A 115,343-nucleotide genomic window follows, 5' to 3' on the forward strand; every position below is an offset into this window, starting at 1 on the left:
GTAGCATGTCGGTCGTCTTTGACTGGAAGTAATTTATATCACCATACAGTCTGCTATCAAGAATTCCCCAAGCGATTCCGGCATTCCACTTGCTGGTCTGTTCCATTCTAAGCTCTGGGTTAAATATGGTGGTAAGCATGATGGATGCATGATCCGGTTTCAAAAAATTGCTATAGTTTGCAAACATACGCAGATCCGAAACAAGTGTGTTGGCGTCCATGAAAGCCTCTTTACTTACATTCCAAGAGATGCCTGCAGAACCGGACAAGCCAACTGCTTCTGTTCCAAAAATGGAGTTTTTGTCTTTCGCCAAGGATGTTTCTAACAGATAGCGATCCTTCAGCTTAAAATACAACTGGCTGTATAAGGCAGACGTTTTAACAATACCTTCGTAATAGCTGAGTCCAGAGATAACCTTTCCGCTCTCATTTGTATTTGGGTGGTAGGTAAGCTCATTTTCTTTTTCTTTTAAAATACCCCCCGCAACAAACCGAACTCTGCTGTCTAAGCGCTCCAGCGCTTGGTCGTAAATTATAAAGGCTTCTTTCTGCTCCCAATTAATATGATGGTCTTTATTCTCATAAATTCCTCCAATATAGGCTACTGAGGCCATGTTCGCTGGCCTTGCGCTGGAGAAATGATTGTTTTGCTCCATGCGGGCATAGCGCACATTTACACTTAGGCTTGGCAAAAAGTGTAGCCTGTATTGCAAGTGGGCTTGACCGTGTAGTTTAGCTGTCTGGTCATAAGCATGGCGCTGTTCTAGCAAGCTGAGTGGGTTTCTTGTTGTATAATAGTTTAACGTTCCATCAGGATTAAGATAAGTGCGGTAGCCGCCGTATTCATTGTCTTCATACACTGGTTGCGTAGGGTCAAATGCAAATGCCTCCGTAATAGCCGTATTATCAGCAACACGTAAATCCTCATCCACTTTACGCATGTGCAAGTTTAGACGAATATGATCATTTAGGAATCTCGGGTTAAGTGAAAGCGCCAGTGAGTTTCGTTTGGCTTGCGATGTTTTTAAAATGCCCTGCTGGTTAAGGTGACCGACGCTTAAACGGTATGGGAGAATATTGAGTAAGGATCCGCTCAACCCTATGTGCTGGTTATGGCTAAAAGCTTTGCGGTAGATCACATCCTGCCAATCGGTAGTAGAAGAGCCAAGCAGGTGGCTCTCCTCCGGCAATTCCTTATTTACAAGTTCTCGAAAGGCTCCTGCACTCATTACATCAGCCCTCTTGCCGAGCATCGACAAGCCTGCTGTTGAATTGAAGTCCACTTTTAATTTAGAGTTGTCTCTTCCCTTTTTGGTTGTGATAAAGAGCACACCGTCTGCAGCTCTGCCTCCATATACCGCTACAGAAGCCGCGTCTTTAAGCAGTGTTATGCTCTCAATATCATGCGGACTTAAGAAACTCAACGGACTAGTATAATCTGAAGCCGATGTATTGTCGAGAGGCATACCATCCAGTACGATTAAAGGGGTTTTATTCCCGAAGATAGTGGTGCCGGTTCTAAGCACCATTTCTGAACCGGCACCCGGGGCCCCGCCACTAGGTAACACGCGCAGGCCGGGAACCTGACCGGTTAGCAGTTGCTCTGTTGAGTAAATTATGCCTCGGTTCAGTTGTGCTGTGTTAAGTACATGAGCGTTCTCTGTGAATTGGTTTGAAGCACGCTTGCCAAAGCCGGTTTGAAGTGTATCAGCAGGCGCTGACTGCGCGATTGTGGTGAAAGCCAGAAATATACTGGCTAAAGTTATACCGCCAGACTTCAGAAGTCCGGAGTGGGTGATTAAAGTTTGTTTCAAGAAAATTGTGGTTAGAATTACAAAATCAGCTTCTAAAATAGTTCTTTCTTATAAATGCATATTCAATTCTGTGAATATTTATTTTATACTAGCAAAATACAGCTTCTAAAGCTCCTTTGTGCCTTTTCCGTATAAAACTTTGTTAACTTCGTTTCTTACACCAACTCGCTCGCACTTCATTTTTAGCGGCATATTTAATTGATCACATGGACAGAACTTTACATATCGGTTTACTGGGTTTCGGCATGGCGGGGCGGGTTTTTCATGCGCCTATCATTTCTGTGCTGCCGGGGCTAATGCTAAGCATGATAAGGGCAGGTAGACCGGAAAGTATAGCTCTGGCAAAAGCGTCATACCCTGAGGCGGAGGTAGTGACAGATGATGCCGCTATTCTACAGGATAATCGGATTGATTTGATAATTGTTGCCACCACCAACGACACGCACTTTGCTCTTGCCAAAGCAGCTTTGGAGGCTGGCAAAAATGTGGTGGTGGAAAAGCCCTTTACTATTACCTCCGAGCAGGCAGATGAACTAATCGAACTGGCCCATAAGCAAAACAAGTTGCTTGCTGTCTACCAGAATCGTCGCTGGGACAGCGATTTTAAAACCCTACAGAAGCTGATCCAGAGTGAAATGCTAGGGCGTTTAGTGGAGTACGAGGCACACTTCGATCGCTTTAGACCTATACCTGCCTCCTCCACTTGGAAGGAAGAAGACCAGCCCGGTACAGGCATTCTCTATGATCTAGGCTCTCATCTTATCGATCAGGCGCTGACGCTATTCGGAACCCCCGAGGAACTGTACGCTGACCTACGCACCCAGCGCAGCGGAGGACAGATCATCGACAGCTTTGACCTTACTCTCTACTATAAAAGCGGCCTGAAAGCCATTCTGAAAGCGGGCATGCTGGTGAAACAGCCGGGACCTCGGTTTATCCTATCGGGTGATAAAGGTTCTTTTGTGAAGTATGGGCTGGATGTGCAGGAGGCCGCACTCAAGCAAGGCCTCTCCCCTGCCAATACAGCTAATTGGGGCAAAGAGCCCGAGGAGATTTGGGGCAAACTCGACACAGAAGTCCAAGGCCAGCACCTTGTTGGCAAAATCCAGAGCGAAACCGGGGACTACCGCGGCTTTTACGAGAATGTACGTGACGCTATACTAGGTATAGCGGAGCTGGAAGTAAAGCCGGAACAGGCGCGCAATACCATTCGTTTAATTGAGCTGGCTATGCAAAGCAGCTACGAGAAGTGCCGGCTCAGCTTTCAATAAGCAGCAGGACTAAACAGCCACTGGCGCTTTAATACCCGGGTGCGAAACGTAGTTTTCCAGCTTAAAGTCTTCGAAGGTAAAGTCAAAGATGTCTTTCACATTTGGGTTTAGGCGCATAGTGGGCAATTGGTGCGGCTCACGGCTAAGCTGCAGCTGAGCCTGCTCCAAGTGGTTCAGGTATAGGTGCGTGTCACCGCCGGTCCAGATAAACTCGCCCGGCTCCAGTCCGGTTACCTGCGCCATCATTAGCACCAGTAAGGCGTAAGAGGCGATGTTGAATGGCACGCCCAAGAAAACATCGGCAGAGCGCTGGTACAGCTGGCAGCTCAGTTTCCCATCAGCCACATAAAACTGATAGAAAGCATGGCAAGGCGGCAGTTTCATGTTTTCTATTTCCGCCACGTTCCAAGCGCTCACAATGATGCGGCGTGAATCGGGGTTGTGCTTCAGTTGGTTCACCACTTGCGTGATCTGGTCGATATGGCGGCCATCCGGCGTAGGCCAACTGCGCCACTGCGAACCGTATACCGGACCCAAATTGCCGTTTTCGTCCGCCCACTCATCCCAGATCGTCACGCCATTTTCTTTCAGGTAGGCAATGTTGGTGTCCCCTTTCAGGAACCAAAGCAACTCGTGTATGATCGATTTGAGGTGTACCTTTTTAGTGGTCACCAACGGGAATCCTTCCGCTAAATCGAAGCGCATCTGGTAACCGAACACACTCAGCGTGCCGGTGCCGGTTCTGTCTTCTTTCTTCACCCCATTGTCGAGGATGTGCTGCATCAGGTCCAGATACTGTTTCATACAGATGATTGCGTTTGATTGTGGTTTTGAACCCTAAATATATTATTTAATATTCGCCTTTGGAAAAACAAATCACAATTCCGCCTCATTTTCGCACAATGCATATTTTTTGTGCTATTCCTTTTCTGACTTGAGTATATTGCCTGATGAATCAACCCAAGCGGGTTGTATCTCGAATAAGAAAGACTTTAAGGCATAAAATAATCGAATGGAAATTCCTTTACTATCTGACGTCGTAATTATTCTGGGGCTGTCTGTCGTGGTTATTTTGCTGTTTCAGCGTTTCAAGCTGCCTACGATTCTCGGCTTCTTGATGACGGGTGTAATTGCCGGTCCGCATGGACTGAGTCTGATTACGGCAGTGCATGATATTGAGATTTTGGCTGAAATAGGCGTTATCCTGCTACTCTTTATAATCGGCATGGAGTTCTCGCTGCGCAACCTTGCCCTGATAAAACGCACCGTACTACTTGGAGGCGCCACGCAGGTCGGGGTCACAATTCTGCTGGTGGGACTTTTGCTGATGATGTTTAATTTCTCGACAGCAGAAGCTTTTTTTGTAGGTTTTCTCTTCGCGCTCAGCAGTACCGCCATCGTGCTCAAGCTACTGCAGGACAAAGGCGAGATCAACAGTCCCCATGGAAAGGTGGTGCTGGGTATCCTCATCTTTCAGGATATCATAGTGGTTCCCATGATGCTCGTGGCGCCGCTTATGGCCGGTGGCTCTGAGAATATAGCGGTGGAGCTCCTACTCATGGTGCTCAAAGGGGCCTTCGTGATTGTATTCGTATTGATTAGCGCCCGCTATTTGGTTCCGAAACTGCTTTTTCTGGTGGCCCAGACCAAAAGTAAAGAACTCTTTATTCTCAGCATCGTGGTAATTTGTTTTGCAGTGGCTTGGCTGACTTCAAGTCTGGGCCTCTCGCTGGCACTAGGTGCATTTATGGCCGGACTTATTATCTCAGAGTCTGAGTATAGCCACCAAGCTACCAGTAATATTCTTCCCTTCCGTGAGATCTTCACCAGCTTCTTTTTTGTATCGATCGGTATGTTGCTGGATTTTGGCTTTATGCTCCAGCACTTACCGCTTATTTTAGCGCTTACCCTCTGTACCTTTATCTTAAAAGGCGTGATTGCGGCAATGGCTGCTCGCATTCTGCAGTATCCGCTACGTACTTCCCTCCTTGTCGGACTTTCACTTTTTCAGGTAGGTGAGTTTGCCTTTATTCTGTCTAAAACAGGTATAAACAGCGGCCTGCTATCTGATGAGGTATACCAGTACTTTCTGTCAGTATCGCTGCTCACTATGGCGATCACCCCCTTTGTGATCGGTTCCTTCCACACCATTGCTAACAAGCTAAGTGCCCGTTGGGTGCCGGCTAGCAATCAGATACCCAACGCACCGGCCCATGCGGAAGACAACGGCGATTTACACCATCTGGAAGATCATGTGGTGATAATCGGCTACGGCATAAACGGGCGAAACGTGGCCAAGGCGGCCCGCCATGCCAGTATACCTTATGTCATTGTGGAACTCAATGCCGTCACGGTAAAGGAGGAACGCTTGCGCGGCGAGCCGATTCTGTACGGCGATGCGGTGCATGGTGTTATTCTATCGCATGTGAGCATTCACAAGGCGCGTGTGGTCGTTATAGCTATTTCGGACCCCGAGGCTACTAAGCGTATCATTTCGAGCATCCGTGAGATAAGCGACAAGGTGCATATTATTGTGCGCACCCGCTTTATACAGGAAATGGAGGAAAATTACAGGCTCGGAGCGGATGAAGTTATTCCGGAAGAGTTTGAGACTTCAATTGAAATATTTACCCGGGTGCTTTCCAAATATTTGATGCCCCGCGATGAAATCGACAATTTCACCAACAGTATTCGGGCGGACAATTACGATATGCTCCGTAGTTTGACGGGACGATCTGCCAATGGCGGCAACTTCAGTGCCGACCTGCCTGATATCGAAGTGGCTAGCCTTCGGGTGTATACCAAAGATGACACGCTCGTAGGTAAATCGCTGCTTGACGCGGATGTGCGCAACCGCTTTGGTATTACGGTGGTGGGTATAAAGCGCGAGGGTGACACGCTGTTGGAAATAAACGCAAAAACGAAGCTAAAACGGGGTGATGTGGTGTATGTGGTCGGCAAACCGGTCGACGTCATGCGCTTCAACAATTTTGTGCGAGCCGACTAAGGTATAAAAGAAAACCCCGCTGTTGAGGCGGGGTTTTCTTTTTTTAACGCTGCACGGCGGTAGGCATGCGTTTCATGATTTCCTGTACCAGACTTCTCACTTTACCATAGCCGGCATCAGGGTTTTTGACGGCTCCCTCCGTCCAGCCGCGCCACAAAAGCTGCTTGCTTTTCGGGTCGATCACATCCACGATCAAAGTGCCTTGCTTAAATAGATCGACGGCCCGGTAGCCCGGCATCTGGGCGTTTCCATAGCTATACCGGTAACCCACCATATAGGCGTAGCTATACCCGAAACCCGGTCCATAAAGATCTGGTTTGTCCATGGTGTCCGGCACCGAAACGCTCACATCATAAGCCACCAAAACATCAGGATTCACAGTGGTCTTGCTATACCCCTTTCGCGCCATTTCCTCTTCCACCGCACGAATTAAATTGCTGTTCAGTGAAGGTCCATACCCTTTCATGTAGTTGGCTGCCGCGCTAGGGTCGTTCTGGTACCATGCATACGTAGTGCGGCCGCTTAAATCACCCTCCGAAGAGGTGATAGCACTGGTCTGATCGATACCTGTGGTGGCGACGCAGGAACTTAAAAGGAAAGCGAATAGAAATAGGTATAAGGCAAAGAGTTTATTTTTCATGCTTCTAATAGTTTACACGGGTATTTGGTCTGCAGCTGGTTAGGGACAGTGCCTTGTATATCTGCTAACGTATCAAATTGTCAAGGATGACATTTATCATCGCTTGCTTTCAAATTTATATATTCTTTTGCGAATAAATGAAATCTGATACAGGGAAAAACGGAACTTAGCTAACCGCACCAAACCGGCTTCGTAAGTTAAACCTGACTCTTTTCAAGTAACTGTTAAAATCTGAGACAATGAATGATCCCCAATTGAAATACACAACAGCCGAGGATGCGCTTTCTGTCATTAAATCGGGCGACCGGGTATTTGTGCACGGCAGTGCCGCCACACCGCAGTACTTGGTACACAAACTGGCCGAACGTGCTGATGAATTGCGCAATGTTGAACTGGTGAGTATCTCCACATTCGGAGATATGCCCTGCGCCGAAGCGCGATGCAGCGACGCGTTTTACATCAACTCCCTGTTTGTGTCAGCCAATGTGCGGGAGGCCGTCAACAGCGGCCGCGGTGATTACGTGCCTATTTTCCTGAGTGAGATACCCAACCTTTTCCGCTCAGGCATCATGCCGTTGGATGTGGCCATTGTGCACGTATCGCCTCCGGACCGCCACGGTTTTTGTTCCTTGGGCGTGTCTGTTGACATTGCCCGGCAGGCCGTGATCAGCGCCAAGCACGTGATCGCGCAGGTGAATCCGCAGATGCCCCGCACACACGGCGACGCCCTGATCCATACCCGCCGTTTTGACGCGCTGGTGGAAGTGGATGAGGCCCTGCCTGAAGTGGACTACAGCCAGAAGATCACCTCTGTGGAAGAAACCATTGGAGGCTACATTGCCGAGTTGGTCGAAGACGGAGCCACTTTGCAAATGGGCATCGGTGGTATACCTGACGCGACGCTCAGGAGTCTTTCAAACCATAAAGGCTTGGGTATCCATACCGAAATGTTCTCGAATGGTATCCTACCACTAGTAGAAAAAGGCGTGATCACCAACGAGTTCAAGAAAAAGCACCCGGGCCGTATTGCGACTGGCTTCATCGTCGGTAACCGCCAGCTCTACGATTTTGTGGACGACAACCCGCTTATCACGATGCTTAGCTCCGATTACGTGAACGATGTGAGCATTATCCGCACCAACCCGAAAGTAACGGCCATCAACAGTGCTATTGAAATCGACCTGACCGGACAGGTTGTATCAGACTCCATTGGTACCTACCAGTTTTCAGGTATAGGCGGGCAGATGGACTTTATTCGGGGTGCTGCTCTGTCCAAAGGCGGGAAGCCGATCATTGCGCTACCTTCTGCCACTAATAAAGGGGTATCCCGCATCACGCCTTACATCAACCAAGGGGCGGGTGTTGTGACGACAAGGGCGCACGTGCATTATGTCGTGACTGAGTATGGTGTGGCCTATCTGTATGGCAAGAACCTGAGGCAAAGAGCAAAAGCCCTAATTGAAATTGCGCATCCCGACCACCGCGCCCGACTGGAGGAGGAGGCATACAAACGCTTCAAAAACTTATGATCAGGGTGCTAAACTTTAGATTCTGAAATGCGTGTATGGGAAAGATAAAAGAATACACCTTATGGATATTTCAATTGTTTCTTCCCATATGCCCTCCCCCCGTCCTGAATGGGTTGTCCGTTTTGCACGTATAGGCTTGATCGCCAAAGGCATTGTGTATTGTTTGGTGGGCGCTTTGGCTTTTATGGCCGCATTTGAACTGGGCGGTCGCAGCGAGCAGTCAGCTGGAAAGTCGGGTGTTTTCCGTTTTATAATGGAACAGCCCTATGGCAAGGTTTTATTGGCGCTGGTAGCTGCAGGTATGCTTTGCTATACCTTGTGGCGCTTCATTCAGGCCATACGCGACACGGAAGAAAAAGGCTCCGATGCCAAAGGCATAGGCAGGCGCATTGGCTATGCTTTCAGCGGAGCGGTATACGGAGCGCTAGCTTTTACGGCAGCACAGTTGGTCCTTGGCAATGGCGGCGGCTCTGGTTCCGACTCTCGCCAAACCTTAGCGCGCGAACTGCTCGCGCAGCCTTTTGGGCAGTGGCTATTGGGTGCCGTAGCCGTAGGTACCATGGCCATGGGACTGTATCAGTTCTACCGGGCCTATTCAGGAAAGTATATGAACAAAGTGCAGCAAGAGAAACTGGATCCAAAGGTGCGGCAATCGCTTGTGCGGGCGGGGCTTGTTGGGTATATTGCCCGTGGCTTTGTCTGGCTTATTATTGGCTACTTGCTGTTACGCGCCGCTGTTAACTCAAACTCTAGAGAGGCTGGTAGTAGCTCTCAGGCTTTTCAATTTTTGGAGGAAGCCTCCTATGGCTCCTATTTGCTGGGTGCGCTTGCCTTGGGACTTATCTGCTACGGCGTTTTTATGTTTGTGCGGGCCAAGTGTGAGGTAATCAGCACCAAGTGATAGCTTGTAAATTATTTGGGAGTTTGCAAAATGCCATGCTTCTGCAACGCTTTTTTCACACAATCCATTGCTTTGGTTTTTAGCACCAATGTCGTCATTTTGTAGTCGTAGGTATTCACCCAGATCAGCACACGCAGATTCATGGCCGTGGCTGTAAAGTCCTCTATTACCACGGCAGGCTTTTCCTCATGCAACACACCTTCCAAGTGTTCAATGTTGCTGATGATGATCTTCTTAACATCCTCAAAATCGTGCTGTAAGCCTACGTTCACAATAAACTCGATGCGCAAAAGCCCGTCTCGGGTGAAGTTGGTCACCACTTCTTTTAGCAAAATGGAATTAGGTATGTAAATATCCTTTCCGTCAAAGGTTTTCATCTGGGTGCTGCGTAAGTTCAGGGTCAGGATTTTGCCATGGAAATCGCGCACTTTCACGGTGTCATCTATGCTGAAAGGTCTGTTAAATGCGAGTATGATGCCCGCCAGAAAGTTCTCCGCAATATCCTTTAAGGCAAAACCCACCACAAAGGCTGACAGTCCCGCACCCGCTAGCAGACCGCTGGCTATACCTGTCAGGCCAACAAGCTGCAGCATAACCATCAAGCCTATCATGATCAGGCCGTATTTTACAATATTGGATATGAAAGTGACCAGCAAAGGGTCATCTACCCGGCGCCCAAGTCTGTTTTGCACCAGTAAACTCAGTTTGCCAGCCACATATACAAAAACGAGCAGGAGCAACAACGAGATGAAAAGCTCCGGCAAGACCATAACAATGCTATTATACAGATCAGTGAGTGAATCTCTGAAGGAGAGCGTGATTTGTTTGGTGTTTTCCGCAAACGTGGTTTCCTGCATGTGGTGATCTCTTTTTTTGAACAATACTTGTGTAGTGAACTAAAACTTCAGGAGTGTTTTAAGGTATAGGCGGGTCTTGTTGGGTAAAGTACTGAACCATGGCCAATTATAAATAAATTCTGAAATAGGCATAAAACAGTCCTACTAAACCAAATAAGGCCTGTAAACTGTTACAGGGATATAACTTTACTATTATATTTGGCTTATCTTACTAAATGCCCCACAACTAGATGACAAACGGCTCTTTTAAAATTTTTATTCTGGACGACGATGTGTGGTACAGCGAATTGCTAGAGTATCATCTGTCTCTCAACCCAGATTATGAAATTCAAAAGTTTCACTCTGCAAACGACTGTCTGTCAAATATGTACCAGCGCCCAAATGTGGTGACCTTGGACTATTCCCTGCCAGACAAAAACGGATCAGAGGTGCTGAAGCGCATCAAAGAACAGAGCCCCGATGTGCAGGTGGTTGTTATTTCAGGACAGGAGGATGTGGCCACAGCCGTAGACCTGCTAAAGCTAGGCGCCTACGACTATATTGTGAAAGACGAGGACACCCCTGAGCGTCTTTGGAACACCATCAATAAAATCCGCGAGAATGTGTCGCTTCGCGAGGAAATCAATCACCTGAGAGAAGAGATTGGTCAGAAGTACGACTTTGGCAAGGTGATCATCGGCAACAGCGACGCCATTAAGCGGGTGTTCACCTTGATGGACAAGGCTTCCAAAACCAACATTACCGTTTCAATTCACGGCGAAACGGGCACGGGTAAAGAGTTGGTTGCCAAAGCTATACATTATAACAGCCCTAAAAAGAAAGCCCCGTATGTGGCAGTGAACGTCGCTGCTATTCCGCGCGAACTCATAGAAAGCGAACTGTTCGGCCATGAGAAAGGCGCCTTTACCGGAGCGTTGGCCCGTCGGTTGGGTAAGTTTGAAGAGGCGAATAAAGGCACTATCTTTCTGGATGAGATTGGTGAACTGGATATTAGTCTGCAGGCCAAGTTGCTCCGTGTCTTGCAAGAGAAAGAGATTACCCGGATAGGCGGTAACGCGGTGGTACCGGTTGATGTCCGCATCATCGTGGCTACTCACAAAAATTTGGCCGAGGAGGTTAAGAAAGGCCGTTTCAGAGAGGACTTGTACTATCGGTTATTAGGCCTCCCAATACAGCTACCTCCCTTGCGAGACCGTGGAAGTGACATATTGGTGCTTGCGAAGTTCTTTATAGACAGTTTTGCAAAAGAGAACGGCTTGGGTCGTAAACACCTTTCTCCTGAGGCGCAGCAGAAGCTTCTCTCCTATTCTTTCCCGGGAAACGTGCGTGAACTCAAGGCGCTTGTTGAGCTGGCTGTTGTTCTCTCTGACGAAGAGACTATTAGCGAGCATGATATCAACTTCTCCGCCAGCCATACCGAAAAGGACTTTCTGGCCGAAGAGCGCAGCTTAAAGGAGTATACCACCGCCATTATTCAGCGTTTTCTAGATAGGTATGACTACAACGTACTGTTGGTGGCTGACAAACTTGACATTGGTAAATCGACGATTTACCGTATGATTCAAAGCCACGAATTGAACGTTAAATAAACTACCCTTCCGATCGAATCATGCTGTTAGGTCTATACTTGGCGGAGTGTTCGTTCCGTAACAGGTATAGAAGTGACTTAATTATTCAGCTCTTCTAATTTTTCGAAGGTGAGGGGCTTTTCGATAACACCCAGAACCAGTTCATGCTGCAGGCAGGCTGTTTTGTCCGTTTCGCTAATGGAGGAGGTTAGCACATAAACGATGGGGTGCCCGCCACCGGAGGGCAGTAGCCTGCTTACCTTATCAATAAATTGATGCCCATCCATGACGGGCATATTCAAGTCCAAGAAGATGTGCGATGGCATTGCTCCATTGCCTATGTCCTGTTGCAGGCAGGATATTGCCTCTTTTGCATCAGGTATACCTATGCTGATGCAGTTTGGAGCATAAAGTGACAAAACCAATTCCGTCAGGTATAGCGTCACCTCATCATCATCAATAATGTATACCTTTTTAAACATAGGAAGTACCCCTCTTTAGCTGCCGATAAAGTTGGAGTTATATTATGAATATTAAAATAGATTATGACTGATTTATTTATAAATATTCAAATCTAATGTTACGGAATTGACTTGTCAATTTATGAATAGTGCACATAGGAGGCATTACTGTAATGCTCTATGAGTTTACTGTTATGAAATAATCAATTTTAGGCGTGGCGGTTAAGCTGTTTTAGAAATATAACCCAACATGGATTGTGTTCCTATACACTATGTATGAATGAAATATTTGCCCTGCCAACATATAGCGATACTTTAAAAGGAGAAACAGCGAAATTGCCAGCTCATCTAAACGGAAAGAATTAACACTCAATATTTAAATTTAATATCACTGCCGATTGTTACTCCAATGAAAAGCGATAATTTGCGATTGAATCCGATCTTTTTCATGGAGGGTTTATTTGAAGCATGATGGATACTTTTAAGGAGCTGCAGCAACTGAGAGAAGAACTGGTGCGTGAGCGTGAAGCGAGACTTCAGGCCGAAAAAAAGGCTGAGGAGTTAGCTTGCAAACTCGATGCACACAAGTCGCATCAGCAGCATGTTGCTACTGAGCCTGTTTGGAACGTGATGCATATGGTACCCAGTATCATATACATCTACGATCTGGAGCAGGACAAGTGCATCTACCTCAACTCTTGTATTACCAAGATGCTGGGTTACACGCAAGAGGACCTGAATGCGATGAATGGGCACTTCTTTATGTCTGTCGTTCAGGAAAGTGACAAGCCTCTGCTCCTGCAGCATACCTCTGGTATGCTGACCGCCCAAGATGGCGATGTGCGTGAAATAACATACAGCGTACGCGCAAAAGACGGCTCTAATAAGATTCTGTTTTGCCGCGAAGCCGTTTTTAAGCGCAATGCCGCTGGAGAGGTTATACAGATCATAGGATCGGCTGAAGATGCCACTCGACTGCGTCAAAAGAATCAGGAGCTTGCCCGCCAGAAAGAATTTTATGAAGCCATCCTGAACCACCTGCCTTCGGATGTAGCCGTTTATGATGGCGATCTGCGCTATATTTTTGTAAATCCAGCTGCCGTGTCGGATCCACATTTGCGCGAGTGGATACTCCATAAGACGAATGAGGAATACTGCGCCTATCGCAATGTGCCACTTCACCGCATTGAGTCTCGCGGCAGACACCTGCGCCAGTCATTGGAAGAGCGTAAACAGGTAGCCTTTGAGGAAAGACTGGTCGATAAGAAGGGCAATGTCAGCTATCATCTCAGAAAGCTGAACCCCGTGTTAGATAGTGAAGGGAATGTACAGCTCATCATTGGACACGGCCTCAATATAACGGATCTTCACAATGCGCAGCAGGAAGTGAAGGAACGCGAAGCCAAGATCAGGGCTATCCTCGATGCTATACCTGACCTTATGTTCATCATCAATAAGGATGGTGTCTACCTGGAGAAGCATAATGACAACCAAGAGCACCTGCAAGGAGCCTCCAATGAAATCTTGGGAAGTACTGTTTTTGACACGCTTCCGCATCCGCTCAGCCAAACGGTATATGGTCTGATACAGAAAGTGCTTGCCAACGGGCAGATGGAAACTATAGACTATGAGTTAGACTTTCCGGATGGCACCCGTTATTATGAGGGGCGCTTTGTAAAATATAACCAAGAACAGGTGCTGGCTATTATCCGGGATGTTTCCGAAGAACGCAAGGTAGCGATAGAGGTTGAAGAGAAGAATGATTTCATACGTTTCGTGCTTGACACAAGTCCCACGCTGATTTTTGTGAAGGATGGGGCGGGTAATTTCAAGCTGGTTAATCAAGAGTGCGCCGCTTTATTCGGCTTGTCACCCGACGAGATGGTGGACAAGAACACACGTGACATCCATGCGGATCTGAGTGAAATCCAGCAATACGACAGTGTAGACCGTCTGGCGATTGAATCTGGAAATGAGGTACGCGTTCAGGAGAGCTTCACCTCGCCGGATGGCAGTGTGGAGTGGTTTAACACGATCAAGAAACGGCTTATCACCAAAAACGGTGAAGTGCATGTGCTTGGTATTTCTACCAATATAACAGAGCAGTATAATGCAAATAAGCGGCTTGAGGAAAGCGAGGAACTTCACCGCCTGCTTTCAGAAAACTCTAGAGATTTAGTTTGTCTCCACGATCCGGATGGCGTTTATTTATATATTTCCAATGCCTTGGAAGAAATGCTTGGGTATAGCGCGGATGAATTGGTCGGAACCTCTGCCTATGATATGCTGCATCCGGATGACGTGCAGAAAGTAAGGAATGCAATTAATGCCACTGCTCTCAGACGGAAGCAAAACACTACCGTGCAGCACCGTAAAAGACACCGTGATGGTTACTATATCTGGGTAGAGACCAATATTAAACTGATCACTGACAAGGATGGCAACGTGGTTAAAATGCAGTCATCGTCCCGCGATATTACCGAGCGCAGGTTGGCTGAAGACGCGCTTAAGAAAAGCGAGAAGAAGTACCGCGACCTCATCAAGTATAGCCAAGCCTATATGTGTACCCACGATATGCAAGGCATAATTCTGTCGGTTAACCCCTATCTGGTGGAAATGCTTGGATACAGTGAGAGTGAGATTGTGGGCAAAGAGCTTAAGCAGTTCTTCCCCCTCCTTCACCGCCAGTACTTCCCTGACTACCTGAAGCAGTTTGAAGATAAGACAGTAGTGGAAGGCGTATTGTGTGTGTTACGAAAAGACAAAGAGGAGCGCTACCTCAGTTACCAGAATTATAAAGTGCAGGAAGAAGGCCAAGAGCCTTACGTAATTGGTATCGCGCAAGATGTTACAGACCGTGTGCAAACGGAAAGGGAACTCAAAAAAGCGAAAGAGGCTGCTGAGGAATCGGCCCGCGTGAAAGAGAACTTCCTCGCCAATATGAGTCACGAGATCAGGACGCCTCTAAATGGCATACTGGGTATGGGCGGTCTGCTGTCCAAAACGCAGCTCGACGAAACGCAAAAGAACTACCTGAAAATCATTGGTCAGTCAGCAGACAACCTGCTGGTAGTTATCAATGATATTCTGGATGTTGCCAAGATCGAGGCTGGCAAATTGGAGTTGGAGTCAATACCCTTCAATATACATGAGGTGGCGCATGCGGCTTACCAAACCCTTAAATACAAAGCTGAGGAGAAAGATATCGCCCTACTGCTTGGCGAGCTGGTGCTTCCTCAGACTTTGCTGCAAGGAGACCCCTACCGCCTGAATCAGATTCTGCTGAACCTGCTCAATAACGCCGTTAAGTTCACAGAGGAAGGAAGTGTGACGCTAAGCGCCAAAACCTTAGAAGAAACAGCCACTACGCTAACAATTGAGTTTACTGTGGCAGATACAGGTATAGGGGTCCCAAAAGACAAGAAGCACGTGATTTTTGAAGGCTTCACCCAAGCCTATTCCAGTATAACCCGCAAGTATGGCGGAACGGGCCTAGGTCTGAGCATCTGTAAAAACCTAGTGGAACGGCAAGGCGGCGACATATGGGTGGAGGATAATCCGGCTGGTGGAAGTATTTTCCGCTTTATGCTGACATACCCTAAAAGCGAGATAGATAAGCTGCCTGAGACCAAGACAACGCATGTGGACTACAATAGCCTAAGAGCGACACGCGTACTGCTGGCCGAGGATAATGAAGTGAATATATTCTTGGCCCAAGCTATTATGGAAGAGTGGGGTTTCCAGTTGGATGTGGCAGTGAACGGCCTTGAAGCCGTGGAACTGGTGCGGCAGCATGAGTACGACATCATCCTGATGGACATACAGATGCCGGAAATGAGCGGAATTGACGCCACGCTCCATATCAGAGCAATGGAAGACGAAAGCAAGTCGGGCATTCCGATTATCGCCCTTACTGCAAACGCTTTGAAGGGTGATGCGGAGAAATACCTGAGTGCGGGTATGAACGATTATCTCTCTAAGCCTTTTGAGTCTGAAACGCTGTATGCTAAGATCGCCGCCTTGGTTCCTGAAAGAAAAGTAGCAGTCATAGCACACGAACCATTGCCATCTGAGCAGTTGAGTGATGCTGTCGGTTTTTCAGAGCCGCTTTACAGCATGGAGGTTATCCGGAAAATGTCGCACAACAACGAAGCATTTATGAATAGAGCCCGTCAGCTCTTCGCAGACACGGTTCCCAAAACTGTGCAGGATATGCAGGCAGCGGCGGATAGACAGGACTGGAAGACTGTAAGTGCCTTGGCTCATAAAGTGAAATCAACCATCGATACGATGAAGATTGACTCCTTAAAGGAAACGGTGCGTTTCGTGGAGAGTAACGCGAAGCAGGAAACAAACTTAAGCGAGGTGCAGCAGGGCGTTCAGGAGTTGGCGCGCGTGTTAACGCGGGTAGTTGACGAGATAAGTACTGAAATTACCTCCTGACGAGTCTATAATCTGATAAACAAAGCCCGTTTCGGTTACCAGAAAGGTACACGGAACGGGCTTTTTGACAACTTGCTAGGGTCTCAGTCTCGTAATGCTTAATTTAAGGCTTACCGAATTAGAAACATGCCCTCAACCCAAATATCCCCCAGTATCCAAGATATTGATCAGATAATAGCACTACGTCATTTGTTGCACCAGCACCCTGAGCTATCAGGCAACGAGTATGAAACGAGCCATACCCTGCGGCAATTTTTGCAACGATACGAGCCGGATCAGGTAATCACAGATTTGGGAGGCGCAGGGTTTGCCGCTGTTTTCAACGGATCTGACAGTAAGGGGCCTACAGTCCTTTTCAGAGCTGAACTGGACGCCCTGCCCATCGTGGAGCAAAATGAACTGGCCTATACCTCCATTCGCAAAGGCGTGAGCCACAAGTGCGGGCACGATGGCCACATGGCTATACTGCTGGGAGTAGCCAATCTGCTGCGAAAACACCCCCTCCACACCGGACGGGTTATACTGCTTTTTCAACCGGCCGAGGAAAACGGTGCCGGAGCGTGGGCAGTGCTGCAGGAATCCCGCTTTCAGGACTTGCAGCCTGATTTTGTTTTTGCGCTGCACAACATGCCCGGGCTGCCTCTTAAGCAAGTGCTCGTTCGAGAACAGACCTTCGCGGCCGCCTCTGTGGGTTTGAAAGTTGGGCTATATGGCAAGGAGTCGCATGCGGCTGAACCAGAGAATGGTCAGAATCCGGGAGAAGGTATGAGTGAATTGATACAGGCGCTAAATGCCATCGCACGAGATCAGACCCCCTTCTCAGATTTAAGCCTATTGACGATAGTGCACGCTCGCCTTGGAGAGATGGCCTTCGGGACAAACCCCGGTTTTGCCACGGTCATGGCCACTTTGCGGGCCTTTGAGCAGGAAGATCTTAACAAATTAAAAGAACTTGCCATAGAATCAGTTAAACTGGTTTCATCAAAGTATAACTTGAGGCATGATTTAGAGTGGGTGGAAGAATTTCCGGCAACGGTAAACGCTCCAGAAGCGATTGAGTATATAAAGCATGCGGCAACAGGTATGGGTTTGGATATAAAACAAGCCGAACAACCTGTGCGCTGGTCTGAGGACTTTGGTCACTTGACCAACAGGTATACCGGCGCCCTGCTTGGACTCGGTGCCGGAAAAGACCAGCCCCAGCTGCACCACGCCGACTATGATTTTCCGGATGAACTTATACCTGTAGGAGCCGCCCTTTTTTATCGTATTGCCCTCACCATCATGCAAGACAAATCACCTCATGTTTTATAGTTCCTATATCGAGATAAGCCAATCAGCCTTAGCACATAACATCAATTTCCTTAAATCACAGCTTCGACCGGGCACCCAGTTCTCTTCCGTGATAAAAGGCAATGCCTACGGGCATGGAATTGAGGAGTTTGGCCGCTTGGCTTATACCTGCGGGGTGCGTCATTTTTCGGTTTTCAGTGCCGACGAGGCCTATCGTTTGCAGCAGGTCCTCCCCCACACGGCCACTATCCTGATTATGGGCTACATTGACGAGGAGGAGCTCGAATGGGCCATTGCCCATGATATTGAGTTCTATGTTTTTTCCTTGGCAAGGCTTGAGCAGGCCGCTGCTGCCGCCAAATCACTTCAAAAACCTGCCCGCATACACCTCGATCTGGAAACCGGCATGAACCGAATTGGTTTGGGAGGTGATGAGATTGAAAAAGCAGCCGACTTCATTTGTAAAAATGAGGCGCTGTTGAATGTAGTCGGGGCCTGTACTCACTATGCAGGAGCGGAAAGCAGCGAGAACCATGAGCGGGTAATTAGCCAACTTGCGAAGTTCAGGTCAAGCGTAAGTTTTCTGCAAAGCAAAGGTATACAGATCAAGACACTCCACACCGCCTGCTCGGCTGCCGTCATGGCCTATCCTGAAACGCACTTAGATATGGTGCGCGTGGGCATTATGCAGTATGGCTTCTGGCCGAGTCCTGAGATATACCAGCGCTACATGGGCATCAGTACCGACCGCACCGACCCGCTCCGGCGACTCATCAACTGGAAAAGCCACATTATGAGTTTGAAACAGGTACAGGCAGGTGAGTTTATAGGATATGGGCAAAGCTTTCAGACAGCGCATGAAATGCTCATCGCCTCCATTCCGGTGGGATACGCATGGGGCTATAGCCGCACCCTGAGCAACCAAGGGCAAGTGCTGATACGCGGACATCGGGCGCCCGTAGTGGGCATCGTGAACATGAACGTACTGATGGTAGATGTGACCGCTATACCTGAGGTGGCACTGAAAGATGAGGTGGTGCTGCTGGGGCGACAGGGAAATGAGAATATCACAGTGGCATCCTTTTCCGAACTCACTACGCAGCTGAACTATGAACTGCTCACGCGTTTGCCGCTGAACATTCCGAGACGCATTATTGAGTAATTTCCGACTGATGCACATTCATCGGGTGCAGCTCATAACCGCAGTTATCGCAAAAGTTAGCTGAAGGAGTATGTCCCTCTTTGTGGCAGTTCGGACAAACACGGGTCGAGGTGCTCAAACGCTCCGCGTTGGCTAGCTCCACAGACACGATACCTGTTGGTACGGCGATAATACCGTAACCCGTTATCATGAGGCAGCTGGCTAGAAACTGCCCCAAGGGCGTTACTGGTGTTATATCGCCAAAGCCCACTGTCGTTAGCGTCACAATGGCCCAGTAAATGCTCTTGGGAATGCTCGTATAGCCACTTGCTCTGCCCTCTATCACATACATCAGGGCACCCACTACCACTACCATCATCATAACCACAGAGAGAAATACCGTGATTTTTGTCATGCTGGCTTTTAGCGCTTTCGACAGTACATGCCCTTCGTTTACGAAACTGGTAAGTCTAAAAACACGGGCGATACGCAACAGACGGAATACCCGAATAACAAGCAGGTACTGCGATCCTACAAAAAAGAGGCTTAGGTAAGTGGGTATGATAGCCAGAAAATCAATGATGCCGAAAAAGGAAAATATGTAGTTGAATGGCCGACTTGAGCTGTATATGCGCAGAAAATACTCTATCGTAAACAGAATCGTGAAAGCCCATTCCATTGCCTGAAATATATGCAGGTAGTCCCGGCGAAAGGCTACCACGCTCTCCAAGGATACCACTAGCACACTGGCTACGATCAGCATCAGCAACATGATGTCGAAAGCCTTTCCCGCAGGCGTTTCCGCCTCGAAAATAATGGTATAGAGCTTGCGTCTTAAAGAGTCTTTATGCTCGGCCATTTAGTTATTGCCTTATAAAGTTGATGAAACCCTTACCGAGTCGCGCCTGAATCGGTTGGCCATGTACTGTTGTATACGTCCCTCATACTCAGTCACCTTGGCCGGGTCTACAAATACTGCATTTGTCTGCTTGACTGGGTTTGCCGCCTGTGGTTTTTTCCAGCCGATCATTACTAGCATAACTGTGTCTAGTTTAACTTTGTTTTCCGACACCGATACGATCTCCCCTACTTCCACTTTATCTATTTCCGGGAATATCAGCTTCAGCTCCCGGCTAGCGCTTACCGGTGTGAAAGTACTTGCCAATCGCACTAGACTGTCTGCTCGCTGACTCTGCATTTTCTGTATCTCTATGGTCTTCAGGAAGTCCTTTGTGAGGTTGTTTGTAATGTCGGAGGCCATTCGGCGGACATCCTCGGCGGACACGTCCAACTGTACCAGTTTTACTTGGTGCTTGGCAAGCGAATTTTTGGCCAGTAGCGTGTTATAATGGGTTATTAACGTGTCCGGAACCGGATTTCCCACGCTGTAGATTTTGATTGTATTGAGTGTATCTGTGTCTGTAACCTCCCATTTAATGATTTCATTGTTACGTCCGGCAAAATCCCGCACAATCAAATTTTCGATTTTCTTCTTCGTCTGCACAGTCTGATAGATGTTGTAGAGAAAGTAAGCACTTGGCGATACCACGATAAACAGCATTACGGCCATGATGCGTGCCACGCGCCGTTCCGTTGCTTTGTCTACGTAGTGTTTGATGTCGAATTTGAGGTATTTTACGATCAAGAACGTGGCCAGACTGATAAAGACGGCGTTGATGAAGAACAGGTAGAAGCCTCCGAAGAAGAAGTCGAAGCGGCCCAATGCCAGTCCATATCCCGCAGTACAGAGCGGCGGCATCAAGGCGGTAGCGATGGCCACACCCGGTATGGCGTTCGATTTGTCAGAGCGGGAAATGGAGACAATACCGGCCACTCCGCCGAAGAAGGCCACCATAACGTCTAGCAGGGTCGGCTTGGTGCGTGCCAACAGTTCGTTGGTCGGTTCGCCAAGCGGTGTAATCATAAAGTAGAACGTGCTTACGATTAGACCGGCAGCGGCCGCAATGCTCAGGTTCTTGACGGAGGCCCATAACATTTCACGGTCGTTGATCCCCACCGCTAGGCCCAAACCAAGTATGGGCGACATGAGCGGGGAGATAAGCATGGCCCCGATGATTACGGCGCCAGAGCCTGTATCTAGACCAATGGATGCCAGCATGGCCGAGCAAATCAGCATCCATGTGTTGTTGCCCCGAACTGGTATCTTGTCGTAGATTTCTCTTATTGTGCCCGGTTCATCCGTCTCATGAATGATGTTGAGCGCTCTATCCAAAGCTCTCTTTAAAGAGTCGATAATCATAAAAAGGTAATTGCTATTCGGGTAAAAATAACCTTTTTAGCCTAAGTCCCCAAGTTATGACTGTAGTAAAGTAAGATGGCGGGTGAGTAAACCGGTGGCGTTAAGCGCTTTAATCATGTCGTTTACCTTATGTCTGTCTCCCGGGTTCTTAGTTGTTTCTTGGGCATCCTCTACCATAAGCTGCGCCTCTTTTGTGATGGCAGCTTGGTGTTTGGGATAATTTTTCGCTTCGTGACACAAGTTTTTGAGCAGGTTAAGTAAACGCAGCAAAATAATGGGGTCTGACTTCCCATAGACGCGTATAGGTCCCAAGCATACACTCATCAGTTCTCTAAAGCTCACTTCATCTAGGCGCAAGCGCAGCGTGCCATCTTGATCATGAAAGATTTTCTCATCGGTCAGCCGCATTCGCAATATAAAGAGGTCGGTTAGGTAATCGATGGCTTTGATGGCAGTGCCAGGATCGTTTACGCTTGGACTCAAGGCCTTAACCGCACTCTCCGTGATCTGTTTGAAGCCATACAGGTAATTAATGTCGGCCAGCTCCTCTTGATAAAAACTTAAATTGCTGTCTAATTCTCTACAAAAGAGTTCCTTGTCTTTGAGGTTTCCGGCAACACGTGCAAAAGGAAGACCTTTGATCACAAAATGACCAAGGGGCTGCATGAACTCCAGCACCACGTCATGTTCCTTGCACTGTTCTATTACCGCCTTTCGGTCTACTTTCTGCAGATAACCCGTCGAACTACTCTCAAGCTCTCGCCAGTCGCCAGTTTCGAATATAGCGGGCAGTTCAGCCCCTTCGTCCCGTTCAATCTCTTCTTTTAGTTTGTTAAGGGTCGTGTTATAGATACCCTCTAAAATGTTGTCTATTTGAATGGCAACAGAGATAGAATGAATGAAATACACAAAAAACGCTAAGCAGAGAAAGGTAAAGCACATGGCCACGAACACAGCCAATCCGGGCAGGTCTGTATCATAGTGCTCTGACCGCACGTTTACCATCACCACTAAGGTGTAGATGAGTGTGCCAAGGTATAGGCCAAGCACTTTCTGGTTCGATTTAGAGGAGATGAGCCCGGGAATGACCCGCGGCGAAAAATTACTGCTTGCCTGATTGAGAACCAGCATCACCATGGTAAAACTGAATACTATAAGTGAAAATATGCCAGTGGCGATGGTACTCAGAATCATGTTGGCCGTTTCGCCATGGGTGATGATGAAGAAGGGCAGTTGATCTTCTAATTGTTTGCTTATCCCTCTCGTCTCATAATAAATCATCAACACGGCAAAGCCGAAGAAAAGCAGGGATATAAGCGTTGGAAAAAAACCTATGCTTGTGTAAATAAACTGTATAACAAGCTTTATGCGGCCTAGAATTCTCCTCATGGGCGGTAGTATAGCGCTTTTAGTTTGTATTAGCGTTTACTGCCTGTATGTGCTATAAGTTATAAATAATAAGAGAGCCAGTAACAGCTGGCTCTCTTTCAATGTGGATTTCCTACTCGAAGGCAGTGTTGGTATGGGCTGCCTCCCAAATCATTTGTTTTATCAGGTACAGGCGCAAGGAAGGGTTTAGCTGAATTGCCCGTTGAAGCTCCTGTTTATCTATCCGGATTAAGAATGTTGTTTCTGATGCTAAAGCCGTAAAGCTGTAGACATCGTTCAGTAAATCGGTGATTCCGAGCAGAAAATCGGGTGGGGCGACAATCTTCTCATCCATATTAGCTGCCGTGCCTTCTAGAAGGACACTGCCACTCGTGACGAGGTAAAAATAGTATGTTCTTTCCCCCTGCCTAAACAGATAGCTTCCGCTCTCATAGATCGCGGGCTCACCTGTTAGAATACCTTGCTCTATAAAATCCCGTATCGGCATGATTCCCTAGCCTATCAAGTGCTGCCCCACCGTTTGTATTTGGGTTTCTCTCTGTTTTTTTGCACAGTTCACGCAGCACCCAGAGCAAGGTTTCTTTTTGTGCTGGTGATACGTGAGCAATGGAATCCGTGTATGGAAAGCCATTGTTTTCACGTAATTGCTGCTAAAAAGTCGCTGCATCAGATAGTTGTCCTGTGTGGCTAAGATCAGCGCGTCAGCACACGCCAGTTCAGCAAACTCGCTGATGCCTTCCAGCACATCTTCTTCCTCCAATAGCCTGAACTCTACTTTTCGTCCCTTCATCTGTTTTTCCAGTTCCAGCATGGCGGCTTTGTAGGCGCAGAGTTGGGCCCGCTCCTCCTCACCGTATACCTGCACCAAGGTTAGCTTGGCCTTAAGCTGCTGTGCAAAATCCGCAATTCGGAAAAGTACGCTTTGCTCTTGGTCAGTAAAATCTGTGGCAAAAACCAGATGCTTCAGTTTTTTGTAGCGTGCTACCGGCGGTATTACCATGACAGGGCATGATACTAACTCCATGATAGCGGCTGTTTGGTCAGCTGCTACCTCGGACAGGCCACTGGGCGCTCTCACTCCGGCGTCCAAGAGCACCAGATCAATCTGGTAGTCCTGTACTACGGACTGGATACTATCGAGCACTTGGCCCGGACGCACCACACAGTCGAACGGTGCGGCAGCTTTATCAGCTTTGAACTCGCGACTGAAGACACGTTCGGCAAAAGAGCGCAGCTTCTGAATACAGCTGCTTTGCTGCGTAAATGTCAAGTCGGCAGTTTTGCAGGCATGGAACAGGTATAGCTCCGCGCCTAAGGCATGGGCCAGTTGTCCGGCGTAGTAAAGCAGGTTTTCCCCCGCCTCGTTCATTTCCAGCGGAACCAGAATGCGTTTTGTTAGCGATAGCGTACTCATGGTGATTTCTTTTAGTATAGTAAAGGTATGGATCGTTCCGTTGCCAAGCAGTGAGCTGCATCACCCAGAAATGTGACTTTGGTTAGTTTTTGCTCTGCTGACCTATTTAGGTTTTGAACAGCAGCTCATCTCAGTTGTATGCTGAGCCGTCTGTACCACTTTCGGGCTGATATAAGGTATACCCAGTCCCAGTCCGCGCACGATGAATAAGATGGCCAGCGTCATGCCCACATAAGGCACGGCGCGGTTGAAAATCCCCCTTACCTTTAAGCTTATGAGCTTACCCGATAGGGACACCAGATACATGAGCGGAAAAGTGCCTAGCCCGAACAGTGTCATATACAGCATGGCGCCGTCTATACCCGGTGCGCTGATCGCACCGGCAAGGGCGATGTACACGAAGCCACAGGGCAGCAGCCCATTCAGCAGGCCCACTACAAACAGAGAGCCGAGTGAATTTTTCTGGAAATAATACCCCAACTGGTGGCGTACCCAGCCCATTGCTCTGTCAGTACCCAACACACTCGATGCCCTTCCCTTCATAGCGGCGGGAAGCACCAGTAGCAGGATGATCAGTATACCTGACACAATGGAAACCGTCTGCTGTAGACCCGCCAGCTGCAGTGACTGGCCAAAGGCGCCTGCCAGCGCTCCGAGTGATGCGTATGTTACGATGCGACCACCATTGTACAGGAGCCGGCCGAGATAGTATCTCCAGCCGGAACTCCCGACAAATGGTAGCGCCATTGCTATAGGGCCGCACATCCCGACACAATGGAAACTGCCTAATAAACCAAATAGAAATCCTGCCCAGATCATGGATTTACTTTATTTGGATTGTTTTCTCTGAATAGTATGCTTCTTCTCCGTCGCTAAAGTTCACGCGAACTTTCCAAAGGCCTTTCTCCAGATCCTCTGCTTCTATGAGCTGGCTGTGGTCACGGCCCAGTGCCATCGGCAGCTGCTTGTCCAGCTTGTCGTCCGACGGACGAAACAATGTGATCGTGCCGCTTACCTTTTTTTCGCTGTAAGTAGCCGGCAATTGCAGCAGGATGGTTCCAGCTTCCGCATTATAGTTGACCATTACATCGCCTAAAGCCTGCGTGCGGCGCACGCGGTCAATCTGATCTTGATAGGCGATCTCCTGTGCATAGTAGTCTTTGCTGACAAGGTCCACGTCTTGATTCATGGCCTGAATCACGAAGAAGACAATGTAGCCCATAAAGGACACCAGTCCGATAACGATGGCATAAGGCCAGAAGGTGAATTTTTTATTTTTATCAGTTTCCATGATGAATGCTCGCTAATTGTTGCTTTTGAATTGGATTGCCCAATTTAACTTTACTTGGCCGGGCCAAGGAATTTGGTATCCTGTACCGTAATTAGTTCATCGCCGTGATACACCCCGATTTCTATCTTAGAGTTCATGCCCTGCAGCCGCCCCTGCGGAATCTCGGCGAAAAACACGCCATCGGCTTTGCCCTGCGCTGGCAGCACTAAACTGCTACCGACCACCCGGATGGTTCCGTCTGTGTTATGCAGTTTGAGCGTGAGCGGCATGTCTTCATTGGTCTTGTTGATGACAGAGATGTTGTAAAGGTTCTTCACCGTACCCTGCGTAGTTTTCTGATAGAGCTGCCCCGGGGTGCGCAGGATGGTAGCCTCCGCATCGTCTCGGGTTAGCAAAAGGGTGGTAAGCGCAACAAGCAACAGCATGAGTACGGAACTGTAACCCATTACCCGAGGTGTGAAGAATTTCCATTTGCGTCCATCAGCTATTGCCTCTTCAGAGTCGTAGCGTATAAGGCCCTCCGGCTTGTCGATCATGCGCATGATGTCATCGCAGGCGTCCATACAGGCCGTGCAGTTAATACACTCCAACTGCGTGCCGTTGCGGATGTCTATACCTGTAGGGCATACCTGCACACACTGAAAGCAGTCGATACAGTCTCCTTCGGTTCGCTCCTGTCCTTTGCGCAGTTTGCCGCGTGGTTCTCCGCGCTTGTAGTCATAGGCCACTACCACGCTTTTCTTATCAAGCATCACACCCTGAAGGCGGCCATAGGGACAGGCAATCGTACAAACCTGTTCCCGGAAATAGGCAAACACCCAGTAGAAAACTCCGGTAAAAACCAGCATGGTGCCAAAACCAGCTAAGTGGTTCATGGGGTTATCGGTAATGATCTCTTTGAGCGCATCTATACCGATAATATATGCTAAGAAGGTATTGGCGATAAGGAAGGAGATCAGCAGGAAAATAGCTGTCTTAGTGCCTTTTTTAAATATTTTCTCCCCATTCCAAGGCATTTTGTCCAAGGCGCGCTGTTTGGTATAGTCCCCTTCGATCAGGTACTCAATGCGCCGGAACACCATTTCTAGAAAAATAGTCTGCGGGCATACCCAGCCACAGAAAAGACGGCCGTACACAACCGTGAAAAGAATGATGAAGACGACCAGTGCCAAGAAGGCCAGCACCAGAATAAAGAAGTCCTGCGGCCAGAAAAGGATACCGAAGATTACAAACTTGCGCTCTACCACATTGAGCATGAGCAGTGGCAAACCGTTGATCTTGATGAAGGGTCCAGCGAAAAGAAAGGCAAGCAAGCCGTAGCTCACCCACTTCCGGTAATCATAGAATTTGCCTTTCGGCTTTTTAGGGTATATCCATACCCTCTTCCCATGCTCGTCAACTGTCGAGATGTGGTCCCGGAACTCCTCCGGAGATGTCTGCAATTTAGTTGCCATGGCAGTTTAATTTGTGCGGATATTAATCCTGCCTGTTATAAAATATGAAAATGCCGAGAGTCTAAAAGTATCTCTCTTTGCTTTTACAAAATTCCGCATTTGGCTGCTCCAAAAAGATGACGCAAGTCATTTTCCGGAGTGATAGTCATCAGTAATGGGAAAAATTAAAAAGGCAGGCACTCATTGCTGAATGCCTGCCTTTTTCTGATCTGTAAATTACTACTCCTTCTCCCCTTGCGCCTCTTTGGCGTTTGGCGGGTTCGTGCCTTGCAGCGAGAGAATGTAACTGCTAACCTCGAGCATCTGGTCTTTGGTCAGCTTGCCCTGCCAAGGCACCATGCCCTTGCTTGGCACACCGAATTTCACTGTCTTGAAAATGTCGTTCACATCGCCACCGTGGATCCAGTACTCGTCAGTAAGGTTAGGTCCTACGGTACCTTCTCCAGCCTGACCGTGACAGGCCGCACAGTTCTGTATGTAGAGCGATTTGCCGGACTCCAGAGCGGAGGCATCAGTCAGTACTTCAAAGTTTGTCACTGCATTCGGGTCTTCCACATTCTGAGACGCGATGAGCGCTGCCTGCTGCATTTCCATTTCATACTCCTCTATCTGTAGGGCTCCTGTTCTGAACACGTGGTAGTGCAGCATATAGCCCACTGCGAACACAATGGATACATAGAACATATACTTCCACCAAGGTGGCAGGTCATTGTCATACTCCTGTATGCCATCGAAATCGTGTGTGGAGTGAATCACGTCTTTCGCCTTGCCGGTCATAACAGTGGTATCTCCGCTCAGCAGGGCATACATACGTCCTGAGAAAGTAGCTTGGAATTCCTCGTCTTTAAGCGAGTCGCCCATCATCGGAATGATCAGACGGAAGAGCATCACCAGCACGAATACTATCAGTAGGATGATAAGGGCAACCAAGCCGTAGATGAAGTGCACAATAGGCGGCAGATCCATAAAGGCAACCTCCTGTGGTGCAGCCGGTGTCACTACCTCTGTGGTAGCGGCCGGTGCTTCTGCTGTTACAGGTGCAGCGGCGCTTGCCTCCTTGATATAGGCGATCACATGGTTGATGTCCTCATCAGAAAGGGAGCCTTCAAAAGCAGGCATCGGCATTTTCTTGAATTGCTCATACACAGCCACCGCATCTTCGTCACCGGACTGGATGAGGGCCTGTGAGTTCTTGATGAATTTGACCAGCCATTCGTCGCCTCGTCGCTCGTGCACATCTTTCAATGCAGGACCTACAACATCGGCATCCATACTGTGGCAGGCGGCGCAGTTGCCTTCAAAAATTTTCTTTCCTTGCACTGCGTCCTGAGCCATTGCCGAAGCGCCGGTCATTAAGAACAGGCCAGCCGCTAGGGCTAGGGTTTTGAGTTTGTGGAGTGGAGTTCTCATTGTCTGTTACCTCCTATTGTTTGATCTTGATCTTCGTCTGCACAGGCGAAGCTGCTCATGTTGCTTACATATTTCTTATCCATCAGGGCTACATAAAGGAGAAGACCCAAGAAGAACACAAAGAAGATCGTGAAGGATATGAGCGGGTATATTTCGATGCCGTCTATGGCTTGTAATACGTTCTTATACATTGTCTTAGACTTTTTTGACTCTCAGACTTTGTGACAAAGGACTTCAGTTTGCTCATCTGTCCTTTGTCATTTAGTCTGTTGTCAGGTTCACTATTCTTCTACTTCTTCAGCTTTCACCTTAATGTCCGTACCCAGACGCTGCAGGTAGGCGATCATGGCGACGATCTCGCTTTCCGGGCGTACTTCGAGCCCTTCTTTAGCCAAGTCCGCTGTGATCTCTCGTGCCTGATTCATCAGTTCTTGGTTCGCATTGGCGATGTACTCATCTTCGTAAGGCACACCCAGTTGCTTCAATACTTTCAGTTTCGCTTCTGTCGTGGTCAGGTCCACGTCCTGCTCAAACAACCAAGGGTAGGCCGGCATAATAGAGCCCGGAGACATAGAAGTTGGGTCGAGCATGTGGTGGTAGTGCCAGCTGTGCGGATACTTGCCACCCACTCTGTGAAGATCCGGACCGGTACGCTTAGAGCCCCACAGGAAGTTGTGGTCGTACACGAACTCACCTGCTTTGGAATACTCACCGTAGCGCTCTGTCTCCGATCTGAATGGACGCACCATTTGCGTATGGCAGTTCACACAACCCTCTTTGATGTACAGGTCACGCCCCTGTAGCTCGAGCGAGGTATAAGGCTTCACGCTGGCGATGGTTGGCACGTTTGACTTGATCACGAAGGCAGGTATAAACTCTACCAGACCACCGATCAGAATCGCTACAGTTGCCCAGATAGCCATTTGCGTAGGGCGTTTTTCGATCCAGCTGTGCCAGTGACCGGCATTGTGGCTCACTTCTTTCACTACCGGAGGAGCAATTGCCGCCTCGTTCGCCTCCAAAGCGCCAGACTTAGCCGTCTTATACAGGTTGTAAATCATCAGGAACACACCGCTCAGGTATAGCAAGCCGCCAACACCGCGCAGGTAGTACATAGGAACGATTTGCAGCACAGTCTCCAAGAAGTTAGAATACTGCAGGGTGCCTTCCGCTGTGAACTCTTTCCACATCAGGCCTTGAGTGAAACCAGCCCAGTACATTGGGATGGCATAGAATAGGATACCCAGTGTGCCCAACCAGAAGTGTGCGTTGGCAAGCTTCTTAGAGTGTAATTGCGTTTTGTAAAGACGGGGGAACAACCAGTACAGCATCGCGAATGTCAGGAAGCCGTTCCAGCCCAGCGCACCTACGTGCACGTGTGCTACGATCCAGTCAGTAAAGTGCGCGATGGCGTTTACGTTCTTCAGCGACAGCATCGGACCTTCAAATGTCGCCATACCGTAAGCAGTGATGGCAACCACCATGAACTTCAGTACAGGTTCGTCACGCACTTTGTCCCAAGCGCCACGAAGCGTTAACAGACCGTTGATCATACCACCCCAGCTAGGAGCGATCAGCATCACAGAGAACACAACGCCCAGTGACTGCGCCCAGTCAGGCAGTGAGGTATAAAGTAAGTGGTGCGGACCAGCCCAAATGTAAATGAAGATCAGCGACCAGAAGTGTATAATGGAAAGTCTGTAGGAGTATACCGGACGGTTGGCAGCCTTAGGCAGGAAGTAGTACATCAGGCCCAAGAACGGTGTGGTCAGGAAGAACGCAACCGCGTTGTGGCCATACCACCACTGTACCAGCGCATCCTGCACCCCGGCGTAGCCAGAGTAGCTTTTCCAGAATGTTACCGGCAGTTCGTATGAGTTTACAATGTGCAGTACCGCTACGGTCAGGAATGTGGCAATGTAGAACCAGATGGCTACGTACATGTGCTTCTCACGACGTTTTGCAATAGTACCGAACATATTCCAGCCGAATACTACCCATACCAAGGTAATGGCGATGTCAATCGGCCACTCAAGCTCCGCATACTCTTTAGAAGTTGTGATGCCCAGCGGAAGTGTGATCAGAGCGGCTACGATAATCAGCTGCCAGCCCCAAAAGTTCAGCTTACTAAGTTTATCGCTGTACATGCGCGACTTACAGAGGCGCTGCAGCGAGTAGTACACACCCATGAAGATGGCGTTACCCACGAAGGCGAAGATCACCGCATTGGTGTGTAGTGGCCTGATACGGCCGAAAGTCGTGTACTGGTTGCCCATGTTCACGTCGGGGTTTGCGAGCTGAAACGCGATCAGGGTACCGATGATCATACCGGCTACGCCCCAGAACACGGTGGCTATACCAAAGTCGCGAACGATCTTGTTGTCGTAGAAAAAGGATTCCGAGACCCCTGAATCCTGCCCCACCCGTTGCGGTGAGCCCTCTAAGACAGATGCTACATTAGTTGACATGTGCGGTGTCCTCCATTGGTTAAGGTGTGTTGAGTATTATTGTTTGTTTTATTATTAATCATGTGCAAAATTCATAATTCAGCCTCTCCAAAAAGATGACTAATGTCATTCTTCGAGGTGATTGTCATCAGTAATCGAGCTGACTTATTTCTGTTTTTGGCTTAACTTATCTGTTTTAGGCCCGGCATTGAACTCGTTTTCGAAGAGCATGCGCACAGCCGGCGTGTAATCGTCGTCGTACTGACCGGAGCGCACTGCCCACAGGAAGGCGGCTAAGAAGCCAGCAGCTACAAGCACACTTATGGCGATGAGAATAAAGATGATATACATAACTTATTGAGTTCTGAGTTTAGAGTTCTGTGTCCTGAGTTATTTTCAATTCCTCATTCTTCATTATTTAATCCTAATTGATCAAAGTCCCGCTTTTTTCGCGGCGTACTTGACGGAGAGTGTGGCAAAGGTCATCACGCTGATCGTGCTGATCGGCATGAGGATGGCGGAGACGATGGGCGTGAACAGCCCCATCACTGCCATGGTTAGGCCCACCACGTTGTATACCAATGACACGGCAAACGTCAGTAGGATGAGTGTCATGGTCTTCTTGGAGAAGTTCAGAAAGGTGCTCAACCTGTCAAATGCACTGGCGTCTAGGATAGCGTCGCAGGACGGTGAGAAGTTGGTTATGCTGTTGCTCAAGGCTATACCTGCGTCGCTTTGCTTCAAGGCGCCTGCGTCGTTAAGACCGTCGCCTACCATTAGCACTTGGTGCTGCCCTTTCTCTTTCAGGCGCTGTATGTATTCCAGTTTCTGCACCGGCGATTGATTGAAGTTCAACACGGCCTCTAGTCCCAGCAACTCTCGCAATCGAGCCTCTTCATGGTCATTGTCACCGGAAAGCACGGCTATTTTCTTATCGCCCAAGCCCTGTAACACTTTGTTAAGTCCATCGCGGTACACATTGAAGAAGGTATAGTAGCCAAGCACTACTCCGTCTACTGACACATAAACCGTAGTTTTGAGGTTGTCTTTCTGCTTATCGGTAGGTACACCCAAGTAGGCCGCTGAACCAACACGCACGAACAGGCCGGTCACTTCACCCGCTAAGCCCTTGCCGGCATATTCTTGAAAGTTAGTGACTTCGGCGGTGCTGCCTGCTATGCTCTCGCTGATGCGCTGACTCAGTGGGTGCGTGGAGTGGCGCAGCACTGAAAGTATAGCATGCTGCTCTTTATCTGAAAGCACTTTGCCTGTGTAGGTTACCTCCGCCTCGCTTGGCTCTGTCAGAGTGCCTGTTTTGTCGAACACCACTGTATCTATTTTAGCCAATCGCTCCACTACGCCCGTGTTTTTGAGATAGAATTTGTTGCGACCAAACACCCGCATGGTATGGCCATGCACAAAAGGCGTTGCCAGTGACAGTGCACAGGGGCAGGCAATGATCAGCACTGAGGTGAAGGCTTTCATGGCGGTGTCCATGTCGCGCGGCACCCAGTAAATGAGCGCTCCGGCAGCCACCATCAGGGTGACAATGATAAAGTATTTGCCAGCAATATTGGAGTAGGTATGGAGGTTCTGCTCTTCGTTCTTTGAGAAGACCGTGTCGTTCCAGAGCTGCGTCAGATAGCCTTGCGATACTTCTTTCACCACCTCCAACTCGATGCTCTCTCCTACCTGTCGGCCACCCGCGTAGATAACCTCTCCCACTACCTTCTCCACTGGTTCTGACTCACCGGATACAAAGCTGTAGTCGATCATGGCGCGGCCATGCAGCAGGATGGCATCGGCTGGTATAAGTTCTTGGTTGCGAATGCGGATACGGTCGTTTACTTTAAGGTTTCGTACAGCTGTGGAACTCTCTTCGCCGTTTTCTTTCAGCACTGTAATGGATACCGGGAAATACGAGGTATAGTCTCGGTCGAAGGACAGCGTGTCGTAGGTGCGCTGCTGAAAGTACTTGCCAATCAGCATGAAGAACACCAATCCTGTGAACGAGTCCAGATAGCCCGGCCCGCGCTCTGTTATGATGTCGAACAGGGATACAAAGAACAGGGCAAGCAAGCCTGTTGAAATAGGCAGGTCGATGTTAACCATACGCTGCTTTATACCTTCCCAAGCGGAGGTAAAAAAGCCCCTCGCACTGTAAAAGAACACCGGGATGGATAAGATGATGCTCATATATCCGAAGAAGGAGCCGAAGTTGTTCTGCAGCCCTTGCGTGAAGTCCAAATAGTCCGGGAAGGCCAGCAGCATGACGTTGCCAAAGCTAAAACCGGCTATACCTAGTTTGTAGATAATCGCGCGGCTTTTGCTGGTTGTTTTCTTGCCGTTGGTGTCAGCCAGTGTAATAGCAGGCTCATATCCGATACGGGTTAGCAATTCCACCACCTCGCGCAGCGAAGTCTTCTCATGAAAGTAAGTAAGCGCTACCTCCTTGCGCAGAAAGTTGACAGTGGTTTCAGCTATACCCGGGTTGAGCTTAAAGAGGTTTTCCAGCAGCCAGATACAGGAGCTGCAGTGCATCTGCGGTATGTAAAAGGTCAGCTTGCAGATCTTGTCGCTGCGGAAATTGATGAGCTGCGCTTCCACGCCCGGATCATCCAGATACGCGAAGCGAGCCTCGGGCATGGACTTTTTGTTAGATAGCCCCGGGTTTTCCTCTAAGTTATAGTAGGTACAGAGATTGTTCTCATCGAGAAGTTCATAAACGGCTTTGCACCCATCGCAGCAAAACGCTTTGTCGTGCGCCAAGATGGGTTCGTCACCACAGGAATCCCCGCAGTGGTAGCAGTTCTGAATATTGGTTTGGAGTGCGGCTTCCATCACAATTATCCTTTTAATGTCTGATACAAAGGTAATTGGACGGTATAGTCTAAAAGATGACGCATGTCACTTTCTAAACTGATTATGCTCAGTGCACACAGTTGTGAAGTGTCCTACATTTGTAACATCAAGAATGACGAAACAGAAGGCAGCCGCAGAAAGAGAGAGCTGCACTGCCCTGCAAGATATGTTTTGTGATTAAAGTTTAGTGTTTAGTATAAGGTGATTTTTAGCTTGGAAGAGAGACTAAGCTACAATAACGGCAGGCGTCATACGGCTGCCGTTTTTTATTGTCCTTAAAGCTGGGGAAAGGATTAATCGTAAAGGTGACTGATCTTATAAAGCTTCTCCTGATCCAGAATGGTAATGGAGCTGCCCTTTGTTATGATCAACCCTTCTTCTTTAAACTCAGATAGCAAACGGATGGTGGTTTCCTTTGCAGTTCCCACGATAGAGGCTAGGTCTTCACGGGAGATGGAAATGGTGAACTGGTCTTCGCCTTCGCTTTGCTTATAGGTTTTTTGGAGTAGTAACAGGGCTTCGGCAAGTCGCTCGCGCACGGGTTTGTAGGCCATTTGCACCATGCGCTCCTCCGCCTCTCCCAACGCATTGGAAATTAGCTTCATTAAGCCGCTGGCAAAGTCCACGTTCTGGCTGATCAGTTCTAAAAACTGTGACCGGGGAATAAAACAGATCACAGCGTCTTCCAGCGCCACAGCCGAGGCGGAGTAATTGCTGTCGGCCATCAAGGCGCGGTAGCCGATCACGTCGCCGGGTTTAGCCAGTCGCACGATCTGCTCCTTGCCATCGCTCCCCAGTTTGGCTATTTTGATCTTTCCCGAATTGATGCAGAAGAGTCCCGTAGGTTTGCCGCCTTCGTGAAAAATCAGCTGTCCCTTTTTGTAGGCAAAGCATGATTTTGTTTCAGAAAGGTGCGACAATTCGGACGCTTTGCAGCAGCTAAGCAGCGAATTAGACCTACTTTGACAGTTGAGACAATCTGGGTTAGTGAATTTCATAGGCAATCAGGATGCTGCAAAAGTATGCAATAGCCTGTTATATCGTATGCCTTTCAACACTGTTTTTTTATAATTTGTTCTATAGGTGAAGCTGCAAGTGCCTATAATTCAAAAGAAAAGCCCCCGCTGCTAACGGAGGCTCTTTCCCATAATGCGTGAAGCTTTATTATTTAATGACCAGCTTACCTTTCATGTGTGGGGCATCGCTTGGGTAGGTATTCACAAACTCGTAAATGCCAGTCTTTTCCGGTGCGGTGAATTCCATATTAACGGTCTGCCCGGGGAGTGCCAATGGAGTGGCTGCGAACATCATCGTGCTGTCGGGCAGGTAATTGCCGGATGGTCCCGCTTTGCTTCCCTTCTGGGCGGCTTGCGCGGAAAAGCCCTCTTTTGTGAACACAATGTTGTAGATCATTTTTGGGTCTTTCCCTTCGTTGATCAATTCAAGTTTTACCAGCGAGCCGGCTTTCACCTCGATCGTGTCTTTGTCGAAGTTCATGCTCTGGAGTTCATCCTCTCCAACTACTTTTATGGTGACTTCCTCTACTTCCTGCAAAGTTGTGTCCTGCTCCGTATCACGCTGTTTTAGCGGCTCGTCGGTTATTTCCTCTGGCGTATCCTCAGCATCCTGTCGGCCATTGCAACCTGTCGACAATAACATAATCGAGAAAGCCCCTATTATCCATAATTGTTTCATAGCTAATTTTCTAAAGGTTATCGTTTGTACCTTTGGCTTAACTGAATAGCTCTTGCTCCAGTCGTTTATCATGTCCGTAGATATCGTCTCGGAAGTGGATGTTGCCGTCACTATCAACCCAGCTGGTGAAGTAAACCAAGTATACCTGAATTTTTTTAGGCAGGGTAATCCACTCTTCTTCTCCCCCATTGATCGTCTCTTGTATGCGGCTTTCATTCCACTCCGGCATATCCTGCAGTACATACTTGGCCAAGTCCATAGGGCGTTGCAGGCGCACGCAGCCATGGCTGAAACCGCGCTGTGTCTGGCTGAAAAGCGAGCCGGTTGGGGTATCGTGCAGGTATACAGCATGCTCATTCGGGAAAAGGAACTTCATCGTACCCAAGGAATTTTTTGGCCCCGGTCGCTGGCGTACCATGTACGGGAAATTTTTCTCCGTGACAGAGGACCAGTCGATTGACGATGGCGAGATGGGTTTCGGATTACGCTCTTTGGTCACAATCTCCATGTTCTGTCGATCCAGATAACCGGGCTCCCGTAATATGCCGGGTGCTATCTCCTTTTCAACAATGCTGTTCGGCACGTTCCAGTAAGGCGCTAACACGACATACTCCATTCTGTCGCTAAAAATAGGAGTCGAATTCAACGTCTTGCCCACGATCACGTTCATCTCCATCACCTTTTTATATTCACGCTCAGCCTCCGGACTGTTAGAGGGATCTTCGTAGATGTACATTTTATATTCCGGTATGTTCACCCAAACATACTTTTGGTCCAAGCTCTTCGGTACGAGTCGCTTCGGGATCCAGCGCCAGCGCTCCATGTTCATCATGATTTGCTGGATGCGGTCCTCAACTGGCACGTTCATCATACGGAGCGTATTGCCTCCCACCTTACCGTCAGGCACGATGCCGTGCAGCTCCTGAAACTGTTTTACCTGTGCCTCCAGTTTGTCATCGAACTGGCGCATGGCCTTGTTGTTCGGGTCTACCTTCGTGCCAAGATTCAGACGCTGTCGCAGTTGTACAACCGCGGCAGAGGTATCCCCTTTCTCAAGTATCTTCTTTCCGCCCAGTTCCACTTTAGGCCAGCCACCCCGTGCTTCTATCTCTCTGTACTTCTGGAGTGCCTCTCGCAAGTCAGCATATCCTTTGTGAAGCGCTCCGAACTCATAGTAAGGGTACGTGCTTTCACGCTCCTTCAAAATGGTTTGCAGGGCCTTGTGCAGTTTGATCTTGTTATTGCGAACTCCCCATTGCACCTGCTTCACATTGCTCGGGTTGATGCGCCCGCGATAGAAGTCAGATGCATAATTGAAGTAAGTGCCGGTCAGGGCAATGTCAATTTGCTGCTGCATGTCAATACGGGCGGAGTCACTTCGCCCCAGTTCATTGTACTGGGTGATCATGCCCTCAATATCCACCACTTTGTACTCTTTGGGGTCGAGCCCTTCGCGGGTGGCGTCATTTATGGTGCTAATGAGCTTTTCGGACTGTGGGACCAGTTCATCTTCTTTAAACCAAGCCAACTGGTAATCGCGATCCCCATAGAACAGGTAGATCAGGTCTTCGTGATCTTTAAAGTCCTTCTTTTTGTCGATGTAGTTTTGGATAAACAGACTGTCGGTTTCGGTGGCAGTTACCGTATTTAGGCCCAACAGCTCTTTAACGCCGCCGGAGCCTTCTTTTTTGTCTTCCCCATTGCCGTTGCAGGATGCCATCCCTAGCAGACACAGCATAGCGAAGCCATAGTGTTTCAGGTGAATTGATTTGAAAGGGTTCATGCTTGTTGGTTTAAGGACAGGACTGCGGATGGGACCTACAACCGATTTTGCCGTAATTTCTACGCTTAAAATTGTGCTATTTCTCTGCAGCTCCTGTCTTTCGATTATGGTTTTGCCTTATGTACTTCAATCAGCGGTAAAATGTTATGTATGGTCCATAAAGAGGCTTCTACTGATAACTGTAGTCTAACCTCTAAAGAGTATGTCACTGAAAAAGCGAAAGACCGCACTCTATAACATTATACGTATAGAGCTGCCATGCAGGCTGTTACTTATGCCATACTTTACAGTTTGCGCCAAATACCGTATCTTACCCGATAATATATAAAAACTATGACCCCATACCGTAAACTTCTACTTGGACTGGGTTTAGCCGGCTCTCTGCAGTTAGGCGCCTGCTCCACTCAAACAACAACCAGCGACGAAACTATGACAACCGAACAGCAAGGCATGGCCAATGCGCCCGCCGATGTGCACAGCTACGCCAAACCGGCCGAAGCGGTGGCCCGCCATCTAGACCTCGACATCGCCGTTAACTTCGAGCAGAAAGTGATCAGCGGAAAGGCCTCCTATGAGATAGAGAACCTTGCCAAAGGCAACCAGATCATATTCGATACCCGTGGACTGGAGATCGAGCAGGTATACCTAGGCAAGGCCCAATCCCCGACGACATTTAAGCTGGGCGATGAGAAAGAATTCCTCGGCAGACCTTTGATCATAGACATTCAGCCGGAGACGGATTATGTAACCATCCAGTACCGTACCACGGCCAATGCCGATGCCCTGCAGTGGCTCAACCCGCAGCAGACTGCCGGTAAAAAGCATCCATTCCTGTTCACGCAGTCGCAGGCCATCCTTGCCCGCACATGGATTCCGATTCAGGATAGCCCGGGTATACGCATCACCTATAGTGCCAAGGTACAAGTGCCGAAAGAGCTGATGGCTGTGATGAGCGCCGAGAACCCGCAGCAGAAAAACAGCAGCGGTACCTATACCTTCGAAATGCGACAGGCTATACCTTCTTACCTGATGGCTTTGTCTGTTGGCGACATGGTATTCAAGCCGATCGGACAGCAGACGGGCATATATGCTGAGCCGGCCACGATTGATGCATCCGTATATGAATTTGCTGAGATGGACAAAATGTTGGTTGCCGCCGAGAAGCTGTACGGCAAGTACCGTTGGGACCGCTACGACCTGCTGGTTCTTCCTCCCTCCTTCCCATTCGGTGGCATGGAAAACCCGCGCCTGACCTTTGTGACACCTACCATACTGGCCAAGGACCGCTCGCTTACGAGTCTAATCGCGCACGAATTGGCCCATAGTTGGAGCGGCAACCTCGTTACCAACGGCACTTGGGATGACTTCTGGCTGAATGAAGGCTTCACGGTATACTTCGAGCGCCGCATCATGGAAGAGATCTACGGGAAAGAGTACGCCGACATGCTGAACGTGCTCGGCTATCAGGATCTGCAGCACACATTGGAGGAACTTGGTCCTAACAGTGATGACACGCGTCTGAAACTGGACTTGGAGGGGCGTGACCCGGATGAAGGGTTGACGGATATTGCCTATGAGAAAGGTAACTTCTTCCTGCAGAACATGGAGCGCGCCGTAGGCCGGGAGCGTTTTGACCAGTTCCTGAACAATTACTTCCAAACATTCGCCTTTAAAAGCACGAACACAGACCTTTTCTTGGATTTTTTGCGCAAGGAGTTAGTTAAGGGGGACGAACAGCTGGCTGAGCAGATCAACATAGAAGGTTGGGTGTATACACCGGGCCTGCCTGAAGATCATGTGAAACCAACCTCAAGCCGCTTCGCGCAGGTAGAGGATTCGTTTAAGGCATGGCAAAGCGGCAAACCCGCCAGCCAGCTCCAAACCAAAGACTGGTCTAGCCACGAGTGGCTGCACTTTATCCGCATGCTGCCTGAGCAAATGACACAGCAGCAGTTGGCCGAGCTGGACAAGACTTTTGGCTTTACCAACTCCGGCAACTCTGAGGTGCTCGCCGCATGGTTTATTCATACCATTCGCAACAATTACACGGCAGCAGATAGGGCGCTTGACAATTTTCTGACAAATGTGGGACGCCGTAAGTTTTTGGTGCCGATCTACAAAGCGCTTGCCGCCACACCGGAAGGAAAGAAAAAGGCGCAGGAGATCTACGTCAGAGCAAAACCAAATTACCATGCCGTTTCCACCAACACACTGGATGCGATGCTGAAATAGGTATAGCCAAACCAAATAAAAAGCCCCGCATGCAGCGGGGCTTTTTTTATGACTGGTATAAACGAAAAAATCTGTCTCCTTCTGGCCAGCTTGGGTAGCATGGGGAAAGGACAGATTTTTTCAGTATATCTTTAAGGAGTGTTATTTCATTCCTTTGTGTTCAGCTTTAACATTGATTTTGCTTTCGGCAAGATCAGTTAGCTTTAGGTCTGTGGCTTTTTCCTCCTCGAGCGTTGTGTGCAGCAGTTGAAGCGCCTCTTTGTGGCCCAGCTGTTTGGCATAGGTACAAAGTGTGCCATAACCGGCAATTTCATAGTGCTCCACACGCTGTGCAGAAGCAATCAGGGCGGCGTCCATCACATCCGAGTCAGCGTTTTCGGACATCATGTCCTGCGCCTCCTTGATGATTCCTTCCATCGCCTTGCACTTCTCTCCAGATGGTTTCATGCCGATCGATTTGAAGACTTGCTCCAGTCGCTCAATTTGTTTCTCTGTTTCGCTGAGGTGCATCTCAAAGGCTTTCTTCAGTTGTGGCGCAGAAGCTTCTTTTGCCATCTTAGGAAGTGCCTTGGTGATTTGCTTTTCAGCGTTGTAGATATCCTTCAGTTCGTGGATGAATAAGTCATTCAGGTTGTTTAGTTTCATAGCTTGGAAAGGTTTAGCGTCGTAAATAAATTAAGCAAATGCTTGTGGAATTACTATACGGCTGCCCTTTGCTTGGGTTTTAAAAATATAACTATTATTAGTTAAAATCTATATATTGAAAGTCAGGCTAACAATATGGTATAATAAATACAATATATTATATATGTACAGATATTATCTTTTGTATAAGTGCAATTCCATTTTAAACAGAAATTGAGACTCTAAAAGCAATTAAAAGCCTATAGCCGTAACGAATTTCGAAAATATGGGTAATCTTAGGGGAGAACCTGCTCAGCAAATAAGCGGGTCCTAATGACATTTTTATACAATTAGCGAAAATATAGCACCCGTGGATATACCAAAAGGAAAGCTCATTGCCATTGGCGGAAACGAAGACAAAGGCTCTTACCCTAACCCGAAGACCAAAAAAAAGTATTATCTGGACTTCTTCGAGCTCGGTATTTTGAAGCGCTTTCTGAGTGAGATCCCTGCTAAGAAGCCGACCATCGAGGTGATTACCACCGCATCGCTCATACCCGAGGAAGTGGGTGAGCGCTATGAAAGCGCTTTTGGCATTCTTGGCTGTGAAGGTGTTAATATGATGCACATTCGGGAAGAGGAGGACGCCCTTAAGGAAGAGTATATTGAGCGTATTCGAAAAGCGGATGGCGTTATGTTCAGCGGAGGCGACCAGTCCCGACTGACACGTATATTCGGCGAAACGGAATTTCTGGAAATTATAAATAACCGCTACTGGAACGAAGAGTTTGTGGTCGCGGGTACGAGCGCCGGCGCCATGGCCATGTCCGAGATTATGATCAAGGGCGGCAGTTCTACAGAGGCGCTTCTCAAGGGCTCCGTTAAGATCGGACGAGGCTTCGGTTTGATCGGTGGTGTGATCATTGACTCGCACTTTGTTATCAGGGGGCGCTTTGGCCGATTGATGGAGGCTGTGGTGACCCACCCGAAAACGGTTGGCATCGGCTTGGGAGAAGACACAGGCGTGCTCATTACTGAAGGACACATGATTGAGACCATCGGCTCTAACCTAGTGGTGGTCGTGGACGGACACGGTGTGAACTACACGAATATAACAGACATATCACCCGGCAAACCCGTTGCCATAGCCGGCATGATGATGCATGTCCTAGCCAAGGGCAATGTATTCAATATTAATTCCCGAGAGTTTTTCAGGGACATGAAATCGCTTGAGAAGGATATCGTAGCCTCCGAAACACAGTCTTAATCTTTATAGATAGACACGATACCCTCTTGTCCGCTTACCCGACAGCCTCTGTACATACCCTCTGAGTTAAAGGGTAGGGCTATGTTTCCTTTGCCGTCCACGGCGATCAGGCCGCCTTCGCCACCAAACTTCACCAGCTTGTCCAACACTACTTTATCACAAGCCTCCTGTAAGGTATAGCCCTTGTACTCCATGAGGCAGGACACATCGTAAGCCACCACCGCTCTGATAAAGAACTCGCCATGACCCGTGCAGGAAATGGCGCAGGTCCGGTTGTTGGCATAGGTTCCGGAGCCGATAACAGGGCTGTCCCCAATGCGATTGTAGTTCTTGTTCGTCATGCCGCCGGTAGATGTGGCGGCTGCCAAATCGCCGTTTGTGTCACGTGCCACGGCCCCTACTGTTCCAAATTTACGGTCTTCGGTATGGTCGAGCATAAAAATGTCGGTGTCGCGCACGTCGCGAAACTGCTTGTAGCGATGCGGGTCATAAAAATACTCCTCCGGCTCAAAGGCGATACCATACTTGCGGGCAAACTCCTCCGCCCCGTAGCCGCTCATAAACACATGGTCCGAGTGTTCTAGGATTGCTCGGGTCAAACTGATAGGATTGCGGATGCTGCGAACACCGGCCACGGCCCCGGCTTCTAGGGTTTTACCGCACATGATGGCGGCATCCATCTCGTGCTTTCCCTCCTTGGTGAAAACGGAGCCTTTGCCCGCGTTGAACAAAGGGGAGTCTTCGAGGCGGGCGACGGCCACCTCCACCGCATCGAGGGCGGAGCCACCTTTACTGAGAATTTTGTAACCTTCATCGAGCGCGTAGGATAAAGCGGCCTTGTAGGCTTTTTCGAGTTCGGGTGTCATGGAGGCCGGTGTAATGGTGCCCGCTCCTCCGTGTATGGCAATAGCTAAGTCAGACATGGTAAATGGGTGCGTTTATGTAGGGTCCTACGCCCGATAGCGCCCTCCTGTTTTAGTAGTGCCCTTTTAAGCTAAAAATTTCCTGTCACTGCCATCTTTTCAGGTCCTCGAAAGGAGAAGATTTTGTATATTTGTACTTAGATCAATCTATTAATTCTAAAGTTTATTTTATGTCGTTTGATATTCAAGGAAAGCTGTATGAAGTGTTTGAAGAGCAGCAAGTAAGTGAGAAGTTCAGAAAGCGTGAGTTTGTGCTGGAGATTCCTGACGGACAGTACACGCAGTACTGCAAGTTTCAGCTAACGCAGGACAAGTGCAGTCTGATCGATTCGTATAAGCAGGGCGATGAGATCAAAGTTACTTTCAACCTTACCGGTAAGCCTTTCACTAAAAACGGCCAGACCATGTATTTTACAAACCTACAGGCTTGGCGCGTAGAAGGCGCAGCGGCTGGCGGTGGTTTTGGTGCACCAGCCGGAGCTCCGGCACAAGAATCAGCAGCTCCTTCTTTCTATAGCAGCGAAGCGGACAACGATCTGCCTTTCTAATAAAATATTGCGTAAAAGAAAGCGGGCCCCTTCAGGCTCGCTTTTTTTATGCTTATAAATTTACGGCCCTAGAAGGCCGCAAAACTAAAAGGGCTTCCCCGACTTATCATATTTATAAGGTATAGCTAGTATATCAGAACTCTTCTCACTATGGACGATTTACAGCGACTGATCTGGCAGGGCGAAAACGATCAGGTAGATTTCAAGCAGCGCGTCACACAGCCCGACAAGATAGCCCGCACGCTGGTGTCGTTTGCCAATACCCGTGGTGGCGTCATTCTGATCGGAGTGAAAGACAACGGGAATCTAGTCGGTATAGACCCTGATGAAGAAAAGCACACGCTGGAGCTGGCGGCAGACTTTTACTGCGATCCGCCTTTGCACCTGCTATATGAGGAGGTGGAACTAGACGGACATACGATTTTGAAAGTGACTGTGCCCGAAAGCAGCCATAAACCGCACTTCGCTAAAGTGAAGGAAAATGACTGGCGTGGCTATGTGCGGGTGAAGGACACGAGCGTGCAGACCAGCAAGATGGTGAACAAGGCGCTGGAAACCGAGGAACCTGCTTTTGAGCGTATACCTTTGGACCGCCATGAACAGGCGGTGCTGGATTATCTCGCGCTAAACCGCCGCGTAACGCTGCGGCAGTATACGAAAATAGCCAATCTATCCGAGCGGAGGGCTTACCGCATGCTTGTGAAACTGGTGATCCACGGCTACCTGCGCCTGCACGATAAAGAAAAAGAGGAGTATTATACCTTGAGTTAGTGCTATCCTATTACCGCCTACTTAGAACAATGGGATATCTAGTCCTAATTAATAACGTCAATTCTTGGCAAAACAAATAGACGAAGCGATATCTGGATTCTCCCCTTGAGGGGAGCCAGAGGGGTATTCGCCGCTGCGGGAAAAATTGCAAATTGATCAACTACTGGCCTTTTTAACTTTGTAAGCTAAACCCCTATTGACCCTTGGTCGCAAGCTTCGAACTCCCGTTCTCACTTGTCCTCAAGGGGATACTTTTGCTAGTACTTAACAGACCTAGTGCTCAGATCCAGTTTTATCTCATTGCCCTTCTCATAATATTCGGTATGAGTCAGTTGGCCGGCGCGGTTGTATACCTCCCATGTGCCGAACCAGAAATAGTGGATGGTGCGCTCCGTCTCCACCACACGCGCCATACCTTTCTTTTCCAGCTCTCCGTTGTCATGAAACAGCTTAATCAGGTATTCATTCGTGTGGGGTTTGTGATACTCGATCTTCCGAATACTGCCGTCCGGGTAGTAATAGCGCCATTTGCCCCGCTCCTTTCCGTGCTTAAATCGGCCATTGCGCAGCAACGTGGCGTTGTCAGACAGGTATAGTTTCCAGCGGCCATGATGCCGGCCCTCTTTGTCAAAGCGATTGATTTTAAAAGGCCATACTCCCTTCTTGGGCTTAGGTTGAGCCTGCAATGCTAGCGGCAATAGTAAGAGCAGAATAATTCCATAGATATAGCATCGTTTCATAAGCATCTGTTATTGACTTTTGAGTGGAATTGACTATACAGTTTCACGCAATCTGGCAGCTTCTGTTATAAGCAAAGCTAAGAATTTTTATTTTATTAACTAAATAATTAGTTATACTGATTTATTCTATAAACGGTTATGAATCAATATGCTATAAAATAGTTTTTCTTACAGGCTGTAACAAGGCCTGTGCGTGAAGGAAAATACTGGCTTTTAAAGATAGACTTATCACTATGTGTTTGCGTAAAAAGAGAAAGTCCACCCTTTTAACCCTGCCCTTATGCCTAGAAAAACAAAGACCCAAGAGGAAAAGACCGATACTATTTCACGCACGGCCAGCAAAGTAAAAGCCCCGACAGACGCCAAGCCCGCAAACCCCAAGGGGAAAAAGATATTCGTACTTGACACCTCTGTCATACTCTATGACCACAGCGCGGTGCAGAACTTTCAGGAACATGATGTAGCCATCCCTATCACGGTGCTCGAGGAGCTCGACAATTTCAAAAAAGGCAATGACATCAAAAACTTCGAGGCCCGCGAGTTCATCCGTTTTATCGATAAGCTTTCGTCAGAGCATATGCTGCAGGAGTGGATCCCGCTCAACGGCAAAACCAAAGGCAAGTTTAAGGTGATGATGAATGGCAGCGCCAATTTGGATGCCACCAAGATCTTTGGGGACAAGAACGACCACCACATTCTCAACTCGGCCCTGCACATGCAGCAGGATTACCCGAAAAGCAAAGTGGTGTTGGTGACCAAAGACATCAACCTGCGTCTGAAAGCCCGCTCTCTGAATTTGATTGCCGAAGACTATGAAACAGGCAAAATTCAGGATGTTGCCGGGCTGTATACCGGCAGCGATACGCTCGAAGAAATCGACCCTACTGTCATCAACGACCTCTACGAAAAGGGAACCAGCGAGAGCGGTAAGGTTATGAAAGCCACCCCGGCCGATAACCACTTTTATGTGCTCAAGAGCTTTAAAAATTCCGTCCTCTCCTACTATAATCCAGCTGACGATCAGTTTGAGCGGGTTGACAAACAGAGCGCCTATGGGGTGAAGCCGCGCAATGCCGAGCAGACCTTCGCCATGCACGCATTGCTCAACCCGCGCATCAAGCTGGTGAGCATACAAGGGGTGGCAGGTACGGGTAAGACCCTGCTGGCCTTGGCGAGTGCCTTGGAGCAGCGCCGCGATTACAAGCAGATCTACTTGGCAAGGCCCATCGTGCCGCTCAGCAACAAAGACATCGGCTACCTTCCCGGCGATATTAAATCGAAGTTGAATCCTTACATGGAGCCGCTTTGGGACAACCTGAAGTATATACAGAACCAGTACGCTGAGAACAGCAAGGAATACCAGAAGGTGCGGGAACTGATCGAACTGGAAAAGCTGATGATCACGCCGCTGGCTTATATCAGAGGTCGCAGCCTTTCCAACATCTACTTCATTGTAGACGAGGCGCAGAACCTGACGCCGCACGAGGTGAAGACCATTATCTCCAGAGCGGGTGAGAATACCAAGATCGTATTTACGGGCGACGTCTACCAGATCGACACGCCTTACCTTGACTCGCAGAGTAATGGTCTCTCCTACCTCATAGACCGGGCTAGAAACCATCCGCTCTATGCGCACATCACCCTACTCAAAGGCGAACGCTCTGAACTGGCCAATTTGGCCAACGAACTGCTTTAGTTATACCTGAAGAACGCAAAAGACCGCGGCTATACCTTAGTCGCGGTCTTTTGCTTTACTGCTTATTTCGGATGCTGTATTGCAAGCTATTGCAAAGGGATCTAACAGTTAATTGTAATATCAGCAGGAGCTAATAATAAAGGCTTGACCCATTATCTTGTGGTTCTGGCCGCCATGGCTGGCTCAAACAGAGCCTGTAGCGCCAGCAGGCTCTGTTCGGTTTCCTGCTCCGTCCTGAGCTTTTTGAAGAAGCCCCTATACCTGTCGTAGGGCTCGTCTGTAGAGCGGGCTTTCTGGTGCCACACTACTTTAGTGCCGCCTTCCACAGGCTCCAAACTGAAAATCCCGATGGTTTCGAAGAGCTCGCCTTTCGTCTGCTGTTTGTAGTAAAGCTGGGAGGGTGGCGTGCTCTCGGTGAAGTGCATCTGCACCATCCCCACTTTGTCGCCGTGCCACTGCTGCGACGCCCCTTTTCCCGCCATCGGGCCGCCATAGAGTCGGATCATGGTCGGGTCGTAGTCCTTGTTCCAAGCATTCCATTTTTCCCATTGGGTTGGGTTATTCAGTAAAGGGAACACATGTTCCGGCTTCGCTTTCACCACGATCGACCTACTGACTTCGTAGGAGTCAGGTACCAGAAAGGAACCGAAATAGACTGCAGCCGCTGCTATCAGCAAGGACACCAGTAGAATGAGCGACGCTTTCATATACTTTGCGACATGCCTGTAAGAGTATGGGATAATTTGTTGTTAAAGGTACACCAATTTAAAGGAGAAAAAACCACAGTGTCAAGCAAGTGCAAAAGATTATTTTTGAATCTAAAAGTGTGCTATTTTAGTCTCAGTAGCCTACTGATACCAAATCGCAGCCAATGCCGTATAAGACGCAAACAAAAGACAAAAACATGATTCAAGATCTTATAAATAAAGGCCTACAGCTGTCTAAGAACAGCCTATTTCAGAAATTGTTAGGAAAAGCTGGCGGACTTATGTCCAAACCCGTCAAACTAGGAATGCTTCTGACTGCCGCCTATGGCAAGTTAGTGGACGTAGACAGCGACAAGAGCGGTTTCGATCAGGTGAAAGAGGTGATGCAGACCTTCATCCGGCTTGTGAAAGCATATATCAATGGTAATTACCGCGATGTGTCTAAAAAATCGATGCTTGTGGGCGTGGCGGTACTGCTATACCTTGTTACGCCACTCGATGTGATCCCAGACTTTATACCTGTCATCGGTTTTCTGGACGACATCAGCCTGATGGCTTGGTTCATTGATTCCTTCCAGAAAGAGATCACCAATTTCAAAGCTTGGGAGAGTAATAAGAATTTTGAACCGACAATTGGTACGTTGTAGAGTTTGGGAGTTATACCTGTAGGGACAGGTCGAGACCTGCCCGCGCATTAGACTAATCTATGCAACTGGATCTAATAGTTGGGCAGACTTTTTTTCTCCGTTAGTAGGGTACCGTACTTCGTGGGGTGCTTCTTTGCACGATTGGACAGGTCGCGACCTGTCCCTACAGGTATACCTTTAAACTCATATTTCTTCCTTATCTTCGGCTTTCAAAACCAACACATAAACTAACCATGATCAGTAAGCGCATTATAGCATTTTTTGCTGCGGCCTGTCTGAGTTTGGGTATAAGCACGGCCAAGCCTGATGAAGGCATGTGGCTGCCTATGCTCCTGAAGCAACTCAACGAAGCCGAAATGCAGAAAAAAGGCATGAAACTCACTGCCGAAGACATCTACAGCATCAACCAGTCAAGCCTGAAAGATGCCATCGTTTCGTTTGGCGGATTTTGTACAGGCGAGATGATCTCTTCGGAGGGACTTCTGCTGACCAACCACCACTGCGGCTATGGTCAGATCCAGAGCCACAGCTCCGTAGAAAAAGACTACCTCACCGAAGGCTTCTGGGCCATGAACCGGGAGCAGGAACTTCCAAACCCGGGTCTGTTCGCTACCTTCATCGTGCGTATGGAGGATGTTACACAGCAGATTCTGGCGGGCATACCGGCCAACGTAACAGAGGCCGAACGTGAGAAAATGGTGCAGCAGAACATTGCCAAGGTGCGCCAGCAGGCGACAGCCGGTACGCATTACGATGCCATCATTCGTCCTTTCTTTTATGGCAACGAGTACTACATGTATGTAACCGAAACCTTCCGTGATATCCGTCTGGTAGGTGCTCCCCCATCGTCTATCGGCAAGTTCGGTGGCGACACCGACAACTGGATGTGGCCGCGCCATACCGGCGACTTTTCCATTTTCCGCATCTATGCCGACGAGAATAACAATCCGGCGGAGTACTCACCGAACAACAAGCCTTACAAACCGAAGCACCACCTGCCGATCTCTATGAGTGGATTGCAGGAGAATGACTTCACGATGGTGTTCGGTTTCCCGGGCCGTACAAATGAGTACCTGACCTCGCATGCCATCGAGGAGATCTACGAAGTGTCTAACCCGCACAAGATCAAGCTTCGAGATACTAAACTCGCCATTCTGGACAAGGATATGAAAGCCTCTGATGCGGTGCGCATCCAGTATGCCGCCAAGTACGCCAGTGTGGCCAATGCTTGGAAGAAGTGGATCGGTGAGAACCGCGGTTTGCGCAAAGCCAACACCATTGCCCGCAAGCAGGAACTAGAGAAGCAGTTCACGGCATGGGCCAATGCCGATGCCAGCCGCAAGCAAACCTATGGCAATGTTATTTCGGAACTTGAGCAGAACTACAAGCAGCTGGAGGGCATTACGATTTCCCGTGATTACATAATGGAAGCGGCATGGGGTGTTGAGCTGGTTCGTTATGCCAACGACTACATCAAGCTAAACGAACTTTTAGAAGCCAAAGCGCCACAGCAGGAAATCAATGCGCAGCTGGACCGATTGGAGAAAGGTGCTGCCAGTTATTTCAAAAACTACAACGCCCCTACCGACAAGAAAGTGTTTGTGGCCCTGATGGGCATGTACGCCGACAACATTGACCCGAAGATGCAACCGACGGCGTTCAATACCGTGCGCCAGAAGTATAAAGGTGATTTCAGCAAGTACGCTGACGAGGTATACGGCAAATCACTCTTCACTTCCGAGGCTGGAGTGCGCAAAGCGATTGCCGACATCAGATCCGGCAAAGCCAACCCGCTGAAAAACGACCCGGGCTTCCTGTTGGCCAGCAGCATCAATGACTATTACCGCACCAATGTAATGCCAACCTATACCAAGGTAAACGACAATCTGAACCTGCTCTACAGAACCTATGTGGCCGGTCTGCGTGAGATGCAGCAGGATCGCAAGTTCTACCCGGACGCCAACTCCACCCTGCGTGTAGCCTATGGTAAAATAGAGCCTTACGAGCCGGTGGATGGCGTGAAGTACAAGTACTACACCACACTGGAAGGCATCATTGAGAAAGCCGCTTCGGGTGCCGCCGAGGACTACGCCATACCTGCCCGACTGCAGGAACTGTACGACAAGAAAGACTACGGCCCTTATGGCGTAGACGGGCAGCTGCCGGTTGCCTTTATCGCGTCGAACCACACCACGGGCGGTAACTCCGGCTCCCCGGTGATAAACGCAAACGGTCAATTGATCGGCACGAACTTCGACCGCAACTGGGAAGGCACCATGAGTGATCTCACCTACAACCCGAACCAAGTACGTAACATTTCGGTGGATGTGCGCTACATGCTCTTCATTGTAGACAAGTTTGCCGGAGCCGGTCACTTGGTGCAGGAAATGACGCTGGTAAACGACAACACGTCTGGTTTGCCGCAAGTGGACGCACGCCGCAAGGCTGAAACTCCAGTTGAAGCAACACAGCTCTCCAAGAGGGAGCAGCGCAAAGCCGAGAAAGCCGCTAAAAAAGCAGCTAAGAAAAAAGAGAAGGAAGCAGAGGTGATAAATTAAACTGAGCCTCTTTCCTATTTTACAAAGCCCCGTCTGGTCTTCAGGCGGGGCTTTTTTGTTTACGCTATACCTTATTCTGCTCCATGTAAGGCTGCCAGTTGACGATGAGCACCTTCTCGTCGGGCAGCAGAAAATAGCCGTAGTCGTAGCAGAAGTGGTAGGTGTTGCCCTGCTTGGTGCGATAGAGGTGGGTGAAGTGCCGGAAGTCGAAGCCGGCCACTTGGAGCACCTCCCGCCTGAGGGTGGTCTTGCCCTCGGGGCTGTGGCGCTGCAGCACAAAGCGGTTGTGACGCAACTTGTGGTTGATCTCCTTCATCAGGCGTTCGCCCTCGTCCTCGGAGCGCCGTCGGTTGCTGGCCGCGGCGCGGCACTGGTTGGAGCAGTACCGCTTACCGACCCTACCCACCAGTGGCTGGTCACAGGCTTCACAGGTTCTTTTCGTATTATCCATAAGCTATATGCTGTTATAAGCGCATACAAACGTTTATAACGATTTTAAACGTTTGTATGCGCACTTATGCGCATAGTCTGCGCTTAAGTACGTGGAATACCCGAATTTAGTGTCAGTATCACCGTCTACGCACTATGACTCATACCAATTCCCAGCCAGCTGTTTACCTTAACGCCCTCGAGCATGAGGGGAAGCGCTTCATCCGCCTTTGGTTCAAGGCCAACCCTTTTATTGCCAAGCGTTTGAAAGAGGCCCCATGGGTCAAGTACAGCAAAACCTACAAGTGCTTTGTGATGCACCGCACCGACCAATGCATTGAGAAGCTGCACCAGCACTTCGAGGGGCTGGCCAAGGTGGACGCCCGCTATCTGGACAGGCCTAAACGTCTGCGTCCCGCTGAAGGGGCGACCATACTGGCCTCATCCCAAGCCTCCGACCCGCTGCCTCGGGTGACCGCCCTGCCTGTGGTGCGCCTGCAGCCGCTCGAGTACGAGGGCAGGACGCTCATTCAGCTTTCCTTCCAGTACAGCAAGGAGATCTATACCTGCCTGTGGCGCTTCAGCGGCTGCACCTGGCTAAAGGAGTTCAAGTGCTTTGCCATGGCCAACGAGAGTGCGCTGTTCCATGAGCTGCTGGACGTGCTGGAGGGCACGGCGCAGGTGTGGCTGGCCCAGACGCTGCAGCTACGGGACCTGCCGCTGCAGGCGCGGCTCTGGGAGCAGGGCTACGTGAAGGGACCGGCCTACATTGCCTGCCCCCTGCCAGTTATAGAGAAGCTCTTCCTGCTCAACTACTCCATGAACACCATCCGCACCTACCACGCCCTGCTGCTGCGCTTCCTCAACGGGCACAGCGCTCAGGGACTGGATAGTATAAACGCCTTCTCAGCCGAGGAGATAAACCGCTACCACCGGGGCATGGTGCAGAGCCAGAGGTACTCCCACTCCACCGTGAGCCAGTCGATCAACGCCGTCAAGTTCTACTTCCAGCGGGTGCTGGGCCGCCACAGCGTGCGGCTAGAGGACGTGGAGCGCCCGGAGAAGCCCAGCCGCCTGCCGCAGGTGCTCAGCAAGCAGGAGGTGCTCAGGATTCTCTCCGTCACCGAAAACCTCAAGCACCGCTGCCTTTTGCAACTGCTCTACGCCGGGGGCCTGCGCATCAGCGAGGTCATCAACCTCAGGATCACCGATGTTCAGTCTGACCGCAACCTGCTCTTTATCAGGGGCGGCAAGGGCAAGAAGGACCGCACCACGCTGCTCTCGCAGAAGCTTCTGGAGAGCCTGCGGGCCTATTATAAGGAGTACCGCCCCAAGGTGTGGCTCTTTGAGGGGCAGACGGGCGGTCAGTACACGGTGGAGAGCATCCGCAGCGTCTTCAGGGCCAGCATGGGGAAGGCGGGTGTGAAGACGAAGGCCACGCCGCACACGCTGCGCCACTCCTTTGCCACGCACCTGCTCGAGCAGGACCACCGAGATCTACACCCACGTGACGAGCTACGCGCTGGATAAAATTACCAGCCCACTGGATTGTTTGTAGAATTATCTTATATTAGCTGAAGTAAATATAAAAATGATGAAAGCGGAGAAAAACGGCCAGAAAGGTGCTTTGGATATGCTAAGAATGGAGATATTCCCCTTCGCACATAGTGCCAATAACCGTATGTTCACGCTTTCGAGGTAGTTGGGCATAATACGAATAACGAAATAACCATACAGTTACCTGTTCTCAACAATAATTCAATTAAAGTTTGACACCTGTGAATATTTTAAAAAAAATATTAGTTTCTATAACTTCAGCTTTAGTTGGTTTAATTTCGATTCCCATATTAGCCTTCGATTTTTCGACAATTCATTTTCCTGTACTAATTATTTATTTTCTACCAGGGTTTAGCATCTCTTTGATAATTATATTCGAAGTCTTAACTAAAGTCCAAAGCTTAGAGCTTGTTTATCAATTCATTCAAGGGCCAAAAATATTTCTGTTGTTTTTTGTCCTCCTCATAATAGAATGGTTTTTGATGTACCTAGTACAACCAATGAATGATCAAGTTTTTACATCTCAATTCGCTACTGCGGTAATTCTAGCTATAATAATGTATGGTAGATTAAGTGAAAAATGGAATGTATTTCCAGCTGGGCCTTGAATTGAAACTGAAGATTAAAAGTAATTTGCCCAACAAGGTATACAAGTCACACTTCGGCTACGCCTCGTTCGTCTTTTATACAAGCCGTTGGCAAAAATATAAGTTATAGAAAAGTGGATGATAGAAACGAATAACGATAGCCACCATAGCTTAGCCCAGCAGGTAACGATAATTGCCTCTCATATGGTGACCTTGGTTATAGTTCAGTTCATACTCATGCTCTTTGTAGGCTTAGTAGTAGGAATGGGGCCAGAAAGCACAATGAAAGGTTGGGTAGAAGCTTTCACCTTTACACTTGCGTTTGCTACTATTCTCTACAGCTACTATAGATTAAGAAAGCAGTATATGAAGGTGCTGGTGTATTCGTTATTGAACTTGATTCTTTTGGCTGCGGAAATCTATTTTTATGTGGAAATACTCAAATGGGATATTGCCTTAGGCTTTATGATAATCATCTTGGCAGGAGCTTTTATACCATTGAATTATCTCCTGTTGAATTTGCTAATCGAAAGAAAAAGGTAAAATTACCGTTGCCAACAAAGTTCAGCCCTTATCCTCGGCTCCGCCTCGCCCATCGGCTGCACGAGTAACGTTGTATGGGATTAAAACTATAGAATGAACGACCTGATGGAATTTGCCTTAGGCTACTACGAAAAAAGAATCAAACAGGAGTTCGCTACAGATGATGTTGGAATCACTTTAGAAAGACTTGGCGGAAAGAGCTTTGAAAAAGTAATTTCAGTGGACTTAAAAAATCCAGACTTACTCAACCAGCAAGAACTGGAAGTTGAAATAGCTGAAGTCATCAAATTTATTCAAATCAGCTTCCCAAAGACCTATAGTAATCGCCCCGTCTGGTTTAGGACAAATGTAATTGACCAAGCTGTAAATGACTACGTTGGAATCGGGCTGTTGAATTTTGGTGGGCCTTGGTTAAAGTATGTAATTTGTTCTCTAAGCTTCGATAGAGCCGACCAAAGCGGAGACACATTAATGACAGTATTTGATACTGATTTCCAGTGGGCAATCAACTTCGAACTATCGCAGGACAACAGTTGCTTGACTGTACAAAAATTTGAAAAATAACCCCATACAACAAAGTATAGCATCTATGCTGCGGCTGACGCCTTGCCATTTGCTATACCAGCACGTTGTACCAAATAGAAATGATAAATAGAAAGACTGGCTTCGTTGAATTGGCTTTTGATAAAACTATAAAGCCTACAATGACACTTGGAGAGATAAAAAGTATGGACATTGGAGAAAGCCAGTCTGAACTAGATATGGGGAATGGCTGGAAATGGTATAACGTCAGAAATGTAAAAGTCGCTAACCTATACTTTATTATATCTTTTGGCTTTCTTGATGAAAGACTAAAAGAACTAAGCTTGGGGTTTAGCAAATTAAAGTATGACCTAAGTAAAGGCTGGGAATCATGCAGTGAAAAAGAAGAAAGGCAAAATGACGTCATTTTTAACAAATGGCTCAATACAGAGTTGGGTTCAGAGAGGACAATTAGTTGGGGTGAAGTGTGGGTAGGCTATGATGAAAAAGGCGGCAGCAGCTCCATCGGATTAAGGTATAATAACTAAATGGTACAACACAATGCTTAAGAAACCTTGCTTACGCTTCGCCCATAAGCTGCACGAGTCACGTTAGGCTGTATTTCAAAGAATAAAAATTCTACAAATCTTTTAAGAATTAAACTTAATACTTACTTTTGGCGTTAGTAACGTTAAAAGTAAGTATGATTGTATCTTTCGGGTCAAAGGAAACTGAAAAAATATGGAATGGGGAAAGGGTAGCGAAGCTGCCTATTGAAATCCAGACGATTGGAAGACGTAAATTAAGAATGCTAAATAACTCTCAGGATATCGCTGACCTTCGAATTCCTCCTTCCAACAGATTGGAGAAGTTAGCTGGAAATCTGAAAGAATTCTACAGTATCAGGATAAATAGCCAGTGGAGAATCATCTTTCAGTGGAGTAACGGCCAAGCATCAGAAGTAGAAATTATAGATTACCACTAAAAAGAACAACATGGAGCGACTACTTAATATCCATCCGGGAGAAATACTACAAGAAGAATTTCTTGTTCCTCTTAATATCACTGCCTACAGACTCTCAAAGGACATTGGAATTCCTCAGACCCGAGTATCTGAAATTTTGAAAGGAAACAGGCGCATTACAGCAGACACGGCTTTGAGGCTAAGCTACTACTTTGGAAACTCTCCTAAGTTTTGGCTGGGTTTGCAAGATGATTACGATTTAGAAGAAGAGAAGTCTAACAAGCAGCAAGAGTTGGAATCCATAAAACGATTTAAGAAAAACACAGCCTAACCCGGTGCAGCTTTAACCTTTGCTTCGCATCGGCATCGGCTGCACAAACCCGTTAGTTGAATTAAATAAGTGTATCATGTGCCCTACTTACACCCATGATTGGGGAAGCAGTAAATTAGCATAAAAGCACACAAACTTTTACCAAATGGCGGGGGCACATGAAGTGACAAATCCAGATTCTTTTATCTTGGTTTGATTAGTCGTGTTTTCTTCGCTTTCGTTCGATTTAATTGTATTGCTACATTGACCAAGCACCACCCAAATAATTACAAAAATTAGAATCGTACTGAAGCATCCTCCACCTAGTTTTTTAGCACCATAGCCAGCAAGCAATCCTCTGAATAAGTTATTCATAGTAGTATTTTTATGTGTCTCGTTAGAAACGACATTTGGAATATGAAGTTTTACTTACGTGCCCAACCGTTCCTAAAAAGTTATTTGCAGAAGGTTATATGGTAGGCTTGCTGCTTTATCCTAGTCTAAAGGGGTGGTAAGGTGGAGTATGGGAGCTAAACTTAGAGATACTTGAAAAGACGAAGGTTAGAGATTTCATTGAGTATAGAGCAGAACCCTACACTGAATAAATAAAGTGGTGAAAAACACGATACGCCAACAAAGCACAGGGATTACGTTCGGCTGACGCCTCACACATTGCCTGTACTAATCCGTTAAGGCAACAACTATCTTACATTCCCACCCTGCTGTTCTTCTCTTCTTTCAATGATACACTCTCAGTTTTTGAAGATGCTTTGTGTGTTTCAGCGTCCAAATCGTCTTCTGCACCATCCTTAAAAATTCTTTTAAGGATGTAACTCTTAATGGAGAATGGCAGAATACGTCCTAAGCGAATCAGGAACCGGTTTTTCCAGCCGGGTATAATCAACCCCTGTTTGTTGAACAAGCCAGCTATTGCACTGCTAGCCACTTCTTCTGGGGTTTTCGTTAAAATTCCATTTCCCTTTTTAACATGCTGGTTGCGCTTTTGCATGCTATTAGTGCTAGTTGGACCGGGGCAAAGACAGCTCACATGTATATTATAAGGCTTTAGCTCCATTTGCAGCGACCTAGAAAAGGTCAGTACAAAGCTTTTGGTGGCAGCGTAAACACTTTTATAGGGCAGCGGCATAAGGGAGGCAAAGCTCCCGACGTTCAGGATATAGGACTCCTCATTCTCCCGGAGTTTGGTCACAAACAAATGCGTGAGCGCCACGACTGCCCCTACATTTAACTTGATCATGCTTTGATATTCAGCAAGGTCAGCCTCCTGAAAATAACTGTAATTGCCGATTCCCGCATTGTTTATCAGTACATTGATCGTTAGCTTTTGCGCATGACACCAATCATACAGGTATTGTATGGCATGCGGAGCGGTCAGGTTGAGTTCCAGCGCCTTTACGTCCACCCCATACTGCTGCTGCAAAAAGGAAGCAGTCTCTGCCAGTTCAGATTGTTGTAGCGCAACCAACACGAGGTTTTGTCCGCGTTTGGCGCACTCATCCGCCATGGCCTTGCCTATGCCGGCGCTGGCTCCAGTTATAAGCGTATACTTTTTTTCGATAATCATGCTTCTTGTAGCGATCTGAGTGTTTTTTCTAATCCCTCTTGTAAAGGTGTAATGGTATAGCCTAATTCGTTTATCGCTTTCTGGCTCGATACGCTCCAGTCAGCCAAATACTTTCTGGCCCATTCGGGCGTAATCAGAGGCCTTCGGTATGTTAGCCTCGCCCCTAGCTCAAGCCCACTGCTTGCCAGAAGCAAAAGCCACGGCGGCATGTGGAGGAGAAAGCGTTTCTTGCCTGACAATTTACTTATAAGGTCAAACAGCCGGTTGTAAGAGGCGTTCTCCCCACCCAGCAGATAGCTTTCCCCGCTTCTCCCCTGCTCCAAAGCTAGTAGGTGGCCCTTTACCACATCATCGATGTAGCAGTAGTTGCCCACTTGTTTTCCATCGCCCGGTATTATGCGCCACTTACCGGACAGGTATAGCCGCAATAGTTTGGCGATGCCATTGCTGTCGCTCTCCTTCCCCGGCCCATACACGCGGCTAGGGTTCACGATCACGACCGGAAGGCCTCTTTTGACAAAGTCCTGCGCCAGTTGCTCCGCTTCCGCCTTTGTGCTTTCATACAAGTTCGTAAAGGGTCTTTTTAGCTCTGAAGCCTCATTTACGGGGTTGTCGGCGCTCGTTGAAGGACCGTACACACTTGCCGTTGACGTGACAACTACCTTTTTCACTTTGTGTTTGAGCGCGGCATCCAATACGTGTTGCGTGCCCCTTACATTTACGCGTCTGTAAATAGTAGCATCGTTTGGCCAGAGTTTGGCATAGGCGGCTAGGTGAAAAACCGCATCCACACCGTTCATTGCCTGATCAATGACCTGTGTTTCGTCTAAATCTCCTTCATATACCTTTACGCCAATTGCTGTCAGATCAGCTGCCTTTTCTTTCGATCTGACCAGTGCATTCACTTCATAATTTCTGTCAACCAGTTCCTGTGTCAGCTGATGACCTATATACCCTGTCGCACCGGTAATAAATACTTTCATAGGATACTATTTACATATCTCAATGCTTTATTGTTTTCAGAGTTCATCAAATTGAAAACTACTCTTCCGATATCCGTACACAAACGCATCAGATCAAATGACAGATGGCCTGAAATAGGACCATTAAAACTCCAATAGGTATGATTTACATTGTGATGGGCGTATCGGGAAGCGGAAAGACAACGGTTGGGCTAAAACTTGCTGACTGGCTCGGGCTTCCTTTCCACGATGCGGATGATTACCATTCGCCGGAGAGTATCAAAAAGATGAGCCAAGGTATACCACTGGCAGATGAGGACCGAATACCTTGGCTGGAGCAGTTAGCCGGTCTGATTACCCGTTGGGAAAAAGAAGGAGGCGCTGTGCTGGCCTGCTCGGCGCTAAAGGAGCAATACCGTAAAACGCTGCAGTCTGTTCCGCACATCAATTGGATTTACCTCGATGGCTCCCGTGACACTATTCTGGGACGTCTGCAGTCCCGCCACGCGCATTACATGGGCCCATCGCTGCTGGAGTCTCAGTTGGAGGCGTTGGAGAAACCTGCCTATGGTATACATGTAGATGTTTCACTCAGTCCTGAGCAGATTGTGCAGGAGGTAATAAAAAAACTAAAGCATATGATTCCCCTTTCTGAATTTGGAGTAATTGGCCTAGGCGTGATGGGCAAAAGTCTGGCGCTGAACTTGGCTGACCGCGGTGTGAGTGTATCCATGTACAACCGCCACGTGCCGGGCAAAGAAGAAGGTATAGCCGAGCAGGTGATAAACGAGAATCCCAGCGTTACCAATATTAAAGGTTTTGACCAACTTGAAGAGTTCGTGCAGTCGCTGGATAAGCCGCGCAAGGTGCTGCTCATGATCTATGCCGGCGCCATTGATGCCCAATTGGAAACGCTTATGCCTTTGCTTGAGCCCGGGGATGTGGTGATAGACGGCGGCAACTCCTATTATAAGGACACTTCCCGTAGAACAAAGCTGCTTTCCGCACAAGGGCTCCACTTTGTGGGCACCGGTATATCAGGTGGCGAAGAGGGCGCCCGCAAAGGGCCGTCTATTATGCCGGGTGGTCCCCGCCAAGGCTATGAACAGGTTGCGAAGTATCTGGAGTTGATTGCCGCCAAAGATAAAAATGGAAAGCCCTGCACCACTTACATCGGTCCAGATGGTTCCGGGCACTTTGTAAAGATGGTGCATAACGGTATCGAGTACGCCGAGATGCAGGCGCTGGCAGAGGCCTATTCCCTTATGCGCTACATGTTGGGGATGGCTCCCGAAGAGATCGCTGACACATTCAGCGGCTGGCAGCAAGGCGGACTGGGAAGCTACCTGCTGGAGATCACCATCGATATTCTGCGCAAAAAGGAAGACGGCGAACTGCTGCTTGACAAGATACTTGACCAAGCGGAGCAGAAAGGGACTGGTGGCTGGTCGGCGGCCGTCGCGCTGGACTATGACGTGCCCTACGATACGCTCTCAGAAGCCGTTATGGCCCGTGCCCTCTCCGCCATGAAAGCGGAAAGGGTGAAAGCCGCAGCACTGTACAAATCCGGATACACGCCAGCTGATACAGATAGAAAGGCATTTGTCAGCAGTCTGAAAAACGCCTACCAGTCCACCCGCATCATCAATCACGAGATAGGCTTTAACTTGATGCGGGAAGTTTCGGTTCAACTGGATTGGGAGCTAAATTTCAGCGAGATTGCCCGCATCTGGACCAACGGCTGTATTATCCGCTCCGAATTGATGGAAGACTTGGCTGTAATTTACAAAACAAGTGACGGCTTACTTTTATCACCCGCTTTGGCGGACAGCATGCGTAGCTGGCGAAAAGACTTTGCCTATGTGGTGGCAGAGGGCCTGCAGCATGGTTTTGCGCTGCCCGTGCTCTCTTCCGCCCTAAATTATTTGCTTGGGTATAGCACGGCAGACTCTCCCGCCAACCTGATACAGGCGCAGCGTGACTATTTTGGGGCGCATACCTACCAGCGTAAGGACAGAGAGGCTGGCATGTATTTCCACACACAGTGGAAGGAATAGGTAGCTGAGTAATTTTGACTATAAGCCTCACTTTTGTCCTGAAACAATGTTTAAACACATTATAATTATTATTATACCTAAGTGACTAAAGTCACTATTGCAACTGACGGCTGTCATAAGAATAGAAGAGATTGGGGTGTTCTTTTGTAACCATAAAGACACTCTAACAGCAATTCTTATGAAACGGTCACATTTACCTAAAGCAATACGGCTGGCGATGGTAGGCATCTTCTGCCTAGGCATTGCCTCATCCTGTGGCACCAAGACCACAAATGCCGAGATACTCAACTCCCTTAATGAGACGGAGACTCCGGGTGAGATGCCTGTCATTGAGGCGGAACTGACGGATGCACCGAACGTGCCAGCGCAGATCACGCGTAAGCATGCCGCCAAAGTAGTGGTTCGTCTGGAAGTAACAGAAGTTGTGAAAAAAATGGCTGACGGGGTAGACTATACCTTCTGGACGTTTGGCGGCTCGGTACCGGGCAAGTTTATCCGTGTCCGTCAGAATGACGAGGTGGAGTTTCACCTGATGAACCACCCGGACAGCAAGAACCCGCATAACATCGACCTGCACGCTGTAACCGGCCCGGGTGGTGGCGCTGCCGCTACCTTTACTGCCCCCGGTCAGGAAACAGTTTTCAACTTCAAAGCGCTGAACCCCGGATTGTATGTTTACCACTGCGCTACAGCCCCAGTTGGTATGCACATTGCCAACGGTATGTATGGCCTGATCATGGTAGAGCCTGAGGAAGGTATGGAACCGGTTGACAAGGAGTTCTACATCATGCAGGGTGACTTCTATACCAAAGGCGCCTTCGGCGCTCCTGGTCTTCAGCCATTCGATATGGAGAAAGCACTTGACGAGAGACCATCTTACGTGGTGTTTAACGGCTCCGTAGGTGCTTTGACAGGTGACAATGCCATTACGGCCAAAGTAGGTGAAAAAGTTCGCCTCTTCGTTGGTAACGGTGGTCCGAACCTGGTGTCTTCCTTCCACGTGATCGGTGAGATCTTCGATACGGTGTATCCTGAAGGGGGCACAAACGTCAATAAAAACGTGCAGACTACCCTGGTGCCTGCCGGTGGTTCAGCCATTACAGAATTCAAACTGGATGTTCCGGGTAACTATGTGATCGTGGACCACTCTATCTTCAGAACCTTCAACAAAGGTGCACTGGGCATGCTGAAAGTAGAAGGTCCGGACAACTTGGCGATCTTCTCAGGACAGACAGAGCAGAAAATATACCTACCGGAAGGATCTACCGTGCAGGAGATGCCGAAGTCTAACACCCCTAAAGCCGCCTTTGCCTCTAACAAGGACATGCGCCTAGAACTCGGTAAGACCCTATACGCCCAGAACTGCCAAGCCTGCCACCAAGCAGAAGGCCAAGGTATAAAAGGTGCCTTCCCTCCGCTTGCCAAGTCTGACTACCTCAATGCCGACGTAGACCGCTCTATTGGTGTGGTGGCGCATGGTCTGGAAGGACAGATAAAAGTAAATGGCGAGGTATACAACAGCACCATGCCTAAATTGAAACTGTCTGACGAAGAGATTGCCAACGTGATGACTTATGTGATGAACAGCTGGGGCAACAAAGGCGGCGAGATCACTCCTGAGCAGGTGAAGAAGGCGAAAGCCAACTACAAGCACTAATATTAACGCTTTTCAATCATGCGACGACTTCTGACAGTCTTGCTGATGCTCGGAGCCTGCAGTTTAGTACAAGCACAAAAGGGCACTCCTGCCGACATGGTTCATGTCAAGGGAGGCACTTTTGTGCCGCTTTACGGCAGCAACAACCAAGCGATATCGGTGCAAGGGTTTATCATGGATAAATATCCGGTGACTAATGCACAGTATGAGGCTTTTGTAGCCGAGAACCCGAAGTGGAAGAAGTCGGAGGTGAAACAGCTTTTCGCGGACGCCGGATACCTCAAACACTGGGCTACCGATATGGGAGTGGGTTCTAACGCGGACAAACTCAAAGACAGCCCGGTGATCAACGTGTCATGGTTTGCCGCCAAGGCCTACTGCGAATGCCAGGGCAAACGACTGCCCACTGTGAATGAGTGGGAATTTGCGGCGCTGGCAAGTGAGACAAAAAAGGACGCCTCCAGCGAACCGAGTTTCTACCAGCGCAGCCTCGACTGGTACAGCCAGCCTAACCCGAAGTACCTGCCGCCTGTGCAGAACGCCTTTAAAAACTACTACGGCCTTTACGGCATGATCGGACTGGTTTGGGAATGGACCTCTGACTTCAATTCGGCCCTGATCATAGGCGAGTCCAGACAAAACGCCAGCTTGGACAGACAGCTGTTCTGCGGAGCCGGCTCTAGCGGAGCGAGTGATGTGAAAAACTATGTGGCCTTTATGCGCTACGCCTTCCGCTCCAGCCTGAAAGCCAACTACACAGTGGCAAATCTGGGCTTCAGATGCGTACAGGACGTGCCTGTGAAGTCAACTGCCAAACTTTAATTTAACTAATCATGAAACGCTATACCTTATATTTTCTCGCTCTCGCTGCTACAGTTTTCAGTAGTTGCCAACAGGATGTGGCACAGGAGGAAGACAGCTGCTGCGCAAAACCGGTGGCCGCTGACCAGTTGCCTGCTGGTACGGGCACCTTGGCTATACCTACCGGGGCCATGACCGATATGTCGCTCTACAACCTAGAATCCGACTGGCAGAACCAGCGTGGTGAAGCGGTAAAGTTGCAGGACTTACAAGGCAAGGTACAGTTGGTGGCCATGATCTATACCCACTGCAGTTATGCCTGTCCGCGTATTGTGGCAGACCTGAAGCGTATCGAAAGCTGTTTAAAGGAATTTAAACGGGATGACATTGGCATCGTGCTCGTGACGATGGACCCTGCCCGCGATACGCCAGAACGGCTAAACGCTTTTGCCACCTCTAACAGCCTAGACGCAAAACGCTGGGTACTGCTAACAAGCGAACAGGACAACATCCGGGAGCTTGCCGCGCTACTTAATATGAAATATAAAACAGAGCTTGACGGAGAGATCTCCCACTCTAACATCATCTCTGTGTTGAACGCCCAAGGTGAGATCATTCACCAAGCAGAGGGGCTGGGTGTGGAACCAGATGAAACAGTAAATGCGATTAAAGGCTTATTGCAGAAGATTTAAATAGTTTTGGCTGAATGTAAACCGGGGGTTAGCCTGCATAGGTATAGCCCCCGGTTTTTTTATTGTTGTCCTTTTCCGCGCATCTGCTTTTCCATAGCGTCCCACATCTCCTGCGGAATCTGGTCAAAGGCATTGAACTCACCGGCCCCATAAAGCCATTCGCCTCCATCAATTGTCACCACCTCTCCGTTCACAAATCCGGCATAGTCAGATACCAGATAAGCGGCCAAGTTAGCCAGTTCCTGATGCTCGCCGAAACGGCCTACAGGTATACGTTTTACAGGGTCCAGTTTGTCAGCCAGTTGCTTCGGGAAAAGTCTGGTCCAAGCGCCTTCGGTTGGGAATGGTCCGGGAGCGATGGCGTTGGAACGGATTCCGTACTTGGCCCACTCCGATGCCAGCGAGCGAGTCATGGCGAGCACACCCGCTTTAGCACAGGCTGATGGCACCACATAGCCAGAGCCCGTCCATGCGTAGGTGGTTACGATGTTGAGGATGTTCGCCTCCTGTTTTTGCTCGATCCAGTGTTTGCCCAGCGCCAGCGTACAGTTGTAGCTGCCTTTTAACACAATGTCGGTGATCACATCGAAAGCCTTGTGGCTCAGGCGCTCGGTTGGGCTCACGAAGTTTCCGGCCGCATTGTTGACCAGCACATCCACCCTGCCGAACTTATCGAGCGTGGCCTGAAGCATGGCCTCTATTTCGTTGTACTTTCGAACGTCGCAGGCTACGGCCAGCACCTGTCCGCCGGTTTCCTGCATCAGTTCTTCGGCTGCTTTGTCGAGCACCTCCTGCTTGCGGCTACAGATCACGGCATTGGCACCGAGTTCCAGAAAATATTTTACCATAGAGCGGCCAAGGCCTGTACCACCACCGGTTACAATGATCGTTTTGCCTTTCAGAGCGCCTTCTTTTAACATGGGTTCTGCCTTCATCATCTTATTTTGTTTGTTTTTAAAACCTAACGTATAATTGTTTGAGCTGACTAAGCTAAATATAAGAACCTAGACCGACAATTAGAGTAAAAGAAGCATTCTTTTGCAGAAGCATTTAAAACTATGGATCTAAAACAAATTGAAACCGAACTGAAAGAGGCATCAGACGGCCTGCTCATGATGAGCGAAACGGACGCTCCCTTTGAATTTTACCATGCCGAAGATCTTACGGCAGATGATGAACTGGATGAAGAGACAGTTTTGGGGTTAGCCGCTATGCCTGCGGAATACCCCATGGAGGAGGTCGATCTGGAATACTTCTTGCGAAACATGACTCATGCCCGCCCAGAAACCGGAGATGAGGGAATGCAGTTAGCAAAACGCTTTGAGAACCTTCAGAAAAAGCTACGGGAACTCTTACAAGACGTGAAGGTATACCGCGTCGGCGAAACACAGAAACTAGTGTTGATTCTTGGTCGCACTCCTAACGGAGAAATCGCCGGCCTTAAGACCATGGTAGTTGAAACCTGATGAAAACAAAAATCCCCGACTAACCTAGCCGGGGATTTTTGTTTTAGAATTAACCTTTCAAAAAGCTATTCCTTAAGAAGTAGGTCCGTTGTCTACACGGGCCTCTATCACACTTTGTACTGACGCCGCTACATTAGATAGAATGTTATAGCCGGTTTTTGCTTCGATGGCGTCAACTGTAGTTCTGTAGGTTCCCCAGCTGGTGCTAATGCTATTGGAGTTTGGTGTGTCGATGGCGATAACGCGTGTGCTGGACGTCACGCGGCTAACGTCACTCGTGCCCACAGGCAGAACCACGATCACTTTCCAGATACGGTTCGGTACGGTCACTTTCCCGCTAGCGAGTGTCTCTTTGTACCCGTTGCTACCGGTGCCGCCCTTGCCATACTGCCCCATGATAATGTAGAGCTCATTGCCTTGGCTAACCAGCTTGCGACAGTAATTCTCGAGGTTTCCCCAAGTCTGCTGGTTGTTCGTAGGCGCCTGCGGGATCATGTTAGACATCAGGAAGGTAGCAGAGTTATCCGTAACGGTGAGGGTGCGGTCAGCGGATGGCGCATTGTGCCCACGGTCAAAACCGCTGCCTGTGTAGTCGGATGGCTGCACTCTGTAGAAGGCGCTTGGAAGGGAGTTATCGGCCCTAAAGTCATCCTGACGCGGTGTGCTGCCGAGCCAAGCGCTACTCAAATGCCAGCTCACCCAGTTCGGCGTGCCACGGTAAGTGTTGTAGGACATCGAGAACTGGGCCTTGTCGATGAGGTAATTGGAATAGCTGGTATTCGCACCGCTTGGGTTGCCCATGGCCCTGTTGCCATCCTTTGTTGCGGTGGCATTGGCAATACTGGTAATAGTGCCTAAATTCTGTTCATCAGCAGGCGCAAGCACCTCCTCTTTTGAACAGGACACGAGCATCCATCCTACCAAGGACAGATACATCATTCGCTGTAATTGTTTAAACATAGTATAAGGATTGATTTGATTGATGCGGCAAAGATGCTATACCGATTTCATTCAAACATTATCGAATGATTATATTTTCATAACAAAATAAACAATCTTTAAACCACTATGCGCCAACCTGTTAAAATTACATTAAAAGCGTCTAAACAATTAAGCTGATAGCCATTTTGGAAGTGAAAAAGAGCTTATTACGTGGCTGTGAAATTTAAAAATGGTCCAGTATCAGTTTGTTCGCCGCGATGATGCCGCTTAGGCAGACACCCACAATCCCTTGTCCCGGGTAAACTGAGTCACCGCAGGTATATGCCCCTTTGTGATCGAGCCGCGCATCTTTCATTTGCCAAGGTTTAATGCTCCTGTACTGCGGATAGCCCCCAACCATACCGTAGGCCCGCTGTGTCCAGAAGGTCCAAGCACCGGGAGTGGCAGAGTCACGGTACAGAATATCCTCGCGGCACACCAAACCCCTCTTTTCCATGCAGGTTATAATGGCTTCCTCAATTTCTCTTTTGTGCTCTATCCGATTTACAGACGGGTTAGGCACGTGGGTACTGATGGCCGCCACCGTCTCACCCTGCGGTCCTCTATATCTGTCGTTCGGGTGACTGAAACTCACAAAAAAACTATTGCTATGGATGTGGGGTAAACCTTCCGGCACATGCACTTGCTGGTGCAGCGCCTCCACGGCAGGCCTGTGGCGAAGAACCAGTGCCATGGTGAAAGCACCGTTAAGTTTCTCGGAGGGCAACAGGTAGGGTTGAAGCTTTGCCTTTACCTTTTCGACTTGAAAGAGTTCGGAGGTATTGTTGAGGGGTATACCACTGATCACAAAACGGGAGGAATAAGTTCCGGCAAGGCAGCGGACTTCGTATCCCTCTGTTTGCGGTGTGATAGCTTGTACCTCGCGCCGGTATAAGACATCTCCTTCTCTGCTTTTAATGTAATCTTCTAAAGCACGGGCCATTTGAATCATACCGCCCGGCACATAGTAATTCCCGAACAAGGTATAGCAAAGAGCCGTCGCGCCGAATAGTTCATTTACCTCACCCAAGTGATTCTGAGCCGTAATCAGCAGCTGTTCATTCACAAAATCAACAAAGGGTTTGTTGTCGAGCAAGTCATACCTTCGCATCAAATCCTCCATCGTACGAAAGGCTCCCGGAAGCAGGCGCAGCTGATGCAGTCGCACCTGTAGCATAGCCTGCCAGAGGTCTTTTATACTCGAAAAAGGAAAGAACTTTTGTTCCAGCGACGTGCGCCAGACTCCTTGGCTAACACGATAGCAATGCTCCCAGAAAGCGCGCTGATTCTTTATACCAAACACGCGTTCCGCTTCTTGTATCCATTCCTCCAAATCGTTGTAGCGGGTCAACAGGCGACCATCCGGCAAATGGACCTGCATGGGGGTATCCAATTTGAGTAAGGGCAACTCTATACCTGTTTCGTCCAGCAGGTAACGTAGCGGCATGTGTTCGTCAAGTCCTACTAAGGTGGTGGCGCCCGTCTCAAACCAATAGCCTTTGCGCTTATAGGTGGAGGCGCAGCCACCCGGGTATTTGGCCTGCTCGAGCACCGCTACTTTTAAACCCCGCTTGGCCAACAGGGCTGCAGCTGTAAGCGAACCGAAACCAGAACCGATCAGAATGACGTCGAAATGCATGTATACCGTTCTATTACCCTTAACTTTGTTGCAAGCGATAACAAGTGACTCTACGGAATGTTAACACTAAAACTCCGATGTGATGCCAAATAAAGTTGATATAAGTGTAATGGGCTGCGGTTGGCTGGGTCTTCCCTTGGCGGAGAGGCTGGTGAAATCAGGCTATCAGGTAAATGGCTCGACCACTTCCGAATCCAAGCTGGACTTAATCCAACAGGCAGGTATAAAACCATTTTTGCTAAACCTTGCTGACGCAGCGATCGACACTGCTGCACTGGCGGATTTCCTGCAGGCTGATGTGCTTGTGTTGAACATTCCGCCGAAGCTCCGGGCCGATGGCGGTGAGAGTTATATGCAACAAATGCAGCTGTTACTGAAAGTGCTGCAGAACTCCCCGGTTAGCCGTGTACTTTTCGTGTCTTCTACATCCGTTTATATGGATCTCAACCGCGTGGTGACAGAAGAAGACACGGCATTTACGGATGAAAAGGATCCGAATAATGTTCTGTTGTGGGCGGAGCGCGTGTTTCAGAATAATGAGGAATGGGTATGCACCACCGTGCGCTTCGGTGGACTAGTTGGCGGCAGCAGACAGCCGGGCCGCTTCATGGCTGGAAAACACAATCTGCCCAATGGCGACGCACCCGTTAACTTGATTCATTTGGACGACTGTGTCAATATTCTTCATCGGATTATCGAACAGGAAAAATGGGGCAAGGTATACAATGCCTGTGCCGACGAGCATCCCAGTCGGCGTGATTTCTATGTAGCCGCAGCACAGGCACTCGGCTTGGAAGCACCCTCCTTTGCCGATATGGAAGAAACGCATTTTAAGCTTATTAGCAGCCAGAAGCTGAAAGACGAACTGGCTTTTGTGTTCGCTCATCCCGACCCCATGGCTTTCTTTTAGTATCTTTGTTTTTTAATGGCTAAATGGTTGAAAGGTTAAAATGCTAACGCCCTAACTTCATTTCAAATTAGAGAGTTTAGCCATTTAACAATTAAATAATTAACTACATGCAAATAGTAGTCATAGGCGGGGGTGCGGCCGGTTATTTTGGGGCGATCGCCTGTGCGCAGGCTAATCCAAAGCTGCAGGTTACGATTCTGGAAAAGACTTCTAAACTGCTCTCCAAGGTGCGGGTATCCGGCGGCGGGCGCTGCAACGTGACGCATAACTGCTTTGTGCCATCCGTATTTGCGCAGCATTACCCACGTGGCGCTAAGCAGCTCAAAGAGGCATTCAAGACTTTCGGGGCTACGGAAACGGTGGCATGGTTTGAGGAACGTGGCGTGAAACTGAAGGCGGAGCCGGATGGCCGCATGTTCCCTATTACCGACAACTCACAAACCATTATTGACTGCCTGCAACGAGAAGCGGCCCGGGTTGGTGTGCGGGTGCAAACAGGTACGACTGTGGAGCGTATTGAGGTGATTCCTGAAAACAAAGGCTATACCCTATACTTGACCGGAGGACGTCAAATGCACGCCGATCGACTACTGGTTAGCACAGGTGGCAACCCTAAAAGTCAAGGCTATGACTGGTTGCGCGACTTGGGCCACGCTATACAGGAACCAGTTCCATCCCTTTTTACCTTTAATGAGCCGGGTTCTGAGCTCAAAGAGCTGCAGGGCATTTCTGTGCCGCAAGCTCGCGTGCGCATCGCCGGACAGAAACTTGAGTACGAAGGGCCTCTGCTCATCACCCACTGGGGTTACAGCGGACCGGCTGTGCTGAAGCTTTCGGCTTGGGGCGCCCGTCTGTTTCATGGCATGAATTACCGCTTCACGGCACTCATCAGCTGGGTACACGATCAGAGTGAGGAAAGCCTGCGTGAGCAACTGCAAAGCTTCCGACAGGCCCACCCCAAAAAGGTTGTGGTTACGAATCCTTTGTTTGGACTGCCGCAACGTCTTTGGAAAGCCCTGACAGGTATAGCCGGCATTGGTGCGGATACTAAATGGGCGGAACTACCCGCCAAAAACACGAATAAACTGGTGGAGGCACTGCTGCGCATGCCGGTGGAAGTGGACGGTAAAACGACTTTTAAGGAAGAGTTTGTTACATGTGGTGGCGTGGACCTGGGTCAGGTGAACATGAAAACCATGGAGAGCCGCCTGCATCCGGGACTATACTTTGCGGGCGAGGTGCTTGATATAGACGGTATTACGGGTGGTTTCAACTTTCAGGCGGCTTGGACAACCGGTTACCTCGCCGGAAAGGCTATAGCCTCCTCCATATCCTAACATAGCCATATATCCATTTTGGTAACAAAAAGGCAAGTATTGCAGTACATCAGCATACAAAACCTAAAAAAATATCACTATGGAAATTAATAAAGAAGTTTATTCAACTGTGCACCACCTCATCGAAAGATGCAAAGATGGTGTAAAAGGCTATAAAACCGCTGCAGAAGATGTAGAGGATCAGGACCTTAAAGAACTGTTCCGCAAGTATGCCGTGCAGCGTGATAGCATGATCACAGAGCTGCAGGACCAGTTGCACAAAATGGGTAAAACGGATGATGAATCCAGCTCGATTGAAGGCACTTTGCACCGTGCTTGGATCGATATTAAAGCGGCTCTTTCCTCTAAGGACAGAAAGCGTATTCTGGAGGAGTGTGAGCGTGGCGAAGACTATGCCGTGAAAGCCTACGAAGAAGCAATGGAGAAAAACCTACCGGGTCAGTTAAAGCCAATCATTGATCAGCAGTACCGTGATGTGAAAAATGCGCACGACCACATCCGCTCGCTTCGCGACAGCGCTTGATATTCGAATTAGATAATGAAATACAGAAAGGGGCTTCGGCTCCTTTTTTTATGGCCGTAGTAATTGGGAGCGTAAAAGGGGGGATAAAAATAATAAGCCTGACATCCGTCTGATGTCAGGCTTATCTTTCTAACTGCGTAAAACAGTAGAATAATCTTCCAACCTTTTTATGATACCTTCTTTAACGGGCGGCTGAAAGCAAAGTTGCGCCAGTGGAGAAAAAAATATAAAACAAAAAGGTCGACGTTTCAAGTCGACCTTTTCTAACAAGATGAAGCTTTTTACACTTCAAGCTTTGTATATCTGTTTATACGAACCGCCCTCGGGCAGGTTCAGGCAATTAGAATCTTTTTTTGCGGAATCCGCCACGATCACCACCGCTGCTGCGACGGTCGCCGCCTCTGAAAGAGTCACGGTCGCCACGGCCACCGAAACGGCTTCCACCGCCTCCGTATCCGCCGCCTTCTTTGCGTGGACCACGGTCACGATCGCCACCGCCATAACCACCACGGTCACCACCGCCGAAGCGTTTGCCACCACGGTCGCCACCACGATCAGCACCGCGATCGCTGAAGCCGAAATCTTCTCTGCCACCACCGGCACCGCCTTCTTTCTTCTGCGATTTCTCTACGATTACCATGCGTCCTTCCACCTCAATGCGGCCCACTTTTTGCAGGATATCAGCGGTGTACTCGCTTGGTACCTCCACAAAGCTGAATTTGTCATACAAATCAATGTCGCCTACTTTAGAAGCAGGTATGTCAGCGTTCTGGCTCAATAGATCGATCAAATCCTTTGGATGCACACGGTCTTTCTTACCAATCGTGATGAACAGACGGTCGAAACCAGCCTTAGGTCCACCCAGTCCTTTTTCAGCCTCTTTACCGGCTTCTTTTGTCTTGGCTTCTTTCAAAGTCATTTTCAAAAGGGCAGCGGCAATCTCTAGGGAAGTATATTCTTCGTTTACCAAGCTCTCGATTTTGGAGATGTGCTTGGTAAGGTTACCCTTCTCCAGCACTTCACGCACTTTCTCCAAGTAGGCGCTGGTACGCAGCTCGTTTACGTCTTCGTAAGTAGGTACCTGCTGCAGCTGGATGTTTGCTTTGGTATAGCGCATGATATCCTTCAGCTTGTACATATCTGAGCGACCAGATACGAAAGAGAAAGCACGGCCAGACTTACCGGCACGTCCCGTACGACCAATACGGTGTACATAAGACTCTTCGTCCTGTGGCAGGTCGTAGTTGAATACAGCCTCTACGTTATCCACGTCCAGACCTCGGGCTGCCACGTCAGTTGCTACCAGTATCTCCAGTGTACCGTTACGGAACTTGCCCATCACGTTAGAGCGCTGGTTTTGGTTCAGGTCACCATGGAGGGCATCGGCGAAATAGCCACGTGCCTGCAGGTTAGTTACCAGTTCATCCACCATACGCTTGGTATTGCAGAAGATAATAACAGACTTCATGTTGTGCATGTCCAGAATGCGGGAAAGAACTTCCTGCTTCATAGAGTTACGCACCTCGAAGTACACCTGATCAATGTTTGTTACGGTCAGTTCCTTGTGCACCACTTTCACGATCACCGGATCGTTTTGGTAGCGCTTAGTCAGTTCCATGATCGGCTTGGACATGGTGGCCGAGAAGAAGATCGTTTGGCGCTCTTCCGGCATTTTGCTCAGCACAAACTCAATGTCTTCACGGAAACCCATGTCAAGCATTTCGTCCGCCTCATCCAGAATGATCTTTTTGATCTTGTCCAGTTTGAGGGTTCCGCGCTCAATGTGGTCCATTACACGGCCCGGCGTACCGATTACGATCTGCACACCCTGCTTAAGGGCACGTAGCTGACGGTCGTAAGCTTGGCCACCGAAAATCGGCACAATGCTGATGCCCGGCTTGTACTTAATAAGTTTCTGAATTTCGCCTGCCACCTGAATGGCCAGTTCACGCGTTGGGCACAGGATGAGCGCCTGTACGCTACGGTCGTTCTCGTCGATGCTCTCGATAGTAGGTATACCAAAAGCGGCTGTTTTACCGGTACCGGTCTGTGCCTGTCCGATAATGTCGCGTCCTTCTAATACTACTGGGATAGCTTCTGTTTGGATGGGAGATGCTTCTTCGAAGCCCATGTCAGCGATAGCTCGCTGGACTTCCGGCGAAAGCGGAAGCTCGTCAAATCTGATTTTGTTCATTCTGATAATAATAACTTTTTATACATCACTTGGAGGCAGCCTGTCCATATATCCCCTCTTATACGAAAAAGGAGAACGAAACGAAACTAAAATCAACCAGGGTATGCCAAAAAGCGGATTATCCAGTTTTACCTAAATCAGACTGATTCCAAATCGGCTGCAAAGGTACGGAAAAGAATTCACACTAACACTATAGAGGTCATATTACCGGTTTTATGCGTACCTATAAACGATTGTGTATTATTTGATTATAAAATTGTTCTAATAATTTAGCAAACGATTAGAGAATTCTTGATTTATTTTTTATTTTGCGCTAAAATATTACAAATAATTATTGAAATAAGGAACAACACTTTCATTCACCCGTAAAAAGAGCAGATTTACACTCTAAATCAAGCCTTTAACCATTATTAAAAATTTTCATTGGTTTATACAATATATTGCACGTAGTTTAGTGTAATACAGGATCTAAACCAGTAAAAATTGACACCACCCAACGAGCTGAAGCAAACTGAGTAGACTTTCTAGTAGGCTTTGATGTCACATATAGCCGAATCTGCCATTAATTAGTATCAGTATAGAAATCAGATTGCCCTGCATCCTGAATGCTGGCATTTTTATAATAAGAAATTCAATCAAAGATCTTTAACCCATTAATCCTTTCTAACTATGTTACACTTCTCCAAAATCACAGCAAAGAGCAAGGACTTTCATCTGATCGCATCTGGGGCGCTCGCTTTTAAGATTCACAACAAGATACTGAAGGATGATGATTTTATGAAAGGCGCCAAGGTGTCCCGTAATCTCCTTCAAAGTAACGCGGTTATCAAGTCCCAAGAAGGCGACCAGAAAAAGGTGTTTTTCGTGATCATCTCTGATCTTGACAAAATGAATGCAGCCCACCTGTGCAACATGATCGCAAAGGAGCGCGCCAAAGGCAGCTATGCCGTATGTCAGGTGATTCCGATGTATTATAATGAGCCATCCTTTAAAGCCTTGAAAATGCTGCGTCAGAATTTTGATGAAGTGATCGAATTGAACAAGCTTACTCTGGGTGGTGGCAAAGCACTTATAAGTACAGAACAGCAGCACTGTATTATAACGGACTATTCCATCACCATGGCTCGTATCGTGCGTAATATCAGCGTAAACGATCATGCTGTGAAAGAGAAAGAAGAAAAGAAAGGCCAAATCGTATACGCATAGGCTTAAGCACATCGTAGAAAGGCATTGAGCTCCTTCCGGTCCACCGGGGGGAGCTTTTTGTATTTTTGCCTGTACCTCAGATTTTTAAGAACCTGTCATTAATTTTTGCTCTTTCAAACTGGCATTAGCCACGACGCCGATGTATCTTTAGAATTCTGATAACACAGGACCCGAGCCATGACCCGCAACTTTAAGATCTTATCCTCCTCTGCCGGTTCAGGCAAAACCTATACCCTGACCAAGGAGTACCTCAAGCTGGCCCTGCGCACTTCCGACCCAGATTACTACCGCTCCATTCTGGCGATTACGTTCACCAACGATGCAGCCGCCGAGATGAAGGAGCGCATACTGGGTGCCCTTCGGAATTTCAACGATACCAGCCTGAGCGGACGCAGTCTTGAGAAAAGCGAGCAGTTACTGGACTATATTACAGAAGAGCTATCTGAACAATACAAGGAGGAAACGTTTGACAGGGAAATTATACGGGCTAGAGCCGGCATACTTTTTACGCAGATCCTCTATAATTATAGTGATTTCTCGGTGAGCACCATCGATAGCTTCGTCAACAAGATCGTGCAGGCCTTCACCAAAGAGCTTAACATCCCTTATAACTTTGAGGTGGACCTTGATTCGCAGACGCTGGTGACCACGGCCGCCCAACTCTTGCTCGACAAGGTGACGAACAGCAAAAACGACCTTCTGTCGGAAACACTCGAGCATTATGCCTTGGAGAAAGCCCGTGAAGGCCGCAGTTGGAATACACTGCCCGACGACCTAGCCGACTTCGCTAGAAATCTTTTAAACGAACAGGTATATGAGGCGGTAACCGACCTGAAAGAACTCACTTTAGAAGATTTTAAGTCAATTAGAAAACAGCTGAAAGAGCTGCAGGAAGGTATAACGGAAGCATTGCAACTGGAGGCCAAGGCTGCTTTAGCTGCTATTGAGAATGCTGGCCTCTCCCCTGCCGATTTCTTTCAAAGCACACGCGGCCTTTGTGGCTATTTTAATAAGTTCTCCAGAGAAGCCGACCTGAATTACGGCAACAACTACGCCCGCCAGACGGTGGAGGAAGGCAAGTGGTATGCCGGGAAAGCCAGCACGCACACCAAAAGCCAGATCGACTCGATCAGTCAATCGCTCACGGAGCATTACTATGCCATAGAGGAAACCAAGGAGAAATACGCCCAACTGTTTACCCTGATTCAGGCCGTTGTTCCACACTTATATAAAGTGTCTGTGCTGAACGAACTGGAGAAATGCCTGCAGGAAATCAAGCTGGACCGTAACACGGTGCACATTTCAGAATTCAACAAGCGCATCATCGACATTGTGCTGCATGAGCCAGTGCCTTTCATCTATGAGCGACTGGGCGAAAAGTACAACCACATCCTGATCGATGAGTTTCAGGACACCTCAGTGCTGCAGTGGAACAACCTGTTGCCGCTCGTCGACAATGCCATTGCCTCGGGGCATTTCAGTATGGTGGTGGGCGATGCCAAACAGGCCATTTACCGTTGGCGCGGCGGCGAGATGGAACAGATCCTGCACCTTTACAAGGAGGAAACGCACAAGCTGTACGAGAACCGTCGCCATGGCAACATGATCAGAGAGCGCTACGAGTCGCTGCAGAGCAACCTGTTCCCGGATGTACTGCAGGAGAATTACCGCAGCCGCACCGAGATCATTGACTTCAACAACGAACTGTTCACCTTTTTCAGCAACTCACATGCTGACTACGGTACGTTTACCTCCATCTATGACAAGGATTTTGTGCAGAAGTCACCGTTGGGTAGCAAGCAAGGTGGGCACGTGCAGATCCTGTTCACGCACCCCGACGACACCAACCTGAAGTATGACCTGAAAAGCTGCGTCCGCACAGAGGAACTCTACGACGAATATACCCATGAGGAGGAGATCAGCTACGATGAGAGCACACTGAACATGGTGCTGCAACTGGTGCAGCAAGGCCTGGTAGACGGCTATACCTTGCGGGACATGGCCATTTTGTGCCGCACCAATGCCAAGAGTAAGCTTATCGCCAATTTCCTGAAAGAGAAACAATACGAGATCATATCGCAGGACTCACTGTCGCTGCAGTTTGCCGAAGTGATCAACCTAATCATTGCCATGTTTCGGGTGTTCAATCGTCCGAATGACACGCTGGCCAAGTCGGAGGCGCTCTACCTGATTCATACCGTTACCTCCGGCATCGTCCCGAAAACAGAACAGGCACAGCAAATTGCCGCTGTCGCCAACCATGCCGACCCGCAGCTGTTCTTTGAGCATTTGCGAAGCTTAAATTTTGATGTGAAGGAGCGTGAGACGGGCAATCTGTCTATTTACGAGCTCACCGAACAGTTGATCCGCATCTTCAATTTGTTGGGGCAAAATAACGAATGCGAGTACCTCTTCCGTTTTCTGGATCTGGTGCTGGAGTACAGTCTCAAGAACAGCAACAACCTCAACAACTTTCTAGCCTACTGGGACGTGCAGAAAGAGAAGCTGAGCATCAACACGCCAAAAGACCGCAACGCCATCACGATCACAAGCATTCACAAGGCCAAAGGCCTCGCCTACCCGATCGTAATTATTCCGTTTGCCGACTGGAGCACTGAACCGCAAACCCGCGCTCTAATGTGGAGCCGTCTACCGGACGACATGGGCGTGATGCAGAAATTGAAGAGCGTCGCAGTTAACATAAGTTCTAAACTGGAGAACACGGTGCTGGCCAAACAGTACAGCACCGAGATCGAGAAGACCTTTATCGAAAACCTGAACATGCTCTACGTGGCACTCACCCGCCCCATTGACAGGCTATACCTGATCGCCAACGGCAAAGACCTGACCGACGACAAAAAGGCGAGTCGTGCGCTGGACGGCTCGGCCAAGAACGTGAGCCATTTACTCTACCGCTATCTCGTGCACAAGGAGCTGTGGCAACCGGAACAGCTGTGTTATCAGGTATACGCCGGGGCCGATACGAAACAAGGCGAGAGCGACCGAGAACTTGGCACCGTCTATACCTTGGATTTTCTGCAAACCACCGACTGGGCGCAACGGCTACAACTAAAACAGCACGCCAACAACGTGTTTGACTTTGAAACGCAGACCGTGCAGCGTACCCAAAACAAAAAGCTGCATTATGCCCTTTCCCGCATCATCACAGCCGATCAGTTGGACACCGTTCTTAGGCAGATGGTATACCAAGGCATCATCAGTGAGCGTGAAAAGCCGAATCTAAAGAAGAGTCTGGAAGAGGTGCTAAACCACCCGAAACTAAAGCATTATTTCTCAAACAAGGTGATTGTAGAGCACGAAAAAGAGCTGCTTGACGCCCGCGCTTACCTCTACAAACCGGACCGTGTGGTATTCGACTCGGGGCAAGTGGTGCTGATAGAGTTCAAGCTTCCGCCTCCCCTTCCCGAGCATCGCAACAAGCTCGACCATTATGCCGTGCGCTTCAAGCAACTGGGTCACGAAAAAGTAAAATGCCTCCTCTACTACTTCGACACAGAAGAACTGTATGAGTGGCAGTACGGCGGTAAAAGCCTGCAAATGGGATTAGCACTGTGATGCTGAAGAATGAATAATTACTCCTTCAGCATCATTAACCTTTCACTGCAATTAATCATTATTCACTAATAATTAATCATTAAAAAAATGGATCAGGCAGCACAGACGATGATCGACAACCTGCAGAAGAACACAGGTAAAAGCTTAGAAGAGTGGATAGGTATAGTAAAGGAAACGGGCCTACAGAAGCACGGCGAAATTGTCAAGTTCTTAAAATCAGACCACGGCTTTACACATGGTTTTGCCAACATGGTTGCTTTAAAGGCGAAAGGCACGGATGCGGGTTCTGCGGAAAGCCCGGAGCACTTGATCGACAAGCAATATAAAGGCAAAGAATCTCTGCAACCGCTATACCTGCAATTGGTCTCAGAACTGCAGAAGTTTGGTGAAGACGTTGAACTGGCCCCTAAAACTGCCTACGTAAGCGTTCGCAGCAAAAAACAATTCGCACTGATACAGCCATCAACCAAAACCAGACTCGATGTAGGAATAAACCTAAAAGGAAAAGAGCCGGAAGGAAAACTGGAAAAGTCTGGAAGCTTTAACGCTATGTGCTCACACAGAGTTAGGTTGGAGAATGCGGAAGACATTAACCCAGAGCTGATCAGCTGGCTGAAAGAGGCTTATGAGCAAGCAAAATAACGAGGTCAGGCAGATCGAAATCAACTTTAGGAAGAATCAATAATATAACTCATACTCCCCTTCTGATTTCAGGAGGTGCTTAGGGAAAATTACTATGGAACAACGAATTACACTGATTACACTGGGAGTGCGCAACCTGCAGCGGTCCCGCGATTTTTACCAGAACATTTTCGGCTGGCAGCCGCTGGAAAGTACCAATGAAAGCATCGTTTTCTTTCAGCTAAATGGCATTCAACTGGCGCTTTTTCCGCAAGAGTCCTTGGCTGATGATGCTGGTGTGGAAGCGGATGGCAAAGGCTTCCGGGGTTTTTCGCTGGCCTATAATGTGCGATCTGAAAAGGAAGTGGACGAGCTGGTTTCTAGTTTGGAAACTAAAGGTGCAACTGTGCTCAAACAGCCAGAAAAAGTATTTTGGGGCGGCTACAGCAGCTATATCACCGACCCGGACGATAACCTGTGGGAGATCGCCTACAATCCGTTTCTGCCCATGGATGAGAGGGGAAACGTTGGAAGTTAATTTAACCTCCTAACAATTCACTCATTCACTTAATCACTCATTCACAATTACCAAAGTGCAGACTTTCCTTGAGCTAACCGCCAAATACGTTTACGAGAAGTATAAAGAGAACATCAGCGAGCTGTGCATCATTCTGCCATCTCGCAGGGCGAGCTTTTTCTTTAAAAATGCACTGGCGCAGGCAGCACCCGAACCCATCTGGTCGCCGGAAGTGTCGGGTATGGAGGATTTTATTACAAAGTTGGCAGGCATCGATGTGCTCGAGCCAATTAATCTGCAGCTTGAGTTATACGACCTCATGCGGGAACAGGATCCGACGCTGGACTTCGACCAGTTTGTGACATGGGGCGGCACTTTACTCGACGACTTCAGCCGGATTGACCAGAACTTGGTGGACACGACCAAGCTGTTTGATTACCTGAGCGAAGCCAAGGCATTGGAGCGCTGGGACCCGAAGGATCTGGGCAAACCGATGTCCGCTACCATGAAGAAATACTTCAGCTTGTGGGACAATATTGAGAAGACTTACCATAACCTGAAAGCCCGACTGGAACATAACAAGCAGGCTTATACCGGTATGGCTTACCGCAAAGTGGCTGAGAACATAGATCGCATCGCCAAGATGCCGGGCTGTGCCCAATACTTGTTTATTGGTTTGAATGCCCTGACAAGTTCTGAGGAAAAGATCATCCGGACATTGCTAAAGCACGACAAGGCTGAAGTGCTCTTTGACTCAGATGATTTTTACATGGAGGACGGCACAGCCAATCGTGCTGGTAGCTTCTTGCGCAAGTATAAAAGCACTTGGAATATGCCCGAGTGGCGCTGGCAACAGAACATGCTACTCACACAGGAGAAAGAGATTAATGTGATCGGGGTAGCCAATGCCAGCATGCAGGGCAAACTGGCCGGTCAGTTGCTGCAGGAAATCCGGGAAAAAGACAAGCATGCGCAGGTGGCGATCGTGCTGCCTGACGAAACCTTGCTCCTGCCCGTGCTGCACTCTATACCGGATGAGGTGCCCAACTACAACGTAACCATGGGACTTAGCTTCAAGGGTACGCCGCTTTACAATCTCATCGACCTCTTGTTCGATGTGCACCTGACGGGCGTTACTCAGTTGCAGGAATCCGGCTACAAGGTATACCAGTACCACCACCTGACGGTCACCAAGCTCCTCACCCACCCGTTTATTCGACGCTACGAGTTATACCTGAATGAACAACCGGATCAGGCTAAATACCATGGCTTCGTACAGAAAGTGCTCGACCACATTGTGCAGGACAATCGAGTGCTTATCACGGCCAATGATTTGCTGAAACTGGGCGAAAACCACCCGCTTTTCGAGGTTTTGTTCCGCTCGTGGCGCGACTGTGATGATATTATAGCCTCGCTGTACAAGCTGATCGACATGCTGCACAAAATGTACAGTCACCAGCCGAACACAATCGAGACGGAGTATCTGTATATCTTCTATACCATCGTGAAGCGGCTCGACACCATTTTCGACTGCCGGGAGCAGAAGATCTCGGTGCGCAGTTTCCGGAAGTTTTTAAATGAGCTGATCGCATCACAGCGCCTGCCTTTCAGCGGGGAACCGATCTCCGATGTACAGATCATGGGTATGCTCGAAACCCGTGCGCTCGATTTTGAGAACCTGATCATTTTGTCGGTGAACGAAAACACGCTGCCCGCTCCCAAGCGGCATGAGTCGCTGATGCCTTTCGATGTGCTGAAGCAGTTCGGACTGCCTACTTATGCTGAAACCGAAGGTGCTATGGCTTATAACTTTTATAGGTTATTACAGCGTGCCAAACGAGTCAACCTGCTGTATGTGCTGCCATCGGACACCTATGGCTCGGGCGAAAAAAGCCGCTTTGTACTGCAGCTGCAACACGATCTGGCCAAGCGCAATCCGGGCATCAAACTGCGCGATCTGACCGCTACGGTAGAATTGCGCAAGACTAAGAAGTACGACGAGGACATCGTGATCGAAAAGGACGAGCAGACACTCGAGCAGCTCAGAAAAGAACTGCAGCGCGGTCTTTATCCTTCGCACTTGAACATGTACATTAACTGTTCACTGCAGTACTACTTCAGCCGGATTGCCAAGATCAGGGAGATGGACGAGGTGGAAGAACAACTCGGTGCGGATCAGTTCGGTACTATCGTTCACCAAGTGCTAGAAGATTTCTTTCGCCCGTTTGAGCAGAACGGGCTGCCGATCGAAAAGCCGCACGTGGAGCAGATGCTCAGCCAGCTGCAGCAAAAGGTGGAATTGGAGTTCAAGAAAGTGACAAGGGGCGCCACACCAGAGCGCGGCATGAACTACCTCCTCTACAAGGTGGCGGTGCAGGTGCTGGAGAAATACCTCCAAAGCTTATTAACCTCCGATGACGAGCTGCCGTTGTATGTGCTGCGCCTCGAAGACCAGCTCGAAACCACGCTGCAGGTGCAGGTTGGCGATACGCTTATACCTGTCAAAGTAGCCGGCAAGGCCGACCGCATCGACCTGAAAGGCACTGAGCTGCGCGTAATCGATTACAAAACCGGCAAGGTGGAACGCAATCAGGTGAGCATTAAACCTGACGATCTGCAACAGCACTTTATCACTTCGCCCAAGTATGACAAAGCCCGGCAGTTGTGGCTTTATGAGTACATTCTGCAGCGCAATTTGCAACAAGCCCCGGATGTTTTGCTGCGCAACGCCCGCCATATGGATCCAGCACGCATTGTGGCGAAGTCCGGCATTCTGTCATTCCGGAATCTCGATGCCGGCGTACTCACAGCCGATTTTCCTTTTGAGCAGGCAAGCGGTAAAGACTTTATCAGTTCTTCCGAAGAATTTATTTCAAAGTTTGTAAATGAATTGCTAGACCCTAACGAGCTGATCCGCAAAACAAAAGACTTGGAGGTTTGCCAGTATTGCCCTTACAGGGGCATTTGTGCACGATAATTTAGCCGAACATCAGCATAATAAGGTTCGTAAGACGTTAAGAATTAAATTACCTGTATATAGGTTCGTTGCCATTCTGAACGGATTCTGTAAGAAGCCTTTTATACGTCACACATTTTTAGTAATATCGGATTCGTAACATATGCCGGTAAACCAGAATACATTGCGTACCTCTATTGTCACCCTCCTTCTTGTATTTTCTTCTCTAGCTGTATTCGGACAGAGCGCCAACCTACAGGTGGTGGCCATGCCCGGCGATGGCATCTATACCTTGCTGCGCAGGCATGGGCTTAACCCCTCTGAGCACCTGAGTAAATTTATTGAGATCAACAGAGAGCGCTTCGGCAAAGACAATGGTTTGATCGCCGGTAAAGAATATACCCTGCCGGAGCTTGGCGCTCCGGAAGCAGCAGCTGCCGGTACAACGGCTGTGGACATGACAGGTATAAATGCCGCCACAGCTTCCGGGCCTAATGTGAGCGAAGCTCCTGAGACTAGCTCGGCACCAGTAGCAAGTTCTAAGCGCGTGCTTGAAATGCCGTTGTTCGGAGACAAATATGCCCGTGTGGAAGTAAAAGACCAGAAGTTGGAAGGCGCAGTTTATTATCTCCTGTCAGGCCACGGCGGCCCCGACCCTGGTGCCGTTGGTAAGTATGGCAAGCATGAGGTGGCTGAGGACGAGTATGCCTATGATGTAACGATTCGACTGGCCCGCGTACTCATGGAGCATGGCGCCACTGTATACATGGTCATTCAGGATACGGATGACGGTATACGCGATGAAGGCGTCTTGAAAATGGACCGGGACGAAGTGGGGTATGGCGGACGCGTTATTCCGCTTAACCAGAGTGCCAGATTGCGACAGCGTACCGCAATCGTGAACAGTCTATACCCAAAGCACAAGGGAGCGTACCAACGCATGCTCGCCATTCATGTTGATAGCCGCAGTGAAAGCCAGAACATTGACGTGTTCTTTTACCATCACGAAAACAGTAAAGACGGTGAGCAGCTCGCCAAAAACATTCATCAGACCTTTACCTCTAAGTACAAGCGCTACCAGCCCAATCGTGACTACTCTGGCAACGTAACGCAGCGCAGTAGCCTCTATGTGATCAAATATAGCCACCCGCCCACGGTGTTTATTGAGCTTGGAAATATCCGTAACGTCAAAGATCAGCGGCGTTTTGTTATTCCGGACAACCGTCAAGCCTTGGCAAACTGGATTTATGAGGGCTTGCTCTCTGATTATAAGAATTAGGAAACAGAAAGGACAGGCAGAGTCAAGTTACACTTACTGGCAAACTTATAAGACTCCCGACGAAAATAAAACCGCTCCTTCTTAGAGTCTGGATTCAGAAGTCTATTTGGTATCATAATGCGCAGTTGCCTGATTCTGCTCAGTATTTTTTTTCTAATTGTTTAGTCTTTGTTTTTATAGCACTCGTCATACTTTTTTGGCCGCATAAACAAGTATTTTAAAAGATCGTATCATTTATTAGGACCTAAGCCTCCTTGAACTGATAAAGCCGGACACACGATTTTACACCCTGCTGGCGGAGCATTGAAACTTTGGTAATGCCACCACATTAATAGCAGCCATAGCGGTTACCAGTCGTTTCCTTCTTCCCACCCTTCCTTTCCGTCTATTAATCCTCTTATAGTTGTTCGTGCAATGCTGATATTAAGTACAATTTGACAAGTTGTATAAGTGTCTAAACAATGGAAATTTAAAAAGCAAAGTGCTTTAAAACAGGGCTCTATTTATAAGAATAAAACTAACACAACACTCTTTCGTTAGTTATAGTATAAATAACAGTATTAAAATCGTTCAATTTTAATTATTAACTAACCACTAGAGGACTACTACTATGAAAAGAATTTATTTACTATCAGCTCTGCTAATTTTTTTGTCAACCGCTGTTTTTGCGCAGGATGTTGAAGATCTTCCCCGGCCTCAAACATCAGCACCGGTAGCCAATGATGCCATACAGCAGGGAAACTGGATTGTGGGTGCCAGCGTTGCCAATGTCGGTCATAACTTCAAATCCGAAACATTCAGTCTGGATTTAACCCCAAGGGCAGGATATTTTATAAGCGATAATGCTGTTGTTGGTGCTCAGACACAACTCGGCCTATCCATCTACAGTGGCGGGGAGTCATTCCGATATGGTATCACTCCATTTGTTCGTTATTACTTTCCTGAAGGTGCTTCAAATACCGGCAGGTTCTTCGGTGAAGCCGTAGTAGGTATTGCAGGTAGCTCTGACGAGGACAGCGAAGGCGACTCTGTATTTTCTCGGGTATATGGTATAAGTGGTGGCTATGCGTACTTTATAGCAAGAAACGTAGCATTGGAGGGTATGCTTAACCTGATCCGCAGTAATGCCAATGTAGACTTTGGAGGATCGTCTACTGGTCTTTCTATTAGTCTAGGCTTACAGATCTATTTGCCAGCAGGCAATTAAGTCGCTATAATTTAAAATTCAAAGCCCGCTCCAGTTCTCTGAAGCGGGCTTTTGCTTTTTATACCTATCGGATTTTATAGATTTATTTGAGTGTCTTCTCCACCAAGTGCCTGCTGCCGTCTATCTTGTGCGTATAAGGCAGTCCCAGTATCTCGGCTATCACAGGATAAACGTCCACGTTCCTAAAGCTCTCCACTTTTATACCTTGCTTAAAGGCTGGTCCCCACGCATAAAAGACCGTGTGCATTTCTTTTACCTTGGTCGCGTCATACCCGTGTTGACCCGGCGCGGGTGGTCGTGATGAAAAATGAAACACCTTAGGCGCATCCGTCAGCAGCAATATATCGCCAATGCGGCCATATTTGTCGTCCTTTGTGCCATAGCGCAAGTGCTTTGGCATTTTTTTCTTGGTATACACGGCATACTCTTTCGCTTCCTTTTTGAGCTTCCGGTAAGTTGGCTTTACTGCTTTTTTATCTTTGGCGTGCAGCTCCACCACCATGCCTCCTCCCGATACCATAAACTTGGACGTGTCGATTGCGGCAGGCATGGGCAGGGTGTTTTTTGTATCTACTGCCAGCATGCCGTGGTCTGACACAAACACGTAATTCACCGGCAAACCGGTTTGGGCGACAGCTTCGGTCAGCATTTGCATGTGCTTGTCGAGGTCCTGCACCGCTTGTCTGGTTTCAGGGGCCTCAGGGCCATAGCGGTGGCCGGCATGGTCTACTTCCGGTAAATAAAAAGTGATCAAATGCGGTCGTTTTTCCTCTGGCAGCTCGAGCCAGTCCACCACTGTCTGGATGCGGCGCTCTATAGGAATCACCTCATTATATATGTAGTGATAAGTAGACAGTATACCTTGAATGGGCGCTTCGGAACCGACCCAGAAAAAGCTTGCAGCGAGCATTTGCTGTTGCTCGGCCAGCACCCAAAGCGGCGTGCCGCCATACCAGCTGCCATCTTCCACTTTGCTGCGGTCGCGCATGCTGTAGTGCTCTTTGCGCTGCGGGTCATAAAAATGATTATTGATGAGTCCGTGGCTCGACGGGTATAGGCCGGTCACGATAGAGTAATGGTTCGGGAAAGTCTTGGAGGGGAAAGCAGGTAGCATCGACTCCGCCTCTACTCCTTCAGCGCGCATGCCCTTTAAAAACCGGGCGTCGTACTTGTCGGCGTAATCGTAGCGGAAACCGTCTGCGGAGATGAGAATGACATAAGGCTTTTCCTGTTGTGCCGGGCTGTTATACCTGTCGGCGATAACACGCTGCACCGTGTCTACCTGTGCGAATGCCGGTCCCTGCCATAGCAGAAAGATCAGCAGAACAACAATCTTCTTCATGGCACGAAGATACGGCAAAAGCTGTGTATGCTCCACTTTCGAGTGTTATTATACTGTTAGCAGCATGCTATTCGGAAAATATGAGGTATAAATAAAATATTAAAAAGAAACATTTGTCATTATTCCGTACAGAAGTAATACATACCTTGGCACCAAAACAAGACAGAATAAGATGCTACACGAAACTCCTCCTTTCACACTGACATTTCTTGGTGGTGCAGGCACTGTTACCGGCTCCAAGATGCTTTTGAAAACCGACAAGCATCAGGTACTGATCGACTGTGGCCTTTTTCAGGGACTCAAGCAGCTCCGCCTGCTCAACTGGCAAAAACTGCAACTGAATGTGGAGGAGCTCGACGCCGTTATCCTTACCCACGGCCACCTCGACCACTGCGGTTACCTGCCTGTGCTCACGCAAAACGGCTACAACGGCCCCATTTACGCCACCACCCCTACCCGCGATGTGACCGAAATCATCCTGCGTGACAGTGCCAAGATACAGGAGGAGGACGCCTCTGAAGCAAACCGCAAAGGATTCTCCAAGCACCATCCGGCCAAGCCGCTCTATACCTCCGGCGATGTAGACCAGACCATGCCGCTCTTTGAAACGCATGAAGACAATGAGTGGGTGATCATCAACGAGGACTTCAAATTCTGTTTCCGGAAAAGTGGGCACATACTCGGCTCTGCCTTTGTGGAGCTGAAATGCAAAGGCCGCAAAATTGTTTTTTCAGGAGATATCGGACGTCGCAAACCACTTCTGATGGAGCCGCCCGCTTTTGTTCGGGAGGCAGACTATCTGGTGCTGGAGTCTACGTACGGCGACAGGATGCACGAACAAGCCTCGGCGTATGATGAGCTGCAGGCATATGTACACCATACCCTTGAAAAAGGGGGCGTACTGGTGATTCCTAGTTTTGCCGTGGAGCGGGCTCAAGAACTTTTGCTCATTCTTAACACCCTGCGCGAAGACCGCAGCATACCGCCTATACCGATCTACCTTGACACGCCCATGGGCATTGACGTGACGGAGCTATACCTGCACCACCGCCCTTGGCACAGTCTGAGCGATGCCGAGTGCCGCACCATGATGAACAATGTGCATGTGATTCGTGATTTTGAACAGACCCTGCGTGTGCTGGACAAACCGGGCCCAAAGATTGTGATTGCGGGAAGCGGCATGGTGACTGGTGGTCGTGTGCTCTACTATTTGCAGCGGCTGATCGACGACCCCAAGAACACCGTGCTATTGGTGGGTTATCAGGCGCCGGGCACAAGGGGCAGTTTGCTTTTGAGCGGTGCCACCGAAATTAAAATGCAAGGCAATTACTATCAGGTGCGAGCCGAGATCCAGCAAATATCTTCTCTCTCCGCCCACGGCGATCAGTCAGAATTACTCTGGTGGCTGAGTCATTTCAAAGAAGCCCCGCTAGAGGTATTTTTGAACCATGGAGAAGCACAGGCCCTAGAAGCCCTTCGATTGAAAATAACTGATACCTTGGACTGGAAGTGCACGATAGCCGAAATGGGCACCACCTATGAACTGCACTGATAATCCGATTGGTGTTTATTTAATAAACAGGCGCTTGTCGAATGCGAATGGTTCGGTCTTGAGAATGCGGACTTTGTGGAAATCCGGATGGCGTGGATTGGCTAGGTAATTAAATGTACCCTGCACCGTGGCGGAGGGTACATTTAGGATCAAGTGCTTTTCATCTAGAACGTAGGTGTCGCCGATTTTCTGCGTTACGTTGGCATGCGGAAAGGACTTCCATGCAGTCGGCAGATTCTTTTCCTCAATCACGTCCATCGAGGCGTCGTCTGGCAGTTCTATCGTAACGAGGTGATAGTCTTTGGGGACAATGCCCAGCGGCATGTGCACGGCTATCTCCACGGTACACAGCGCGATGGACTCGCTGGTATAGAGCACAGCGGTTCCTTTGCTGTTCCAGCGGCCCCCTGCCAGTTCGGCGCCTTTGCCAGAAAGGTCATTGCAATAGAGTTTTCGACTGAGCCGGTATACGATCATGCCAGCACGCCGTGTTCAATGCGGGTAAGTTCGTCGCGCAACAGACCGATGCCAAATGTGCTGTCGAGTAATTCTTTGGGCCGTATACCGCCCAATGCCACGTTTTTCGCTTCGAGCCAAGCATCAAAATCCTCTTTTTCGCCGAATACCTCTAATCCTTTGTTGTACACGAGTGTGATCTCAAGGATTTTTTCAGAGTGCAAGGGGTCAAATTTTCGTTGCTCTTTTTTGTAGCGCTGAAATGTGCGCTCTGATAGGTGCAAGAATTCAGACCACTCCCCTATACTGAAAGGAATTTTGTCTGCGATATTTTGAAAGGTGGCATACTTGATCCCCTCGCGCACCGTCGTGATGAGCATGAAAACATCGCGATCGTCTATCAGACTGTAGCTGATGCCATTGGTTAGTTTAAGAGCCTTTCCCATATCAATAATCCTTTTCTCAAATATACGAAACTTGTCTATTTAAATACGTCATGTGTCGCATTTTATTTTTATAAATCAAGATGGAGCCAACTCAATCCAGAGGTACTAAAATAGACAAGATGGTCGTTAGTACCCAAACCACAAAATAGAACAGACATGCGAAGTTGGATAATAGCCGCCGGGATCGCGCTTTACGCAAGCCTTGGCGCCTGCAGTTCCCATAATGTCATTACAGAAAACAGGCATTCGCCCAAGCCTGAGTTTAGATTAGCTGACGTCATAACCGTAAAGCAGCCCGCCACGGCAGAGGAAAAACAGCAACAAAAGATATTTCTGGACAAGAACGCCAAACGCTTCAAGAGCCGCAAAGCCGCGTCTGCCTACTATGCGCTGGAAGCGCAACGAAACTTCAATGAGGCAAAGCTGGACTCGGCTACCTTGCTGTTTGGCCGGGCTTGGCTCATGGACAGCACCAATAATGACGTGTACTGGGGCTATGGTCTGGTATTCGGGCAGCAGAAGGAGTATGACAAAGCGCTCTACATTCTGTACTGCGCCCTCGATAAAGACCAGCACAACCCGAGACTCCTAACCGATCTGGCCACCAGTCACCTTGGGCGCTTCTATGCCGAAAGCAACCCGGAAGATCTGATGCAGAGCCGTAAACTCTTAGAGAGGGCCGTACGCTATTCCCCTGACAAAGCGGACGCCTACTACAAGCTGGCCGTCAGCCACTACTACTTGCAAGAGTACGCGAAGGCTTGGGATTACCTGCACAAAAGTATCAGCAGGGACAAAAACATGGCCGACACCGCCTTGATAGCTGCTCTGCTCGAAAAACAGCGCGATCCGGCTGGTAAATATGAACGGCAGGAGCTGTAATCATTTGTAAATTCGATGCTTGTGATGTAGTTTTAGAATTCAATAGAGTATACCCACACTTCTTGAATTTCATCACATGAAGAGAATAATACTGGCTGCATCAGCGCTTTTAATCAGCGCGTCCGCCGTTTTTGCGCAGAACCAACCTACTACTGCAAACCCTAAAGTATTGCCGATGTTTGGTAAGCAAGCCAAAACGGAAGCGCAGCAGATGGCCGACGAAAAGTTTCTGACTAGCTGCGACAAAAGTTTTACCAGCCGCACCGAGGCTAGCAATTTCTTTATGGAGCGCGGTTGGGAGTATTATAATGAGGGTCAGGCGGACACGGCTGTTTATCGCTTTAACCTTGCTTGGTTGCTGAACCCGGATAACCATAACACCTACTGGGCATTCGGTTTAGTAGAATACAGCAAAGGCAATTCAAAAGTGGCAATCGACATGTACGAGCGTGCTTTAAAGTATCAGCCTAACAACTCCCTTTTACTGTCTGATGCGGGGACAGCCTTAGTCTCTCAGTTTAACACTGATAAAAAGAAAAAGAATCTCAAGCAGGCCGCTGCTTATTTAGACCGTGCAGTGGCAATCGATTCTGCGAACGCCTTTGCCCTGTCCGGATTGTCACAAGTGCGTTATCATCAGAAAAAATACGCGGAAGCATGGGACTATTTGCACAAAGGCCGTGACATCAACATGCAGTCGCTGGACTACAACTTTCTGGCGGAGCTGATGGTCCGCATGCCTGACCCGAAAGGCATGTTCCGTAACGAAGCCCAACCTGCCGAACAAGCCCAATAGCACTTACACCCGAAGTACCAACCTTAACAATTGATATGAAAAAGAATTTCTACAGAACCTCCCTCCTTCTGTTGGTCGGAAGTTTGTCGCTTTCTTCCTGCGTGGTTTCCAAAAAGAAGTACGAAGACCTGATGGCCCGCAAAAACGCACTGGAGCTAGACAAGTCGGATCTGGAGCAGCAGAAGAGCACCTTAGAGCAGCAAAAATCCGCTCTGGAAAGTGAAAAAGCCCAACTAGAGCAGGAACGCGCCGAGTTGGAGCGCCAGAAAGCTGAATACCAACAGAGTCTGCAGCAGGCCCTGAAAGAGGGTAAGGCACTGGGCGAAACCCTGAATATGAACAAGTCGCAGATCGACAAGCTGAACGCCGACCTGAAAGCCCGCGAGCAGCGTCTAGCCGAACTACAGCGTATCTTGGACGAGAAGGACAAAGCCGTGAATGCCCTACGCTCTAAAGTGAGCAATGCGCTTCTTGGTTTCAACGACAAAGACCTGACTGTGAACATCCGCAATGGTAAGGTATACGTGTCATTGGCTGAGCAATTGCTGTTTAACTCCGGCTCCACCAAAGTAGATCCAAAGGGGGTAGAAGCGCTGAAAAAACTCGCGACTGTTTTGAAAGAGCAGCAGGATGTGAATGTGGTGGTGGAAGGCCACACGGATGATGTGCCGATCGCACGCGGTACAGTAGGCATGCAGGACAATTGGGATCTGAGTGTTCTTCGCGCCACAGAGATCACCCGCATTTTAACACAGGCTGGTGTTCAATCCGACCGCGTGACGCCATCTGGCCGCAGCTTGTACGTACCACTCGACAACGCCAAAACAAAAGAGGCACGTCAGAAGAACCGTCGTACCGAGATCATCCTGACACCTAAACTGGATGAGTTGTTCCAAATTCTGGAGTCAGCTTGATCAGCATAAAGCACAAAATAAAAGCCAGCTTCGTAAAGGAGCTGGCTTTTTCGTTGAAAGTCGATGTATGCTTATCGTAGATGTAAGATGCTACACCTTAAAAATACCTCTAAGGCTGTATTTCGGTGTCAGGTACAGCTACCACAGGTACGGCTATCTCTGGTGCGGAAGCTAAAGGCATAGTTCCGGCAACAACAGGAGTGGGCTTCGGCAAAAACCTATGTAAAATTGGCAGCAATGCAAAGTAAAGTGCTACCCCAACAGGTACGGCCAGTATGGCCCATGCCGAAACGGCAGCCAGATTCGCTAGCCAAAGCTTGTTAAGAGCAGCCAGCCAGTCCAGCTTAAACATAGCAATCATTTCATCCAATGACAGTTTCAAATCATCAAGCCCAAACATAAAGATGCCTACCTTGATAAAAGGTATAATTAGTAAAAGTTGCAAAGGGTGCACTAGATAGCTTACGAGCACTGTTGCAGCAATATTCAATCTGAAGCGAGCAGCTAGCGCTGTTCCCATAACCGTTGTGACGCCAAGCGCAGGCAAAATGCCTACCACAGAACCGAGCGCAACCGTAACAGCCAGTTTGTGCGGCGTCATACCCTGCCGGAGCAGGTTGAGCACAGGCTGTGCGATGCGGCGTTTAAAAAATCCGGTGATAATGGTAGAGGACAAACCTTTGGCTAAAATTAAGTTATGTTGGATGATAGGATTATAAAGAAGACGCCCTAAACCTTAAAAGAGTTGCATCTGCTGTATCATAAATTCTGCTGCTAATCCTTTGTAGCTTAATGCTAGAAATTCTATAAAAGTAACCTGCTAACGCAAGCATTGTTTTACTTATTTCAACAGGAATGAAATTAGCTATCGCTTAACGAATTTTACTTCCTGATTCGTAGAAAACGTAAGATCTTGTCTATCGTCAGGGCGTGTTCTTCGGTGCCCTCTGTACCCAGCATAAATGAATAGGCTTGCAACTCGGGACTATTGTCAAAATAAATCTTGAACATACCTACAATGGGAACCGCCACGAACATACCTGGCAAACCCCATAGCATACCGCCCACTATGATGCTGAGGATCGTGAAAAGTGGGTTAATGTTTACTCGACTACCCGTGATATTAGGAGTCAAGATGTTGTTCTCGGTGAACTGAACGGCCAAAAAGAAAAACAGCACAGCTAGGGTTTTCTGCGGATCGCCCTGCACTACCAAGGTATAGAGCAAAGGTATGGCCCCGCCAATCAGCGTACCGAAGTAAGGTATAAAATTGATGAAGGCAGATACGATCCCTAACAAGATGGCATATTCCACCCCTATTAGCAGCAGGCCAGTGGAGTTGATAAAGCAGAGGATCAGAATCACGATAACGACCCCGCCCATATAATGCTTGGTCACATCCGAAATCTCATCGATCATTACCTTCACCTTGCCGTGCCTGTCTGATGGAAGCGCTCGCAATAAAAAACTCTCGAACTTATTGCGGTAATACAACATCAGAAAAATATAAACCGGCATCAGTGCAAATTTGGTTATGGTACTCGTTGTAGCCAGTAATATGTTAGCGATAGCCGTTCCACTTAGATCCAGTGCATTGTTTACCTGCAGACGAAGCCAGCGCTCGTTGGTCTGGTTGTCGTCTCCAAATTTACGATCAATATGCGCTTGCAGCATATCGATGTTGAGCAGCGCCTTTTCTTTCAGCTCAGGGAAATCGGTTAAAAAGACTGAAAGCTGTTTGTAAAGCAGTACCATTAACCCAGCAAAAAGGGCCATAGCCGTAATGATGGTGACAAAGTTAGCCAATAAGCGGGGCACCCCCCATTTCTCCATCTGTTTTACGATAGGATATAATAGGTAGGCAAACAGCAAGGCCATGACCAAAGGGTAAAGAAACTCGCGTGCTTCTACCAGTACGTATACGAGCAGCACCAAAAACAATAACCAATACGTCAGCTTCTTTACTCTCTTGTAATCGTTTGCCATACTCTTATTACTGAAAAAATAGAAGTAGGGATATATTGGAATCCGTACCTTTACGGTTCACGTACGCATGCCTATGGCTTCTTTTGATCAACTGGGACTCTCCCCTGCGCTTTTAGAGCGCCTCGCTGAGCTAGATTTTCACACCCCTACTCCAATACAGCAATCTGCTATACCTCCGCTCCTCAAAGGACAGGACGTAGCCGGACAGGCAGAGACGGGCAGTGGTAAAACAGCCGCCTTCGGTTTGCCTCTTTTGCAGCATATAGACACAAATAAGCAGCAGGTGCAGGCACTGGTGCTGGTACCCACCCGCGAATTGGCTGTGCAAGTACGTCACGAACTAAAGCAACTTGCCCAGAAGATCGACAACCTCAAGATCAGTGCTTTTTATGGTGGGCACTCTTTTTCACAGGAACGGGCTTCGCTTGCTTTCCCGCCGCAGGTGCTCGTGGGCACACCCGGCCGTTTGACAGATCATCTTTATCGCCAGACTGTTGACTTTAGTCAGGTGCGCATGCTTGTGCTCGACGAAGCGGATAAGCTCCTCGAAATGGGTTTTGCTGATGAAATAGACCAGATACTAGAAGCTATACCTAAAAAGCGGCAGGCTGTGCTATTCTCAGCCACTATGCCCGACGAGGTGAAGCAACTTATTTCAGAGTCGCTTAAGAATCCGCAGTTTGTGCAGGTGTCGCCCAATGCTATACCTGATCTGGTGCGGCTGACAGGTATAAAAGTAGCGCAACCTGATAAGCAGCAGGCTTTGCTCCACCTCCTGCAAAGCATCAACCCCGCCGGCACGGTCGTATTTTGTAACACTCGCGGCGCCTCCGATGATGTGGCAGCCATGTTGGCCAAACACGGCTTCGGCGCCCGTTCACTGCATGGTGGTATGGAGCAGCAGGACCGTGACAAAGCCATGACACTCTTCCGCAACGGCACCACACAGGTATTGGTCGCCACTGACCTAGCCGCACGAGGTCTCGATATTGCCGCGCTCAAGAACATCATCCACTACGAACTGCCAGACGACGAAGCCGCCTACCTGCATCGCAGCGGTCGCACTGGTCGGGCCGGACGAAGCGGCGAGGTCTATACCTTCGCCACCAACCGTGATGAGCAAAAGCTGCGTGACTGGGGATTGGTGCGCATGGATGAGTGGCTGAACACTACTGAGCTAGCTGCTCGTGTTGAAAAAGCTGCCCCGGAATCGACCGAAGCCTATGCGACCCTTCATATCAATGCTGGCCGGAAAAACAAACTCAGTCCAAGAGATATTGTAGGTGCTTTAATAGCTGCCGCCGGCCTTAAAGCCGATCAGATTGGTCGCATCGAAGTGCAGGACAAAGCCAGCTATGTGGCTATACCTGCGGATCGGGCTACTGAAATTGCAGAGGCGCTTTCGATTGGAAAGATAAAGGGTAGGAAGTTCAAAGTAGGATTGGTGAAGTAAATGCAATTGTCATCTCGAACGTTTGTGAGAGATCTGGGGAAATTTAGAATGATGTCTATGATCCAGATTTCTCCCGTTGGTCGAAATGACAGAAAAGAATCGTACGCAATCTATACCTATAATAAAAAAGGGGACCCACTGAAATATCAGTGGTCCCCTTTTTAAATACAGAACAAACTTAGCGTTGTTCCTTCGTTTCTTTAGCAGCTTCAGCTTTCGGTGCGTCTTTTTTGGAGCAGCACGACATAGGCGCAGCGGCAGTGGCTTTACCATCTTCTTTTGCCGCAGTAGAGGCAGTCGTCATATGGCAGGACTCAGCTTTTTCGCCTTTACGGGCTTTTTTGGTTTTGCCGTTTTTGTCCGTGTGCTCCATTTTGCATTTGCCACCTTCGCAGGCGAGGGCTGGCGAGGCCATTCCGGCACCTACAAATCCTGCCAGTGCCAGCGCTAAAACGATCTTCTTCATATCTCTTGGTTTATCGATTGTTTAAACAGAAATCAACCCTTTGTTGTTAGGTGAGTAAATATACACGTTCTACCCAATCACCAAAATGATCATCATCATTTTTTAATCCCTTGAGCCACAAAACCAGCAGTTTACTTGTCCTAACCGTCATTGCGATCCTGACGGCTCTCAGCGTTTTCTACGCCTCCCGTCTGCGTTTCGATTATAACTTCGACAACTTCTTCCCGAAGGGTGATCCGGATCTGGCTTACTACTTCAGCTACCGCGATAAGTTCGGCAACGACAACGATTATTTGCTGATAGGCCTCGACAAAGGAGGCAGCCTGTTCGACCAGCAATTTCTGCAGAAGGTCGACACACTCACCCGCTTTATGCAGCAACAGCCGCATGTAGAATCGGTGCTCTCTCCTACAACCGTTAAAAGTCCGATCATTGAGCAATTTGGCTATTTCGAAATACCCTACCTGCATCCAGACGAGCCCGAGCGCTATACCCAAGACTCCACGCTGGTCTACCAGAGTCGCGAGTTGGTGGGCACACTGTTTTCAGAGGACGCCACGGCCGTTTCGCTGTTCGTGCAGACAAGCGACGATCTGGGCAAGGAACCCGGCGACTCCCTGATTGCCGCTATGTATGGCGAGATCGAACGGTTGGGTTTGCAGGAGCACCATGTGGCCGGAAAGGTACTGGCGCAGTCGGTCTTTATCGAGAAGATGAAGATCGAGCTGGCGATATTTATGTCGGCCTCCATCCTCTTGGTTATCCTGTTTTTGTGGATCGCCTTCCGCACGCTTTGGGGTGTGCTGTTGCCATTGGTGGTGGTGCTTCTTTCTGTGCTCTGGAGCCTCGGGGTAATGGGACTGTTCAACAAGCCCATTGATGTGATGACGGTCTTGCTGCCAACCATCATGTTCGTGGTGGGAATGTCCGATGTGATCCACATCATGTCGCGTTACATCACCGAGATTGGGCAAGGGGCAACTAAAATACAAGCACTGCGGGTCACGATCCGGGAAGTAGGCATGGCCACCTTGCTGACTTCGCTCACCACCTCTGTTGGCTTTCTAACGCTACTCACTACCTCCATAGTACCGATAAGGGAGTTCGGGTTATTCACAGCCATTGGTATTGCGCTTGCATTCGTGCTGGCTTTCACTATGCTGCCAGCTATTCTACTCTTGAATAAAATACCCAATCCACGGCGTGCCCGACGTTCTGATTTGTCGTGGCCGATGCTTTTACGGCGTGTCTATACCTTCGTGTTGCAGAAGCCTTACCCGATTCTCTATGCGAGCATGGGCATTGTGTTGGTTTCCCTGATCGGAATCAGCATGATCAAAGTCGACACTACTTTGCTCGAGGACCTCGGCGATGATGACCCGATCATCAAGGACTTTCAATACTTTGAGGAAAAGTTCTCAGGCGTTCGTCCCTTTGAGTTGCACTTAATTGCCGGTCCTGATAAAAGTATGTACGACCTCGAGGTGCTGCAGGAAATCGATCAGCTGGAGACTTACCTCTACCAATCTTACGGCCTCAACTTCATCACCTCCCCTGCTACCGTGGTCCGTTCTATCCACCGCGCCCAAAATGGCGGTTTACCAGACTACTATACCCTGCCCGCTAACGAGCGGGAGATGCAACAAGTGCAGCGGCGGCTGGCTGCTTTCAGCAAGCGAAGCGAACTGCGGGCTGTCGTGACGGCTGACCAACAGGAAGGCCGTTTGGCTGGCAAAATGACGGATGTGGGCAGTGTGCGAGCCGCCGAGCTCAATGACTCGCTACGGACGTTCATTGATCAGCACATCAACCCTGAGTTCCTGCAAACTCGCATTACGGGCAGTGCCGTGATGCTCGACAAGAATAACGATTATGTGGTCAGCAATATGCTACAGGGCTTGCTGATCGCTTTTCTGGTGGTGGCTATCCTAGTAGGCTTCATCTTCCGCTCGCTTCGCATGGTCCTGATCTCGCTTGTGCCCAATATTATCCCCTTGCTGATGATCGGGGGCATCATGGGCTATTTGGGCATCAACATGACGGTGTCGGTTTCCATCATCTTCACCATCGCTTTCGGTATCGCCGTGGATGACACGATTCACTTTCTGGGCAAACTCAAAGTGGAGCTGCGGAAAGGCAAGTCACTGCCATACGCTATTAAGACGACTATCATCTCAGCTGGCAAGGCGATCATCATCACCTCCTGCATTTTAGTGGCCGGTTTCATGACGCTGGTGCTTTCTACCTTTGATGCCACCTTTTATGTGGGGGTATTTGTGAGTCTCACGCTGGTTTTTGCCGTGGTGGCCGACCTCTTGCTTTTGCCCGTGCTGATCCTCTATTTTTACAGGCCAAATCAAAAATAATTTGTGCCTAATCCAATAAGGATGGCCATATTTGCGTGATAGAGTAAAGCATTCCTTTTTATGATGATGAAGAAACTACTGGCTATTTGCTTTTGCTGCCTTTGGTTTGTGGGCGCGCAGGCACAGGAACAAGCACCACCGCAAGAAGACAAACTCAGCCGTCTGATGGGCGAGCGTGAGCAGTTGATTCTGGAGTACCAGTACTACAGCGGGCAGAACAGCAACTTCTGGGGCAAGCAATCCAAGAAAGACCTCCTCAACATCATCGATACCCTCAAAGAGATTATCCGCAAAGACTCCGAACTGATTGGGGCCGTGAAAGAGGTCAGCGTGCGCAAGATTGCCGAAAGCACCGTGGAGAGTCAGCGGGCCGGTAAAATGATCCAACAGGACGAGCGCCTCATCAACAACCAGATCTCCGACCTCAAAGGGCAGATCAGCACCCTCGAAAGTCAGGCCAAGAAGCGGGAACGTGCCATTCTTGACCTGAAAGAACAACTGAAAGCCACCGACGAGGTGCGCTACGGCAAAGACCGTGTGATTGCCATTCTGGGTGGTGCTGCCTTCATTATGTTCCTTTACGCCGTGTTCCTGCAGATCAGATTGAGCACCAAGAAGACGCCCAAAAAACGCAAGAAGGCCTAAGGCCGTATAGCTGCCACAGGTATAAGGAACAGCCTGTTCCAGCGGAATTATTTAGCACACGCTTTTTGTTATATGACGATACCTTTTCAGGTATTGACAATCAAGACAAAAGCTACGGAAAAGGCTGGCGCTTCGTACCCAGCCTTTCTTTTTTAGATAAGCATGATCGATATTTTTGAAGAACTACGGCAGGTACAGGACTTGCTGAAAATAGAACAGGAAGAAGACCGGCAGCAATACAAGCTGAAGGCATTGAAAAGCACGATCACCGAGCGCAAACAAATGGGTCTTTGCTGGTATCCGGTCGTGATCTCAAAAGAAGAGATCGGTTTTGGCAACAAAGTAGTGATCGAGCTGGAGCGAACCTCCGACCGCGACCAGCTGCACCTTTTCCAGCCCGGCAAAACAGCCTCCCTTTTTATAAATAGCGCTGAAAAAGCCAGCCTCAGTGGCGTGGTGCTGGGCGTAAAGCGCAACAAGGTAATCCTAGCCACGAACAAGGAAGATCTGCCTGACTGGGTGGGAACTGGTCGCATGGGCATCGAGCTGACCTTTGACGAGATCAGTTACCGCGAGATGGAGATTGCCCTGAAGAAGGTGCAGGAAGCCAAAGGTTCACGTCTGGCCGAGCTCCGTGATATCATGCTAGGTATAAAGCCCGCCTCGTTCACAGACGAGAAGCTGGAGGAGATACAGGTTTTGAACGAGTCACAGAACGAGGCCGTGCAGAAAATCATGCAGGCTAAGGATGTTGCGATCATTCACGGGCCTCCGGGCACGGGCAAAACCACGACGCTGGTGCAGGCCATCCTCCATACCTTGAAATCGCAGAAGCGCTTGCTGGTAACGGCTCCTTCCAACACGGCCGTTGACTTGCTGACCGAGAAGCTGGCCAACGAAGGCGTGAATGTGATCCGCATCGGTAATCCTTCACGCGTGTCGGATGTGCTGTTGGAGCACACTTTGGACGCGCAGGTCATGGCGCACCGTGCCTACAAAGACCTCAAGAATCTGCGCAAGACGGCCGAGAAGTATAAGCGCATGGCCTTCCAATTTAAGCGCAAGTTCGGCCATCAAGAGCGGGCGCAGCGGCAACTATACAAATCCGAGAGCCACCGCCTGCTCGACGAGGCCGACAATGTGGAGCACTACATCACCGATGACCTCCTCGACAATGTGCAAGTCATCACCTGTACACTCGTGGGGGCGGCGAACAAAGCGATTCGTCACCTGACGTATGACACGGTGTTTATCGACGAAGCAGCACAGGCCCTCGAGCCGGCTTGCTGGATTCCGATCAGCCGCACCAACCGTGTTGTGCTGGCCGGTGACCACTGCCAGTTGCCTCCTACTATTAAGTCATTGGATGCGGACAAGGGCGGCTTGAGCGTGACTTTGTTTGAGAAGTGCATCAATCGTCAACCGGAAGTCTCAGTAATGCTGAAAACGCAGTACCGCATGCACCACCACATCATGCAGTTCTCGAACCAGCAATTTTACGGCGGTGAATTAATAGCGCACGAAAGCGTGCACAGCGCCGAGTTGCACGGGTATAACACGATCTTCGCACCCGACATGGCGGTTGAGTTTATCGACACGGCCGGCTGCGGATATAACGAAGCGGAAATGCCGGAAACACAAAGCTCTGCCAACCCGGAAGAGGGTGACCTTCTGATTAACCATTTGTCGAATCTCCTGAAAGATTATGACGAGGAGGAAGAAGTGGCACCGCTGAAGATCGGAGTGATTGCGCCTTACCGCGCCCAGATCAATTACCTGCAGGACAAAGTAGAGCATACGCCGCGACTGCACGATTTACATCAAAAGCGCCAGTTGAGCATCGGTACCGTCGACAGTTTTCAGGGGCAGGAGCGCGACATTATCTGCATGAGTTTGGTGCGCAGCAATGAACGCGGCGAGATCGGTTTTTTGGCAGACGAAAGACGCATGAACGTGGCCATGACCCGTGCCCGTCGCAAGTTGATCATTGTCGGAGACAGCGCTACGCTTTCTACCAATCCGTTCTTTGCGGAATTGATTTCCTATGTGGAGAGCATTGGGGCTTATAAAAGCGCTTGGGAGCTAACTGAGAGCCTGCCTTAGCGTAGGTATAAGTTTATATTTTATTTATTCATCATCAGAGAGTAGTTCAAATATAACCGAGTGAGTTATGCTTCTCCGGTTAATCTTTCTACCTTTCTGATACCAAACCAAAACACACAATTATGAAAATTGAGAAAAACAGAGTGGTGACGCTCTCTTACGAGCTCCGTATTCAGAACGAAAGCGGTGAGCAAACCCTCGTTGAAACTGCCAATAACGAAAATCCAATGGTGTTCATATACGGCATGAGCGGCCTGCCAGACCAGTTCGAAGAAAACCTTGACGGCAAGAGTGCTGGTGACGAATTCGACTTTAAACTTGACTCGAATGACGGTTACGGTGAGTTTGACCAGAACGCAGTAGTAGAACTGCCGATGAGCGTGTTTGAAGTAGAAGGCGGCATTCCAGAGAACATGCTGGAAGTGGGCAACTTCATCCCGATGGCGGACAGCGAAGGCAATCAGCTGCAGGGCCGTGTAGCCGAAGTAAAAGACAATGCTGTACTAATGGACTTTAACCATCCACTGGCTGGCAAAGAACTGTTCTTTAAAGGCAAGGTAGAGAAAGTACGTGAGGCAACAGCTGAAGAACTGGACCACGGTCACGTGCACGGCGAAGGCGGTGTGCATCACCACTAAGAATTAAAAAAAATCAGAAGGAAGGAGTCGCAGGTATAGCGGCTCCTTTTTTTTATACCTAGTGCTATACTACCTTTCTCAATTCCGGCAATACCTCCTCCACATAAGCGATCAGCTCTGGGAAGAACAAAGAAAAGTCTGCGTCATACAAGGTATAGTTCTCCAGCAACTCCTCTCCCGCTCTTTCCATGCCTGACTCAAACGAAGTGCGTCGGCTCAGTCCTCCGAGGGCCTGCGCTATACCTGAAACCTCAGCATAAGACAAGAGCCAGTTTTGCCGCATCATGTAAGGAAAGAAATACTGTACCCGCTCCGGCAGATTTGGCAAGTGGGAGTTGATCAAGGTATAAACGCGGGAAGTATACGCTTCCAGTGATTCCAAAGAAAACTCCCCAAAACGGTTTGCAAGAAAATGGTCAAAGTACAGATCGGCCACCACCGGAGCATATTTCCGGAAATGAGGTCGCAAGCGGGCTTTGGTCTCGCTTACGACGGGGTGCGTGTCAGTGTAGGTATCAATCAGGCGATGCAGCTTGATGCCCCGGGCAATACCGGTTGGGTACCGCTCCAGCTGTTTTCCCTTCACAGCATCGGCTATAAAATTGCCCAGTAAAAGCTCTTCGTCGTCGCCTGACAGGAAAATATGGGCCAGATAATTCAATGGTTCGGGGTTTGGTTCAGTTGCAATATAAACATCTTATACCTGATTCGGTTGTAAAGGTATAGCTGAAACGGGCATAAACACTTTAGGGTATTAGCCCGTACCACTTAAACACATACAACCAATAAAACTATGAACAACGACAGAAAAGAAAATCTGCAGAAACTGATAGAATTGATAGAGGACATAGACTTTACTATGATGACGACCGTTGATGACGACGGAAGCTTGAGAAGCCGTCCTATGAGTACCCAGCAAATCGGGGAAGATGGGGTGATGTGGTTCTTCACTGGCTACGAATCAGGTAAGTCACACGAAATTAAAAACGATTCTCATGTGAACCTGAGCTACTCAAAACCGTCTGACAACGTGTTTGTTTCGGTTTCAGGCAAAGCAACCCTATCCAAAGACAGAGCGAAGATTGAGGAGCTATGGTCTCCTGAACTTAAAGCTTGGTTCCCGGGTGGGAAGGAGGATCCAAATGTCGGGCTTATCAAAGTCGTTATTGACAAAGCCGAATATTGGGACTCCCCCAATAGTGCTGTTACCCACTTGATTGGTTTCGTAAAAGCGACTTTGTCTGGCGAAAGCTACGATCCGGGTGAGAATAAAAAGATAGACCTATAGGTATAGCTCCAGCATAGAAATTACTGGAAACACCTGCCAAACATTTCCGTTCGGCAGGTGTTTTTGGTTTATTCGTTTTGTAAATTGCACATACAGTAACCCTCTTTTAATACCCGAATCCCGTGCGACAAATCTCCCCCCAGTCCGATCGACTTACTACCCTCACGCTTTTTGGTTTTCGGAAAGGCCATATTCGTTGGGGTTTAGCCCAAATGGGCACCAAAGGCGCCGAATTAGACCAAATTCCCGGCTTGCTCTTTCACAAATTGCTAGGCAGTGGACAAGGCAAAGGGTTCAGCATTAAGCCCAACTTTAGAAGGTATGGACTGATGTGCACATGGGAAAGCGAAGAGGCTGCAGACGAGTTTTTGGAGCGCTCTGAGTTGATGATGGAATACCGTCTGCATGCGAGCGAGATCTGGACAGTAAAACTTGTCCCAACACAGGCGCACGGACTTTGGGACGGGGTGCAGCCATTTACGCCACAACTTTTTGAAAAACAGCACGAAGGCCCGATAGCTGTGCTAACCCGTGCCTCCATCAACTGGAGGGCGCTGCCGCAGTTCTGGCGCTTCACCCCAAAAGTAAGCAAGGCACTCGATGAGGCGAAAGGGCTAATCTGCTCTATCGGTCTCGGAGAACTGCCACTTATCCGGCAGGCCACCTTTAGCGTCTGGGAATCGATGGAAGCCATGAAAGCCTATGCCTATCAGGGCGAGCTGCACAAAGAAGTGATCAAGCGCACACGGGCCGAGAAGTGGTACAGCGAAGAGCTCTTTGCACGCTTTATACCCGTCGAAAGTCAGGGTCTATGGAATGGCGTGAACCCGCTAGCCTCTGTGCTTAGTGCAAGCGAATAAGCTATACCTTCAGCATACCCAGAATTCCAAATCCGATAATACTTAGGCTACTGATGATGTTGAGTATTTGGATGGACTTTGGGTTTTTCATGTACCTGCCCAGTGAAGCCCCAAAAGTCGCCAGTAGGGTTTGAATGATTACGCTGCCCAAGAATATGGCGATGGACAAGTTAAAAACCTGCAATACCCCAAAATCTGGCTTCACCAGCTGACCTGAGAATCCAACAAAGGCCACGATAGTCAATGGATTGACGACTGTGAGCAAGTATGTAGAAGTTAAGTAACCCAGTTCTCCTTTTTGTACCGCAGAAGTATGATAGTCTTTGGCGGCGTCACTGATTTTTAGACTACCCAGCAGCATCCATAATCCGAATAATATAAGAGCTCCGGATGCTACCCACGAAAAATAGACCTGATTCATGTTAAGGTAGCTTACGAGGATAGAGCCTACCGTAAAGGCCACCAGTGCATAGGTCAAGTCTGCCAACGCAGCTCCCACCCCACAAAGCACACCGCTTCGGAAGCCATACACCAATCCTCGATTAATAATTAAAATGGCGATAGGACCAACAGCGACCGCCAAGGTCACCCCAAATACAAATGCTTTTAAATAATCCATTTCTGTCAATTATTAGATTTCAGACAGATGACGGCTGAAGGTATAAAAAGACGCAAAGAATGGGCTTATTTTCGCGAGCGGTTCAGTATATCCTCCATCAGGTCGACCTGAATCTGTTGTATTTCCAGCAGACGCTGGTTCTGGTGTACGATCAGGTGGTCGATCTTTTCATGCAACAGCCGAATCTCCAGTTCCGCTTTCAGGTTTACTTGGTAGTCGTACTCCGATCGTTGCCGGTCTTTCACCTCTTTTCGGTTCTGGCTCATCATAATGATAGGTGCTTGTATAGCCGCCAGACAGGACAGGATAAGGTTGAGTAATATGAAAGGATACGGGTCAAAAGGACGAGTGGCAAGCAGGTATACGTTCACCATCATCCAGAGCAAAATGAACCCAAAGAATGCCATTATAAAGGTCCAACTGCCACCAAATGAAGCGATTTTATCTGCCATCCGGTCACCCAGTGGAAGGTTCTCTTGCAACTCCTCCTCAATGTTGGTAGAAAGCAGCTCATTTTCCTGTATGCTGTCAAGTACCTCTTTTTCAAGTTCCGATATCTCACCTAGCTCTTTCTCTAAGAGTTGCTCCAGATACTTCTTGCGGTAGATATTAAGATTCCCCACCGCCACATAGGATTCATCTGTAAAATCGGGGTAATCGACTTGAATTAATTTAAAGATAGGCCGCCGGATCGTTGCTCCCAGTACCAGTTGGTTTAGAGGGAGTTGCCTTTTGGTGAGGTGGCATACGGCGGTTTTCAAGTCCTGCGATTTGGGTTTGAGACTGACTTAGACTTGTACGTAATTTGCCGGGCAGGTATAAAAAAACGGACTGACAATTTGTGCCGGTCCGTTCTGATAATATTGTAAACGCTACTTAGTGTTTAGCTCCTTTTAGCGCCTCTTCCAATTTAGCCTTCAGCGCGTCGTATAAGTAATAGCCACGGCTCAATAAACTCAAGTTATGCCCAACGAGTAGGTATACGCTTGGGAAAGCATTGGCTTGCAAGTGGCGGGTGATCAGGAAATCTTGCTGTGTCTTTTCTTTCATTTCATCGGAGTGAAACTTCTCCAAGAAAGTATCTTCCGCTATACCTAGTCCTAGTGCGATCTCAGCCAGCACCTCCGCTTTGGTTACATCATTGTTGCGGGCATAAAAGGCACGCTGCACCTCTTCGGCCATCTCCAGTTCCTTTTCTGGCTGCAGGTAGCGCATAGTTACCACAGCGCGGCAGCCCGGCTCTGTGTCGTACACAAAACTGTCCCGCTCAAAGAAACCGAAATCAAAAGCCTGTTCTGTCGCCTTCTCCACTTCCTGCCAATGTTGCTGTACTGCGGCTTTCATCTGGTCATCCATTGGCTCGGTTGTACCCGGACGCAAGCCACCCAGCACCAGCTTAAAGTTCAGTTTACCTTCCTGTTCTTTTTTGAGCTGATGCAGCACCGGCGCAAATCCGTAGCACCAAGAGCACATCGGGTCCATTACGTAAATAATGTGCGGCACATCCAGCAGATCGTATTTTTCCATTTTATTCTGTTTTGCTTCAAAGTGCAAAGGTACTTTTTTGATTGATAAATGGCTATATGGTTAAACCCAACAATTTAGCCATTCATCCATTTAACCATTTCGCAATTATAAAGTATCTTTACAGCTTGTTTAGATCAAGCGAATTCACGATAAACTATGTCAGAGTATAATTTCAATCAGATTGAGAAGAAGTGGCAGCGTTACTGGGAAGAAAACCAGACGTTTAAAGCCACCGAAAACACCGATAAGCCGAAGTATTATGTGTTGGACATGTTCCCCTACCCGTCTGGCGCGGGTCTACACGTAGGTCACCCACTCGGTTACATCGCCTCTGATATCGTGAGCCGCTACAAACGCTCCAAAGGATTTAACGTGCTGCACCCGATGGGCTTTGACGCCTTTGGTTTGCCGGCCGAACAATACGCCATTCAGACGGGTCAGCACCCGGCCATTACGACGGAGCAGAACATTGGCCGTTACATTGAGCAGTTGAAGAACATCGGCTTCTCTTACGAGTGGGAGCGCGAAGTGCGCACCTCTGACCCAAGCTATTACAAATGGACGCAGTGGATCTTCATGCAGTTGTTCAATAGCTATTATGACTATACCTCTGACAAAGCCGAGCCTATTGACAAACTGACTGCCGAATTTGAGGCAAACGGAAACGCCAATATTAAGGCTGCCTGCGACGAAGACACCTCTGCCTTCACGGCCGAGGAATGGAAAGCCATGAACGAACAGGAGAAAGCGCAGACACTCTTGAAGTATAGACTGACTTACGTAGCCGACGCTGTGGTGAACTGGTGCCCTGCCTTGGGTACGGTACTGGCGAACGACGAAGTGAAAGACGGTCTTTCGGAGCGCGGTGGCTACCCGGTAGAGCGCAAACTGATGCGCCAGTGGATGATGCGCATCACGGCCTACGCCGAACGCCTGTTGCAGGGCCTCGACACCATCGACTGGCCCGAGCCGGTGAAAGAAATGCAGCGTAACTGGATCGGCAAGTCGGTAGGTGCTGAACTGGACTTCGCCATAGAAGGTGGTGCCTCTGAAAAGATCAAGGTATTCACGACCCGTATTGATACCATCTACGGTGCCACTTTTGTAGTACTGGCGCCAGAGCACGAGCTGGTAAATGAAATCACGACCGATGACCAGCACGCTGAAGTGGAAGCTTATGTGAACGTAGCCAAAAACCGTTCGGAGCGCGAGCGTATGACCGACGTGAAAACGGTGAGCGGTGTGTTCACCGGTGCATACGCCATCAACCCGATTTCTGAAGAGCGTGTTCCTATTTGGATCGCGGACTACGTGCTGGCAGGTTATGGTACAGGTGCCGTGATGGCCGTACCGGGCCACGACTCCCGCGACTATGCCTTTGCCAAGCACTTCAACCTGACCATTAAGGAGGTGGTAGCCGGAGGAAATATCGAAGAAGAAGCCTATGCCGGTAAAGAAGGCAAGATCATCAACTCCGGTTTCCTAAACGGGCTGGAAGTAAAAGAGGCAATCAAGGCAGGTATAGCCAAAGCCGAAGAACTGGGAGTGGGCAAAGGCCGCACCCAGTTCCGCATGCGCGACGCCGTGTTCAGCCGTCAGCGCTACTGGGGCGAGCCGGTACCGGTTTACTTTAAAGACGGTATACCGCACTTGCTGGATGAAAGCGAACTGCCACTGGAGCTACCGAAGATCGACGCCTACCTGCCAACTGAGACAGGTGAGCCACCGCTTGGCCGTGCCGTGGACTGGAAATATCAGGATCAGTACGAATACGAACTGAGCACGATGCCGGGTTGGGCTGGTTCGAGTTGGTACTGGTACCGCTACATGGATCCGCAAAACGATCAGGCCTTCGCTGACAAAGCCAAGGTGGAATACTGGCGCAATGTGGACTTATACATGGGTGGTGCTGAGCACGCTACGGGTCACCTCCTCTACTCCCGCTTCTGGAACAAGTTCATGTTCGACCTAGGGCTGGTAGTTGAGCAAGAGCCATTCAAAAAGCTGATCAACCAAGGTATGATTCAGGGTCGCTCGAATTTCGTGTACCGCGTGAAGGACAGTAACACTTACGTATCCCACGGTCTGCGCAAGCAATACGACACGACTCCCCTGCATGTGGACGTTAACATCGTCGAGAATGACGAGTTGGATATGGAGGCTTTCAAAGCGTGGAGACCAGAAAACGCCAATGCCGAGTTTGTGCTGGAAGACGGAAAGTATATCTGCGGCGTTGAGATCGAAAAGATGTCGAAGTCGAAGTACAATGTGGTGAACCCGGATATACTCGTAGAGCGCAACGGTGCCGATACCCTGCGCATGTACGAAATGTTCCTAGGCCCATTGGAGCAGTTTAAGCCATGGAACACCAACGGCATGGACGGCGTGACCAAGTTCTTGAAACGCTTCTGGAATCTTTTCCATAGCAATAATGGCAACTTTGCCGTGACGGACGAGGAGCCAACAGCTGCGGAGTTAAAATCGCTGCACAAGACCGTGAAGAAGGTAGAAGAAGACATTGAACGTTTTTCGTTCAACACTTCGGTTGCCACTTTCATGATCTGCGTAAACGAGTTAACGCCCCTTAAGACGAATAAGCGGTCTATTCTGGAGCCTCTTACCATTGCACTGGCACCTTATGCGCCGCACATTGCGGAGGAACTTTGGGAGAAGCTAGGTCACAAAGAGAGCATCACGTTCGCTCCGTTCCCGGCTTGGGATGAAAAGTACCTCGTGGAAAATACGTTTGAATACCCGGTATCCGTAAATGGCAAGACACGCGGGAAGCTTTCCTTTGCCACTGACACACCGCGCGAAGATATGGAAAAGGCGGTTTTGGCTGACGAACAGATTGTGAAGTTTTTGGAGGGAAAAACACCAAAGAAAATTATCATCGTCCCTAACAAAATCATCAACGTAGTGGTATAAGGATTTCCATCTTACCACTAACTATTCCAAAAGCCGCTCAGACCCCAAATCTGGCGGCTTTTGGTTTTTTAGACCTAACAAAAAGTCATTTGTATACCGTATAGAATACTAAACCTCAAGGCTATGCTGCGTATACTTGCTCCCACCGATTTTTCAACTGATGGCTACAACGCCACGCTGGTTGCCATGCAACTGGCCAAAGCACTGCAGGCTGAAGTAGTGTTTGTGCATGCCATGGCCAAGCCGCCTGTTCCGGCGACTTCACCAGAGTCACTTTTCCAGAGCGTCTATCAAGAAGAACAACGAAAGGCACGTATTAGACTGCTCGATGAAGCACAGCATTTATTCGACATTCTCGATTTACGCCATGCCGACGTCAGGTATAGTACACTGGTCGTTCCAACACCATTTGCAGACTCAATGCTGCAGGTGATTTCAAGCGAAAATATTGACATAGTGGTGATGGGAAGCCGTGGCAGCAGTCAACTCAAGCAGATTCTAATCGGAAGTAACACATTAGAGTTGATGCGTGTTAGCCCTGTTCCTCTACTGGTTATACCTAGTGATGTCGTGTTTAACGGCTTCGAAAATATCAAAATCTTACTCGAACGGATGAAGCTACCAGAACGGTTAGGTTTGGACATGCTCAGTCGAATTGCGCATACCTATGACGCTTCGCTCCACTTTCTGATATTGACGAAGGATGGAGAATTTGTAGAGGATGTTTCCGAACTTCAATCTGACCTCACCGTTTGGGAGCACCTTTTGAAACTGCCAAACACCACCACGCTGCTAGCCGACTCAGAGGCACTGGTAGGGTTAAGAGCGCAGCTAACAGCCACAAACTCTAGCTTGGTCGTATTAATGCCGGAAAAACAAAGCATGTGGGAATCATTGTTTTCCAAAAACATAAGCGAGGAACTTGCAGCAAGAGCCCATATGCCTTTATTGGTCATTTCACCTTACACCTAGTGTCATGCACGATGTGTTGAGCAACCCGTTTTTTGAGTTGTCAGTTATCCTGGCAATAGCCGCTGTGCTTGGGGCAGTGGGGCTCGTGCTGCGTCAACCGCTTATCGTTATGTTTATAGCGCTAGGTATACTGGTTGGTCCCTCCGTATTCAACTTGGTGTCATCATCTGACATGGTGCATCTACTTGCGGAATTGGGCATCGCGCTGCTGCTATTTGTGGTAGGTCTCAAACTCGACCTCTCCCTTATTCGCTCCACAGGTATGATCGCCTTGATGACGGGTTTGGGGCAGGTTATTTTCACTTCCGTTTTTGGCTATTTGATAGGTATTGCGCTAGGGTATAACGCCATTACTGCGCTATACATTGCGATAGCACTTACTTTCTCCAGCACGATCATTATCGTCAAACTTCTCTCTGACAAAAAAGAAATCGACTCACTGCATGGTCAGATCGCCATTGGTTTCCTGATCGTGCAGGATATTGTGGTCGTATTGCTTATGATCATGCTCTCAGCGATGAATGTTAAAACAGGGGCCAATCCTGTTCTTAGTATCGTTCAGGTAGTTTTAACTGGTAGTGCCATCGTCGCTGTCATTGGACTGCTGATGCGCTTTGTCATCCCATTTTTAGTTAATTACTTGGCTAGGTCACAGGAGTTGTTGGTGCTATTCTCCATTGCTTGGGCCGTGATCGTCGCTTCCACATGCGATTATCTAAATTTCAGCAGGGAAGTAGGTGCCTTTTTAGCTGGCGTATCCCTTGCATCCACCCCTTACCGCGAAGTGATAAGCGGCCGCTTGGTTAGCCTCCGGGACTTCCTGCTTTTGTTCTTCTTTATCAATTTAGGTTCGCAACTGGACTTGGCGCTACTTGGCGAGCAGATTGGACCTTCCATCGTCTTCTCGCTATTTGTGTTAGTTGGCAACCCTTTGATTGTGGTTGTGATAATGGGTATAATGGGATATCGTAAGCGCACGAGCTTTTTGGCGGGCCTGACAGTAGCCCAAATCAGTGAGTTCTCGCTTATATTTGCAGCACTCGGCCTTTCCATGGGGCATATTCAGGAAAGCACTGTGGGACTTATCACATTGGTTGGCCTGATCACGATCGGACTTTCTACTTACATGATCATCTATTCGCACAGTTTGTATGATATGCTCGCACCCGCTTTAAGCATATTTGAGCGAAAGATACCTTATCGGGAAAATGAAACAGAGCAAAACATGCCCCAGCAAGTCGATGTCATCTTATTTGGGCTGGGCCGATACGGAGGCAATATCGCACTCACACTCATGAAAGAAAACATACAGCTGCTTTGCATTGATTTTGACCCGCAGCAGGTGCGCTATTGGCAGAAGCAGGGACTCTCGGCACTTTATGGTGATGTGGAGGACCCTGAACTACCAGACAGGCTTCCCTTGACTACTGCGAAATATGTGATCAGCAGCCTTTCGGATGTGAACGCCAACATTGCACTAGTAAAACAGTTGAAGGCAAGTGGTTACCGGGGAAAGATAGCTGTCACTGCACACCGCTTATCTGATCTGGAGCGGCTCAAGACAACACCGACCGATATGATCCTTTCACCTTTTGCTGATGCTGCTGAAACGATACCCGCACGCCTGAATCTGACTGAAAAAATAAAAGGATAGCCATTGCGCTATCCTTTTATTTTAAACGGCTTCGTTCAGTTCGTTTACCTCTGCCAAACGCTCCTCTGCTGTATCTATAGACTCCCTTACCTTTTCCAATAAGTTAGCCAGTGTTTGCGCCTCCTCCTCTGTGAGACCTTTCACGAGATTGTCAAGCTTATAGAGTTCGTTGCTGATTTGATCCAGCAGATTATACCCAGCGGTGGAAATGACAATATTGACCAGTCGTTTATCACTTGAATTGCGCTCCACTTCAACCAGACCTTTTATTTTTAATCTGCCCACGAGACGTGAAGTGTCAGACATTTTGTCGAGCATGTGGTTGCGCAGGACCGATGTAGAGACAGGTTTGGGGTAGTGCTCACGCAGTATACGCAGGATGTTATACTGTTGCCCCGTAATGTCTTGTTTTTTGAAAAAATCCTCGTAACAATTAAGCAGTAAGCTGTTTGTCACGATAATGTTTAGGCTGGCTCTTTGCCAATCGTTTCTGTAGGCAAATATACCTACACCGCGTTGAGATTGCATAGTGAGATGGGTGAATAGTTGCGAAATAGGTCTTAATATACATATTATTTGCTATATGTGTTGCAATATTTCACCTCACCTGTGCGTTAAAAATAATGGCCTTATCGAGTTTTAAAGCAGTTTTAACCAAAACACTCACAAACAAGCAACCATGTGCATCCATTGTTATGATACAATGCGTTTTTGTGCCGGAATTGCATTAAAATATATTTAAACCCTCAGTAAAATTTTTTAATTTTTTTTACCAGTGCTTAATCACAAAGTACACCATGGCAGCCAAAAACATCAGAATAGAGATTTTATTAATGGTATGCATGGCTCGCAAGTTGAAGTTGGTTTTGCGATTCGGGTCTTTTTTGCGGAAGAAGTAGGTGGCCACTTCTCTAAAATCAAATAATCCTTTCATTGTGCGGTCTTTATTCCTAAAAAAATCAAAGTGGGCCCGGTTTGACCACTTTTGTATTTGTTAACACCTATTAATGGAGAATAATTGCGAACAAGAGGTGTACCTACTCCTCTAGCCTCACCGGTTCTATCCATTTCTCATCCTCTCGAATCAATTCGATCAGTTCATCTACGGCCCTATCAGCCGACACGGACTTTTTCACAACAGTCTGGCCACGGTACAAAGCGATTTTGTCTTTTCCAACGCCCACATACCCGTAGTCGGCATCTGCCATTTCACCCGGGCCGTTCACAATACAGCCCATTATACCAATTTTTACGCCTTTCAGGTGGTCGGTTCGCTTTCGGATCATGGCGGTAGTCTCCTGCAGGTCAAATAAGGTACGGCCGCAGCTAGGGCAGCTAATGTACTCGGTCTTGCTCATGCGCGTACGGGCAGCCTGCAAAATACCAAAGCTCAGGTTGTTGAGTTTATCAATCGTCTGCAACCATGCTCCTTTATCCTGCTCAGGCAAAAGCTCAGTACCCAGCATAATCCCATCGCCCAGCCCATCGATCAGCAGGCCCCCTACGTCTGTTGAAGCGTAGAGCTGTATCTCATCCGCTGTCAATTGCCCGTAAGCGCGCTTAGCTATGGCAGGAGTCTGAACACCGTTATTCATCAATCTGAAGAAACACTTGCGTAGTTCAGGCATGGCATGCTCGTTGCTAGTGTGCAGTAACAGCACAACCGTCGTGTCCTGCTTTAAGCGGTCCATCAATTCAGGTGTGATATCATGCACGTTCGCCTCCAGAAAATTAAGTTTTGGATGCAGCTCATTCGCCTCTAAGTACTGACGGGTTGTCAAAAGAGGATGACGGTTTTCCTGCTCTTCGGCTAATTGCCATGGCACATAGTTTACGATCTCCTTCAAACCGTTTGGCAGCATGAAGCTGATCGGTCTATCGCCTGTATAGATATAGTCGGCGCCCAGATCGTTCATATTGAACTTGTCGAGCAGCATAGAATACAAGTGGCCTACGCTTTTGAGGTCGGCATACTGTATGTCTGTCAGTCGGCTCAAGTCGGCAACCACGCGGGGTACGTTGCTCCCTCCTATATTCTCTACTTCAATTGTCTCCCGGCGATGGTACTGAAATGGATTGATGGGTACTTGGCAAAGTAGTTTAATCGGTTGCGCTTTTTCAGCACGGTGGGTATAGCGGTCAATGAGGGCCTTGGCAACGGGAGCCTCTGCTTCCGGAGCCTCGGTTAATGACACACGAACCGTGTCACCGAGTCCGTCTTCAAGCAACGTGCCTATACCTACGGCTGATTTGATGCGGCCGTCTTCGGCCTCTCCGGCCTCCGTTACACCTAGGTGCAGCGGGTAAGGTTTAAGCCCCTCCTCTTCCAGTTTATGCACCAACAGCCGGTAGGCCTGCACCATTACCTGTGTGTTGGAGGCCTTCATGGAGATGACGATGTTGTAGTACTGCTCATCCTCGCAGATGCGCAGAAACTCCAATGCGCTTTCCACCATACCCAGTGGTGTGTCACCGTAGCGACTCAGAATGCGATCGGAGAGTGAACCGTGGTTCGTCCCAATACGCATGGCCGTGCCGTGCTCTTTGCAGATGCGTACCAAAGGCACGAAACGCGCGCGTATCCTATCAAGCTCGGCTTGGTAAGTATCGTCGTTATACTCGATTACCTCAAACTTCTTCTTATCGGCGTAGTTACCCGGGTTGATGCGCACTTTCTCGACAATGCGAGCAGCGACTTCAGCTGCATTTGGCGTGAAGTGGATGTCGGCCACCAGCGGAGTATTATAGCCGCGGCGCCTTAACTCTTCCCGGATATGGCGAAGGTTTTCGGCTTCTTTGATGCTGGGAGCTGTGATGCGGATATACTCACAACCAGCCTCGATCATGCGTATACACTGCTCGACAGAGCCAAGGGTGTCCATTGTATCCACGGTGGTCATGGACTGCACACGGATCGGGTGATGACCGCCCATGGGTATATCGCCTATGTTTACAACAATGGTTTCGCGGCGCTTGTACTCCGTCAGGCTGGGGCAATAGTTCTTGTTCATATAAAGGCCTAAGCTAATGCTTCGTTCTCTTAACTAATGTCAGGCCTGCTTTGTTCAACAGGCAATTCCCGTAAATTTAGCACCTTTATTTTAAAGCGTGGTAAGTCAATCAATTTTGTTAATTAGCAGGTATATGCACAATGAATTTAGTATTCATGCCAACTAAACCGCTCATTATTCTGGGAAGTGCCCGTAAGTCTGGTGACACTGCCAAGCTTGTTACCTCCTTATTCAGAAAAGAGGACATTACATTAATTGATCTCTTAGACTATAATATCAGCCCATACGATTACGACGCAAGGTATGCAAAGGATGATACCTTCATGGAAGTAGTAGAACTTATGATGAAGCACCAACAGATCGTTTTTGCAACGCCAGTGTATTGGTATGCCATGAGCGGTTTAATGAAAAACTTCTTTGACAGGCTTACTGATTTTGTGACTACAGAGAAGCCAATTGGCCGCAGCATGAATGGGAAGCAGACTTTCTTGGTTGCTATTGGTGCAGAAGAAACACTTCCCCTTGGATTTGAGGAGCCTTTTCGTTTAACTTCTTCGTACTTTGATATGGAATTTATAGCTACTTTGTACTGTAAATCATCTGAAACAAACGTAGAGAGTATTATCAAAGATACTTTTATAGCAAGAATACTTAGTTCAACATAGAAAAAATAGGCTATGATACACATGCCAGCTTTTATACCTAAAAACACGGATGATAAGCTTAGATCATTAATGCAGTGGGGACGCCTGCGCCAGCATCACATTAGCGAGGCTTTCTTCATCACAAAAGACACGGTTTTATCTTTCCTGAAGCGACAGATCGAACATGGCAACTGGCGTGCGGTAATGGAAGTGCTCAAAGGGAAACCTATGACACAGGCCGGCAGGTTCATGCTGCATGAACTGCGCGACAAAGTGGTGCGCAGTCTCATCATCCGAATGGGACTTCGGAAAGTCATTGCCGTGGCGCTGGCCATCGTGCTGATGCCGCTGATACTGGCTAAAGTGGCTGGAGAGGTAATCGGCTGGATGCGCAACCGACAGCGCTAAAAGCTCATAAACAAAAAGAGCACCCGATTAAGGTGCTCTTTTTGTTTTCACTCTTGTTTAAATTAGCGTCTGAACATCAGCTCGCGGTATTTCACCAATGGCCAATCCTCATCGTCCACCATCAACTCCAACTTATCTACGCTCGTACGAATCAACTCAAAGTAAGTCATTACTTTTTCATTGTAGAAGATTGCCTTCTCACGTACGTCCTCGATCTTGTTGGCAACCTTACGCTGTTGGATCATCTCCACCGCACTGGTCTGAATCATCTTAATATGGCGGGAAATACGCTTAATGGACTCTAAAGTCGATTCTGTGTACTCATCTTCCAATCCAAGGTCTTTCAACCCGCGAATATTCTGAATCAGCTTGTTCTGGTATGCGACAGCTGTCGGTATCACGTGGTTGAAAGCCAGATCACCCATGACACGCGATTCGATCTGGATTTTCTTGATGTAGTCTTCCAGCAGGATTTCATGCCTTGCAGCCAATTCTACTCTGGTGAAAATGCCGTGGCGGGTAAACAGTTCCTGTACATCTTCGCGGTGATAAACATCCAGCGCACGCGGCGTCGATTTGATGTTGGACAACCCGCGCTTCTCAGCCTCTTCCTCCCACTCTTTGGAGTAGCCATTGCCTTCGAAACGAATAGCTTTAGAAGCGGCCACATACTCTCGCAGTACTTGAATAATGGCCAGTTCTTTCTTCATCCCCTTGTTATCGATCAGATTGTCCACAGCCACGCGGAAATCAATCAACTGATCAGCGACAATAGTGTTAAGCACTGTCATAGAGGAGGAACTGTTGGCAGAAGAACCCACGGCACGGAACTCAAACTTATTGCCGGTAAAGGCAAACGGAGAGGTTCGGTTACGGTCGGTGTTATCGCGCAGGATCTCCGGGATTTTGTCTATACCCAGTTTCAGGTACATATTGTCGCCTTTCTCCATCGGTACCTTGGCGGTACGCTCCAATTCCTCCAGTACGGCAGTGAGCTGCTGTCCCACGAATACCGACATGATAGCCGGCGGTGCTTCGTTTGCTCCCAGACGGTGGTCGTTACTAGCGGATGCAATGCTAGCACGCAACAGGTCGGCGTGCTTGTACACAGCCATTACCGTGTTGATAAAGAAGGTCAGGAACTGCAGGTTTTCTTTTGGCCTTTTTCCGGGTGACAGCAGGTTCACGCCGGTGTTGGTACTCATAGCCCAGTTGTTGTGTTTCCCGCTGCCGTTCACACCTTTATAAGGCTTCTCATGCAGTAGCACTTTAAATCCGTGACGCTCTGCTACACGATCCATGATGTCCATCAGGAGTTGGTTGTGGTCAACGGCTAGGTTTGCGTCCTCAAAGGTTGGCGCGCACTCAAACTGGTTTGGCGCTACCTCATTGTGACGTGTGCGCAAGGGTATACCCAACCGCAGGGCCGACTTCTCAAAGTCCACCATGAAGGAGTGCACGCGGCTTGGGATGGAACCGAAATAGTGGTCCTCCAACTGCTGGCCTTTGGCAGGGGCGTGTCCAAACAGGGTGCGACCGGTCATAACAAGGTCAGGACGTGCTTCGAACAGGGCACGGTCCACTAGAAAATATTCCTGCTCTATACCTAACGTGGTATTTACTTTAACCACATCCTTGTCGAAATATTGGCAAACGGGCACAGCGGCTTGGTTCAGCAAGTGCAGGGATTTCAGCAAGGGCGTCTTATAGTCTAAGGCCTCGCCGGTGTAGGAAACGAATATGGTAGGTATACAAAGCGTACGTGTGCCGGCGTTTTCAATTAGGAAAGCTGGTGAGGAAGGATCCCAAGCACTGTAGCCACGCGCCTCGAATGTATTGCGAATACCACCGCTCGGGAAAGAGGAGGCATCAGGCTCCTGCTGCACCAAGGCGCTTCCTTTAAAGCTCTCGATTGGGTCCCCTTCACCAGTCAGGTCGAAGAATGAGTCGTGTTTTTCAGCAGTAGCACCCGTCAGTGGCTGGAACCAGTGCGTGTAGTGCGTGGCACCTTTGCTCATGGCCCATGTCTTCATAGCCGCAGCCACGGCGTCCGCTAGGTTACGATCTACTTTCTCACCAGCCTCAATCGTGCTGCAGAGTCTTTTGAAGTTCTCAGAAGACATGGTGGCACGGAGAGCCGAGAAACCGAAAACGTTCTCGCCAAAATACTCCGATATTTTATGTGTTGGCGGAGTTACCTCAGCCGGTTTGCGCTGACTTACCAGTTCAAGCGCTTTGAAACGAAGAATTGCCATGGGTTAAAGTGGTTAGGGTATAAATATGAACCAAAGGTATCAACAAAAACAATTAGTTGTACGCTAAGGGGTGTAAAATATAGGGGGTAATTATAAGTTTTACTAAATATTTATGTCAACCCCCTTTTTTTGGAGGGGCATTTTGCCAAAACATTGATTTTTAAAAGACCTTTATACCCTCACTACTCCTTATGAATTATCTGATTATAGCAAATGTTGACAAGTGGTATACTTAATATTCTAATAGCCTATCTCATTTCTAAATTTCGTATCTTTGCCCCCTGATTATGAAAAAGGTAGCATTTTATACTTTAGGTTGTAAACTTAACTATTCAGAAACCAGCACGATCGGAAGAATATTCCAAGAGCGCGGGTTTGAAAAGGTGGAGTTTACGGATACGCCAGACATTTA

General features: G+C 48.6%; 100 protein-coding genes (2 of these 100 cut by a window edge). 53 read left to right on the forward strand and 47 right to left on the reverse strand.

Translation table 11 applies throughout. The features are described 5' to 3' along the window. Positions 1 to 1,813: the 5' portion of a SusC/RagA family TonB-linked outer membrane protein gene (locus Q1A04_RS00230; protein WP_299699550.1), read on the reverse strand. Its footprint begins 785 nt before the window's first position; the window shows 1,813 of its 2,598 coding nt (coding positions 1–1,813); its start codon is at positions 1,811 to 1,813; the stop codon falls past the left edge of the window. 206 nt (positions 1,814 to 2,019) lie between these two features. Between Q1A04_RS00230 and Q1A04_RS00235 the strand changes: the two genes are divergently transcribed. Further along, positions 2,020 to 3,084, forward strand: a complete 1,065-nt coding sequence (locus Q1A04_RS00235; RefSeq protein ID WP_299699553.1) for an oxidoreductase — start codon at positions 2,020 to 2,022, stop codon at positions 3,082 to 3,084. 9 nt (positions 3,085 to 3,093) lie between these two features. Here the strand turns inward: Q1A04_RS00235 and Q1A04_RS00240 are convergent, their stop codons facing one another. Then, positions 3,094 to 3,888 (reverse strand): thymidylate synthase, encoded by a 795-nt coding sequence (locus Q1A04_RS00240; protein ID WP_299699555.1) that lies wholly within the window; start codon positions 3,886 to 3,888, stop codon positions 3,094 to 3,096. A gap of 208 nt (positions 3,889 to 4,096) precedes the next feature. On the opposite strand from Q1A04_RS00240, the gene Q1A04_RS00245 reads away from it, so the two are divergent. Then, a complete protein-coding gene (locus tag Q1A04_RS00245; protein WP_299699557.1) occupies positions 4,097 to 6,091 on the forward strand; it encodes a cation:proton antiporter in 1,995 nt (664 codons plus the stop codon). 43 nt (positions 6,092 to 6,134) lie between these two features. On the opposite strand, the gene Q1A04_RS00250 is transcribed toward Q1A04_RS00245, so the two are convergent. Further along, entirely contained in the window at positions 6,135 to 6,731 is a 597-nt protein-coding gene (locus Q1A04_RS00250) for a DUF4136 domain-containing protein (protein ID WP_299699560.1), read from the reverse strand. A 239-nt stretch (positions 6,732 to 6,970) separates the two neighbouring features. On the opposite strand from Q1A04_RS00250, the gene Q1A04_RS00255 reads away from it, so the two are divergent. Continuing rightward, positions 6,971 to 8,260 carry an acetyl-CoA hydrolase/transferase C-terminal domain-containing protein gene (locus Q1A04_RS00255; protein ID WP_299699563.1) on the forward strand — a complete coding sequence of 430 codons (1,290 nt, stop codon included), beginning with the start codon at positions 6,971 to 6,973 and terminating at the stop codon, positions 8,258 to 8,260. Between the two features lie 61 nt (positions 8,261 to 8,321). Beyond that, a complete protein-coding gene (locus tag Q1A04_RS00260) occupies positions 8,322 to 9,161 on the forward strand; it encodes a DUF1206 domain-containing protein (protein ID WP_299699566.1) in 840 nt (279 codons plus the stop codon). Positions 9,162 to 9,172: 11 nt separating this feature from the next. Here the strand turns inward: Q1A04_RS00260 and Q1A04_RS00265 are convergent, their stop codons facing one another. Then, positions 9,173 to 10,018, reverse strand: coding sequence for a mechanosensitive ion channel family protein (locus tag Q1A04_RS00265; protein WP_299699569.1), 846 nt, complete (start codon positions 10,016 to 10,018; stop codon positions 9,173 to 9,175). 230 nt (positions 10,019 to 10,248) lie between these two features. On the opposite strand from Q1A04_RS00265, the gene Q1A04_RS00270 reads away from it, so the two are divergent. Then, positions 10,249 to 11,607, forward strand: a complete 1,359-nt coding sequence (locus tag Q1A04_RS00270) for a sigma-54 dependent transcriptional regulator (protein ID WP_299699572.1) — start codon at positions 10,249 to 10,251, stop codon at positions 11,605 to 11,607. A gap of 77 nt (positions 11,608 to 11,684) precedes the next feature. Here Q1A04_RS00270 and Q1A04_RS00275 read toward each other — a convergent pair whose 3' ends face one another. Next, positions 11,685 to 12,068 (reverse strand): response regulator, encoded by a 384-nt coding sequence (locus Q1A04_RS00275; protein WP_299699575.1) that lies wholly within the window; start codon positions 12,066 to 12,068, stop codon positions 11,685 to 11,687. A 447-nt stretch (positions 12,069 to 12,515) separates the two neighbouring features. Here Q1A04_RS00275 and Q1A04_RS00280 point away from each other — a divergent pair, with 447 nt between their 5' ends. The 3 genes from Q1A04_RS00280 (at position 12,516) to alr (ending at position 18,945) form a co-directional block, all read left to right on the forward strand. After that, the gene (locus Q1A04_RS00280; RefSeq protein ID WP_299699578.1) at positions 12,516 to 16,490 is read left to right on the forward strand and encodes a PAS domain S-box protein; all 3,975 of its coding nucleotides are present in this window, start codon (positions 12,516 to 12,518) and stop codon (positions 16,488 to 16,490) included. A 126-nt stretch (positions 16,491 to 16,616) separates the two neighbouring features. Next, the gene (locus tag Q1A04_RS00285) at positions 16,617 to 17,804 is read left to right on the forward strand and encodes an amidohydrolase (RefSeq protein ID WP_299699581.1); all 1,188 of its coding nucleotides are present in this window, start codon (positions 16,617 to 16,619) and stop codon (positions 17,802 to 17,804) included. After that, positions 17,794 to 18,945, forward strand: coding sequence for an alanine racemase (gene alr / locus Q1A04_RS00290; protein WP_299699584.1), 1,152 nt, complete (start codon positions 17,794 to 17,796; stop codon positions 18,943 to 18,945). Before Q1A04_RS00285 ends, alr begins: the two co-directional genes overlap by 11 nt. On the opposite strand, the gene Q1A04_RS00295 is transcribed toward alr, so the two are convergent. From Q1A04_RS00295 to Q1A04_RS00370, 16 genes are all read right to left on the reverse strand, one after another. After that, the gene (locus Q1A04_RS00295; protein ID WP_299699587.1) at positions 18,935 to 19,783 is read right to left on the reverse strand and encodes an ion transporter; all 849 of its coding nucleotides are present in this window, start codon (positions 19,781 to 19,783) and stop codon (positions 18,935 to 18,937) included. The two genes, alr and Q1A04_RS00295, sit on opposite strands and share 11 nt — an antisense overlap. A gap of 12 nt (positions 19,784 to 19,795) precedes the next feature. Then, the gene (locus Q1A04_RS00300) at positions 19,796 to 21,184 is read right to left on the reverse strand and encodes a TIGR00341 family protein (protein ID WP_299699590.1); all 1,389 of its coding nucleotides are present in this window, start codon (positions 21,182 to 21,184) and stop codon (positions 19,796 to 19,798) included. A gap of 54 nt (positions 21,185 to 21,238) precedes the next feature. Next, the gene (locus Q1A04_RS00305) at positions 21,239 to 22,573 is read right to left on the reverse strand and encodes a DUF2254 domain-containing protein (protein ID WP_299699592.1); all 1,335 of its coding nucleotides are present in this window, start codon (positions 22,571 to 22,573) and stop codon (positions 21,239 to 21,241) included. A gap of 112 nt (positions 22,574 to 22,685) precedes the next feature. Next, on the reverse strand, positions 22,686 to 23,060 hold the full coding sequence (locus tag Q1A04_RS00310) for a cyclic nucleotide-binding domain-containing protein (RefSeq protein WP_299699595.1): 375 nt from the start codon (positions 23,058 to 23,060) through the stop codon (positions 22,686 to 22,688). Between the two features lie 6 nt (positions 23,061 to 23,066). Further along, the gene (locus Q1A04_RS00315; protein ID WP_299699598.1) at positions 23,067 to 23,987 is read right to left on the reverse strand and encodes a universal stress protein; all 921 of its coding nucleotides are present in this window, start codon (positions 23,985 to 23,987) and stop codon (positions 23,067 to 23,069) included. 102 nt (positions 23,988 to 24,089) lie between these two features. After that, positions 24,090 to 24,806 (reverse strand): sulfite exporter TauE/SafE family protein, encoded by a 717-nt coding sequence (locus Q1A04_RS00320; RefSeq protein WP_299699601.1) that lies wholly within the window; start codon positions 24,804 to 24,806, stop codon positions 24,090 to 24,092. Between the two features lie 4 nt (positions 24,807 to 24,810). After that, positions 24,811 to 25,278: a FixH family protein gene (locus Q1A04_RS00325; RefSeq protein WP_299699604.1), complete on the reverse strand. Its 468-nt coding sequence runs from the start codon at positions 25,276 to 25,278 to the stop codon at positions 24,811 to 24,813. Positions 25,279 to 25,328: 50 nt separating this feature from the next. Continuing rightward, the gene (gene ccoG, locus Q1A04_RS00330; protein WP_299699607.1) at positions 25,329 to 26,732 is read right to left on the reverse strand and encodes a cytochrome c oxidase accessory protein CcoG; all 1,404 of its coding nucleotides are present in this window, start codon (positions 26,730 to 26,732) and stop codon (positions 25,329 to 25,331) included. Positions 26,733 to 26,951: 219 nt separating this feature from the next. Continuing rightward, on the reverse strand, positions 26,952 to 28,142 hold the full coding sequence (locus Q1A04_RS00335) for a c-type cytochrome (protein ID WP_299699610.1): 1,191 nt from the start codon (positions 28,140 to 28,142) through the stop codon (positions 26,952 to 26,954). Then, positions 28,139 to 28,333: a hypothetical protein gene (locus Q1A04_RS00340; protein ID WP_299699613.1), complete on the reverse strand. Its 195-nt coding sequence runs from the start codon at positions 28,331 to 28,333 to the stop codon at positions 28,139 to 28,141. The genes Q1A04_RS00335 and Q1A04_RS00340 overlap by 4 nt, the downstream gene beginning before the upstream one ends. A gap of 90 nt (positions 28,334 to 28,423) precedes the next feature. Beyond that, positions 28,424 to 30,610, reverse strand: a complete 2,187-nt coding sequence (ccoN, locus tag Q1A04_RS00345; protein ID WP_299699616.1) for a cytochrome-c oxidase, cbb3-type subunit I — start codon at positions 30,608 to 30,610, stop codon at positions 28,424 to 28,426. Positions 30,611 to 30,754: 144 nt separating this feature from the next. Further along, positions 30,755 to 30,940 (reverse strand): cbb3-type cytochrome oxidase assembly protein CcoS, encoded by a 186-nt coding sequence (gene ccoS / locus Q1A04_RS00350; RefSeq protein WP_299699619.1) that lies wholly within the window; start codon positions 30,938 to 30,940, stop codon positions 30,755 to 30,757. An 81-nt stretch (positions 30,941 to 31,021) separates the two neighbouring features. After that, complete coding sequence (locus Q1A04_RS00355; protein ID WP_299699622.1) at positions 31,022 to 33,430, reverse strand: heavy metal translocating P-type ATPase metal-binding domain-containing protein; 2,409 nt, start codon at positions 33,428 to 33,430, stop codon at positions 31,022 to 31,024. Between the two features lie 314 nt (positions 33,431 to 33,744). Continuing rightward, on the reverse strand, positions 33,745 to 34,371 hold the full coding sequence (locus Q1A04_RS00360) for a Crp/Fnr family transcriptional regulator (RefSeq protein WP_299699625.1): 627 nt from the start codon (positions 34,369 to 34,371) through the stop codon (positions 33,745 to 33,747). Between the two features lie 244 nt (positions 34,372 to 34,615). After that, positions 34,616 to 35,146 carry a plastocyanin/azurin family copper-binding protein gene (locus Q1A04_RS00365; protein WP_299699628.1) on the reverse strand — a complete coding sequence of 177 codons (531 nt, stop codon included), beginning with the start codon at positions 35,144 to 35,146 and terminating at the stop codon, positions 34,616 to 34,618. A 37-nt stretch (positions 35,147 to 35,183) separates the two neighbouring features. Continuing rightward, entirely contained in the window at positions 35,184 to 36,929 is a 1,746-nt protein-coding gene (locus Q1A04_RS00370) for a L,D-transpeptidase family protein (protein WP_299699631.1), read from the reverse strand. A 333-nt stretch (positions 36,930 to 37,262) separates the two neighbouring features. Between Q1A04_RS00370 and Q1A04_RS00375 the strand changes: the two genes are divergently transcribed. After that, positions 37,263 to 39,161, forward strand: coding sequence for a M1 family metallopeptidase (locus Q1A04_RS00375; RefSeq protein WP_299699634.1), 1,899 nt, complete (start codon positions 37,263 to 37,265; stop codon positions 39,159 to 39,161). 141 nt (positions 39,162 to 39,302) lie between these two features. On the opposite strand, the gene Q1A04_RS00380 is transcribed toward Q1A04_RS00375, so the two are convergent. After that, the gene (locus Q1A04_RS00380; protein ID WP_299699637.1) at positions 39,303 to 39,806 is read right to left on the reverse strand and encodes a ferritin-like domain-containing protein; all 504 of its coding nucleotides are present in this window, start codon (positions 39,804 to 39,806) and stop codon (positions 39,303 to 39,305) included. Positions 39,807 to 40,155: 349 nt separating this feature from the next. Here Q1A04_RS00380 and Q1A04_RS00385 point away from each other — a divergent pair, with 349 nt between their 5' ends. After that, complete coding sequence (locus Q1A04_RS00385) at positions 40,156 to 41,052, forward strand: cyanophycinase (protein ID WP_299699640.1); 897 nt, start codon at positions 40,156 to 40,158, stop codon at positions 41,050 to 41,052. Here Q1A04_RS00385 and Q1A04_RS00390 read toward each other — a convergent pair. Then, on the reverse strand, positions 41,049 to 41,975 hold the full coding sequence (locus Q1A04_RS00390; RefSeq protein WP_299699643.1) for an isoaspartyl peptidase/L-asparaginase family protein: 927 nt from the start codon (positions 41,973 to 41,975) through the stop codon (positions 41,049 to 41,051). The two genes, Q1A04_RS00385 and Q1A04_RS00390, sit on opposite strands and share 4 nt — an antisense overlap. A gap of 170 nt (positions 41,976 to 42,145) precedes the next feature. On the opposite strand from Q1A04_RS00390, the gene Q1A04_RS00395 reads away from it, so the two are divergent. Further along, entirely contained in the window at positions 42,146 to 42,523 is a 378-nt protein-coding gene (locus Q1A04_RS00395) for a DUF3127 domain-containing protein (RefSeq protein WP_299699645.1), read from the forward strand. Between the two features lie 150 nt (positions 42,524 to 42,673). Beyond that, the gene (locus Q1A04_RS00400; protein WP_299699647.1) at positions 42,674 to 43,294 is read left to right on the forward strand and encodes an RNA-binding domain-containing protein; all 621 of its coding nucleotides are present in this window, start codon (positions 42,674 to 42,676) and stop codon (positions 43,292 to 43,294) included. 257 nt (positions 43,295 to 43,551) lie between these two features. Here the strand turns inward: Q1A04_RS00400 and Q1A04_RS00405 are convergent, their stop codons facing one another. Next, positions 43,552 to 44,034, reverse strand: coding sequence for a hypothetical protein (locus Q1A04_RS00405; RefSeq protein WP_299699649.1), 483 nt, complete (start codon positions 44,032 to 44,034; stop codon positions 43,552 to 43,554). 280 nt (positions 44,035 to 44,314) lie between these two features. Between Q1A04_RS00405 and Q1A04_RS00410 the strand changes: the two genes are divergently transcribed. After that, complete coding sequence (locus Q1A04_RS00410; RefSeq protein ID WP_299699651.1) at positions 44,315 to 45,730, forward strand: PhoH family protein; 1,416 nt, start codon at positions 44,315 to 44,317, stop codon at positions 45,728 to 45,730. Between the two features lie 152 nt (positions 45,731 to 45,882). Here the strand turns inward: Q1A04_RS00410 and Q1A04_RS00415 are convergent, their stop codons facing one another. Then, on the reverse strand, positions 45,883 to 46,437 hold the full coding sequence (locus tag Q1A04_RS00415; RefSeq protein WP_299699653.1) for an SRPBCC family protein: 555 nt from the start codon (positions 46,435 to 46,437) through the stop codon (positions 45,883 to 45,885). Between the two features lie 281 nt (positions 46,438 to 46,718). On the opposite strand from Q1A04_RS00415, the gene Q1A04_RS00420 reads away from it, so the two are divergent. Continuing rightward, on the forward strand, positions 46,719 to 47,084 hold the full coding sequence (locus Q1A04_RS00420) for a YkvA family protein (protein WP_299699655.1): 366 nt from the start codon (positions 46,719 to 46,721) through the stop codon (positions 47,082 to 47,084). A gap of 233 nt (positions 47,085 to 47,317) precedes the next feature. Continuing rightward, a complete protein-coding gene (locus Q1A04_RS00425; RefSeq protein WP_299699657.1) occupies positions 47,318 to 49,642 on the forward strand; it encodes a S46 family peptidase in 2,325 nt (774 codons plus the stop codon). Between the two features lie 64 nt (positions 49,643 to 49,706). Here the strand turns inward: Q1A04_RS00425 and Q1A04_RS00430 are convergent, their stop codons facing one another. Then, complete coding sequence (locus Q1A04_RS00430; protein WP_299699659.1) at positions 49,707 to 50,093, reverse strand: hypothetical protein; 387 nt, start codon at positions 50,091 to 50,093, stop codon at positions 49,707 to 49,709. A gap of 134 nt (positions 50,094 to 50,227) precedes the next feature. Between Q1A04_RS00430 and Q1A04_RS00435 the strand changes: the two genes are divergently transcribed. The 6 genes from Q1A04_RS00435 (at position 50,228) to Q1A04_RS00460 (ending at position 54,575) form a co-directional block, all read left to right on the forward strand. Then, positions 50,228 to 51,601 (forward strand): tyrosine-type recombinase/integrase, encoded by a 1,374-nt coding sequence (locus Q1A04_RS00435; RefSeq protein WP_299699661.1) that lies wholly within the window; start codon positions 50,228 to 50,230, stop codon positions 51,599 to 51,601. Positions 51,602 to 52,353: 752 nt separating this feature from the next. After that, entirely contained in the window at positions 52,354 to 52,758 is a 405-nt protein-coding gene (locus Q1A04_RS00440) for a hypothetical protein (RefSeq protein WP_299699663.1), read from the forward strand. 93 nt (positions 52,759 to 52,851) lie between these two features. Further along, the gene (locus Q1A04_RS00445) at positions 52,852 to 53,322 is read left to right on the forward strand and encodes a hypothetical protein (protein WP_299699665.1); all 471 of its coding nucleotides are present in this window, start codon (positions 52,852 to 52,854) and stop codon (positions 53,320 to 53,322) included. Positions 53,323 to 53,402: 80 nt separating this feature from the next. Then, positions 53,403 to 53,828: a hypothetical protein gene (locus Q1A04_RS00450; RefSeq protein ID WP_299699667.1), complete on the forward strand. Its 426-nt coding sequence runs from the start codon at positions 53,403 to 53,405 to the stop codon at positions 53,826 to 53,828. Between the two features lie 155 nt (positions 53,829 to 53,983). Beyond that, the gene (locus Q1A04_RS00455) at positions 53,984 to 54,265 is read left to right on the forward strand and encodes a type II toxin-antitoxin system RelE/ParE family toxin (RefSeq protein ID WP_299699669.1); all 282 of its coding nucleotides are present in this window, start codon (positions 53,984 to 53,986) and stop codon (positions 54,263 to 54,265) included. A gap of 10 nt (positions 54,266 to 54,275) precedes the next feature. After that, the gene (locus tag Q1A04_RS00460; RefSeq protein ID WP_299699670.1) at positions 54,276 to 54,575 is read left to right on the forward strand and encodes a HigA family addiction module antitoxin; all 300 of its coding nucleotides are present in this window, start codon (positions 54,276 to 54,278) and stop codon (positions 54,573 to 54,575) included. A 138-nt stretch (positions 54,576 to 54,713) separates the two neighbouring features. On the opposite strand, the gene Q1A04_RS00465 is transcribed toward Q1A04_RS00460, so the two are convergent. The 3 genes from Q1A04_RS00465 to Q1A04_RS00475 form a co-directional block, all read right to left on the reverse strand. Further along, positions 54,714 to 54,929 carry a hypothetical protein gene (locus tag Q1A04_RS00465; RefSeq protein WP_299699672.1) on the reverse strand — a complete coding sequence of 72 codons (216 nt, stop codon included), beginning with the start codon at positions 54,927 to 54,929 and terminating at the stop codon, positions 54,714 to 54,716. Between the two features lie 331 nt (positions 54,930 to 55,260). Next, the gene (locus tag Q1A04_RS00470; protein ID WP_299699674.1) at positions 55,261 to 56,139 is read right to left on the reverse strand and encodes an SDR family oxidoreductase; all 879 of its coding nucleotides are present in this window, start codon (positions 56,137 to 56,139) and stop codon (positions 55,261 to 55,263) included. After that, positions 56,136 to 57,122, reverse strand: coding sequence for an SDR family oxidoreductase (locus tag Q1A04_RS00475; RefSeq protein WP_299699676.1), 987 nt, complete (start codon positions 57,120 to 57,122; stop codon positions 56,136 to 56,138). The genes Q1A04_RS00470 and Q1A04_RS00475 overlap by 4 nt, the downstream gene beginning before the upstream one ends. A 140-nt stretch (positions 57,123 to 57,262) precedes the next feature. Between Q1A04_RS00475 and gndA the strand changes: the two genes are divergently transcribed. The 4 genes from gndA to Q1A04_RS00495 all read left to right on the forward strand — a co-directional run bounded on the left by gndA (position 57,263) and on the right by Q1A04_RS00495 (position 62,308). Then, a complete protein-coding gene (gndA, locus tag Q1A04_RS00480) occupies positions 57,263 to 59,158 on the forward strand; it encodes an NADP-dependent phosphogluconate dehydrogenase (protein WP_299699678.1) in 1,896 nt (631 codons plus the stop codon). A 178-nt stretch (positions 59,159 to 59,336) separates the two neighbouring features. Further along, the gene (nirK, locus tag Q1A04_RS00485; RefSeq protein ID WP_299699680.1) at positions 59,337 to 60,815 is read left to right on the forward strand and encodes a copper-containing nitrite reductase; all 1,479 of its coding nucleotides are present in this window, start codon (positions 59,337 to 59,339) and stop codon (positions 60,813 to 60,815) included. An 18-nt stretch (positions 60,816 to 60,833) separates the two neighbouring features. Beyond that, entirely contained in the window at positions 60,834 to 61,637 is an 804-nt protein-coding gene (locus tag Q1A04_RS00490) for a formylglycine-generating enzyme family protein (protein ID WP_299699682.1), read from the forward strand. A gap of 11 nt (positions 61,638 to 61,648) precedes the next feature. After that, a complete protein-coding gene (locus Q1A04_RS00495) occupies positions 61,649 to 62,308 on the forward strand; it encodes an SCO family protein (protein WP_299699684.1) in 660 nt (219 codons plus the stop codon). Between the two features lie 59 nt (positions 62,309 to 62,367). On the opposite strand, the gene Q1A04_RS00500 is transcribed toward Q1A04_RS00495, so the two are convergent. Next, positions 62,368 to 63,246 carry an SDR family oxidoreductase gene (locus tag Q1A04_RS00500; protein ID WP_299699686.1) on the reverse strand — a complete coding sequence of 293 codons (879 nt, stop codon included), beginning with the start codon at positions 63,244 to 63,246 and terminating at the stop codon, positions 62,368 to 62,370. A 120-nt stretch (positions 63,247 to 63,366) separates the two neighbouring features. Here Q1A04_RS00500 and Q1A04_RS00505 point away from each other — a divergent pair, with 120 nt between their 5' ends. Further along, entirely contained in the window at positions 63,367 to 63,774 is a 408-nt protein-coding gene (locus tag Q1A04_RS00505) for a nuclease A inhibitor family protein (protein WP_299699688.1), read from the forward strand. A gap of 72 nt (positions 63,775 to 63,846) precedes the next feature. Here the strand turns inward: Q1A04_RS00505 and Q1A04_RS00510 are convergent, their stop codons facing one another. Further along, positions 63,847 to 64,734 (reverse strand): DNA/RNA non-specific endonuclease, encoded by an 888-nt coding sequence (locus tag Q1A04_RS00510; RefSeq protein ID WP_299699690.1) that lies wholly within the window; start codon positions 64,732 to 64,734, stop codon positions 63,847 to 63,849. Between the two features lie 205 nt (positions 64,735 to 64,939). Beyond that, positions 64,940 to 66,394: an NAD(P)/FAD-dependent oxidoreductase gene (locus Q1A04_RS00515; protein WP_299699692.1), complete on the reverse strand. Its 1,455-nt coding sequence runs from the start codon at positions 66,392 to 66,394 to the stop codon at positions 64,940 to 64,942. Positions 66,395 to 66,476: 82 nt separating this feature from the next. Here Q1A04_RS00515 and Q1A04_RS00520 point away from each other — a divergent pair, with 82 nt between their 5' ends. From Q1A04_RS00520 to Q1A04_RS00530, 3 genes are all read left to right on the forward strand, one after another. Further along, positions 66,477 to 67,304 carry an SDR family oxidoreductase gene (locus Q1A04_RS00520; protein WP_299699694.1) on the forward strand — a complete coding sequence of 276 codons (828 nt, stop codon included), beginning with the start codon at positions 66,477 to 66,479 and terminating at the stop codon, positions 67,302 to 67,304. Between the two features lie 107 nt (positions 67,305 to 67,411). Then, complete coding sequence (locus tag Q1A04_RS00525) at positions 67,412 to 68,641, forward strand: NAD(P)/FAD-dependent oxidoreductase (protein WP_299699696.1); 1,230 nt, start codon at positions 67,412 to 67,414, stop codon at positions 68,639 to 68,641. A gap of 79 nt (positions 68,642 to 68,720) precedes the next feature. After that, positions 68,721 to 69,164, forward strand: a complete 444-nt coding sequence (locus Q1A04_RS00530) for a PA2169 family four-helix-bundle protein (RefSeq protein ID WP_299699698.1) — start codon at positions 68,721 to 68,723, stop codon at positions 69,162 to 69,164. 340 nt (positions 69,165 to 69,504) lie between these two features. Here the strand turns inward: Q1A04_RS00530 and Q1A04_RS00535 are convergent, their stop codons facing one another. Further along, on the reverse strand, positions 69,505 to 71,358 hold the full coding sequence (locus Q1A04_RS00535; RefSeq protein WP_299699700.1) for a DEAD/DEAH box helicase: 1,854 nt from the start codon (positions 71,356 to 71,358) through the stop codon (positions 69,505 to 69,507). Between the two features lie 669 nt (positions 71,359 to 72,027). Between Q1A04_RS00535 and Q1A04_RS00540 the strand changes: the two genes are divergently transcribed. The 7 genes from Q1A04_RS00540 to Q1A04_RS00570 all read left to right on the forward strand — a co-directional run bounded on the left by Q1A04_RS00540 (position 72,028) and on the right by Q1A04_RS00570 (position 82,720). Beyond that, positions 72,028 to 72,564 (forward strand): hypothetical protein, encoded by a 537-nt coding sequence (locus Q1A04_RS00540; RefSeq protein ID WP_299699702.1) that lies wholly within the window; start codon positions 72,028 to 72,030, stop codon positions 72,562 to 72,564. Positions 72,565 to 72,741: 177 nt separating this feature from the next. Then, positions 72,742 to 76,140, forward strand: a complete 3,399-nt coding sequence (locus tag Q1A04_RS00545; protein ID WP_299699704.1) for an exodeoxyribonuclease V subunit beta — start codon at positions 72,742 to 72,744, stop codon at positions 76,138 to 76,140. A gap of 87 nt (positions 76,141 to 76,227) precedes the next feature. Then, entirely contained in the window at positions 76,228 to 76,782 is a 555-nt protein-coding gene (locus tag Q1A04_RS00550) for a DUF4287 domain-containing protein (protein ID WP_299699706.1), read from the forward strand. 94 nt (positions 76,783 to 76,876) lie between these two features. Then, entirely contained in the window at positions 76,877 to 77,299 is a 423-nt protein-coding gene (locus tag Q1A04_RS00555) for a VOC family protein (protein ID WP_299699709.1), read from the forward strand. Between the two features lie 55 nt (positions 77,300 to 77,354). Continuing rightward, positions 77,355 to 80,255: a PD-(D/E)XK nuclease family protein gene (locus Q1A04_RS00560; protein WP_299699712.1), complete on the forward strand. Its 2,901-nt coding sequence runs from the start codon at positions 77,355 to 77,357 to the stop codon at positions 80,253 to 80,255. A gap of 142 nt (positions 80,256 to 80,397) precedes the next feature. Beyond that, positions 80,398 to 81,513 (forward strand): N-acetylmuramoyl-L-alanine amidase, encoded by a 1,116-nt coding sequence (locus Q1A04_RS00565; RefSeq protein ID WP_299699715.1) that lies wholly within the window; start codon positions 80,398 to 80,400, stop codon positions 81,511 to 81,513. Between the two features lie 610 nt (positions 81,514 to 82,123). Further along, positions 82,124 to 82,720 carry a hypothetical protein gene (locus tag Q1A04_RS00570; protein ID WP_299699718.1) on the forward strand — a complete coding sequence of 199 codons (597 nt, stop codon included), beginning with the start codon at positions 82,124 to 82,126 and terminating at the stop codon, positions 82,718 to 82,720. 82 nt (positions 82,721 to 82,802) lie between these two features. Here the strand turns inward: Q1A04_RS00570 and Q1A04_RS00575 are convergent, their stop codons facing one another. Next, positions 82,803 to 84,062 (reverse strand): ectonucleotide pyrophosphatase/phosphodiesterase, encoded by a 1,260-nt coding sequence (locus tag Q1A04_RS00575; protein WP_299699721.1) that lies wholly within the window; start codon positions 84,060 to 84,062, stop codon positions 82,803 to 82,805. A 172-nt stretch (positions 84,063 to 84,234) separates the two neighbouring features. Here Q1A04_RS00575 and Q1A04_RS00580 point away from each other — a divergent pair, with 172 nt between their 5' ends. Further along, positions 84,235 to 85,614, forward strand: a complete 1,380-nt coding sequence (locus tag Q1A04_RS00580; RefSeq protein WP_299699724.1) for an MBL fold metallo-hydrolase — start codon at positions 84,235 to 84,237, stop codon at positions 85,612 to 85,614. A gap of 15 nt (positions 85,615 to 85,629) precedes the next feature. Here Q1A04_RS00580 and Q1A04_RS00585 read toward each other — a convergent pair whose 3' ends face one another. Beyond that, on the reverse strand, positions 85,630 to 86,091 hold the full coding sequence (locus Q1A04_RS00585) for an RES family NAD+ phosphorylase (RefSeq protein WP_299699727.1): 462 nt from the start codon (positions 86,089 to 86,091) through the stop codon (positions 85,630 to 85,632). Then, positions 86,088 to 86,516 (reverse strand): antitoxin Xre-like helix-turn-helix domain-containing protein, encoded by a 429-nt coding sequence (locus Q1A04_RS00590; protein WP_299699730.1) that lies wholly within the window; start codon positions 86,514 to 86,516, stop codon positions 86,088 to 86,090. The genes Q1A04_RS00585 and Q1A04_RS00590 overlap by 4 nt, the downstream gene beginning before the upstream one ends. Before the next feature lie 156 nt (positions 86,517 to 86,672). Here Q1A04_RS00590 and Q1A04_RS00595 point away from each other — a divergent pair, with 156 nt between their 5' ends. From Q1A04_RS00595 to Q1A04_RS00605, 3 genes are all read left to right on the forward strand, one after another. Further along, positions 86,673 to 87,398, forward strand: a complete 726-nt coding sequence (locus Q1A04_RS00595; protein ID WP_299699733.1) for a hypothetical protein — start codon at positions 86,673 to 86,675, stop codon at positions 87,396 to 87,398. A gap of 76 nt (positions 87,399 to 87,474) precedes the next feature. Beyond that, positions 87,475 to 88,194, forward strand: coding sequence for a hypothetical protein (locus tag Q1A04_RS00600; RefSeq protein ID WP_299699736.1), 720 nt, complete (start codon positions 87,475 to 87,477; stop codon positions 88,192 to 88,194). A 35-nt stretch (positions 88,195 to 88,229) separates the two neighbouring features. Further along, positions 88,230 to 89,108 carry an OmpA family protein gene (locus tag Q1A04_RS00605; protein ID WP_299699739.1) on the forward strand — a complete coding sequence of 293 codons (879 nt, stop codon included), beginning with the start codon at positions 88,230 to 88,232 and terminating at the stop codon, positions 89,106 to 89,108. Positions 89,109 to 89,217: 109 nt separating this feature from the next. On the opposite strand, the gene Q1A04_RS00610 is transcribed toward Q1A04_RS00605, so the two are convergent. Both Q1A04_RS00610 and Q1A04_RS00615 read right to left on the reverse strand, forming a co-directional pair. After that, positions 89,218 to 89,784, reverse strand: coding sequence for a DUF2062 domain-containing protein (locus Q1A04_RS00610; protein ID WP_299699742.1), 567 nt, complete (start codon positions 89,782 to 89,784; stop codon positions 89,218 to 89,220). Positions 89,785 to 89,990: 206 nt separating this feature from the next. Next, positions 89,991 to 91,094 (reverse strand): AI-2E family transporter, encoded by a 1,104-nt coding sequence (locus Q1A04_RS00615; protein WP_299699744.1) that lies wholly within the window; start codon positions 91,092 to 91,094, stop codon positions 89,991 to 89,993. A 73-nt stretch (positions 91,095 to 91,167) separates the two neighbouring features. Between Q1A04_RS00615 and Q1A04_RS00620 the strand changes: the two genes are divergently transcribed. Further along, entirely contained in the window at positions 91,168 to 92,547 is a 1,380-nt protein-coding gene (locus tag Q1A04_RS00620; RefSeq protein ID WP_299699747.1) for a DEAD/DEAH box helicase, read from the forward strand. 178 nt (positions 92,548 to 92,725) lie between these two features. On the opposite strand, the gene Q1A04_RS00625 is transcribed toward Q1A04_RS00620, so the two are convergent. Further along, a complete protein-coding gene (locus Q1A04_RS00625; protein WP_299699750.1) occupies positions 92,726 to 93,013 on the reverse strand; it encodes a hypothetical protein in 288 nt (95 codons plus the stop codon). Between the two features lie 110 nt (positions 93,014 to 93,123). On the opposite strand from Q1A04_RS00625, the gene Q1A04_RS00630 reads away from it, so the two are divergent. From Q1A04_RS00630 to Q1A04_RS00645, 4 genes are all read left to right on the forward strand, one after another. Further along, entirely contained in the window at positions 93,124 to 95,379 is a 2,256-nt protein-coding gene (locus Q1A04_RS00630; RefSeq protein WP_299699753.1) for an MMPL family transporter, read from the forward strand. Positions 95,380 to 95,439: 60 nt separating this feature from the next. Continuing rightward, positions 95,440 to 96,024: a hypothetical protein gene (locus Q1A04_RS00635; RefSeq protein ID WP_299699756.1), complete on the forward strand. Its 585-nt coding sequence runs from the start codon at positions 95,440 to 95,442 to the stop codon at positions 96,022 to 96,024. Between the two features lie 162 nt (positions 96,025 to 96,186). Further along, positions 96,187 to 98,127, forward strand: coding sequence for an AAA domain-containing protein (locus Q1A04_RS00640; RefSeq protein WP_299699759.1), 1,941 nt, complete (start codon positions 96,187 to 96,189; stop codon positions 98,125 to 98,127). Positions 98,128 to 98,249: 122 nt separating this feature from the next. Then, entirely contained in the window at positions 98,250 to 98,765 is a 516-nt protein-coding gene (locus Q1A04_RS00645) for a peptidylprolyl isomerase (RefSeq protein WP_299699762.1), read from the forward strand. A 64-nt stretch (positions 98,766 to 98,829) separates the two neighbouring features. Here the strand turns inward: Q1A04_RS00645 and Q1A04_RS00650 are convergent, their stop codons facing one another. After that, positions 98,830 to 99,426, reverse strand: a complete 597-nt coding sequence (locus tag Q1A04_RS00650) for an ACP phosphodiesterase (protein ID WP_299699766.1) — start codon at positions 99,424 to 99,426, stop codon at positions 98,830 to 98,832. Positions 99,427 to 99,558: 132 nt separating this feature from the next. Between Q1A04_RS00650 and Q1A04_RS00655 the strand changes: the two genes are divergently transcribed. Further along, positions 99,559 to 100,053, forward strand: a complete 495-nt coding sequence (locus Q1A04_RS00655; RefSeq protein ID WP_299699769.1) for a pyridoxamine 5'-phosphate oxidase family protein — start codon at positions 99,559 to 99,561, stop codon at positions 100,051 to 100,053. Between the two features lie 122 nt (positions 100,054 to 100,175). Then, positions 100,176 to 100,913, forward strand: coding sequence for a spheroidene monooxygenase (locus Q1A04_RS00660; protein ID WP_299699772.1), 738 nt, complete (start codon positions 100,176 to 100,178; stop codon positions 100,911 to 100,913). Between the two features lies 1 nt (position 100,914). On the opposite strand, the gene Q1A04_RS00665 is transcribed toward Q1A04_RS00660, so the two are convergent. From Q1A04_RS00665 to Q1A04_RS00675, 3 genes are all read right to left on the reverse strand, one after another. Continuing rightward, positions 100,915 to 101,532, reverse strand: coding sequence for a LysE family transporter (locus tag Q1A04_RS00665; protein WP_299699775.1), 618 nt, complete (start codon positions 101,530 to 101,532; stop codon positions 100,915 to 100,917). A gap of 65 nt (positions 101,533 to 101,597) precedes the next feature. After that, entirely contained in the window at positions 101,598 to 102,293 is a 696-nt protein-coding gene (locus Q1A04_RS00670) for a DUF1003 domain-containing protein (protein ID WP_299699778.1), read from the reverse strand. A gap of 115 nt (positions 102,294 to 102,408) precedes the next feature. Further along, a complete protein-coding gene (locus Q1A04_RS00675; RefSeq protein ID WP_299699781.1) occupies positions 102,409 to 103,059 on the reverse strand; it encodes a DsbA family protein in 651 nt (216 codons plus the stop codon). Between the two features lie 156 nt (positions 103,060 to 103,215). On the opposite strand from Q1A04_RS00675, the gene leuS reads away from it, so the two are divergent. From leuS to Q1A04_RS00690, 3 genes are all read left to right on the forward strand, one after another. After that, positions 103,216 to 105,987 (forward strand): leucine--tRNA ligase, encoded by a 2,772-nt coding sequence (gene leuS / locus Q1A04_RS00680; protein WP_299699783.1) that lies wholly within the window; start codon positions 103,216 to 103,218, stop codon positions 105,985 to 105,987. 123 nt (positions 105,988 to 106,110) lie between these two features. Next, complete coding sequence (locus Q1A04_RS00685; protein WP_299699785.1) at positions 106,111 to 106,959, forward strand: universal stress protein; 849 nt, start codon at positions 106,111 to 106,113, stop codon at positions 106,957 to 106,959. A 4-nt stretch (positions 106,960 to 106,963) separates the two neighbouring features. Further along, entirely contained in the window at positions 106,964 to 108,613 is a 1,650-nt protein-coding gene (locus tag Q1A04_RS00690; RefSeq protein WP_299699788.1) for a cation:proton antiporter family protein, read from the forward strand. 21 nt (positions 108,614 to 108,634) lie between these two features. On the opposite strand, the gene Q1A04_RS00695 is transcribed toward Q1A04_RS00690, so the two are convergent. The 3 genes from Q1A04_RS00695 to ispG all read right to left on the reverse strand — a co-directional run bounded on the left by Q1A04_RS00695 (position 108,635) and on the right by ispG (position 111,624). After that, the gene (locus Q1A04_RS00695; RefSeq protein WP_299699790.1) at positions 108,635 to 109,141 is read right to left on the reverse strand and encodes a MarR family transcriptional regulator; all 507 of its coding nucleotides are present in this window, start codon (positions 109,139 to 109,141) and stop codon (positions 108,635 to 108,637) included. Positions 109,142 to 109,382: 241 nt separating this feature from the next. Further along, entirely contained in the window at positions 109,383 to 109,547 is a 165-nt protein-coding gene (locus Q1A04_RS00700; RefSeq protein ID WP_299699793.1) for a DUF6728 family protein, read from the reverse strand. 103 nt (positions 109,548 to 109,650) lie between these two features. Further along, the gene (gene ispG / locus Q1A04_RS00705) at positions 109,651 to 111,624 is read right to left on the reverse strand and encodes a (E)-4-hydroxy-3-methylbut-2-enyl-diphosphate synthase (RefSeq protein ID WP_299699796.1); all 1,974 of its coding nucleotides are present in this window, start codon (positions 111,622 to 111,624) and stop codon (positions 109,651 to 109,653) included. Between the two features lie 140 nt (positions 111,625 to 111,764). Between ispG and Q1A04_RS00710 the strand changes: the two genes are divergently transcribed. Both Q1A04_RS00710 and Q1A04_RS00715 read left to right on the forward strand, forming a co-directional pair. Then, a complete protein-coding gene (locus Q1A04_RS00710) occupies positions 111,765 to 112,289 on the forward strand; it encodes an NAD(P)H-dependent oxidoreductase (protein WP_299699799.1) in 525 nt (174 codons plus the stop codon). Between the two features lie 12 nt (positions 112,290 to 112,301). Further along, complete coding sequence (locus Q1A04_RS00715; protein ID WP_299699802.1) at positions 112,302 to 112,676, forward strand: hypothetical protein; 375 nt, start codon at positions 112,302 to 112,304, stop codon at positions 112,674 to 112,676. A 62-nt stretch (positions 112,677 to 112,738) separates the two neighbouring features. On the opposite strand, the gene Q1A04_RS00720 is transcribed toward Q1A04_RS00715, so the two are convergent. After that, on the reverse strand, positions 112,739 to 114,931 hold the full coding sequence (locus Q1A04_RS00720) for a glutamine synthetase III (protein ID WP_299699805.1): 2,193 nt from the start codon (positions 114,929 to 114,931) through the stop codon (positions 112,739 to 112,741). Positions 114,932 to 115,218: 287 nt separating this feature from the next. On the opposite strand from Q1A04_RS00720, the gene mtaB reads away from it, so the two are divergent. Beyond that, positions 115,219 to 115,343 carry the beginning of a tRNA (N(6)-L-threonylcarbamoyladenosine(37)-C(2))-methylthiotransferase MtaB gene (mtaB, locus tag Q1A04_RS00725; protein ID WP_299699807.1) on the forward strand. Its footprint extends 1,195 nt past the window's final position, so only the first 125 of its 1,320 coding nucleotides appear in the window; the start codon lies at positions 115,219 to 115,221; its stop codon lies beyond the right edge, outside the window.

The organism is uncultured Pontibacter sp. (assembly GCF_947499215.1).
GTDB lineage: Bacteria > Bacteroidota > Bacteroidia > Cytophagales > Hymenobacteraceae > Pontibacter.

What these genes read in the sequence shown, in the direction of transcription:
- Q1A04_RS00235 (WP_299699553.1), top strand. Translation starts at nt 2,020, where the DNA reads ATGGACAGAACTTTACATATCGGTTTACTGGGTTTCGGCATGGCGGGG.
- Q1A04_RS00240 (WP_299699555.1), bottom strand. Translation starts at nt 3,888, where the DNA reads ATGAAACAGTATCTGGACCTGATGCAGCACATCCTCGACAATGGGGTG.
- Q1A04_RS00245 (WP_299699557.1), top strand. Translation starts at nt 4,097, where the DNA reads ATGGAAATTCCTTTACTATCTGACGTCGTAATTATTCTGGGGCTGTCT.
- Q1A04_RS00250 (WP_299699560.1), bottom strand. Translation starts at nt 6,731, where the DNA reads ATGAAAAATAAACTCTTTGCCTTATACCTATTTCTATTCGCTTTCCTT.
- Q1A04_RS00255 (WP_299699563.1), top strand. Translation starts at nt 6,971, where the DNA reads ATGAATGATCCCCAATTGAAATACACAACAGCCGAGGATGCGCTTTCT.
- Q1A04_RS00260 (WP_299699566.1), top strand. Translation starts at nt 8,322, where the DNA reads ATGGATATTTCAATTGTTTCTTCCCATATGCCCTCCCCCCGTCCTGAA.
- Q1A04_RS00265 (WP_299699569.1), bottom strand. Translation starts at nt 10,018, where the DNA reads ATGCAGGAAACCACGTTTGCGGAAAACACCAAACAAATCACGCTCTCC.
- Q1A04_RS00270 (WP_299699572.1), top strand. Translation starts at nt 10,249, where the DNA reads ATGACAAACGGCTCTTTTAAAATTTTTATTCTGGACGACGATGTGTGG.
- Q1A04_RS00275 (WP_299699575.1), bottom strand. Translation starts at nt 12,068, where the DNA reads ATGTTTAAAAAGGTATACATTATTGATGATGATGAGGTGACGCTATAC.
- Q1A04_RS00280 (WP_299699578.1), top strand. Translation starts at nt 12,516, where the DNA reads ATGATGGATACTTTTAAGGAGCTGCAGCAACTGAGAGAAGAACTGGTG.
- Q1A04_RS00285 (WP_299699581.1), top strand. Translation starts at nt 16,617, where the DNA reads ATGCCCTCAACCCAAATATCCCCCAGTATCCAAGATATTGATCAGATA.
- alr (WP_299699584.1), top strand. Translation starts at nt 17,794, where the DNA reads ATGTTTTATAGTTCCTATATCGAGATAAGCCAATCAGCCTTAGCACAT.
- Q1A04_RS00295 (WP_299699587.1), bottom strand. Translation starts at nt 19,783, where the DNA reads ATGGCCGAGCATAAAGACTCTTTAAGACGCAAGCTCTATACCATTATT.
- Q1A04_RS00300 (WP_299699590.1), bottom strand. Translation starts at nt 21,184, where the DNA reads ATGATTATCGACTCTTTAAAGAGAGCTTTGGATAGAGCGCTCAACATC.
- Q1A04_RS00305 (WP_299699592.1), bottom strand. Translation starts at nt 22,573, where the DNA reads ATGAGGAGAATTCTAGGCCGCATAAAGCTTGTTATACAGTTTATTTAC.
- Q1A04_RS00310 (WP_299699595.1), bottom strand. Translation starts at nt 23,060, where the DNA reads ATGCCGATACGGGATTTTATAGAGCAAGGTATTCTAACAGGTGAGCCC.
- Q1A04_RS00315 (WP_299699598.1), bottom strand. Translation starts at nt 23,987, where the DNA reads ATGAGTACGCTATCGCTAACAAAACGCATTCTGGTTCCGCTGGAAATG.
- Q1A04_RS00320 (WP_299699601.1), bottom strand. Translation starts at nt 24,806, where the DNA reads ATGATCTGGGCAGGATTTCTATTTGGTTTATTAGGCAGTTTCCATTGT.
- Q1A04_RS00325 (WP_299699604.1), bottom strand. Translation starts at nt 25,278, where the DNA reads ATGGAAACTGATAAAAATAAAAAATTCACCTTCTGGCCTTATGCCATC.
- ccoG (WP_299699607.1), bottom strand. Translation starts at nt 26,732, where the DNA reads ATGGCAACTAAATTGCAGACATCTCCGGAGGAGTTCCGGGACCACATC.
- Q1A04_RS00335 (WP_299699610.1), bottom strand. Translation starts at nt 28,142, where the DNA reads ATGAGAACTCCACTCCACAAACTCAAAACCCTAGCCCTAGCGGCTGGC.
- Q1A04_RS00340 (WP_299699613.1), bottom strand. Translation starts at nt 28,333, where the DNA reads ATGTATAAGAACGTATTACAAGCCATAGACGGCATCGAAATATACCCG.
- ccoN (WP_299699616.1), bottom strand. Translation starts at nt 30,610, where the DNA reads ATGTCAACTAATGTAGCATCTGTCTTAGAGGGCTCACCGCAACGGGTG.
- ccoS (WP_299699619.1), bottom strand. Translation starts at nt 30,940, where the DNA reads ATGTATATCATCTTTATTCTCATCGCCATAAGTGTGCTTGTAGCTGCT.
- Q1A04_RS00355 (WP_299699622.1), bottom strand. Translation starts at nt 33,430, where the DNA reads ATGGAAGCCGCACTCCAAACCAATATTCAGAACTGCTACCACTGCGGG.
- Q1A04_RS00365 (WP_299699628.1), bottom strand. Translation starts at nt 35,146, where the DNA reads ATGAAACAATTATGGATAATAGGGGCTTTCTCGATTATGTTATTGTCG.
- Q1A04_RS00370 (WP_299699631.1), bottom strand. Translation starts at nt 36,929, where the DNA reads ATGAACCCTTTCAAATCAATTCACCTGAAACACTATGGCTTCGCTATG.
- Q1A04_RS00375 (WP_299699634.1), top strand. Translation starts at nt 37,263, where the DNA reads ATGACCCCATACCGTAAACTTCTACTTGGACTGGGTTTAGCCGGCTCT.
- Q1A04_RS00380 (WP_299699637.1), bottom strand. Translation starts at nt 39,806, where the DNA reads ATGAAACTAAACAACCTGAATGACTTATTCATCCACGAACTGAAGGAT.
- Q1A04_RS00390 (WP_299699643.1), bottom strand. Translation starts at nt 41,975, where the DNA reads ATGTCTGACTTAGCTATTGCCATACACGGAGGAGCGGGCACCATTACA.
- Q1A04_RS00395 (WP_299699645.1), top strand. Translation starts at nt 42,146, where the DNA reads ATGTCGTTTGATATTCAAGGAAAGCTGTATGAAGTGTTTGAAGAGCAG.
- Q1A04_RS00400 (WP_299699647.1), top strand. Translation starts at nt 42,674, where the DNA reads ATGGACGATTTACAGCGACTGATCTGGCAGGGCGAAAACGATCAGGTA.
- Q1A04_RS00405 (WP_299699649.1), bottom strand. Translation starts at nt 44,034, where the DNA reads ATGAAACGATGCTATATCTATGGAATTATTCTGCTCTTACTATTGCCG.
- Q1A04_RS00410 (WP_299699651.1), top strand. Translation starts at nt 44,315, where the DNA reads ATGCCTAGAAAAACAAAGACCCAAGAGGAAAAGACCGATACTATTTCA.
- Q1A04_RS00415 (WP_299699653.1), bottom strand. Translation starts at nt 46,437, where the DNA reads ATGAAAGCGTCGCTCATTCTACTGGTGTCCTTGCTGATAGCAGCGGCT.
- Q1A04_RS00420 (WP_299699655.1), top strand. Translation starts at nt 46,719, where the DNA reads ATGTCCAAACCCGTCAAACTAGGAATGCTTCTGACTGCCGCCTATGGC.
- Q1A04_RS00425 (WP_299699657.1), top strand. Translation starts at nt 47,318, where the DNA reads ATGATCAGTAAGCGCATTATAGCATTTTTTGCTGCGGCCTGTCTGAGT.
- Q1A04_RS00430 (WP_299699659.1), bottom strand. Translation starts at nt 50,093, where the DNA reads ATGGATAATACGAAAAGAACCTGTGAAGCCTGTGACCAGCCACTGGTG.
- Q1A04_RS00435 (WP_299699661.1), top strand. Translation starts at nt 50,228, where the DNA reads ATGACTCATACCAATTCCCAGCCAGCTGTTTACCTTAACGCCCTCGAG.
- Q1A04_RS00440 (WP_299699663.1), top strand. Translation starts at nt 52,354, where the DNA reads ATGATAGAAACGAATAACGATAGCCACCATAGCTTAGCCCAGCAGGTA.
- Q1A04_RS00445 (WP_299699665.1), top strand. Translation starts at nt 52,852, where the DNA reads ATGAACGACCTGATGGAATTTGCCTTAGGCTACTACGAAAAAAGAATC.
- Q1A04_RS00450 (WP_299699667.1), top strand. Translation starts at nt 53,403, where the DNA reads ATGATAAATAGAAAGACTGGCTTCGTTGAATTGGCTTTTGATAAAACT.
- Q1A04_RS00455 (WP_299699669.1), top strand. Translation starts at nt 53,984, where the DNA reads ATGATTGTATCTTTCGGGTCAAAGGAAACTGAAAAAATATGGAATGGG.
- Q1A04_RS00460 (WP_299699670.1), top strand. Translation starts at nt 54,276, where the DNA reads ATGGAGCGACTACTTAATATCCATCCGGGAGAAATACTACAAGAAGAA.
- Q1A04_RS00465 (WP_299699672.1), bottom strand. Translation starts at nt 54,929, where the DNA reads ATGAATAACTTATTCAGAGGATTGCTTGCTGGCTATGGTGCTAAAAAA.
- Q1A04_RS00470 (WP_299699674.1), bottom strand. Translation starts at nt 56,139, where the DNA reads ATGATTATCGAAAAAAAGTATACGCTTATAACTGGAGCCAGCGCCGGC.
- Q1A04_RS00475 (WP_299699676.1), bottom strand. Translation starts at nt 57,122, where the DNA reads ATGAAAGTATTTATTACCGGTGCGACAGGGTATATAGGTCATCAGCTG.
- gndA (WP_299699678.1), top strand. Translation starts at nt 57,263, where the DNA reads ATGATTTACATTGTGATGGGCGTATCGGGAAGCGGAAAGACAACGGTT.
- nirK (WP_299699680.1), top strand. Translation starts at nt 59,337, where the DNA reads ATGAAACGGTCACATTTACCTAAAGCAATACGGCTGGCGATGGTAGGC.
- Q1A04_RS00490 (WP_299699682.1), top strand. Translation starts at nt 60,834, where the DNA reads ATGCGACGACTTCTGACAGTCTTGCTGATGCTCGGAGCCTGCAGTTTA.
- Q1A04_RS00495 (WP_299699684.1), top strand. Translation starts at nt 61,649, where the DNA reads ATGAAACGCTATACCTTATATTTTCTCGCTCTCGCTGCTACAGTTTTC.
- Q1A04_RS00500 (WP_299699686.1), bottom strand. Translation starts at nt 63,246, where the DNA reads ATGATGAAGGCAGAACCCATGTTAAAAGAAGGCGCTCTGAAAGGCAAA.
- Q1A04_RS00505 (WP_299699688.1), top strand. Translation starts at nt 63,367, where the DNA reads ATGGATCTAAAACAAATTGAAACCGAACTGAAAGAGGCATCAGACGGC.
- Q1A04_RS00510 (WP_299699690.1), bottom strand. Translation starts at nt 64,734, where the DNA reads ATGTTTAAACAATTACAGCGAATGATGTATCTGTCCTTGGTAGGATGG.
- Q1A04_RS00515 (WP_299699692.1), bottom strand. Translation starts at nt 66,394, where the DNA reads ATGCATTTCGACGTCATTCTGATCGGTTCTGGTTTCGGTTCGCTTACA.
- Q1A04_RS00520 (WP_299699694.1), top strand. Translation starts at nt 66,477, where the DNA reads ATGCCAAATAAAGTTGATATAAGTGTAATGGGCTGCGGTTGGCTGGGT.
- Q1A04_RS00525 (WP_299699696.1), top strand. Translation starts at nt 67,412, where the DNA reads ATGCAAATAGTAGTCATAGGCGGGGGTGCGGCCGGTTATTTTGGGGCG.
- Q1A04_RS00530 (WP_299699698.1), top strand. Translation starts at nt 68,721, where the DNA reads ATGGAAATTAATAAAGAAGTTTATTCAACTGTGCACCACCTCATCGAA.
- Q1A04_RS00535 (WP_299699700.1), bottom strand. Translation starts at nt 71,358, where the DNA reads ATGAACAAAATCAGATTTGACGAGCTTCCGCTTTCGCCGGAAGTCCAG.
- Q1A04_RS00540 (WP_299699702.1), top strand. Translation starts at nt 72,028, where the DNA reads ATGTTACACTTCTCCAAAATCACAGCAAAGAGCAAGGACTTTCATCTG.
- Q1A04_RS00545 (WP_299699704.1), top strand. Translation starts at nt 72,742, where the DNA reads ATGACCCGCAACTTTAAGATCTTATCCTCCTCTGCCGGTTCAGGCAAA.
- Q1A04_RS00550 (WP_299699706.1), top strand. Translation starts at nt 76,228, where the DNA reads ATGGATCAGGCAGCACAGACGATGATCGACAACCTGCAGAAGAACACA.
- Q1A04_RS00555 (WP_299699709.1), top strand. Translation starts at nt 76,877, where the DNA reads ATGGAACAACGAATTACACTGATTACACTGGGAGTGCGCAACCTGCAG.
- Q1A04_RS00565 (WP_299699715.1), top strand. Translation starts at nt 80,398, where the DNA reads ATGCCGGTAAACCAGAATACATTGCGTACCTCTATTGTCACCCTCCTT.
- Q1A04_RS00570 (WP_299699718.1), top strand. Translation starts at nt 82,124, where the DNA reads ATGAAAAGAATTTATTTACTATCAGCTCTGCTAATTTTTTTGTCAACC.
- Q1A04_RS00575 (WP_299699721.1), bottom strand. Translation starts at nt 84,062, where the DNA reads ATGAAGAAGATTGTTGTTCTGCTGATCTTTCTGCTATGGCAGGGACCG.
- Q1A04_RS00580 (WP_299699724.1), top strand. Translation starts at nt 84,235, where the DNA reads ATGCTACACGAAACTCCTCCTTTCACACTGACATTTCTTGGTGGTGCA.
- Q1A04_RS00585 (WP_299699727.1), bottom strand. Translation starts at nt 86,091, where the DNA reads ATGATCGTATACCGGCTCAGTCGAAAACTCTATTGCAATGACCTTTCT.
- Q1A04_RS00590 (WP_299699730.1), bottom strand. Translation starts at nt 86,516, where the DNA reads ATGGGAAAGGCTCTTAAACTAACCAATGGCATCAGCTACAGTCTGATA.
- Q1A04_RS00595 (WP_299699733.1), top strand. Translation starts at nt 86,673, where the DNA reads ATGCGAAGTTGGATAATAGCCGCCGGGATCGCGCTTTACGCAAGCCTT.
- Q1A04_RS00600 (WP_299699736.1), top strand. Translation starts at nt 87,475, where the DNA reads ATGAAGAGAATAATACTGGCTGCATCAGCGCTTTTAATCAGCGCGTCC.
- Q1A04_RS00605 (WP_299699739.1), top strand. Translation starts at nt 88,230, where the DNA reads ATGAAAAAGAATTTCTACAGAACCTCCCTCCTTCTGTTGGTCGGAAGT.
- Q1A04_RS00615 (WP_299699744.1), bottom strand. Translation starts at nt 91,094, where the DNA reads ATGGCAAACGATTACAAGAGAGTAAAGAAGCTGACGTATTGGTTATTG.
- Q1A04_RS00620 (WP_299699747.1), top strand. Translation starts at nt 91,168, where the DNA reads ATGGCTTCTTTTGATCAACTGGGACTCTCCCCTGCGCTTTTAGAGCGC.
- Q1A04_RS00625 (WP_299699750.1), bottom strand. Translation starts at nt 93,013, where the DNA reads ATGAAGAAGATCGTTTTAGCGCTGGCACTGGCAGGATTTGTAGGTGCC.
- Q1A04_RS00635 (WP_299699756.1), top strand. Translation starts at nt 95,440, where the DNA reads ATGATGATGAAGAAACTACTGGCTATTTGCTTTTGCTGCCTTTGGTTT.
- Q1A04_RS00640 (WP_299699759.1), top strand. Translation starts at nt 96,187, where the DNA reads ATGATCGATATTTTTGAAGAACTACGGCAGGTACAGGACTTGCTGAAA.
- Q1A04_RS00645 (WP_299699762.1), top strand. Translation starts at nt 98,250, where the DNA reads ATGAAAATTGAGAAAAACAGAGTGGTGACGCTCTCTTACGAGCTCCGT.
- Q1A04_RS00655 (WP_299699769.1), top strand. Translation starts at nt 99,559, where the DNA reads ATGAACAACGACAGAAAAGAAAATCTGCAGAAACTGATAGAATTGATA.
- Q1A04_RS00665 (WP_299699775.1), bottom strand. Translation starts at nt 101,532, where the DNA reads ATGGATTATTTAAAAGCATTTGTATTTGGGGTGACCTTGGCGGTCGCT.
- Q1A04_RS00675 (WP_299699781.1), bottom strand. Translation starts at nt 103,059, where the DNA reads ATGGAAAAATACGATCTGCTGGATGTGCCGCACATTATTTACGTAATG.
- leuS (WP_299699783.1), top strand. Translation starts at nt 103,216, where the DNA reads ATGTCAGAGTATAATTTCAATCAGATTGAGAAGAAGTGGCAGCGTTAC.
- Q1A04_RS00685 (WP_299699785.1), top strand. Translation starts at nt 106,111, where the DNA reads ATGCTGCGTATACTTGCTCCCACCGATTTTTCAACTGATGGCTACAAC.
- Q1A04_RS00690 (WP_299699788.1), top strand. Translation starts at nt 106,964, where the DNA reads ATGCACGATGTGTTGAGCAACCCGTTTTTTGAGTTGTCAGTTATCCTG.
- Q1A04_RS00695 (WP_299699790.1), bottom strand. Translation starts at nt 109,141, where the DNA reads ATGCAATCTCAACGCGGTGTAGGTATATTTGCCTACAGAAACGATTGG.
- Q1A04_RS00700 (WP_299699793.1), bottom strand. Translation starts at nt 109,547, where the DNA reads ATGAAAGGATTATTTGATTTTAGAGAAGTGGCCACCTACTTCTTCCGC.
- ispG (WP_299699796.1), bottom strand. Translation starts at nt 111,624, where the DNA reads ATGAACAAGAACTATTGCCCCAGCCTGACGGAGTACAAGCGCCGCGAA.
- Q1A04_RS00710 (WP_299699799.1), top strand. Translation starts at nt 111,765, where the DNA reads ATGAATTTAGTATTCATGCCAACTAAACCGCTCATTATTCTGGGAAGT.
- Q1A04_RS00715 (WP_299699802.1), top strand. Translation starts at nt 112,302, where the DNA reads ATGATACACATGCCAGCTTTTATACCTAAAAACACGGATGATAAGCTT.
- Q1A04_RS00720 (WP_299699805.1), bottom strand. Translation starts at nt 114,931, where the DNA reads ATGGCAATTCTTCGTTTCAAAGCGCTTGAACTGGTAAGTCAGCGCAAA.